The following is a 104,783-nucleotide window of genomic DNA, read 5'->3' on the forward strand; positions in this document are numbered from 1 at the left end:
GGAGGTTGTTTCACTGCCCCCTAATTGTAGGGGTACCCAGCGGATCGGCGTCTCGCCGGCGCGAGCGATCTGGTGGGGATCAATCACTTTTTAGCCGGCATATTTGATAATGTTAGATTCGAACGAAACCATATCGCCCGCGACAGCGGATGTCGCAACGTCGGCACTGCCGACAGCCGTGAACGATCAGATCACCGATGCCGTCGCTGCACCGGCGAAGAAGTCATCGCGCACTGCACCGGTCGCTGCGTCGTCGCGCGGCAACCTTTCGATCATCGATCCGCAGTCAAAGCTCGGTTCGGGCTACGACTCCGCACAGCGCGATGCGATGATGAAGCTCTATGACACCACCTTCAATGCGCTCAAGGCAGACCAAGTTGTAAAAGGCCGCGTCGTTGCCATTACGCCGAGCGAAGTCGCCGTTGATATCGGCTTCAAGTCCGAGGGTATTATCCCCCGCTCCGAGTTCTCGATGCTCCCCGATCTGAAGGTCGGCGACGAGGTCGAAGTACTCGTCGAAGCGGTCGAGGACCGCGAAGGCCGTTTGCAGCTCTCGCACCGCCGCGCGAACTTCATTCGCGTATGGGAGCGTGTGCAGGATGCCGCCAAGACCGGCGAAGTCATGAAAGTCAAAGTCGTTCGCCGCATCAAAGGCGGCCTGGTGGTCGATCTCCTCGGCATGGAAGCATTCATGCCCGGTTCGCAGATCGATATCAAGCCCGTGCGCGATTTCGACGCATACCTCAACCAGACCATGGACGTCCGCGTGGTGAAGATCAATCACCCGAGCGAGAATGTCGTCGTGTCGCACAAGGTGTTGCTCGAGGATACGCTCAACGAGCAGCGTCAGAAAGTGGTCGAGAAGCTCGAGCGCGGTCAGGTGCTCGAAGGCACGGTCAAGGCGATCACGGATTTCGGCGCGTTCATCGACCTCGGCGGCGTGGACGGCCTCGTGCACATCACCGACCTCTCATGGGGCCGCGTGTCGCATCCGTCGGAAGTCGTTAAGCTCGATCAGACCGTCACGGTCGTCGTGCTCGATTTCGACGAGAATAAGAAGCGTATCAGCCTCGGCATGAAGCAGTTGTTGCCGCATCCGTGGGCAGAGATCGAACAGCGTTATGCTGTCGGTCAGCGCGTAAAGGGCAAGATCGTTTCGATGACCGACTACGGCGCCTTCCTCGAGATCGAGAAGGGCATCGAGGGTCTCATCCACGTCAGCGAGATGAGCTGGACGACGCATGTAAAGCATCCGTCGCAGATCTTCGCGATCGGCCAGGAAGTCGAAGCGCAGATCCTCTCGATCGATCAGGATTCGAAGAAGATCTCGCTCGGCGTCAAGCAGCTCGAGCCCGATCCGTGGACGAAGTTCCTCGAGAAGTACCCGATCGGTTCGGTGCACAAGGGTATCGTTCGCAACCTCACGAACTTCGGCGCCTTCGTCGAGCTCGAGCCGGGTGTGGACGGGTTGGTGCACATCGGCGACTTGTCATGGACGAAGAAGGTCCGCCACCCAGGCGAACTGCTGAAGAAGAACGACGAGATCGACGTCATGATCCTCGGCATCGACACCGAGAACCGCCGCATCGCGCTTGGACACAAGCAGGTGCAGGAGAATCCGTGGGATTCGCTCGGCGATGCGTTCAGTGAGGGTACCGATACCGCAGGTAAGATCATCCGCTTCCTCGATAAGGGTGTGGTGGTCGAGCTTCCGGGCGGCATCGACGGCTTCGTGCCGGCGTCACAGCTTGCGTTCCATCCGGTGCGCAACATCGCCGATACGTTCAAGCTTGACGAGACGCTCAACTTGCGCGTCATCGAGTTCGATTCGGAGAACAAGAAGATCGTGTTGTCGGCAACCGAATGGTTGAAGGCACAGGATCGTGCGATCGTTGACGAGTACAACGCAAAGCACCCGATCCCGAAGGAGACGCTCGAAGAGTCGAGCAAGCGCACCCGCGCTCCGCGTGGAAAAGGACCGAAGAAGACCGAGAGCGAGAGCTTGCCGGCCGGCGAGGCTATCGGCAGCTTCGAGCTCCCGGGCGAGATGACCGCTCCGGCGGAAGATGCTCCGGCAGCGGAGTAAGCTCATTTCGATCTGAAATGCACGAAGGGCGGCCAATTGGCCGCCCTTCGACGTTTTAGAAGACCCATTGGTATATGTTATACCAATACCGATTCCCGAACTTCGACACGGTTGCCACTGACGGCAAGCCGTACCCCAAGCGCCAATGTCCACTGCCGTGGGATGTGCCCCCATGGAAGATTCGATAAGACAGGGACCTTCAACGCACCGAAGTAGTCTTCGAAGACTTGCTCCGTCGATAGTGACTTTTTGCCCTTCGGCGCTTCGCAATCGGAAAATTGTCCGAGCAGGATGGCGCTCGCTTTGTCGAGATATCCGGCAGCGCGAAGCTGGGCGAGGTAACGATCGAGACGGTACGGTTCTTCGCCGACATCTTCGAAGAAGAGGATCTTGCCGCTCGGATTCGGAGCAAACGGCGTACCCATGATCGAGGAGAAGACCGTGAGGTTGCCACCGATGAATCGGCCAATGACTTCGCCACGATGCAATTTGCGAAGCGGGCGGATATCGCCAGGAGCCGAAGGCAACACGCCGAATGGCTTCACACTTGTCAGCGCACGCCACATGCATTCTTCGGCGAACGGATCGAAGCCGTTCCAAATGTCGACACCAGGCATCGGTCCGAAGAAGAGCGACTGTAGGCCCGTCTTTCGGTATATCGCGCTAAAGAGCGACGTTGCATCGCTATAGCCGACAAAGATCTTCGGATGCTTCGCGATCAGATCGTAGTCAAGCTCTGGCAGCAAGCGGATCGTCCCGTATCCACCGCGAAGGAAGAAGAGGGCTTTGATATGCTTATTGCGAACGAGCGAATGGATATCTGCGATACGGTCGCGATCGCTGCCGGCGAGGTAGCCCCGCTCATCGCGGACGTGCTTCCCGAGCTCGACGCGATAGCCGAGCCGCTCGAAGTATCGAACGCTGTTCGAGATCTTCGCTGCAGTTTGCGGCGTACTTGCCGGGGCGATGAGGGCGATCGTGTCGCCGGATCTTAGCGCAGTTGCTTTGAGCATTCTCTTGGGTATCAACTTTCTACAAACCTACGTGTTAGATTTAGCCGTGCAACAAAAGTCATACATCGACTACCACGCCCACGTCTGGGGCACCGGCTACAAAGTGCTGCATCCGCGGCTCGACGATGCACGCAGCGTTGCCGACGTGTTCGACATTCTCCGACCGTCGCTACTGAACCATCACGGCGGCTTTCTTACCGCACGCGGGTGGGACCAGAACAAGTGGGGACAGTCGCACTTCCCCACTCGCGAAGATCTCGATGCGCTCAGCACAGACATCCCGATCGCACTCACCCGCGTCGACGGTCATGCGATGTGGTGCAACTCGAACGCACTGGAAGTCGCGGGCATTACACGCAGCACAACCATTCCTCCGGGAGGGGACATCCTCAAGACATCAAGCGGTGAACCGACCGGCATCTTGCTCGACGATGCGATGGGGCTTGTACATCGTGCCATGCCGCCTGACGATGATTCAAGTATCACTCGCACGCTCCGTGCCGGTCTCGATGAATTTGCGAAGCACCACATCGGCGTTCACGACATGGGCATTCCAGCCGAGTGGTGGGAGCCATACAAGAAGCTGTATGCAAGCGATGGCGATTCGCTCATCAACGCCGATGTCTTCCTCGATATGTCGAAGCAAACAGGCCGAGCACTATTCTTACAAAAGCTGCGCGAGGAGCGATTCGACGATTCACCGCATCCGAAGCTTCGGCTGGTCGGCATCAAGCTCTATCTCGACGGAGCGCTTGGGTCACGCGGCGCTGAGTTGTTCGAAGATTACTCCGACGATCCCGGCAATCGGGGACTTTCGCTCACGAGCGACGAGGAAGCGCTCGAACTCATGACGCTTGCAGCAGGTGCAGGACTCGGGATTGCCATCCACGCCATTGGCGACAAAGCGAATGCAAGAGCACTCGACCTCTTCGCCAAGACGCCGCATCCCCTACACCCTATCCCCAATACCCTTCCCCGGCGCATCGAGCATACGCAAATAGTCCGAGAACAAGACCTTCCCCGCTTCCGAGAACTTGGCGTTGCGGCCGTGATCCAGCCCCAATTCTTCGCCAGCGACCGTCACTGGGCGATCAAGCGCCTTGGCCCCGAGCGAATGAAAAACGCCTATCGATGGAAATCGCTCGTCGACGCCGGCGCAACCGTCCTCGCCTCCAGCGACTCCCCCGTCGAAGAGGCGAACGCCAACATCGGCATCGAGTTGCTCCAGACGAGGGATGGGGTGGAGGATGGGGAGGCGGTGACCAGGGAAGAGGCGGAAAAGATGTATATGTCGTAGTCACTCTTTTCTACCTCAGAATCATGGCTCTATTATGGAATGTTGGGTGTCAGTTAGGAAAGAAATGATCTCAATGAACATAAGATGCGGCTCCTTTGCTTGATCATACTCAGCTTGTTCGTTATCTCGCAAGCCGTGGCACAGCCACGAGTAGATTCAATGGTTGTTGACGAACTTGGTAAGCAACTTCTCATCTTCGGCACCTTTGGTACTACCAAGGGTACAGTAACGTGTGACGGAGTAACACTGAAAACTAGTGAGTGGAGTAACCCTCGACTTGTTGTTTCGATTTCCGATACTGGCACAGGGTCAGCTGGACCGGTCGTGGTAACTATCGGCTCTCAGAAATCTGAGCCTGAGTTCTTGACTAAGTGGACCCTCGTAACCGGAGCACGATCCCAGCGATCCGGATCAAGAGATGAGATTTCTGAAAATGCCACTACACTTGTTTTCCGATTTGATCTTCAATCATCTCTGAAGCGCAATGCCTCAAGTCCTGTAACCTTCGTGCCCTCCCAACAGAGCTCATTATACGAGTATTACAGCTTCGATCAAATACCGTACGACCCAAACTGGGGGTATGATGTAAGTACTGATATGGATCAAAGAAGCTATCTGCAGGATAGCTCCCAACAGTATTCTTCCGGGTTTTCTGCACTCGTAACTTACAATCCCCAAACACGATCACTTACAGCTAATTACTATGATATCAAGGGATATTATAAGCAAGTCAGCTATCGAGTTGGCAGCGATTTCAAGAATGCTACCCTCCCGTTTCACGTGGCTGACTTCAACCGTTCTTATACTCTGAATTCGCGTTTCTCAATTGACAGCTCTTCTGTTACGACCGGCAATCCGCCATATTACTTCACAAACTACGGTTCGTTCGGGCACCTCGATTTCCTCCCACCCTCTTGGCTAGTGGGGATATCGAACCGTCCAATGCTGCTAGAGGCTTCGGACGGCTCTGCGAACCTCCCAACGTCGGAGACGGTACTTAAATGGCATGCTCTACCATTCATCGACTCCTTTAGAGTCCAATTGTCAGGTGACAGCGCTTTCTCGGCAGTGTTTCAAGATACCCTAGTTACCGATACAACCCTTCTCTTGGCCCATCTGCAAACAAATACCACCTACTACTGGCGCGTCGCCGGGGTCAACTCCGAAGGCCAGAGCCGTTGGTCGGATGTGTGGCACTTCACGACGGGTACGAACGCCGATGTTGCGCTCACAACATCGACGAACAAGGGTTTTAGTGTTGTCCCGAATCCGGCAGGTGCTATGGTCACCATTTCGTCAACTGCTGGTTCAAGTATTGAGAGCGCACGGGTGTATGATCTTCTTGGACGAGATGTTCTGCACTCACGCGGTGGAAGTACAGCGGAGCTTCGTCTTGACGTGAGCTCGCTGAGCGATGGCGTCTATGTTCTGGATTTGAATAATAGTGTTCGTACCCTCCTGCGAGTCGACCACAGCATTCGCTGATCTGCATTGATCCGTACCGATCCGCGTTATCCGCGTGCCATGCATTTCTTATGCCGTCGCGGGCCTGCCGACGACGAGCTTCTTCAACTCCTGTCCGATACCGATAAAGGTGCGATGGTTGAGCGGGAATTCGAGCACGACGTGCAGCATGCTCAATACATACAGATACTGAATGCCCAATTGATAATCGACCGCATAGAGCACGAGCGAGGCGACCCATAGGCCAAGTACAATTGCAAGTCCGCGTTTCGAGATCTGGTGCCACTTGATCACCGTGGTCTTCGAGAACCAGTTGAGAAAATGATACGTGTAACTGAACGCCACCAGACGCATCACCATAATGCCGATGTTCGATTCGAACAGAAGTTCGGCAAGCCCCGGATCGTTGTGCCCGACATGCGCAAGACCGAGCGTATTCATCAGATCGAAGTTGAGTCCACCGAACGAGAGATAGCTCGTCTTGACGTAATAACTCAGGCTCCGGTCAAGCTGCGGGCTCGGTGTCATCGTCAGCAGCAGCACCGAACATGCAGCAAAGACGACGAGCGACACGATCCCGGTCGTGCTTTTATTCTTGAGCGCACCGAAGAGAATGAACGCGCCGGTGAATAACCACACATGGATAATCGATGTGATGAGATTCGCAAATATGACGGTGAACAGATCGTAGTTCGCGCCGATCAATCCGACACCGACCATCAGCGCAACGCCGATCGCCTTTTGCCAATAGGATCTGAAAAGCGTCAGCGCGAGTGCGCTCCCGAACGCACTAAAGCCGAGGATCGCCATCGTATGCATCGGCGCCTGCGTGACGACCCCGCCTTTCGGGATCGTATAGAACACTACCGCGATCGCGGCACAGAAACCGACGAGAAGCAGGTAATCGTACTTCCCTGTTGCAAAATACTGTTTGCGCGAAAGCCAGGGGATCTCGGTGAAGTAGTGCAACGGACCGAGCACGGCGAACGAGAACAAGAAGAGGTGGAACGGTGCGATGAACGCCAGTATGCACGAGACGAGCATCAGCCCGATGTTTACGAGGTCGATGGTGCGGGTGTTCATTGGTGCGACAAAGATACGTCGCAATCCACGGGCAATTGCCGACGCCAGCCGGATCCCTGCTGCCCGGTCTGCACGGTTCTCAACCGGATAACCCGGCATCAACTTCGAAGCCGGATTGGCAGTACGGTTGTTTCGCTCAACGATAGAATACGACTCGGACCGATGGCACTGGCAACGTATCCCAGAGCAAGGGTCCGAAGACACCAGAATCTCCGTAGTAATTATAGAAGTGGCCATGTGCAGCCGCGAACGACTTCAACGCGGCCTTGAACGCATCGCCGCTCGCCGAACACACGAGTCGGTCGCTGGTCGCTGATTCCACCTTGAGCGAGTACACGCTCAGCGCGATAGTGGAGCCTCCGCCAGACCTCATTGCCTGGCCATAGGAGTCATAGCGATAACTCGCAGTGAATTTCATCGCATGCAAGGAGTTGTCTGTTGGGTCAATTGTTCCAGCCACACTCGTTTCCGTGGAGCCCGAGCTACCGCTGGGATTGTACGGGTTGCCGTTGCTCTGGGACCAACTATTGTGCGTCTGATACTCAACTGTGCTCCCCCGCCACGAAATGTTCTCGACCAACGGGCCATACCCGATTCCGCCACCCGTGTAGATCGGCCCTTCATCGTAGGACAGAGACTTACCGATCACCGCGGTAGAAACCGTGCGGTGTTGGCTCTCATCTGTCACGGTGTCAACAACGACTCCGTTGAGCATCACCGACACACCCGTGAACGAATGCAAATAGGCTGTGTCCGAAAGATCATGGAGCAGCACTGGATCATCTCGCAGGACCAAGTCCCGAGTACTCACAGTCACCGTCGATAGATCCGAGGTGTCCAGAACCGTCAGCTTTACTCGATACCCGCCCGAGATCTTGTACAGGTGCAATATTCCAGCCGTATCGAAGCTGGAGACCGCACCGGGAGTATCCCCGAATTCCCAATCAAACCGGACACCGTTTGGCAATCGAGGCAGAGACACAGCCCGAAATGCGAGCATGGACCTGGCAGCGGGGTCCGGCACCGAGTATTCGATCGAAACCGCAGGAGGAGCAGGGATCGAATCCCGTACTTTGAGCGCAAACGTGGTATCGGTGACGGTGGACCGTGTGATGGTATCGACAAGTGTCACGCGGACACGATAGCGGTTCGGTCGTGGGAAAGCATGCAATAACGGCAATGTGTCGTTCCGGCGGACAAGCGGGCTTCCATCACCAAAATCCCAGTCTAACTGGTGATGCTGCCCGAAGCCGGGTTCGACCCGCGTGCAAAACAGGACTTCCAACGCATGCTGAGAATCAGGTACGACAGCCAGACAATGGATCTGCCGAACTTGGTCGTTGGCCGTGCCGTGCTGAAGATTTGGATCGTCCTTTACCTCGAGCAAGCAGCTCTGAAGGCCGATGAGCAGCATCGTTAGGACGACCCGCGGGGGAGACGAGAGGCTTGGCATTGCTGTGTGTGTTGGTTATACACAACAGACAACGCTGTTCGGCTACTCGTTGGGGCACTTCCGCATGACCTCATACAGCTATGGCGCTAGGAGCTATCGCTGTCGGACGAATCGCCTCGCCCTGCGCGCTTACTTGTCGTCTTTCTTCTTGTTGTCGTCGGTATCGAACTGATACTTAAAGCCGAGGTTCACGTGGAAGCCGATGGGCTTACCGTGGTAGCCATCGAGTGTCGGAGCAACGGCAGCAGGCAGCGAAGCACGGTTATCCGTGTTGTAGAGGTCGGTCAGGCCGAGATCGAGATCTGCATCAAGTGTAAAGAACAGAATGTCGAGGCCAAGGCCTCCGCCGACAGCAAGTCCGACAGTCCGATACGCTTTCGATACATCTTTGTTCGTATTGGTATTCGTCGCACTCATCAGGAACGACGGTGTGAGCCCGGCATGAACGTTGATGTTAAAAAGCTGGTCATGCTCCTTCGTCCCGAGGAGTTTCAGCCCGAAGAGCAAGGGTACGCTGAGATATGATAGATTGTCCTTCGCGACAAAGTCGGCAGTGGTTTGGCCGTCGTTGTAGTTCGGCACGGTTACCCCATTCTTCTGCATCATATAATGGATGCCCGGTTCGAAGAAGAAGTGGTTACCAATGCGTCCGTTCACACCCACGCTCCAGCCGATGAGCGTATTGGCAGAGGCATTCGGCGGATCGGTGGATAGGACGAGTGTATTCACACCAAGTACCGGGTTGATCATGAACTGGGCGTTGGCGGCGACGGCAGTGGCAACGACAATAGTAAGAGCGATGAGCGTTCTCATGGTGGCGGTTGATTATTCAAGTCAATACAATCCTTCTGCTGCAATTCCAGTGCCAAAAAATCGGTCATCCTCGTCCAAAAACGAACACGGCCCCGAATTCGGGGCCATGTTCTGATAATCATTCATGTGAATACGTCACTTGATCGAATAACTCTCAAGCATGATCGAGCCCATCTGATCGAGATCGGCCTCGACGAGCCCAACCCCTTTCGCGAAGTAATACGTGCCCCCGAGCGTTTCGCTGAGGCCCTGGAAGCTGAAGGAGTAGACGAGATGTAGTACAATGACGTCGTTGTACGTATGTCCGAGGACGGTGATCGACTGCCCTTGGAGTGAATCGACGTATGTATAGTGTGTTGGGATACCGGTCGAGGTGATATCAAATGACCACCGTGCATTCGGCGTAATGTCAAGCCCCTCGATCTCTTGCGTACTGATGGCGGGACTGATATTGATGCCGACGAGCTTATTGCCGATCCACCGGGCATAGGCGACCGCGCCGGTGTTGGTCTGGAGTTTCTTCCAGTCTTTACCGCCGATCACCGAATCCCCGGAGGCAGTCTGGGTATAACTCTGAATGCCGGTATATGTCCAGGTCGATCCTTCGGTCAGCGGGTAGTATGAGTCGCTGGTATTCTGGTTCGGCGTTTGCGGCGCCGAGAACGGATCACTTGGCGAGTCAGGCGCAGTACTACTATTTGAGCTACATCCGGTTACAATGCCGGCGCACACGATTGCCGCCAGCATGGCTATATGCTTGATGTTCATGATTTGTTTTGATGATGATGAATACGGCTCAAATATACACCTGCCTACTTCGACTTCCATAGAAAGTGGGCATACGTTGAGAACGACTCGTCACTCCTCGATCTCACCGCTCACGTTGAAATATGACTCATTGGAGAATCTGCATGACCTACTTTCGATGATTCGGTGTTCTCTCCGGTCGTATTTTTGTACGAATATGCCAAAACGGACAGACATTAAGTCGATCTTGATCATTGGCTCGGGACCTATCGTCATCGGGCAAGCATGTGAATTCGATTATTCGGGTGCGCAGGCCTGTAAGGTCTTACGCGAAGAAGGTTACCGGGTCATCCTGGTCAACTCCAACCCCGCGACGATCATGACCGACCCCGAGATGGCCGATGCCACGTATATCGAACCGATCACGCCGGAATATATCGAGGCCATCATCGCCAAAGAGAAGCCCGACGCCATCCTGCCGACGATGGGCGGACAAACCGCCCTCAACGCCGCCATGGCCCTGCACCGTCGCGGCACGCTCGAGAAATACGGCGTCGAACTCATCGGCGCGAAGCCCGACGCCATCAAGCGCGCCGAGGACCGCGAGGAGTTTATGGAAACGATGCGCTCGATCAACCTCGAAATGGCGCGCGGCGGATTTGTCCATACGGTCGAAGAAGCGCTCGAGCTCATCGAGATGGTCGGCTTCCCGACCATCATTCGTCCGAGCTTCACGCTTGGCGGGACGGGCGGCGGCATCGCTTATAATCTTGAGGAATTCAAAGAGGTCGTCCAGAAGGGCTTGGATGCATCGCCGGTGACGCAGGTACTTGTAGAAGAGTCGGTGCTCGGGTGGAAGGAGTACGAGCTCGAGGTGATGCGCGACCTCGCCGATAACGTCGTGATCATCTGCTCGATCGAGAACTTCGATCCGATGGGTGTGCATACCGGCGACTCGATCACCTGTGCCCCGGCACAGACACTCACCGACAAAGAGTATCAGATGATGCGCGACGCCGCCATCAAGATCATCCGCGCCATCGGCGTCGAGACGGGCGGCTCGAACATCCAGTTCGCGCTCAACCCCGAGAACGGCCGACTGCTCATCATCGAGATGAACCCGCGCGTCTCGCGCTCGTCGGCACTTGCCTCGAAGGCGACCGGCTTCCCGATCGCGAAGATCGCCGCAAAGCTCGCGATCGGCTATACGCTCGACGAGATCCCGAACGACATCACCAAGACGACTCCTGCGTCGTTCGAGCCGGTGATCGATTATACGGTCGTGAAGATCCCACGCTGGGACTTCGAGAAGTTCAAGGGCATCGGCGCATCGAGTTCGCAGCTTGGCGTGCAGATGAAATCCGTCGGCGAGGTGATGGCATTCGGCCGCACGTTCAAAGAAGCCTTCCAAAAAGCCATCCGCTCGCTCGAACAAGGCCGCAACGGCTTCGGCGCCGACGGCAAGGACGAGTTCGATATCGATGCGATGAACGACGCCGAAAAGGCACGCACACTCCTCATCGTCAAAGAGCGCCTCGGCATGCGGCGCTCGGACATGATCTTTACCGTCCGCTACGCGATCAAGCTCGGTATGACGAATGCGGAGATCTTCGAGATCACGAAGATCGACCCGTGGTTCATCAACCAACTCGAGCAGATCGTCAGAAGAGAGAACGAGCTTCGCGCCGCAGCGAAAGCTGCCTAAGGTCTCCGCGAATGTGCATATATTGATGGTGCCGTTCATAGGCACCATCCGTATATGCAAAACACATCGTACATTTTCGATCTCGATAAGTTCTTCGACGGCGGTAACCACTGGCAGGCCGGCTTATATCAACTCATCGAACCGCTGACTGCCGAACAGGCGCTATGGAAACCGGCACCCGACCGGCACTCCATCTGGGAAGCACTACTTCACGTTAACTTCTGGAAGCAATATGCGATTGCCTATTTGCGCGGCGAAGAAAAGCCGGACGCAAATGCAGGCAATTGGGCGATGCCACCCGCTGGCGCCACCGACGCCGACTGGCAGACAGAACTCACACGTACACGGACGTTGCACGAAGGACTCAAGACGGTGATCGCCGCTCTCGGGGAGAACATCTCGGATACCGAGTCGAAACCATCGAACTACATCCGCCAGATCATCTGCCACGACGCCTACCACGCCGGACAAATCGGCCTGCTGCGTGTATTGCAGGGCCTGAAACCGATCGAGTAGTACGGTCGTAGCCTTTCTGCCGGTAGTGGCTCAATTTACTTTGTTTACTACACCGTCATTCTGAGCGAAGCGAAGAATCCCTCGATGAAACGCAGTAACGCTCCGCCGAATGGATTCTTCGCGACGTGTACGCTGAGCACAGCGAATGCGTTCAGAATGACAGTGATATCGTCAGAACCGAGCCACCACCCGGCGGCCAGCCATGAAACCCTTTTTCCTTCGATGCGTTAAATTGGGTGAGTATATATTTGTTGACACGTATGAAAAAGAGTTTGATCGGTTTCTCGGCACTGGTTCTGATGCTCGGTGCGCTTACCGCGCAGGCCGAAGTTCATTTTAAAGATCTTTCCTTCAAAGACGCACAGGCGCAGGCGAAGAAGGAGCACAAGATCATCATGATCGACTATTACACGAACTGGTGCGGTTGGTGCAAACGGCTCGATAAGGATGTCTATGCCAAGGACGAAGTCGGCTTCTATGCCGATTCCAATATCGTCTCGCTGAAGTTGAATGCCGAACAAGGCGAAGGCGTGACGCTTGCGCGCGATTCGAAGATCATGGGCTACCCGACGATCATTTTTTATAATGAGAACGGCGAAGAGATCCATCGTCAGGTCGGCTATCAGGTCGCGAAAGATTTTCTCGTAACGCTGCATACTGCCGTCAGCAAGAACAAACACGCGAACTGAGACTCGAAACCGAAGGTTTTCTAACATGACGCCGGACGCAACTTTCGCGCCCGGCGTTTTTTTGTCCGGGTGACAGATTATTCACCTCGGCAGTTGTAACATCTTCCACCCGAGCGTGTTATTACTCGGAGTGATTCACATTCATCATTCATCGCTTATGGTAGTGTCTTTTCGTTTCGGTCGTGTGATGTTCTTCTGTGCGGCGCTTGCAGTGCTTGCAACCGCAGCCCATGCACAGATGAGCAAGGTGGTGGCTCTCGTCAAGGGTGAGATCCATAACCAATCCGGCTCCCCCGTTGCCGACGTTCAGATCCAAGTGTACAAAGGTTCGGAGAAGGTGAACAACACCAAGTCCACCGTCGAAGGCAAGTTTCAGATGATCCTGCAGCCGGGCACAGATTACAAACTCATCTGCACGAACTCGAAGTATTATTATCTCGAACAGGTGCTCTCGATCCCCGCGCTCGAGAAGTATAAAGAAGTCCCCGTCAGCGTCTCGATGCGCAGCCTCGAACTCAACTCGCCATTCCCGTTCAGCGATCTTGTGTTCGAGCCGAAAAGCTCGACCGTATCACCGAAGGTCACATCGGAGCTGGACATGATCGCCGCGCAGATGAAGCGTAATTCGAAAATTGCGCTGAAGGTTACCGTCTATCCCGATATGGCCGCCAGCGGTAAGGCAGCCGCCGCTCAGGACGAACTCGCCACCGCGCGTAAGAATGCCATCTCGGGATATTTCCTCGGCAAAGGACTTAGCTCATCTAACGTGACGGTCGCTACCTCTACGGCATTCGGCCCGGGGAAGTTCGAGCGCATGGTCACTATGGATGAACCCGCGCCGGCAAAAGGCAAAAAGGCCCCCAAGAAGAAAAAGGGAAAGGCTCCTGCCCCGGTAAAAATGAAGGTCCCCCAAACGGCTGATGTCGTCATGGAAGTCAACGGCTAAGAGCGTTCGATTCTATTTCCGAAGGGCGGCCGTCATGGCTGCCCTTTTTTTTATTTGCCCCCTCGAAAGACAACCGCCCGAAGTTTCGTTTGACCGTTTTCGCCGGGCGGCTGTTGTAAATTTGCGTTTCGATCATCTTATAGGCACCACACGACATGGCGCGCGCCAAGGAGACATCCGAGAAACAAACCCCGCTCATGCAGCAATACACCGCGATCAAGTCGCGGTATCCGGATACGGTGCTGTTCTTTCGCATGGGCGATTTTTTTGAGACCTTCGGTGCGGACGCCGTGATCACGTCGAAGGTGGCCGGCATCACGCTTACCAAACGAAATAACGGCGCTGCCGGCGATATCGAACTCGCAGGTTTCCCCCACCACCAGATCGACAACTACCTCCCGAAGATGATCCGGGCCGGGTATCGCGTTGCCGTCTGCGAGCAGCTCGAGGATCCGAAACTCGCCAAAGGGATCGTCAAACGCGACGTAGTCGAAGTGGTTACGCCTGGAGTACAGCTATCCGAGAAGCTATTAGAAACCGGACGAAATACGTACGTCGGTGCGATTGTCCACGTCGCGGATCGCGTCGGTCTTGCGTTCGCCGACATATCGACGGGCGAATTTTCCGCAGGCGAACTTCGCGCGACCGATCTTGGGAATGAACTGGTCTCGCTCGGACTACGTGAGCTGCTGGTGAGCCGGCGTGACAAGAGCGACGTCGAGCAAGCGGCATACTATTTGATGCTCGACGAGAAGCCGCTCCTGACCGTTCGCGAAGAGTGGGCGTTCCAGGTCGATACTGCCCGAAAGCTGCTCCTCGATCATTTCAAGACCCAGTCGCTCAAAGGGTTCGGCCTCGAAGAACTCACACTCGCGACCACTGCCGCCGGGGTGGTGCTCGATTACCTTCGTGAGACAAGGTCCGCTACGGCCCTCTCGCACCTGACAGCGCTGCGTGTACACAACACGACGACGCAGTTGGTCCTCGATCAATCGACCCGTCGCAATCTCGAAGTGTTCTTTTCGTTCGAAGGCGACCAGAAAACGGGTTCGCTGTTCGGGGTGCTCAATGAAACAAAAACGGCGATGGGCGAACGGCTGCTCCGCCGCTGGCTTGCGTCGCCGCTTCGCGACCGAACCGAACTCATACGCCGTCAGGACGCACTTGCACTCACTATTGGGGCAAATACATCGCGCGAAGACCTGCGGCAACTCCTCGCCGAACTCGGCGACCTCGAACGGCTTGCGGGGCGATTTGCAAGTGCGCGCCAACTTTCTCCGCGCGATTTCATCTCGCTCAAGCACACACTCTGGCGCATCCCCGACATCAAGCAATCGATCGAGACCATTTCGAATTTCGCTGCGCCGACCGACGAAGGTTCGAACCGCAGCGAGTTACTCGAACGAATCGCCTCGGAGCTGAATACGCTTCCCGACCTCGCCGAGCAGATCGACCGAACGATCGACCCGGAAGCCCCCGCTTCGGCAAATGCACTCGGCGTAATCCGTGACGGAGCTCACGCCGAACTCGACGAATTGCGCAGTCTCTCTCGTTCGAGCAAAACGCATCTCGTCAATATCCAGACTCGCGAACGGGAGCGGACCGGCATCTCCTCGCTCAAAGTGGACTTCAATAATGTGTTCGGATACTACATCGAAGTATCGAATGCTCATCGTGCAAAGGTCCCGACCGATTACGAACGCAAACAGACCCTCACCTCGAGCGAACGATACATCACGCCCGAGCTCAAAGAATACGAACAGAAAATTTTCGGCGCCGAAGAGCGAATGGTCTCGATCGAGACGACTCTCGTCGCTCAGCTTCGAGCCGTCGTGATCGCTCACATGGACGCACTCCAGCAGAATGCGGCGTTGCTTGCTGTGGCTGATGTGATTCAATCGCTTGCAACGATCGCCTCGCGCAGTTTCTGGGTGCGGCCCGAATTTTCCGACGGCGAGGACCTCGTAATCGACCAAGGGCGGCACCCGGTCGTCGAGCGATCGCTGCCGTTCGGCGAACGCTTCGTGCCGAACTCGGTGAAGTTCAAAACCGGGTCGAAAGAGTTTTATATTATCACCGGACCGAACATGGCCGGTAAGTCTGTCTTTTTGCGACAGACGGGTATTATCGCGCTGCTCGCGCACATCGGTTCGTTCGTCCCGGCGTCAAAATGCAAGATGCCGATTCTCGACCGCATCTTTACACGAGTCGGTGCCGGCGATAATCTTTCACGCGGCGAATCGACATTCCTCGTGGAGATGAACGAAGCGGCGAATATTCTCAATAATGCCACGAAAGATTCGCTCTTGCTCTTCGACGAGCTTGGCCGAGGTACCTCCACGTTCGACGGCCTTTCGATCGCATGGGCGATCAGCGAATATATCCACGATTCCATCCCCGGCGCGAAGACACTCTTCGCAACGCACTACCACGAGCTCAACGCGCTCGCCGACCGATTCGAGCATATCGGCAATCTCAAAGTAGAGGTACGCGAAGCCGACGGCAAGGTGCATTTTCTCCATAAGATCACGAGCGGCTCGGCGGATCACTCGTATGGTATCGAGGTGGCGGCGATGGCGGGAATCCCCCCGGAAGTCATCGACCGTGCCCGCGAGATTGTGCATGAACTCGAAGAGACCGAACTGAAGATTGCCGAATCGAATATACAGCGTTCGATTCCGTTTCCACCCGCACGCAAATCGGCACAAACGCAAGAACACGAACCAATGCTCGATGAGCACGCAATACAGACGATCGATGAAATTCGCTCGATCGATGTCAATGCGCTCACCCCGTTGGAGGCTCTGGCACGGCTTGCGCAGTGGAAGCAACGCTTAGACTGATCCTGCGGACGACCGAGACTACACTATTCCTCTTCCTCGTCTTCTGCGTATTCATCGGATTGAATACGACCGGTGACATCTTTCAAGGCGACCCATTTTTCACTTAGGTACGGAATATATTCGCTCGCGGTAACGAACGTCCAGAGGTACGCAACGATCGAATAGAGCTCGCCGATCGTAAAGCGGTCGAGATCGAGCGAGATATAGAGCGTCGCAAGGAACATGATCAGCAGCAGAAAACGCAGGATTCCATACCCGCCTGCCTGCAGATTCGAGAAGCGAATCTCGAGCCCGGAGATGTCGGTATAGTACTTGCGGATCGCTTTGGGGTCCTTGGTCGCAAACGTATTATACTCCTGCTCATGCATGTCGTTGAGCTGCGACTGAATGCGGGCGATCCGCCGCATATACAACCGGCTGGAGCCGGTGACCAGCAGCACGAGCCCCGATCCGACAAGCGCAAGCCGCCAATCGAAGATCGCAAGTGCACTGATCGCTCCGACCACGTTAATGATCTGCTCGATGAATTCGGGCAGATTGTATTGGAAGAACTCGATATTCTGCCATGCAAGCGCACTGCGCCCGGCGATCTTCGAGAGATCCTCGCCTTTATGTAATTGGGTTGCGACGACCGAGCTCGAAAGATCGGCAAACATGCGCGTATACACCTTCGTATCGTAGACACGGCGAATTCCGCCGACGATCGAGCTCACGACAAATAGCAACAACCATGGGATCAATGGCAGAATAAACGGCTGAAGGACACGCGGCAACGAGAACGATACCGGCTCTTTCTTTCTCTTGCCGATGATCTGACGGCGTTCGCGCGGACGTTTCTTGAACGCTTTTCGAAGCGAGTCGCGCTTCGATTCCTGTGTGCTCTTGCCGACGAGGGTGCCGCTCTTGACGAGTTTACTGATCGTGTCGCGTGTCCCGAGTGTCTTGAAGAGGTTCTCGGAGAGCACGGGCGGGATCGTGGTATCGTCGAGTGCACGGCGAACGGACGAGTCGAAAAACGAACGCTCGAGTTTTCTGATGTTCCGGTCGAGCGATATCTTCAGCGAATCGCGCTTGTGTCGGCGAAGCCGTTCGCGCGGTGTGGGCTGAGTTCGCTGAAACCGGTGTGGCGTCGGGTGGAAATCGGCAAGGACGACAGGTGTACCGAAGGCGGTGCGTTCATGCGACGGATATTCCCCGTCGTCTCTCCAGGATGTTTCCTCTGCAAGCGAATCGGCTTCGATCACAGAGTCGCGGCGCGAGAGCGAATCGAGGATCACATCGCGCAACGAGTCGATCGTTTGCTGCAGGATCGCATTCGTGACGCTGGAGTCGACCTCATTTTCGATCCGATTCGCATCGCGCAGGTCGTCGATCGCCTGACCGAAAATATACGGTTCGGCGATGAAGGTCACGTTCTCGACGATCACCAGCGTGAACGCAAGAATAATAGCCCAGCGATATTTCTTAAAGAGTAATCGGATCATGAGAGGTCGCGCTAGCGATCCACGCTCTTCACGAACGACGGTTGTGCAATGAGCCGCTTGACAGCGGCAATATCGATCGATGTATTACGATCTTCTCCGAGATGCGGCACGACCGAGCGAACGGCCGAATATGCCGCACCGCTGCCCGTACCCGGCTTGAGCGGTGCAAGGAAGTCGATGCCCTGCGCAGCGGCAAGCATTTCGATCGCGATCACCGTCTCGACGTTATCGACAACCGACTGTAATTTTAAGGCCGCCACCGAACCCATCGAGTTGTGATCTTCCTGATTCGCGCTCGTCGGGATCGAATCGACGCTCGCAGGATGTGCAAGTACTTTGTTCTCGCTCACAAGCGCAGCGGCGGTGTACTGTGCGATCATCAATCCCGAATGTAACCCTCCGTGTTCGGTAAGGAATCGGGGCAGCCCGAAGTTCAGTGCACCGTTGACCAATCGCTCGGTACGGCGTTCGCTGATATTCGCAAGTTCGGAAAGACAGATCGCCAGATAATCGAGCGGCATCGCAACCGGCTCGCCGTGGAAGTTGCCGCCTTCGAGATGCATGCGTTCTTCCGGGATGATCAGCGGATTATCGGTCGCCGAGTTGATCTCCGTCGACAGGATGCGTTCGACGAATGCGATCGTATCTCGTACCGCGCCATGCACCTGCGGGATGCAGCGCAGGGAATATGCGTCCTGCACTCGCGAATCGTTCTCCAGATGCGAGGTACGAATCTCGCTGTCCGCCGTCAGACGCAGCATGTGTTCGGCCACAAACCGCTGGCCGGTGTGCGGACGTGCATCGGAGAGCCCTGCATTGAATGCTTTGTCCGTCGCGCGAAGCGCTTCGAACGACATCGACGCCGCAATATCTGCAAGATCGGCCAACCGCTGTGCCTTCATAAGTGAAAGCGAACCGAGCGCCGACATCATCTGCGTACCGTTAATCAGTGCGAGACCTTCCTTCGCGCCGAGACGGAGCGGTTCGATACCGAACTTCGTGAGTGCTTCGGATGCCGGCATCGTACGCTCTCCGACCGTCACATCGCCCTCGCCTGTGAGCGCAAGCGCGAGATGCGACAGTGGTGCAAGATCGCCCGACGAGCCGACACTTCCGCGCGACGGGATCACCGGTAGAATATCGTGGCGCAGGAATGCGAGCAACTGCTCGATGACCACTTCACGTACGCCCGAATATCCTTTCGCCAAGGCATTTGCCCTCAGAAGCAGCATGGCACGCACAACCTCGGGCACAAGCGGCGTACCCGTACCTGCAGAATGCGAACGAAGAAGATTCTGCTGCAGCGATTCGATATCGGCCCGAGGAATGACGACGTTGGCAAATTCGCCGAACCCGGTCGTAACCCCGTAAATGACTTCGCCGTGTTCAACCCATTCTTCGACAAGTGCACGCGATGCCCGCACACGGACTCGGGATGCGTCGGAAAGAGCAATTTCGGTGATCTCGCGTCTGGCGACGCGTTCGACGTCGGCGATCAAAAGGCTGTTGCCGTCAAGAAGTAGCACGAGTGCTCGAAGAATCTGAAAGGCTCAAAAGGCGGCACAGAGGCATTGGGTTCCGCCCCGCCCCAGAACTCCTATTTGTAGAGCTCTACGCCAGAGAAACTATCGCCGTGCATTCCTCGTATATGTAGCTACATGGATCGAAGAAGGTTTATCACAAGCATGGCAGCAGGAGCGGCAGTGGCGATGACGACACGTGAAATGGCGGCACAAATTTCCGATATAAAGACCGAGCGCATGCCTGTGGTATTCATGGGTCACGGAAGCCCGATGAATACGCTTGAGGATAACGAGTACACTCGCACCTGGCACACGATCGCCGCCTCCATCCCGACGCCGAAGGCCATCCTGTGTATTTCCGCACATTGGCTCACGCATGGCACTGCGGTCACCGCAATGGAACACCCGAAAACCATCCACGACTTTTACGGTTTCCCGGAATCGCTCTCGAAGTTCGAATACCCGGCTCCCGGCTCTCCCGAATGGGCCGCAGAAACCCGCAAGCAAATCCATTCGACCGATGTGATCCTCGACAAACAGGAATGGGGTCTCGATCACGGAACATGGTCGGTGCTCGCACAGATGTACTCCAAAGCCAACATCCCGGTGTATCAGCTCTCGATCGATTTTTACAAAGGCGGCCAGTATCACTATGATCTCGGCAAAGAACTGCGCGCACTGCGCGAGCGCGGGGTGCTCATTATGGGCTCGGGGAACGTCGTACATAACCTTCGGCTGATCCGTTGGGAAGGCGGAGCCTACGAGTGGGCAACGGAATTCGACTCCAAAGTAAAAGAACTGCTCGATAAGGGCGATCATCAATCATTAATCGACTATAAAAACCTCGGGAAAGCCGCCGAACTCTCTGTCCCGACACCGGACCACTACTTCCCGCTTCTCTACACGATGGGTGCCGCAGATCAGAAGGATACCCACACCTATTTCAACGAAGGCGCCGACCTCGGTTCGATGTCGATGCGGTGCGTACTCTGGAAATAGAACCGAACCCGAAAGATTCTTCCATAAAATTAGTGGCGTGGTAAAAAATGGGGAACTTGACCCCAGAAAGGTTATACCCATTCCGTACTTTTTTGAAACAAAAGGCCCCCTATTTTTCGTTTAGGGAGGCTGTATATCGAACGCTATATCGTCTCTATTATTCTACCACTAAACGGAGTATAACGTGAGCGCACTCGCAGAAGCAATTGAACTCATTCGGCCGCAGGACTCGGAGCGGCTTCTGAGCCGTGAGGCGACGAAATATTTCGTCGTATGGTTTTCTGCGCTGACCGTCGTCCTCTACGGTGCCGGTTCGATCGCGTTGTTTCAGTGGGCTGAGAGTTCCTATCGCATCGCCTGCTACGTTGGCATGGGCTTGTGCACGGTGACGAGCCTCTTTAGCTTCATCCTTACCGAATGGGCCATCGAACACAAGTCGAACGAACTGTTCCTTGGCGTGGCACTCGGCTCGATCTTCGTACGTCTGTTCACCCTGCTCTTCGCATTCGCCATCGGCGAATTCCTGCTGAAGCTCAATGTCATGGGAATGGTGACGGGCATGTTCGTCGCGTATTTTTCCTACCTTGTCGTCGAGTTGGCGTATTTTCACAAGAAACAACTCGTACGCGGACAGTAACCCCATGAAGAGAATTTACCTCGTCGCAGCGATCGTCCTTTCCCTGCTTTCAGGCAGAGCGTTCGCGGCCGACGAGCACCAGAATACCCCTGCCACGGGGAATGCCGTATCGACAGAACAACATCCGGCCGCTGTAACTGCGGCCGAGGGGCCGAAGGCAGAAGCCACGGCCACTCCCGAAAAAGAACAAACCGAAGAAGAGCACGAAGCCGATATCTTCACTAACGGCAAACCCGACGCTCAGAAGATTTTCGGTCTGGTGCTTGAGCACTTGCACGACACCTACGAGTTGCACTTCTTCAGCGCCAAGGTGCCGCTGCCGATCCTTTTCAAGGACGACCAAGGCTTTCATTTCTTCCCGAGCCTCGAAGCACTGGAGCATTCCGGTGAGTACGAAGTAAAGGGCTTGCATGCCCTCGAAGAAGAAAAGAAGCTCTCGCAGTTCTTCAAGGTTGCCCCGTTCAAGCGTGTCGACGGCAAGCAGATGGGCACATTTTGGGATTTTTCGATCACGGCAAACGTCTTTTGGATGCTGATGTCGTTTGTCCTCGTCCTCTTGCTTGCAGTCATCGCCGGCAATAAGGCCAAGAAGAACCTCGTTCCGAAAGGCACTCAGAATGTTGTCGAGACGATGGTCGTCTACGTTCGTGACGAGATCGTCGCCCCGAACATCGAAGGCTCATGGCGCGATCGCTCGCTGCCCTACTTCCTGACAATCTTCCTGTTCATCTTCATGATGAACCTCCTGGGTCTCGTGCCGCTGACAAAGACCCCGACGGGTGCAATTGCCGTCACGATGGCGCTGGCACTCTGCACGTTCGTTCTGACCCAGATCGCGGGTATCCGCGCCATGGGTCTCGGCGAGTATCTGAAGCACTTTACCGGCGGGATGCTGGATATGGACCTTCCGATCGCGATCAAGATCCCGCTGATTGCGATCATGACCCCGATCGAAGTGATCGGCCTGTTCACAAAGCCGTTCGCGCTGATGGTTCGTTTGTTCGCGAACATGACGGCAGGCCATATCGTGATCGGCGCGCTGATCGGCCTCGCGATCTTGTTCCAGTCGGTAATCGTTGGATTTTCGGTGAGCGTGCCGTTCGCACTCTTCATCTATCTGCTAGAGTTGTTAGTCGCATTTATTCAGGCGTACGTCTTTACCACCCTCTCGGCAGTGTTCGTCGGCATGATGGCCCACGAGCATCACCATGAGGAGGGCGAGCACCACGCCGAGGCAGCGGCGCATTAAGCGCCACCGCCGGCAACGCCGCCCCGAAGGGTGACGCTCTGCGGGGACGGGAGCCCGAATGGGCAGGAAATTGTTATTGAAAATCAGTAGTAGTATTCACGTTATTATTATAGCAGAAGGATCACAACCATGACCCCATCCGCATTCGCATATATGGCAGCAGGACTTGGCGCAGCGCTCGCAGTCGTTGGTGCCGGCCTCGGTATCGGTAAGCTCGCTACGGCCGCCCTTGAGGCATCGGGCCGTCAGCCGGAGTTCGCCGGCGGTATCCGTACGACGATGATCATCGCCGCCGCCCTTATCGAAGGTGTCACGCTGTTCGCGCTCGTTATCTGCATTATCCTCGCAGGTAAGTAAGCGAACCCCGCTTCGGTTTTGAAGGAAATAGACGCTCGGGGTTTCGCGTAAACCCTGAGCGTCTGTGTGTTTTCAACGAGGTGTCCCGGCGGCTCGCCCCTGCGTGCCCACGGGTTGCCACATCTACACGTTCTACCGCTATGCTCGAGATCAATCCGGGATTATCGATCTGGACCTTCATCATTTTCGGCGCCCTCCTGCTGCTCCTGAGCCGCATGGCATGGAAGCCGATCCTCAATTCACTCCGGACCCGCGAGAAAGCCATCGCGGACTCGCTCGCCAAGGCCGAACAGGTCCAACTCGAGGCCGAGCGCATGATTGCAGAGAACGAGCGCCAGCGCAAGATCAACGAAGAAGAGATCCAGCGCCAGTTGCGCGAGGGAAAAGAGTATGCAGAGCGTATGCGTGCCGAGCTCACTGCAAAAGCGCAGGACGAGGCTCGCAAGATGCTCGAAGCCGCCAAGGCTCAGATCGAACGCGATACCAAGACGGCGATCGCCCAGCTTCGCAACGAGGCGGCCGACCTCGCCATTGCCGCTGCCGGCAAACTGCTCGACGAATCGATGGACAATGCGAAGCATCGTCAGGTCGTCGAGAAGTTCATCTCGCAGATCCCCAGCCAGCAGAACTAATACCGCACCATGGACAGCCGCATCAGCCAACGCTACGCCATCGCTCTGATGGATATCGGCACCCAAAAGAAGGTCGTCGATACCCTCGCGAAGGATATGGCAATGATTCTCGATACGTTGCACGGCTCGTCGGAGCTTCGCTCCATGCTGTCGTCGCCGGTGATCCGCCCGGATATTAAGCGCAAGGTCCTCGACGAGATTTTCGGCTCACGCGTCTCGAAGGATGTCATCGTCTTCGTGGACCTGTTGATTCGCAAAGGCCGTGCCTCGCTGCTGGCGGGCGTCGCAGAAGAATTTCAGAAGCTGCTCGATACCGATACCGGTGTAGTGAACGCCGATATCACCAGCGCAAGCGAGCTCGACGAGAAGGAACGCAATGCCATTGTCACGAAGCTGCATACAATGGTGAAGCTCACGGTACGTGCGCGCTTTCACGTCGATGCGTCGATCCGTGGCGGCTTCGTCGCCAAAGTCGGCGATACGCTCATCGACGCAAGCTTGCAGCACCAGCTCGAGAATCTTCGCGAGGAGTGGAAACAAGCCACCTTCACGCACGTGAACTGAGGAATGAATCGTCATTCCCGTCTTGTGCGCAATTGTTCGGCAGCACTGGCTCTTGCCCTTGCTGCCACCTTGTTCATTGACCCGGCATTGCTGAACGCTCAGCAAGCGCCGAAAAAGAAGAAGCGAAAGAAGTCCCACTTCCATCTGTCGGTCGATTCCGCGGCGCATTTTTTGCCCTCGCGTAGTTTCGGCCCGCACACAGTCGGGGGATATTTCTTCCCCGACAGAAAAGGGGCGACCTGGACGATCCTGACGGTGCAAACCGTTCTTAACGACTCCACAAAGGTCGTGCGCCGGGACTCGGTAATCAACCGCGAAGTGGTTGTCGATACCGCTTCGTATTCGCTTCAGGGGCTGCCGCTGATCAAGTGCCAAGACCGTGCCTACAAACCGCACGGAACAGACACGGCAACCACCGATGTGTTCTACTACGTAGACGACTCGGTGGCGATGACGGTGTTCAACAACTCCGTCTCGCATCAGCTCAATAAGATCTTTTTAGTGTCGCCGCTCGAGATCGGCAACCGGTGGCACGATAAATACGGCGATTCGGTCCAGACTGTAATCGCCGGGTACGCAGATTCGGTCATCACACCGATGGGCCGATTCGATAGCGTGCTGGTCACGTTGACTCGGATGGGTCATGCGGACCTGCGAAAGTTTTTTGCTCGTGGTTATGGCGTCGTCAAGACGATCTTCCGTTCTCCGGGGCCGTCCGGACACGGGATCATCATCATCGAAGCAACGATGACCGAGTGCCGACGCCCCGACACGCGCAGTGACGAATAACGAACAACAGAAGCAAAACGAACTATGGCTGGAGTACGCCCAGATGAGGTAAGCGCAATTTTGCGCCAACAGTTGACCGGATTCGAGAAAGAAGTCGATATCTACGATGTCGGCACCGTGCTGCAAGTCGGCGACGGTGTGGCTCGTGTCTACGGCCTTTCGAAGGTCATGGCCGGCGAACTCATCGAATTCCCGAACAAGGTTTATGGCATGGCGCTCAACCTCGAAGAGGATAACGTCGGTGCCGTTCTCTTCGGCGACGAGACGCTCATCAAGGAAGGCGACATCGTCAAACGTACCGGCCGTGTGGCGTCGATGCCGGTGGCCGATGCGATGCTGGGCCGCGTCATCAATCCGCTCGGTATTCCGATCGACGGCGGCGCGCCGATCCCGACCGACAAGTTCTTGCCGATCGAGCGCAAGGCGCTCGGCGTCATGCAGCGCTCCCCAGTTAACCAGCCGCTTCAGACGGGTATCAAGGCCATCGACGGTATGATCCCGATCGGCCGTGGTCAGCGCGAACTCATCATCGGCGACCGTCAGACGGGCAAGACCGCTGTTGCGATCGACACGATCATCAACCAGAAGTACACACACAGCGAAGACGCAAAGCGCCAGGGGGTTAGCCCGGTGTATTGCATCTACGTCGCCATCGGCCAGAAGGCTTCGACGGTTGCGCTCGTGAAGGCCAAGCTCGAAGAGTTCGGCGCAATGGAGTACACAACCATCATCGCCGCCACGGCTTCCGATCCGGCTCCGCTGCAGTTTATCGCTCCGTATTCGGGCGCAACACTCGGCGAGCACTTCCGCGATACGAGCCGCCACGCGCTCGTAGTGTACGACGATCTTTCCAAGCAGGCCGCGGCCTACCGCGAGCTCTCGCTCTTGCTGCGCCGTCCGCCGGGACGCGAAGCATATCCCGGAGACGTGTTCTATCTCCACAGCCGCTTGCTCGAGCGCGCATCGAAGCTCTCGGCCGATCTCGGCGGTGGTTCGCTCACGGCATTGCCGGTCATCGAGACGCAGGCAGGCGACGTGTCGGCTTACATCCCGACGAACGTGATTTCGATCACCGACGGCCAGATCTATCTCGAGCCGAACCTCTTTAACGCAGGCGTCCGTCCGGCTATTAACGTCGGTATCTCGGTCTCGCGCGTGGGTGGTAATGCTCAGATCAAGGCGATGAAGAAGGTTGCGGGTACGCTCCGACTCGATCTCGCGCAGTACCGCGAGCTCGAAGCGTTCGCGAAGTTCGGCTCCGATCTTGATAAAGCGACCCAGCAGCAGCTGCGTCGCGGTCAGCGCCTCGTCGAGCTTCTGAAGCAGGGGCAGTACGTCCCGATGCCGGTCGAAGAGCAGGTTGTCGTGATTTATGCCGGTACCAACGGCTACATCGACGACGTTGCAATCGAAAAGGTACGCCGCTTCGAGCAGGAATTGCTCGAATTCATGCGCCTGCGGCATAAAGACCTTCTCACGAAGATCGCCGAGGTTAAAGAGCTCAGCGCCGAGGTCGTCGCCGGTCTCAAGGATGCCCTCTCGACCTTCAAAGGTCAGTTCAAGGGATAAGTGTGTATGACGGTCAGCGCTGCGCACGCAGTGCTGACCGGAACGTGCAACTTGCCTCGGCGAAGCGGGTTAACCTCTACGGACACCATTCCATCGTAGACGGACATGATTCGATTTCTCAGGCAGGTCATCGGCACGGTTGTTCTTTCTCAACTTCTTGTATCCGTCGGCGTTAGCCAGAGTAAAGACTCGAGCCTCGTGTTCCCTCGGACCGAAACATCCGCTGCCACCTCGGACGATCACAATCATCCGAGACTCGGCGCCATTGTAAGTGCCGGAATCGGACCGTTCTCGACGTTCGATCGTGACGGCCACTACCACACCGAGCTGCACCCGACTCTCGGCTTCGACTTCTTAGCCGAACCCGACGGCGTATTGCACTTTCTGCTCGGAGGCCGGCTCGGGTTTTCCGATCCGCTCTTTGCAGAGGCATCGTTCGGGATGCGGTTTCCGTTGCACGAGAATTCGGACCGGACGCTGAGCGTCTATACCGACCTATCGCTGCTCTTCTACGCCGATACGAACCATGCGCATCCGCCCGGACCGGGCATTCGCGCTGCGCTTGGAGCGCGCACAAGCGGCGAGCTCGACCTCGAGTACCGCCTTGCCGGCGAATGGCGCGGTACGAAATCGACTTCGGTCGATGGCGACCGAACCAGAAGCTTGTGGTGGGTCGGCGCCGAAGTATCGGTCGCGTTCTCACTGGTCGGCGCTTCGCAGTTGCCGACACGCAAAGACTCGATACGTGCGGCAGTGCAGTATATCGCGACGCCGGACGAAATGGAGCAGCTTGAACGCGTCTCGTCGCGCGCCAGGCTCGACGACTGGTTAGAACACTTCTGGAAACGACGCGACCCCACGCCGGACACGTACCTCAACGAGGCACGGCTCGAATACGAACGGCGCGTGGCACTCGCAAACGAGAGTTATTCGCGCCCGAAGCGCATGGGCGTGACCACCGACCCCGGGCGAGTGCTCGTGATCTACGGCAAACCGAGTGAGATCGAATCGGTCACGTCGGCAGCCGACGAGCAGGCCGAGTACCAGATGTGGATCTATCTGCGCCGTATTCCGGCTGCGCCGATCGCCGTATTTCTGTTTCGCACCGATATGCCGCGAGGATGGCATCAGGTGTACTCGAACGTCCCCGGCGAACTGACCGGCGTCTATCCGTCGGGATTACCCGAGCGGTTCAATCGATGGGTACAATGAAGACAAGAGTGTTGATCGAGTTCTATCAAACGAGAGTGTTTCGTTAATCTATGGCAACTCTACGAGAGATACGACGCCGCATTACCGGCGTGAAGGCAATGTCGAAGATCACGCAGGCGATGAAGCTCGTCGCCGCAGCGAAACTTCGCCGTGCGCAGGATGCGATGATCGCAGCGCGTCCGTATTCGAAGGCGCTCACACAATTGCTGCACGATCTGCTCTCGAACTCGGGCGACGAGATCGCAAAGTCACCCGTTCTCTTCGGCCGCAAGCTCGAAGATCCGTCGCAGGAGCGCGTACTGTTGCTCATCGTATCGAGCGATCGCGGTTCCGCCGGCGCATTCAACGCCAACATCTTTCGTTTTGCCGAGGCCCGCATCCGCGACCTGTACGCCGAGCACAAAGCATCCGGGCGCCTCGGGATTATCTCGATCGGCCGACGCTCGACCGATTACTTCTCGAAACGCGGTTACAACATGGTCGAGAAGCACGTCGGCGTGTTCACCAAGTTGGAGTTTTCGCTCGTCGAGCATCTGGTTACGAAAGTCACCGATCTCTTCAACGAAGCCGAATACGATCGCGTCGAGATCATCTACAACGAGTTTAAGTCGGTGATCGCACAGCGGCAGGTTGCCGACCGCGTGCTGCCGCTGCTCGAAATGCAGCAGCTCATCGAAGCTCAGCACGGCCGTGCATCGCATGATTATATCTACGAGCCGGATCCGTCCGATATCCTCGAGGTGCTCGTCCCGCGTCAGCTCGAAACGCAGATCTGGAAGGCGCTCCTCGAATCCAACGCCGCTGAACAAGGCGCGCGTATGACAGCAATGGATTCCGCTACCAAGAACGCGAAAGACCTCATCCATACCCTACAGCTCGGCTACAACAAAGCGCGTCAGGCTGCCATCACGAAGGAAATTCTCGAAATCGTCGGTGGTGCCGAAGCGCTCTCCCAAGGGTAAACTGGGATTTATGGGATGTTTGGGATTCCTGGGATGACAGGAGTCTCTTTCGAAAGGGTGACCGCTTGGTCACCCTTTTTGCTTTGAACATACAAAGAAATGTCATTCCGAACGAGTGAGGAATCTGGGAAGGCAGCATGTGCAAGGTTGCGAATCCACTCCCTGTCCCGAGTGTTGAGATGCCAATGAATCTACGCGAAAATCTCCTGCACACCGAAGAACGCATCCTCCACGCTTGCGCGCGTTCAGGCCGCAAGCGCGAGGATGTGACGCTCGTTGCCGTGACCAAAACGCATCCGGTCGAAATCGTACGCGAAGCATACGACCTCGGCCTTCGCGACTTCGGCGAGAACCGCGTGCAGGAAATGCTCTCCAAGACCGAATCTCTCCCTTCCGATATTCGCTGGCATCTCATCGGCCTACTTCAATCGAACAAGGCCAAGTATATCGCGCCATTCGTGCACATGGTGCATTCGATCGAATCGGTCTCGACAGCGCGCGAACTCTCGAAGCGAGCAGAGCAACATGCACGCACCATAGAAATACTCATCGAAGTGAACGTCAGTGGCGAGGAGTCGAAGTCGGGTATTGCACCCATCCATCTGCCGTCGTTCTTGGTTGAGTTGCAAACAGCGGCGCCGGCACTGAAAGTGAAGGGTCTCATGACCGTCGCGCCATACGAGGAGAATCCCGAACGCACACGCCCCGTCTTTGCGCGCTTGCGCGAGCTTGCCGCCGCGCACTCCCTTCCCCACCTCTCGATGGGGATGACCAACGACTTTGAAGTAGCCATCGAAGAAGGCGCAACGCTCATCCGCGTGGGTAGTGCGCTGTTTGGCGAGCGTGCGTAGGCACACCGACTCTCTCTTTTATCTGGAACACTGGGTGCACTGTTGCGTAGGCCGACGCACGGTAGTCCGATTATGGTCAGTACCGCGATAGATCATCTCCATTTTGTCGCCGACAACCAAACGAATATCACAATGACAAACAAGTATAGTCAATGGTCACCCCTATTATTACGACTCGCCGTCGGCTTCGGAGCGATGGCTCATGGTTGGGCGAAATTGAGTCGGGGGCCGGCAGGCTTTGAAAAACTACTCACGCAGATCGGCATTCCGTTTCCACACTTCACCTCCTGGGTCGTAACGATCGCAGAACTTACGTGCGGATTCGCAATTCTCGTCGGTGCGTTCGAACTTGTCGCAGCACTTGTGCTAATCGTCACCATGCTCGTTGCGATGTTCACCGTGCAAATCCACTACGGTTTCAGTTCGGTGAACACGATCGGATTAACGCCGGAAGGACCGTTATTCGGCCCGCCGGGGTACGAGATCAACCTCCTCTACATCGCGAGTCTCGTTTCGATTATTCTTACCGGTCCGGGTACACTCTCCATGGGTTCGCTGTTGCGAAGGTTGTTCAATCGGACAAGAGCCGCCGACACACTCTAATCGATTTTCTCGATGATCACCGGACTGTACGAAACGCACCTCTTTGTCGAAGACCTCGAACGGTCGGTCGATTTCTACAAGAATGTCCTCGGGCTCGGGCAATGCTATTACGAAGCCGCGAGAAGAGTCGCATTCTTTTGGATCGGAACACCACAAGAGGCGATGCTCGGCGTATGGGAGAAACCCAAAGAAGCGGTTCAGCCTCGACACTTCGCCTTCCGATGCGATCTCGATGACGTTCTACACCGATCCGTTGACTTTCTCAACGCACGGGGACTGCGGCCATACAATTTCCTCAACGACGGGACAGAACGCCCGATGGTCTTTGCCTGGATGCCGGCCTTGTCGATCTACTTCACCGATCCCGACGGGCATGAGTTGGAGTTCATTGCGATTCTCGAAGGCAATCCACAACCAGAGTTGGGGATTGTATCTTACGAAGAATGGCTCCGAGCCCAACCCTGACGAGCTACGCGAATCACTCGATAGCGCAGGTACTGCGTTGTTCGGGGAGCGGGGATGAACCGGACGCAAAGGAACGAATCGAATTCTACGTCGGTACTCAATAAAGGAAAGGTGTATCATGGAGCAAACTCAACCATTCAAAGCCGAAGCACACAAACTTATTGATTCGCTTCCCGAGGGAGCGGACTGGAGCGATCTCTTATACGAGATCTATGTCCGCCAAGAGATCGAAAGAGGTATTGCCGATCTCGAGGCCGGACGTTATCAAGAGCATGAAGAAGTGAAAGCAAAGTTCGGCATTTCCCCACGTTGATCAATCGCTGACTGACCATGCGAGTCATTTGGTCCGATCTCGCGATTCGCCGCTTGGAAGAGATTCGTTCGTTTATCGCTGCTGATGCTCCGGCAACCGCAGAGAGTATCGTTCGGCGACTAATCGGTTCAACTGAACGATTGACCGATTTTCCTCACGCAGGTAGAGTCGTCCCCGAATATTCTGCCAAAGATATCCGCGAGATCATTGATCCCCCATATCGAATCCTCTATCGCGTGTTCCGCGAGCGTATTGAAATAATCAGTGTCATTCATTCGAGACAGATGCTGAAGTGAGGCTGACACCGCCAACCCAGGCGCGACTTCCGGCCGGTCTTCGTGTTCTCCTCATTGTGCCCCTATGTTGTGTCGCACTCCGGAGCAACATAGCGCTGTTCGAGAATTATCATGCAACATACTATAACGATGCTACAAGCAAATTGTCGGCTGATCGCGCTGCTCCTCGTGCTTACACCGACCGGCGCAATGGCGCAGACGAACGGTCAACTCGCGATCACTTCATACGACAAAAGCCAAGCGTACTATTTCTGCGATTCGGTCGGACAGACATCCGGCCAAAATGTCATCTTCGCATTAGTGAACCTGACACCCGGAAGTGACTTGATCATTGATTCATTCCGGTATGAGTGTGACCGATCGGTGTTCGACGTCACAGGGATCGACACGCTCCATAATTTTGACGTCGGCGCGGTAACAACCCAGGTTGCATACTACACACCACATCGGATCGGAAGCGATACGCTTCGCATTACCGCTTATTATGGAGCATACTCCGCCAATGCGAGCATTGTTTGTCACGCAATTGATGCTCCACCAATATCTTTCTACGGTGTCGAGAACGTCGACCAAGATCTTGGATTTGGTATCAAGCTTGGTGTGTCGGATGAGATACTGACTCAAGACACTCTTCACGACGAATTTTTGGATATGACGGTGAGCGATACGCCCATCAATCTGCGCAAGTATTGTATGAACCCCAAGATAGTGATTCGCACATGCGGAGAACGGACGATCGATCGGATCTATCGTGTTGGCGACACGACGGAAATATCACTGAGTGGGATACCACCGCTGCCGTACACAATGCACTCGCAGTCAGCGCTTGTACTTTCGTATAGCCTGACGCCAAAAATTCCGGGCAACACGCCGCACTATCTCGTAATACACACGACGGATGGCGACAATCTTGTGTGGAGTTTCGAGTACCGCGTGCGAGAGAACAATGCAGTCTCGACCGAAACTGGCGCTGCAAGTGTACCCCCAGTCGTCGCGTATCCAAATCCCGTGCGATCAGGAAGCTCAGTACGCCTCAGTCTCGGTGAAAGATTCGCCGATAAAGCCGGTATCAAGATCTTCGACGCAAAGGGAGTGCTTGTCTCCGATCTGGGCCAACACGTCATTACTTCGAACTCCGAAGTAGAGAATATCGGTATTCCAACGCTTTCCGCCGGAAGCTATCTCTTGCTCATACAACAATCGAGCAGAATTGAAGCAGTTGAGTTGATAGTCACGAACTAACTCCTTCTGACTGCTTCAGGACGCCCGGCGGCGCTGATGCTTGCGGAATCGCTCGAAGCTATCTTGGTCGCGGGTCACGCACAACAGTAAAATCCAGTATCTGACCGTTTCGTGCGACCTTCAACTGCACCGGCACCCCTGTACCTCCTGCGAATTTCTTATATGCATCGTAGAACGTGAGGTCCATTGACGATTCACCGTCGATTTGAATGATTATGTCATTTTGCTTGATGCCAGCACGTTCTGCAGCGCCTCCCGTGTTCAACTGGGTCACGAACGGATAAAAGTGCCTCCCGTTGGTCGATTGGATGGCATAGAAGATACCGATCAATCCGCTCGGAATCACGATTGAATCCTTCTGCCTCGTTGCCTTTGGGATTCGAGCGCACAACACGTTGATCAGATCTTGAAACGACATCAGGTAGTTTGCCAGATCGGTCCAGATGATCCCATTCCCCATCCAGATCTGGCTATGAGTGTGGCCATCGTAGATCGCTACACTGGAGATCCAGTAGTAATCACCGTCTGGGCCATGATAAATCGGAGAGGTTGTCGGGATGGTGCCGGCGTCACTCAATGAGCGGGCGATCACCGTAGGATCAAGATCGCGCCACGAGACCGGAGGTTGTACCTCGTAGCCCAATTCGCTGTGTCCGACGACGATTTTCCGTTCCGAGTCGAATACGGGCAATGTGATGCTGCGCTGAGGTATCCGAGTCTTGTGATACTCTCCTCGAAGATCCACGGTTACGATGAAATCGGCCGAATCCGGCACTCGTGTATATTGGTAGCCCCCCAATTCCAGAGCATTACGCAGATAGAATGCTGGCACAGCCTGATCAATCAGGCTTCGGTCAGGCAGCGTATCATCGGATGGCTGGATGCAAAACGTCAGCAAAGAATCGAAATGCGGATTCGCACTCTGATACTCCATGATGACGGGAGGTGTGTACGGTCGGATGCGGTCTCCGGATCGCTTGGTTGGAGCACATGACCACACCAAAACCGACGCTAGGCAGCACAGTGTTCGAAATGCCCGTTTATCACGTACGTAAAGTCGTCGCATCAGAGATTAAAGCTTCGGGACACTACTGACGTTCATGGGTAATTCAAAGCCTCGAATTAGTGAATTGTTCCGTCCGGGTCATCTTTCCTTCCGAGTCGGACCCTAATTGCGATCTTGACCTCGACTTTGCCCAGAACATTCACCTGAACATTTTTTGCTTGTTATATGAACATAAATAGCAATTCAATGTTTGAATAGTATGCTTAAACATATCTTTTTTAACAAATATGAACGCCCCTGCAACATCTAACTCCTTTAGTTTCAACCCAAACGACTTGGTGCTCATCATTGGGGATTCGATGGGTGCCAATTGCCCTGAAAGCGTGCGATTCGCGCATGAACTGGCGACGAGCGGCGAGTTCGGCGGCGTGCTGCACATCAACACATTTCAGCGGCCGAAGAAACATACGCGCTGCATTCACCAGACGCTCGACACCGATGCCAGTATCTCCGGCGGCATCGACGGCTTGCACTTCGTCACGAACACAGCGGGCGAACTGCAGTATATCGATAACCTCATCGATCGGTTGATCGCCAGGGAAGGTCTTGCAACGATCGTGATCAACTCGTGGGAGATGTCTGCCGGCAATTCGCGCCAGCGCGAACGATTGCTGTTCCAGATCCAACACTGGCTCTGCGAGCTCGAGCTCACGGTGATCATCTATGCGCAAGAGAGCAAGGCGATCCCGCGTGCGGGCTACATCAACCGAGGCGGCTTCGGCAAACTCGCAGGAATCGCCGACCGTGTCATCCTCCAACTCGAAGCGGAGAACGAGCATGCTGCATCGACGGATGCACCAGAGGTCGAAGCTCCCAAGCAAGCGAGTGAACCAGTCGCCGAAGCATCAAACGATGCGATCAGCCCGCGTCAACTTCGCCCGGCCGTGGGGGTGCGTTTCGAACATAATCGCGGCAGTCTGCGAGCGGCGAGATCGGTGGGTGTGCACAACAATGTTGGCGAATATCAAGGGGTTACGGACCGAATTAAGGAGTTCGCGGAGGCGGCGTGAGGCGGCAGTGCAAGCGCTCCTCCCGATGTCATTGCGAGCGACGAGAAGCAATCTGGAATAGTGAACATAGTGGCAATCTCGAGCTCTTAGATTGCTTCGTCGTCGCTTCGCGACTTCCTCGCAATGACAGGCGTAGGCTGCATCGGATTTGGAATTCAGCACTCAAAATTCCCATCGCCGTATTTTCGTACTCATTACAATCAGCTACGACTAATGCCTCTTTCTCCGTTAGACATTAAGAAGAAGGAATTCGAACAGAAGATGCGCGGCTATGACGTCGATCAGGTCCGTGCGTTTCTTGACGAGGTCGCGCAGGAGTTCGAGTTGGCGATCCGCGATCAGTACCAGATCGAGGACGAATTCGAAGCGATGAAGAAGAAGCTCGATCATTATCTCTCGCTCGAAGGCACGCTCGAAAAGACACTGCTGGCGGCACAACAGACGGCGATCAAGATGGAGGACAACGCCAAAAAAGAGGCGGAGCTGCTACTTGGCGAAGCGCGGCTCGAACGCGACAAGATGCTCAAAGATGTGCCGCTCGAGATCGAACGCGCTCGCGGCGAGGTCACGCGCCTTCGCGCCGAGTACGATTCGACGCTGGTGCGGATGCGCTCGCTGCTCGCCGGTTTCTCGACCTTTCTCGATTCGATGTCGAAGGAGACATCGAGTCAATAGCAACCCAGATCATCATGAAGCTTGCCCTGCTCGTTATCATCGCCACTGCCCTGTTCGTCGGGTGTTCGAACACATCCACGAGCCCGGTAACGCAATACGTCGAGGTGGACCCGCTGCTCGATTCGGCGACGGTCGTCACGGTGCACCGGGTGGTTGACGGCGACACGTTCGATTTTCTCATCGGCCGCGACACGATCGACATCCGCATCCTCGGGATGGATGCATTCGAGACGCGTCACGGCGCCCGCCTCGATTCGCAAGCCGCTCGTGCCGGTATCTCAGTCGACTCCGCCTACGCTCGAGGTCTTCGGGCCAAGGCATTTGCCGATTCGTTGCTTTCCGGGCAGAAGGCGCTCTTGACCCGCGATTTTTCCGAGCCGAATTTCGATACCTATAATCGGCTCCTGCGGAATGTCTATTATTACGATGGGACCAAGACGAAAAAATATTCCGATCTGCTCATCCAAATGGGCCTGGCTCTTGTAGATTAGCTGTCTGACGGCTCGAATACCGGGTCGAAATGTGATTTGGATTCGGAAGGAAACTTCCCTATCTTTGCAGTTCATTCATTCATCGTTCATTCATTTCATGAAACACCTGATTTACTCTACGTTGACACTATCCGCTGCAGCACTGCTGACGCTCGCAAGCTGCAAGTCCGATATGAAGTCGGAGAACAAGGGCGGCGCAGATTCATCGAAGGCAACTGCCGCAGTAATGTCGCCGGTCGAGCGGGGCAAGTATCTCGTCACGATCGCAAGCTGTAACGACTGCCATACGCCGATGAAGATGGGCCCGAGCGGTCCGGCACCGGACATGAGCCGCATGCTCTCCGGTCATCCGGAAGGTATGGCAATGCCGCCGGCACCGAAGATGGATATGCCGTGGATGGTCTCGGGCGCATGGACAATGACAGCCTGGAGCGGCCCGTTCGGCACGACCTTTACCGCAAACCTGACGCCGGATTCGACGACGGGTCTCGGCAAGTGCAGCGAGGCGGATTTCATCAAGATCTTCAAGACCGGAATGATGTTCGGCATCAACCGGCCGATCATGCCGCCGATGCCGGTGGAATATGTGAAGCAGATGTCGGACGACGATCTCAAAGCGGTCTACGCCTATCTGCGGACGATCCCGCCGGTGAAGAATAAAGTACCGGATTACATGCCGCCGAAGGGCGCGATGGCAATGGGCGGCGCACCGAAAAAGTAGCCTCGTCATACGAAGCCGATCATCAAAACACCCCGTGGGATGCAGACGTATCGCGGGGTGTTTTGTTCTCCGAGTCCGAATCGGGTCCGAAGTGTCACATCAGCCTTATTTTTGTTGTCAACTGAAGTATCTAATTCAAATCACGAACGATGCTACACTCCATTCGAATCATTACGATCGGCACCCTTTTGGCCGGCCTCGTCATCGGTTGCGGCAAGAAGAACGAATCGGAACCTGGCAAGCCTGCCGAAACCTCGGTGGCAGCAGCTTCCGGCTCGCCGGTTGAACGCGGGAAATATCTGGTCGAGACGCTCGGCGGCTGCAATGATTGTCATACGCCTTGGAAGATGGGCGAAAAAAGTCCTGGGCCGGATATGACGAAAATGCTCTCAGGTAGTCCGGAAGGGTTGAAAATGCCACCTGCATTTCTGACTCCGCCGTGGGGATGGGCCGGATCGATTTCAATGACGGCATTCGCCGGACCGTGGGGTATTTCCTATGCGGCGAACCTGACGCCGGATCCTGAAACCGGACTTGGGAAATGGACCGAGGCAGATTTCATCAAGGCGATGCGTACCGGGGTTGGGTCGCATAACCGACCGATCATGCCGCCGATGCCATGGCAGGCCCTCGGGAAGGCCAGCGATGACGACCTGAAAGCGATCTTCGCCTATTTACACTCCATACCAGCAGTAAAGAACAGAGTACCGGATTTTGAAACGGTCGGAGTTACGAGAACACTGGGTGGCCCGATTCCGGCACCGCCGCCAATGGCACCGCCCAAATAGCGGATGATGTGATCTAATTAACCTGCTTCTGCGATTCACTCGCTCCAGCAGGTTCAACAGTCACCGGCTTCCGGAGCAGCATTGAAAGGACAAGGATCGAAACGCCAACCGTTACCGCGGAATCGGCGATATTGAAGACCGGCCACCAGTTCGTCTTATATCCAAAATCGAGGAAGTCGACGACGTGGCCATAAAAGAGTCGCTCCTCCCCGAAGATGACACCATAGAAGCATCGGTCGATCAGATTCCCGATCGCACCGCCCATGATCATCACGAGCCCAAGCCGATCCCATTTATGCAGCTTCGACCCGTTTCGCTCGAGGTAGACGAAGATCGCGATTGCTGCGATCCCCGAGAAAATGGAAAAGAATACCTTCAGCGCCGGGAAGTTGATGCCGAATGCAATACCGGGATTCTCGACGTAAGTGATTCGAAGAATATCGTCAATAAATGGTTTTGACGAATGCAACGGCATCCCGGGAAAGCCAAATACGGAAGCCCCCTTGATCAGAAGCTTTGTCAATTGATCGACAACGACAATCGCGGCCGTTACCCAGTAAAGATGTTTGGAGAACGAACGCGTCGATGCTTCCGGGATCTGAGTATCGCTCACTCGACCACTTCCTCTGGCGGCACGCCGTACTCGCTAACGCTAAACTTCTTGGCCTGCGTCTTATTCTTGCACGAGACGTGCTTTTGGGTGATCGGCACCGCCATCAAACGCGGCTTCTCAATGAGTTCGCCACAGACGACACAGATACCATAGATTCCGCGATCGATTCGCTCCAGAGCTTCGTCAAGCTTCTTGATAAAATCGGACGTGCGCTGCGCCTGCAAATACTGTTTTTCGCGCTCCATTGCATCGGAGCCCTGCTCGGCGGTATGCAATGCGAACGACTGGTTCTCAGCCTCGTACTCGCCCGATGTATCGAGGAGCTGCTGGCTGATGATATCGAATTCTTCTTTCGCCTCGTCACGCTGCTTGAGGATTTCTTTGCGGAAAAAATCGAGATCTTTCGCACCGTAACGGACCTTTGCGTTAGCGATAACGTCGTTATCGTTCGCAGTAAGTTTTACCGGTGGGGCAGATGACTTGTTGGTTTTCTTGGTATCAGGCACAGGCTTTTTAGGGGCAACAGGTTTCTTTGTGGATGCCTTCGCCACTGCCTTTGCTTTCGACGGAGCTTTCGCTGGCTTCACGGCAGACTTTTTCGGCTTCGGGGCAGCCTTTTTTGCGACTGTCTTCTTAGCCGGTTTTGTTTTTGCTGCCGTGTGTTTCTTGACAGACTTCGCCATAAACGTCCTCCTTCGAACGAAAAGGTATGTGGGGGCTATAGTTAGGCGTAAACGCCTAAAATTAAGGCGGTACAACAATCCGAAAGGGAAAAAACTCCCTGCTATTTTGTGCCCCCGATTTGCACTTGGCCTGCTAATTAACAACAACCAATGTTGTCAATAGAACCTTGGCTCCCGAGACGACTCGACATTGATACAAGCCGGTCGCCAGTGTGCCTCGCTCGAGAACGATCGTATTCCCTACCCCCGTGACAGGCCGATGCAAAACCTCGGTACCGATCGAATTGACAAGCGTAACGGATGTTCCGGAAGATCCATCGAGAAAGCCTTCGGGAAGTACGATCGATGTCCGAACAATAAACGGATTCGGATATGCCATGACCCGTGTGCTATGAACGGTCTGACTCGGAACACCGCTCGTCACCCCATATTCACCGACCCACACATCGAGAAACCCGTGGTTCGATGTCACATCCCCATTTGTCGAAGCTGTCGAGCCGCAGAATAACACACTCTGAACCCGCTGGGCCAGACTGTATGCGACATCCGAATCTCCGCCGCCAAGCGATACCTGCCATTGCAACGCGCCGGCTGCATCAGTCTTGACAAGCCATGCATCCGGCGGTCCGAGAGTCTTCGTGACGTCACCGTCAAGGCTGGATGCATATCCTGCGAATGCCAGACCATGATCGGGTGTCGTTTCGATCACGTCGGTTGCTGCGTCGTCGTCACTGCCGCCATAGCACTTCGTCCAGAGTTTTGTCCCGTTCTGGTCGAGTTTTACGAGGAAGCAATCCGGGAGGGTATCGTTACTGTGGTTATCCGACACATCGCCATTGAAACTCGTCGTGTAGCCGATGATTGCATACCCCTTGTCACTCGTTTGGACCACGGCATCCCCCTCTTCATCCAACGTACCGCCGATGAGCTTCTGCCACTGTGGAGCACCTGTACTTCCGAGCTTTACGACCCACAGATCGGTCGAGCCATGATTTGCTGCAAAGGTGCCGGTCGCGGAATAAGTGTAACCCGAAAAGATAAATCCCCCATCGCTCGTCGTCTTGATGTCATATGCTTCATCGTCATCGGTACCACCGTACGTTCGTTGCCAGTCGATCGAACCGGCGGAGCTGAGTTTCACGACCCATGCGTCGTACCCACCGAAATGTGTCTGAGTCCGAAGGTCGCCGTTGGTCGAATTTGACGTGCCACAGACAATCAGTCCGTGATCTGATGTTTCGGAAATCGAATAGAACTCGTCGTCAGTTTGACCGCCGAAATTATGGATCCAGGTAATATTCCCTAGCGAGTCGAGTTTTGCAACGAACCCGTCGTACACACCCGCATTCGCAGTAAAATCGCCGTCGTCGGAGCCGCTGTAACCTGCGACCGCATAGCCGCCGTCGCTCGTCTGAATAACACGAACGATCTGGTCTTCGAACGTCCCTCCGAGCGACCGCTGCCATTGCACGTTGTGATTGGCATCCATCTTGACGATCCATCCGTCAGGGACATCTGACGAACCATGGTGACCGTTGACGTCGCCGTCACTCGACGCAGTATACCCTGCGACAATCATACCGCCATCGCGAGTCGCGACGATCGAAGTTGCTTCATCATAGCCTGTTCCGCCGAGGGTGCGTTGCCAAACAAGCGACATATTGCTCTGTGCCGATGAAGAGGCAGTGAAGAGCCCAAGGAATGCAATTACGAGAACTGACTTCTTGCTCATGACGAGATGCGCGAATTGTGTTAGATTCCGGTACGTCTAACGGGGGTAGGTATGAATTCAACAGCGCAGCCCGACGATGGGTTTACGCATCATTTCTCACGTCAGCCAGCCCCGTCTGAGTGGTACCCATCTGAAAAATTAGGTCTGTAAGTCCTTATTCCCTCAACAACATGATTGTGCACACACACGCTTGACTGAGTACCTTGCCGGAGGTATGCTGGTGGGCGGTAGTGGCGTATAAGACATGTCAGATCGATGCTGCATTGTGCATCCCCGAATATAGGTGCCAGTCAAATCGTACACAAGATACACATTGTATTGAACAATGTCAAGGTGCCCATCGATAAGTTAATCGTTCGGGCACCTACTCGAATATTCGGGTAGTGGCTTAGTTTGATATGGTATAAGGAACTGTCATTCTGAGCAACGCGAAGAATCCCTTTGGCGGAGCCTCACAGGGTTTCATCAAGCGATTCTTCCCTTCACTCAGAATTACTATTGAAGAACAGTCTGAACTGAGCCACTACTACGATTCGCCGAGTGAAACCAATGAGAGATCTCCCCTGTAGTTTAATGATCCATCGCACGTCACTCATTCAACACGTCCTATGAAGATCATCATGTCATTATCCCTGCTGCTGGCGCTCAATATTGCAAGTGTTTCTGCGCAAACTGAGCAGGGTCGGTTCGGCCTTTCTGGGAGTATCAGCGGGAGCGTCCGTCACGATTCGAACGGAGGTTCGGGAGATTACAGTATTTCTCTTTCACCCGGTGGCTTGTATTTCGTTGCAGACGCACTCGCCCTCACACCGAGCGTTTCATTTGGATACGAGCACCTTCCCCCAAGTCGCTACCTATCGGGCTCAGCTACCCTCGGACTTACCTATTACTTCGGTAAGGAGGAGCTGAAGCCACTGGTGTCGTGTGCACTCGGGACGTCGCATTCCAACGATCGAGTTGGTAAGGCTACATACATCGAAGATCATTGGATGTTTCGTGCAGAAGGGGGCGTCGCCTGGTTCGTAAAGAATTCCGTCGCGCTTACCGGAACACTTCGGTACGAATTCACGGACACGTACCAATCGAGCTTTTATATTTATGACATGAATGTCCTCCGATTACTCATCGGAGTAACATACATCTGGCCCAAATAACACGGCTCACTTACACCCTCGCAATGCTCACCTTTGCCGTGAGTTCTCCAAGGTCGATATCGGTGCCGTCACTGGCACCATCGTTCGAGATCGTGGCGGCAAGCGTTTCCTGCGAGATGTAATCCTTGTGCTTTGCAAGTGCGTCGGCAAGCTCGGCAGGCGCGCCACCGACAGCGATCGTAATGCGATCGGTCACTTCGAAGCCCGAGTCCTTGCGCAAGTTCTGGATGCGGTTGACGAACTCGCGTGCCAAACCTTCTGAAAGGAGTTCGGCCGTGAGATGTGTGTCGAGCGCCACCGTCACCCCGCCTTCACTTGAGACGAGCCAGCCTTGCACGTCCTGTGCAGTGACGTCGATCTCGCCGCGTTCGACACGTACCTTCTCGCCATCAATGTCGAATTCGATGAACATCTGTTGCTCGTAGCGCGTGATCTCCTCATCGGTCATGGTACCGATGCGTGCGGCAACAGACTTCATCTGCTTGCCGAGACGTGCGCCGAGTGCTTTGAAGTTCGCCTTTGCCTTTCGCTGGATCACGTCGCTGTCGCCGAAGAGCACATATTCGACGTGCTTGACATTCACCTCATCAAGCACGATGTCTTCAACCTTGCGCAGCTCTTCGATATCGTAGCGGTTCGCACACGGAATGAGTACGCGCTCGAGCGGCTGACGCACTTTCAGCTTTGCACGCTCGCGCATTTGGCGCACGAGCGAAGAAATAGTCTGCGCCTTCGCCATGCGGGTCTCGAGCTTGCTGTCGATCAGCGCATCATTCGGCGTTGGGTACAGTTCGAGATGTACGGAGTCGCCTCCACTCAACGAGCGATAGAGCGTGTCCGACATGAACGGAGCGATCGGAGCCATCAGCTTCGCGACCGTTACCAAGCACTCACGCAACGTATCGTAGGCCGCTTGCTTATCCGCATTCATCTCGCCTTTCCAGAAACGGCGACGCGAACGGCGGATGTACCAGTTCGATAGTTCTTCGATGACGAATTCCTGAATCGCACGTGCCGGCTTCGTGAGCTCGTACGAATCCATGTACGAAGCACAATCCTTCACCAGCGAATTCAGCTTTGAAAGGATCCACCGGTCCATCTCGTTGCGAGTGTTCGCAGATGCGGTCGACTGGCTTGCATAGCTGTCAATGTTGGCATAGAGCGCGAAGAAGCCGTAGGTGTTGAGCAGCGTCCCGAAGAACTTGCGCTCGATATCAGCAACGTCGGCCGCATCGAAGAGCTTCGGCTTCCACGGCACGCTCGAGGCGAGCAGATACCAACGAACGGCATCAACGCCGTAGGTGCGTATGACCTCGAACGGGTCGACGACATTTCCGCGAGACTTCGACATCTTCTGCCCGTTCTTATCGAGCAGCATGTCGTTGACGATCACATTCTTGTATGCCGGCTTGCCGAAGAGGAACGTGTTGATCGCATGCAACGTGTAGAACCAGCCTCGAGTCTGGTCGATACCTTCACTGATGAAGTCGGCCGGATACGCCTTTTCGAAGAGCTCTTTGTTCTCGAACGGATAGTGATACTGCGCGAACGGCATCGAGCCGGAATCGAACCACACGTCGATGACATCCGGTACACGCCGAAGTGTCACTAATGAGGAATCTGGAAGTCGTCCGAGAAAGATTATGCCGTCGATCCCCGGCTTATGCGGATCAAAGTTCTTAAGATCTTCCGACTTAACACGAGTGGGGTGAACCTTGGTGGGGTCAGGATCCTCAAGATATGCCTCCAACTCCAGTCGCACTGGGATTCTTTCAGTCGGTTCTGCGCCCGTCGCAGTACCTGCCATACGTTCGAGATGCCATTCTAGCCACGCAGGATTTCTGATTTCCGCTTGAAGGGTGTGTTTTTCAAGGAAGTCCTCATATTTGCCAACACAAAGCCTGATCTCACCGTCAACTGATTCCCAGATAGGCAATGGAGTCCCCCAGTATCTCTCTCTTGAGATTCCCCAATCCTTCAGTTCAGCTAGCCAGTTGCCGAATCGGCCTTCACCAATCTCGGGCGGCTGCCAGTTGATCGTTTTGTTCTTTGTCGATAGCTCTTCGCGATAGTCCGTCACGCGGATATACCAAGACTCACGTGCGTAATACATAAGCGCTGTATCGCAGCGCCAGCAGAACGGATAAGTATGCTCAATCGTCTCCTTGCGGTAGAGCATCCCCCTATTCTTCAACTCCTCAATGATCTTGGGGTCTGCATCTTTGAAGAATACTCCCTTGTAAGGCGAATCAAGAACTATCTCGCCTGAACCATTCACAGAAATCACTATGGGAAAATTTTTAGCCCTTGCGATGCGGTAGTCGTCATCTCCAAATGCCGGAGCTTGGTGCACAATGCCCGTTCCATCTTCAGTGGTTACATACTTGTCCGCTACAACAATATGATGCGGGCGCATCACGCGGGTACCGTCAGGTAGTACGAGACCATCTGCACTCTCTGATGTTTGGTACTCGTACGGTAATTTATAGTCGAAGAGCGGTTCATACTCCGCGCCCTCGAGGTCTTTGCCCATGGTGCGAGCAACGATCTCCGTCTCGCCTTCAAGCTTACCGATGAGTGCTTCGGCGAGGACGAGGCGTTCGGACTTGTCCTTGCGTTTGTTGATGACGGTGACGTATTCGACATCTGGATGCACGGCCAGCGCGACGTTCGCCAGCAGCGTCCAGGGCGTGGTCGTCCAAGCGAGGAAGAACTCTTCTTCGGCGACGTTCTTGCGTCGGAATTTCACAAAGACCGACGGGTCCTTCGCGGTGTCATAGCCCAGCGCTACCTCGTGCGACGAGAGGGCTGTCTCGCAGCGCGGGCAGTATGGTTGGATCTTGTAGCCTTTGTAGATCTTGCCGCCGTCCCAGAATTTCTTGAGCGCCCACCAGATCGACTCGACATAGTCGGGTGTGCAGGTGATATACGGGTGTTCCATATCCACCCAGTAGGCCATGCGCTCGGTGAGCGCCTGCCAGCCACCTTCGCGGGCAATGTTCTCATACACCGACTCGCGGCAGAGCTCGTTGAACTTCGCGATTCCATATTCTTCGATCTCATGCTTATGACGGAAGCCGAGCTGCTTTTCGATCGCCAGCTCGACCGGAAGGCCGTGGGTATCCCATCCGCCTTTGCGCTCGACGCGGAAGCCGCGCATCGTCTTGTAGCGGCAAATCGTATCCTTAATGGTACGCGACCACACGTGATGGATGCCGGGCATGCCATTGACGGTGGGCGGTCCCTCATAGAACGAGAAGACGGGCGCGCCGGAGCGCTCGCCGATCGAACGACGGAAAATGTCATGCGTCTTCCAGTGTTGCAGGACAAGATGTTCGCGTTCGTCAGCCGAAACCGAGGTTCGTAGTTCAGGATACATGAAATCGTATAAAAACTGTGAGTTTTGATAACGCAGGGACGGGTAGGGAAATTCAAACTGGGATTTGTGGGATTGATGGGACGAATCGGATGATGTTCGCAGCGTGGATAACCGCTTTGATGGTCGAACGTCTGAAACTTGAGCTTTGGTAGTCGTATCAAAATGCTATGGATCAACTTTCGTATTCTGTTTCGTACATATTGCAGAACTGCCATGCCATCTACAACCGCAATCTTGGGGGCATTTCGCATACCGATAGTATCCGGTCGTTGCCGGGCGGGGGTAATTGCATCAATTGGATCGCCGGTCACCTGGTCGTCAGCCGCGACTCGTTTCGCCGACAGCTTGGGTTGCCGCTCGTGATACCGGAATCCTTCAAGGATCTTTATAAACGCGGGTCGGAGAACATCACACCTGCAAATGCGGTGGACATCGAGGAGATCAAAGGAATGTATAATGCAAACCTGGACGGCATTATCGAAGCCCTGCCCAATGCTTCGCTACAACCAAATGCCGAACCGTACGATACGCTCCTTTTTCTTTGCTTCCATGAGTCGTATCACGTCGGCCAGTTGGGGTTGGCTCGCCGAACACTGGGCTTCGAGGGCACGATCAAATAGGGGGATCTGCACAGTACATGGGCCGGGAAAAGCGTACCCGCCGCGATCCCGGCCCATGCTGTTTGTTTGGCGCTGCATCCGCAGCGTCGCACTCACTTCACGACCAGACGCTGTGTCTCGGTGATCGTACCGGTCTGCACGCGGAGCAAGTAGACACCTGGATGCAAACTATCGACGTCAAAGGCAATCGAGATCGGTGTCCCCGCCTGGATCTGCCCTTGATAGAGTTGTTTGACCAGAATTCCCATCACATCGTAGAGCCCGACATCGATATTTGTCGACGCATCCGAGGATATCTTGAACTGTGTCGTCGCACCGGAGGCAACCGGATTCGGCGTCACGGCCGACACATCCACATCGATCAGGGGCGCAGAGATTCCGTGGTGTGTGGTCGTCGTCGTATCGTCGCCGCACGTCATGCGAACGGTTGTCAGGATCGTGATCTCGGCTCGTCCGATCTGCACGATCTCGATCGACAGATCGACCGATTGCTTCACGAGCGAATCGATCAGGTCCTTCAGCGAATCGGCCGTCACCTTCTTCAGAGAATCCGATATCGTCGTGTCATGCGACGACTTCGCAAGCCTCCATTGAGCGACGAGTGAATCGATCTTCACACTGTTACTGTCGAGCAGCGCGAGGTCGGTCTTGATAAGAGCGGCAGTATCCGATGGCAGGAGCGTTAGGAAATATGCAAAGCACGAATCGCTGAGACCGAAGGGATTATGCCCCTTCTCGAGTCCGGGCGGTACGGTTTTGACCGAATCGTCCGCGTCATGATCTCCTCTGGTCGAGTCGGACGGATTTTGATGATGGTGGGTGGAATCGCTGGGGTTTCCGTCGTCGTCGTCCTCGCGATCGTTATCACCATGCTCGTCATGGTGATGCTTGGACCACCCGAGGTGTCGACCGTGATCGTGATGGGGGTCGGCTTGGGAAGTACTGATACTCCCCATCGATAGAATCAGTAAAGCACAAAAACCAAATAGATAGAATTTTCTCATTGGAGTGATCTTGTCAGTGAGTGTACAATATCACGTCCGGGGTGGAAGTCAGGCATACTGATGAACGCACAAGGTTGCCCGGCGGTGACAAACACGCGTAAAATATATGGGCAGCCAACGAGGTTGTCGCTTCTACGACGACCAAATACTCGTAACCCTCCGGCGAGAGAACCGTACAGTAATATCCTGAAGTTACAATACCTATAGATACCACCATGACGACAGAGAAGGCAACATTTGGCGCAGGATGTTTTTGGGGAGTCGAAGCGACCTTTCGTCAGATTCCGGGCGTTCTTTCGACGCAAGTCGGTTATTGCGGCGGCAAAACAGACCATCCGACATACGAGGATGTATGCTCGGACGAGACCGGCCATGCCGAGGTCGTCGAGGTGACATACGACCCGACACGGGTTGACTATAACACCTTATTACAGGTCTTCTGGGAGAACCACAACCCTACGACGCTAAACCGCCAGGGCCCGGATATCGGCACACAATACCGCTCGGCGATCTTCTACCACAGCCCGCAACAGCAGGCTGCAGCAGAAGCATCGAAGAACGCTATGAATGCAAGCGGTAAATTCCGCAATCCGATCGTGACCGAGATCACCCCCGCCGCGGCATTCTGGCGCGCGGAGGAATACCATCAGCAGTATCTCGAAAAGCGGGGCCTCTCGAGCTGCCATATCTGAGCGCCGACACCAAGTGTTCTATCGCGTCAGCAACACGGGTGCGCTCACTGGCACACCTGTAGCCGACACGATTCGGACAAAGTATGCACCGGCGGCAAGCCCTTGCATATTTAAAGGGTTCGAATGCTCACCTGCGGATACCGTCCCTTCGAAGAGGGAGTTGAGTTTTCGACCGAGGCCATCATAGAGCGCAATATTCACTGGGCCGTCAACCGTCGTCGTGAATCGGATTTGTGCGAAATCATGAACCGGGTTCGGGGTACATTCGATGCGTGCGCCGGTCGCCATCGCTGTCTGCAATGAGATCCCGAGGTTCCCTGAATGGACGTACTCATCCGGGAATTTGTATGCCCGGTAGCTGCATACAGCGCTGTCCATCGTCAGCTCAAATACGGTGCGATTGAACGGTCCGACTTCGGTGACGGCGATGCCTCGGTTTTGCCCCCACCCGATGAGCGTATTTCCATTGTCGAGCCGTTGCACCGAGCCCATGGCAAATGTAAAGATCGGAGGGTCATGACGGAATTCCCATATCTGCTTTGCGGTCTTGGCCACAGTATCGAGCGTGTATTCGACCGCCCGACTAAACACTCCGCCGCTATTATGGTAGTCGCCATTGTCGAAGAGCAGATACGTCCCGAGCGGAGTACTACGGATACTATGCTGATGCGAGAAGCCGACCGAATCTCCGGACACCGTGAACTGATTGTTCTTCCCACCAAATCTCCAGATGATCGCACCGGTTGCCCGATCGATCTTCGTGATCTCGTCGAGATGGCGTGAGGTCAGGAGCAGATTTCCATCGTTATCAAGGTCGATACCGTTCATGTGGCAAAAGTCCACCGGCATCGGGCCGGTATTCTGCTCGTGCTCTATATCGGTGATCTTGAAGTGATCGAGTGCGCGCCATTCGAAAATGAGATTTCCGTCTTTATCGAACTCCTGAATAAGGTTATCCATGACGATCGCATTGCTATCTCCGCCTTCGACGATCGTGCGGAGGTCCATCGGTATCGGATCGACGGCGATGAGATCATAACTCCCATCGGGGTGGAAGCGAAGTTCATGCGGATCCGTCTGATATCCGTTTGCGGCAGAAAGTGTATCGAACCGAGTGTACTGAGAATCTAAGATGTAATATGTCGAGGTCGGCGCGTTAAAAAACGAATAGGTATTGTTCGGATGCGCCACAAAATCATAGACCGGCCCGAACCCCGGCTGACGCGAGAACAATACGCTTGCCTGTTTATCGAGTATCATGAGATACGGCAATGTCTGCGTGCCACCTGCGCCGATACTCGCGAGATAGAGTCTGCCATCCGACGGATCGTCGTCATTAATGACCGTCAACAATGGCAACCCCTGCACTGCTGCATCGATCCCCTGTTGCTGGACGGGCGGATGCAATAGCAGATCTGTCATCGGGTCGTCACTATGCCATGCGTGATTGAATGTGCCTTCTGCTGAGCGCACTGTAAAGCTCATTGACTGTGGGACAATCTTTCCCCCGTCGTCCGTCGGCAGTGCCATCCATCTGACAGTGACGCTTTCACCAAGTGCGAAGGGGCGATCGGGTGTAAAGATCACCGTTTTGTGGTCGGCAGAAAGCTTCAGGGCCCCTGTATAGAGACCGCCTCGTGAACCCGTGACTGTGATCGCAGCCGTATTCGTAATCGGCCCGCGAATCGCCGAAGCGAAGGATAGTCCGATCGCCGTATGTGGACTTGCGAATTTCGAACCATCCATCGGGTAGCTGCGAAGAAATGACGACGTTACCGATTGAGGGTTAGGATGAGACTGGGCCGAAGCTCCGCCCGCAACGATCAGTGCCGCAAGCAGCATTGTAAAAAAGGTGTTCATGTTCAAAACGAGTAAGAGACAACCGACACATTTGGGTAGGATGTGCCGAGAATATTATTTCAGTACTACACACACACAAGGGGAAGATAGTGCAAATTCTACTACACGATTCTCACTATAAAGGTTTACAGATTTCATCCGTATACCGTGACGACCGAATTTTTATCGTAAAATGTCAGTGCCCACCAACCGTCGACTGTTGCTATTTCACAACGAGCAATTGCTGGGTCGCGACTACCGCACCGTTATACCGAAGCCGTAATTCGTACACACCATTCGCGAGTGAGCGGGCATCCAACGATACGTCTCCGGACTGGCCCACAAATTCCCGATCAAGAATATCCCCCATGCTTCGCCCGAGCGCATCGAACAAGGAAATTTGTACATGACCGGGATTTGGGAGAGCGATCGAGATGCGCGCCGTCGAACGGATCGGGTTCGGCGTACAAACGATCGATGTAGAAGCTTCCGTTTGCACAGTCGCAGCGGCAAGCGAAGAAATCTTATTATATGTAGAATCGAATTTATAGGCTCGGTAGCTATAATTGGAGCTATCGAGCACCATCTCGAATTGCGTAGCGCCAACCGGATCCACCTCCGTCACCGATGCGTCGTCGCACGCACCCCAGCCGATGAATGTATTGCCGTTCGGCAGCCGCTGAACATAGCCCATCGCGAAACCGTATAGGTCGGGATTATGCCTGAACGACCATACAAGTGTCGCCGTCTTGTTCACTGCATCAAGTTCAAATTCGGCTGCACGGCTGTACGATGGCATGTGTATCCGGAAGTTACCGTTGTCGAACATGGTGATATGTCCGTTGGGGAGCCGTCGAACTGCATGTTGATGCGAGAACGGCGTCGTATCGCCGACAAATACGAACTGATTGTGAAGCCCTCCCCAACGCCACATCAGATCGCCGGTTTGACGGTCGATTTTAGTAATCTCGTCCATGTGCCGCGAAGAGAGGATGATATTACTATCGCTATCGAACTCGATGGCGTTCGAGTGACAAAAGTCGATCGTATGTTCGGCGAGGTTCTCATGAGTGGCATCGGTGACGTTGAAATGATCAAGCGCACGCCATTGGAATACAAGGTTCTTATCCTCATCGAACTCCTGGATAACCGGACACAGCACGATGGCGGCAGTATCGCCTCCTTGATAATACCGGCTTACATCCATCGTCACGTAATCACCGGCAAGAATCAGATAATCGCCGTCCGGTGTGATCCGAAACTCGTGACCGTCGGTGACATACCCATTCGTCGCGCGGATACTATCGATCGGATTAAATGCGCTATCGAGCACATAGAATGCTTCGGCTACGGCATCAAAGTACGAATACCGACCATCTCCGAGCGGCTTGAAATCGTTGAAATAATGAGGTGTACCGTCGAATGCTGTTACGACCTGACCGTCCTTATCGAGGACAAAGCGAAACGCACCGACCTGCGAACTTACACCGAACCGATAATTCGTCATATAGACATTTCCGTCATACGGCTGCATGTCGGTCTTAACATTAAGTCCCGGCCAATCGCCGGGGACGGAAGTGAGCGGCCTCGTACTTACTCCCTTCCCGGTCGAGTGCCGCTTGTGCAGCATGCGTTCGAGAATGGGGTCATCGCTATGATATGACGAGTCCGGGACGACGGTCGCATGTGCGACAGTGAATGTAAGATCGAATGGATCGGTATGTTCCCCCTTGGTTGTCCGAAGCGTGCCGATATGAACGGTGATTCGTTCGCCGGTCCCGAACGATGCTATCGGCGAGATGATAAGGGTACGCAGATTCTTCGAAAGCTTCGTGTAAAATGCATATAGCTTCCCGTGTGGGCTGAGTACCCTGACGCTATCCTGAACGACAGAATGAAAATCGATCGAGGTAGAGTATGTGATTCCAATTGTCGTGGAAGCCGGTATGCTTGTTGATCCGGTACTGGGATAGGAATTCACAACGTGTGCCGGCGAAGCGACAACGCTCCCTGCGACAAGCAGACTACCGACGAATGCAACAAATTCGAAGTATATACGTCTCATGATCAGTACAGCTACAAGTGAATCGCAACGCGATCGTCTGCCACCATGAGACGGGCAGCAGCTACACAGGTTTAAAGAAAATTGACACCCATACAACTATTATTCTCGCTTAGTACCTATGGCCACTGATCACGTAAATCAACTTCGATATCCGATCGGACAATTTGACAAGGCGCCGAAGTATAGCCTCAACGAACGTCAGAAACACATCGAAATTCTTCGGACGCTGCCGGAGCTGATTCGTAAGTCTGTCAGCGGATTGAGGACGCCTCAACTCGATACGCCATATAGAGATGGCGGATGGCGTGTGCGGCAGGTTGTGCACCACCTCGCTGATAGTCACATGAACGGGTTTATCCGGCATCGCCTCGCGCTGACGGAAGAAGAACCGACAATCCGCCCTTATATCGAGTCGGCATGGTCAGAGCTTCCAGACGCTGAGGCCGATGTTTCGTTATCGCTGACGTTACTCGAAGGTTTGCACCAACGGTGGTCCACTATGCTGGACAGGCTCACAGCGGAGCAATTCGAGCGGACCTATATCCACCCCGAATCAGGGAAATGGACACTCGAACAAAGCGTTGCAAATTATGCCTGGCATTCGTTGCATCACGTTGCCCACATCACGTCGTTGCGCACACGAAACGGGTGGTGATTACTTCACGATCATTACCGACGAGTACTGCATCTCACCGCCGGAGCTGAGCTGGAGATAATAGCTGCCTGCAGGAATATGTCGTGCATCGATCGTAGCAGAATAGGATCCCTCACTGAGATTTTCGTGTGCGATCGATGCGACCGGCCTGCCGAGGAGATCGAATAGCGTCACGTCGATCGGTGATGTGTGTGCCACAGAAAAGCGCACTTCCGCACTCTCTCGAACGGGATTCGGATAGCATTGCATCGTACTTGATAGCGATACATCTGCTGTCTTCCGTACAGCAGACTGAAGATACCCGACAGGATACTTATACGCACGATAACTGTAATTGCCACTGTCCATCGACATTTCAAATACGGTTCGGTTGAAGGGCCCGACTTCCGTCACTGCAACATTTGCACAGGCCCCCCAGCCGATAAGCGTGTTGCCGTTCGGCAAGCGCTGTACATATCCCATCGCGTACCCGTATGTGAGTGGCTGGTGCCGAAATTCCCATACCTGCGACGCGACCTTGTTTACCTGATCGAGTTTGTATTCGACGGCTCGACTGAACGTTGCACCATGCTGGTGATAATTTCCATTATCGAACAGCGTATAGGTACCGGTCGGTACATATCGGATCGCATGCTGATGCGAAAATCCGGTCGTATCGAACCGAAACGTAAATTCGTTGTGCTTGCCGCCCCACCGCCATATGATCTCACCGGTTTGACGATTGACCTTGGTGATCTCATCCATATGGCGGCACGAGAGGAGCAGGTTACCATCGGTATCGATCTCAATCGCGTTCATATGGCAATAATCGACGATAGGGCCGGACAACGACTCGTTTTCAATATCGGTCAATTGATAGTGATCAAGCCCTCGCCACTCCCAGATAAGATTATTTCCCTTGTCGAATTCCTGCACCACATTATCGATGACGGTTGCATTACTATCCGCCCCCGGAAAGACCGGTCGCATATCCTTCTTGAAGTAGTGCAGGGCGATCACATAGTAACTGCCATCCGCATTATAGCGGAAGTCATGGCCATCCATATCATATCCGTTGGCCGCACGCAGTGTATCGGTCACATTCATGTTCGAATCGAGTACCACGAATGTCGAGGTGGGCGAATCGAAGTATGTGTATCTCCCGTTCGAATGCGGCTTGAAATCCAGGATCACATGCGAATCACTCGTTTGAGCATAGAGTATGCTCCCCTGTTTGTCGAGCACCATCCGATACGTCTCTCCCTGCGTTTGTACGAATTTGAAATTCGCCATGTACAACTTGCCGTCGGACGGATCGTCGTCGTTATCAACGGTAAGCAGCGGAAATCCCTGAGGGGTCGGGGTGAGATCGGCTGAGCGATCGTAGCGAAAACCACCCGCACGTGCACGGACGGCCATCTGCGTGATCGGATCGTCGCCGGTGTAGTTCAACTCTGTCGGTGCGCTTGCCTCTTCGGTGACAAAGTTTGTGGTGTATGCATCGGAATGGCCACTTGTCGCATATGCCAACGGACCAACGGCGAGCGTCACATGCTCATTCGTATGAAAGGGCTGTGCCGGTGTAAAGATCAGCGTCTTCGCATCCGCCGAAAGCCGGACGGACCCCGCAGAGACACGACCTCCGGCCCCTCTCACAACGATCGAACCAACATCAAGAGCCTGCTTGTCGATCGGACGCGGATATACGATTGCGATGGACGTCCGAACACTCACTTGCTGTGCACCGGCAATCGGATACACGGCACGAATTGCCGTCTGCGCTTCAGTACTGCGTCCGAAGAGTATTGCACACAATGCCAAAACGATCGATGGGAGAAAACGCATAAATGTGGTGCTATTGGGACTAGACACAGCCGTCGATACACTGTTTCAAAAAAAGACACCTGACTTGGGGGAAGACAGGGCGAACATACCTTTTATAAGACACCGCTCAGGGGCGGTTTGTAACAAAAAAAACGCGCCCCTTTCGGAGCGCGCCTTCATCATACATCATCTCTAAAGGACAGACCAATTAGTTTCGGTGTGAAAATTCTGTTTTTCTTACTTATTCTCGCCGAGTGCATTCTTCTGAGCACTTACGAGCGTCACGGTGAAATTCTTGTTGAGATCCGAAGTCTTCGCAACTTCCGGCGTCTCGACCATTTCATCCTTCGTGACGATGTTCTCGCCTTCGAGGTGTACCCAGTACTTCTTGCCGGGCTGCAGGACTACGAGGTACTTCCCGCTCTCGCTATTCGAGACGCTACCGGTGATCTCGATGGCCTTATTGCCGATCTCGCGTACACTGACACGAACCGAATGCGCCTTGCCAGTCTGATCGGCTCTGACCGTTCCGCGCAAGAGCACGACGGCCTTATTGAACTGCGCTTCGGCGTTCGAAGCGAACAGCATAACGATCATGGCCCCAACGAGTGCAAAGAGTGTCTGCTTTCCGGTTTGCGTCTTCATGTTCATGATTTTGTCTATTTTTATATTCATCTGCTGGGGCGATACTGTAATTGGTGACAAAAAGCGTGCCAAATCTATTCAATAACCGTAATTTAATATAATATCAATAATTTACAGTATATTAACAAGGCAGTATAACGAATGAACAGCTGAATCCGTGACAGAAATCGGCTAATATTTTCTAATTACTGCGGCATCTTTATTTTTACGTTCATTCCGGAGGTATTTTCTTTTGCCTGAGAGTACTCGATCTCAAGTGTCTGCAAACCGGAGGTAGCACGGATCAGTGTCGGGAGGGTAAACTGAGAATCATCGATCGTGTTGCCACTATAGTGTACATCGAGATCGGGGTGTCGAAGGTCGAGTGCGCTCAGATCGAGAATGCCATTCCATCGCTGGTAGGATACAAGTCTGATCCCCGTGCTGCTGGTGCGATAGGTCACCGCCTCGGTGCAGTTTTCACCCGGGCGACAAATGACGAGCCGGGAGCGATCGCGATCGATCGTTTGTGTCTTGGCAGCCGTGAGTTCATCTTCTGTCAGGCGGACAGGTGAAATGCCAAAGACAAGATCGTTCAGCAGCGTCAGCGAAAGCCCTTTCATCCCGGTCAGCTTCTCTAACGTCTTCGGATCCGGACGGCCTTGGTAGTGTTCGCCTTCGATCGCATTATAGAAATTAAACTCGTTCGACGAACCCAAAAACTTCGCCGCGGTGATACCGAACGGACCGCTGATGACCATGCTGAGTGAATCGCCCCCTGCATTCGCACGTTTCGAGCGTAGCGTGAACTGCCCGCTCTGCGATGACTCCCCGTCTCGCAGTGTAATCGTCCCCTCGGCGTAGAGTGTCTGACAAATGCCTGCGATTCGGCAGAGTTCGTCGTTCACGCGGCGGACATCCTCTGCTGTCGTTGGCTTCGTTTCGGCTGGGGTGTTCACCTTCGACGACGTCGTGGTAGTAGACGTACTCGTACATGCCGCCAGGGTTGCAGATAGAAGAAGAATTAGTAGTAATCTACTCATCAATACTGTTTACTCTGTTCGGGCAGGGAGAGTTTCAAACACAGTTCTGTAATGAAACTGCAGGATGTCTATCACATGCTACCTCACCACACGATACCGCTCGTGCGCCGTTTTCTCATGCAACGCTTCGTAGTGCCACCACTCGCTCTGGAGCTGGATGAAGCCCGCACGCTGCATGATCCGGCGCAGCAACAATCGATTGGCATATTGTGCCGGCGTAAGCTTCTTGCTCCTGAGATTCTCCGATTCAAACCGAGGCGAAGCAAGCGGCGTAAATGCGTCGAAGCCGGTCCCCATATCGAGTTGGTTTCCCTGCTCGTCGGCGAGCGTGAGGTCGAGCGCTAACCCAAGCGAATGAAGCGACACGCATTTCGGGTACGCAACATATTTCGAGCGCGGTGTCCCCTTCACCGCCTGCCAGAGCTTTTCCTGAACGTACTGCGGACGATACGCATCGAAAATCACAAATTCCCACCCAGGATGTTCCGATCGAAGTATCTCACAGGCTTTCTCGAATTTCTGATATGCAATTTCTCGGACGATGCACGCAGCAGAGGTGTCGAGTATTCGTCCGCAGAAGTTATTTGACGATGCATACCGCTTATCGATCTTGACGTTCGATAACGCTGAAAGATCATCGAAACCAGCGGGTGGTGGTGCCTTCGCGATCGTCGGCGCCGGCGTTCGCTCGACACGCACCGCTCCGGCATTATGAAGACGGATCGGAAGCCCGAGCACGAATACAGCAGCCGCCACGCAAGCGGCGACACGCACTACCGAAGGGGTGGGATCGTAGAACTGTGGCTCCACGGCGACCTAACACCGGCGACGAGCGAGAAAGTGCGCCGGGATTGTTATATTGTATGACACGACCATGAGCACCACCCGCGGCACATCGCTGAACTTGCCCAACCGTTTCGATGCCCAGCGCCTCGAGGCGTTCGACGATGGCTGGGATCAGCCCGAGCCGGAATTTCCTCTGCCGCAGGTCCCGACAGAGTTCTACGAGGACCGCTCGAAGTCGATCATCTCGACCAACGACAGCCCGGACGTTCCGATGGAAGCATCGATCAACCCATACCGCGGCTGCGAACATGGATGCGCGTATTGCTATGCTCGGCCGTCTCATGAATATCTCGGCTTCAACTCCGCCATCGATTTCGAGTCCAAGATTATGGTCAAGAAGCAAGCGGCCGAATTGCTGCGCGCACGATTCGAAAAGAACTGGAAGCCGCAAACGATCATGCTCTCCGGCAATACGGATTGCTATCAGCCTGCCGAGCGGCATTTCAAGATCACGCGAAGTCTGCTCGAAGTCCTACTCGAGTTTCGCAACCCGGTGGCCATCGTTACGAAGAACGCGCTTGTTACGCGCGACATCGATATCCTCTCGGAGCTGGCAACACTCGGTCTCGTACACGTCGTGCTCTCGGTCACGACACTCGACCTCGAACTCTCGCGTCAGCTCGAACCGAGGACTGCGACCCCAGAGCGGAAACTTGCGGCGATAAAGAAACTCACGGAGGCGGGCATTCCCGTCGGTGTTCTCAACGCACCGATCATCCCTGGTCTCAACGATCTCGAAATGCCCCGCATCCTTGAAGCTGCGAAGGCAAACGGCGCATCGATGGCAAGCTACCAGATTGTGAGGCTCTCATATGGCTTGCGAGATATCTTCAAAGACTGGCTCGAACAGCATCGTCCGCTCGAAGCCGCGAAGGTTCTTAAGCGGATCGAGATGGTCAGAGGAGGTGCACTCACCGACTCACGCTTCGGCGCGCGAATGAACGGCGAAGGTGCGTATGCTGATTACATCAAGCAGCAGTTCAGAGTGCATGTCACGAAGTATGGGCTTAACTGTGACATACCGGAGTTGCGGACCGACCTCTTCAGGATCCCAGGGACACTGTTCGGATAAGTACTATTACGTCATTCTGAGCGAAGCGAAGAATCCCTTCAGGCTGGCCGAGCATGCCGAGTTCACCGAAAGGGATTCTTCGCTTCGCTCAAAATGACAGTTGTTTAAAATAAAACACCCGCTCGAATTGAGCGGGTGTGTCAGAAGAGTTATGATACTCTCGTCGAAATACCTTCTCTGGGCGGATTATTTCGTGAGAACCATCTTGCGCGTCTTGACGAAGTTTCCAGCTTCAAGACGGTAGATATAGGTCCCCGACGGAATGTTCTCCGCTTGGAATACGTATTCGTACTTTCCAGCGCCCATCGACTCGGCATTGATCGGTCGCGCTACTTCCTCACCAAGGAGGTTCATGATCTTGAGCGTCACTTTCTGAGGCTCAGCGATCGAGAAGCGGATCGTCGTTGACGGGTTGAATGGGTTCGGGAAGTTCTGCTCGAGATCGTAACCATCCGGGCCTGCAATCGGAGTCACATCGCTGGTGAGGTTCATGGAATGCCAGAAACCTTGGCCAACAGCGTATTGCGAACCCGAGACCAGACCGATGACCGGCTGACCGATAGTCCCATTCATAGAATAGGTACTGTTCGATGCAGGGCCACCGCCCGAACCGATCACGCTCGACTGGATCGAGTATTGCGCGAAAGCGCTTGCGGCGCTCAACGCAATACAGGCTCCTGCGATCAGTAATCCTCGAATGTTCATTCTTTAGTTTTCCCTTCGAATTAGTGTTTCGTCGAGAGAGAGTTCACTCAAATATACAAACTTCCCGTGCCTATTGTTTCAATTTCTGGAAAATAGATTGACAAATATGACGTTTACGGGGATTCCAGCCCATTTTCAGGGGTGCCCGCCGACCCACGAATAATGAAAAGCCCGAAGAATAATATGGAGGTCCCCCCTAAAAACAGTAGGACGAACTCTTAGTCCGTCCCCCGAATTCGCAACGCGAATGAGCATACCCCCACTCACCCGTCGTTCCGCCTCCTCCTCTCACACCCTACCTTATCGAAAACAAACTATAAGCATGCGTCAAAAAAAAATTGCGTACGATCCCACAGAGCGACCCGAAACTTATTCTATCAACGCACGTTAGTATGACTCCAATGCGATCACGCAATCATATCGCGAATTGTATGTACACGAAGTGGGCATGTTGTTGCATGCACCCAGTCTTCGGCGAATGCGGTATGATCATTTTGTAGTCTAATTCCATCGACACAATTTTCCAGATCAAGCCCTTCGCCAGCCGCGAAGGGCTTTTTGTTTTTATGCCTACTGAACCAACCACCATGACCAACCTGCGTACGACAACAGCACTTCCCCCGCTGCCGCGCGAACTGGCGATCAAGCCTGCGCGCGTCGAGTGGTTCTTTTCGCTCACGCTCGACTGGCTCTTTCCGGAACGTCTCGGCGAACCGTTCGAGCCGCGTCTGTTTGCGATGCGCATGCAGCGGCTGCGCTCCGATCTCGAGTCCATGCTCGGAGTCATCGGGTACAGCGAATCCGACGCCCGCCGCGTGAGCGCGATTTTCTTCGAAGGGATTGAGGAGCTACGGCACGCTCTCCGTCGCGATGCCGTACGTATTGTCGCCGACGACCCGACCCAGGGATCGCTCGCCGGAGTGCTGCGCCATTCACAGGTGTTTCGTGTACGGGCCGCCGACACGATCGCTCACGAACTTGCGAAACTGCATGTTCCGATCCTGCCATTCGTCATTGCTCGCCGGACCGAACGACGCACAGGTCTGCCTGTGGCATTCGGGAGGGATGTACAACCTGCATCGAACACTACTTCACCCTCTGTCATCGAAACGTTATGAAGAAGTTACTCAACATGAAGATCTGTATGGGCAAGGACATCGGCATTCATGGCAACATGTTTGGCGGCATCCTCATGGCCTGGATCGACGAGGCCGCTGCAGCATTCGCTACTGAATACTGTTCCACTCCGAACATGGTGACGCTGCGCGTCGGTGAACTCCTGTTCAAGAAACCGCTCAAAGCCGGTTCGCACGTGCGTATTTACGGCGAGGTCTCGCGTCTCGGGACGACATCGATCACACTACAGATCGAAGTGAACCGCTATAATCTCTATAGCGGCGAGGAGACTTCCGTATGCAGCACGTCGATGGTATTCGTGCGAATTGACGATGAGGGTAACCCAACCCCCATTGGGGAAAGTGTTAGACGGAGGCATGAGGAGTTGGGTACCGCGACATTAACTACCGAATAGGATTCGCTGACTGCAAATGACCGGGCACTGACTACAGTCGGTGCTACGTATTTTGCAACCGCTTTTTCAACGCCTCGTACCGTTCATCCCCCAAGGCCCGCACGAGTGGTGTCTTTAGGTAATCGAGCAAATTCGTATGCGTTGCGGCTCCTTGCTTGCGGCCGCCTTCACATTCTGCTTCTTCAACGTAGCACATGTAATACTCGCCCTCCTCTTGCTCGGGATAGATTCGGATGGGAAACAAGTGGCAGGAGATCGGCTTCGGATAATCCTTCACTTCGCCGTTGAAGTATGCCGTCTGGATGGCACACTGGGCGATGTCGCCGGTCCAGTGAACGAAGACGCACTCGTTGTGCCCGACGGTCGTGATGGTGAACGTGCCGTCGATGTTTCGTTGCCAGAGTCCCTTCTCGGCGATCGTCTCTAATGCAACATCGGGCAGGCGGTGCTTCACAAGCGGAAAGACGCTCTCGACGATCTCGATCTCCTGCTCAAGGATCGGCGCGCCGAGTCCGCCGGGCATGGTGCAACAGGCGCCTTTGCAGACGTTGAGGTCGCAGGCGAACTCCGTCGTTGCAATATCGGTATCGACGGCGAGGATCGCGTTGTCAGGATAGATCGGAAGTTGAAGCAATGAGTTGGTTGCTGGTTAGTCGTTGATAGCAGAAGGAGAATGGGGGCAAATAAGGTTTCCTAAGAATTGAGATCATAGACGAAAGCGACAAACCTCGTCACAGGAATACCGATCGGGAGAGGAGGATCACATGAAGAACTATCGGACAATGATTTTCCCAGCGCAACATTCGAGCTCGTAGTACTGAAGCAGTACCTCGTATACTCCAGCCGGCATTTGACTTACATCTAGATCTGCGGTGCCTTCAGCCGAAAGCACTCCCTGGGCAACTTCTCGGCCAAGAATGTCGAATACATGATAGGGGTTTGAGCGATCGATCGATGAGATATGCACCATCCGGTCCGCCGGATTCGGATAGACATAAGTATAGTATTGAATCTTTTCAACAACATCAACGTGCGATAATACAGAACTGCTTCGCGCCAAGATCGAGAAGCTGTGATTCGTAACAGGACTAAAACTGGCCACGAGATGTTCGTCACCTGTCATTGTCAACCCCCAACATGAGAAGGGTGTGTAGCTCGTATCGATGACGATCGTATCGCATCGCCAGGACGCTCCTCGATCGGTACTCACGAGCAGATTATGATTACTAAACCCGCCGGCGTATATCGTGTCGCGGTCGAGGTCCGTTGTCATCGTAACATCGTTTATCTTGATCGTTGGAAAGACGAATGGTTGTTCCCAACTCTTTCCACCATCAGTCGAACGCATGATCATTCCGTATCCTCCGCTCGGATCGACGGTATCGCTCGGCCAATGCCTCCCATAGGCCAAGATAGTGTCACCCGCGGTAAAGGTACAATTCACAAGGTCGTTATAGTATTTAGGGTCCGATACCGAATCGAATATTAATGCCGTCGAATCGACCGTTTGAAAATTGTCGTAGGTCGTGTATATTTGCCCTCTGCCATACCGGAAAAAACGGAATTCACCATGACCAAACGATCGGCAGGAGCACAAATTGTAATATCCGGGCTTGGTTCGATCGGTCCATGTGTTTCCGCCATCAGTGGTCGTAAAGATCTCGCTGTCGAGCTCTATCCCAACGACAATCCCGGTCAATGAATCGGAAAAGTCAATATCGGCAAGCTGATGCTGCACCGGGAACGGCATCAGCTTCCAACTTTGCCCGCCGTCGGTTGTTTTCACCACGAACCCATTGTCGGCAATGCCGACGGCACAGAGGGGGTCGACTTGCTGGACCTTTGTGAACCCAAAATTTGTGAGCCACATAGGATATTGGATGTCGAACGACTGTTCTTTCCACGACGCGCCCCCATCCTCGCTTCGGAACATTGTCAGCCGTTTGTCTACATACTGGTTCGGGTCCGTCGTCACAATGGCCGCTGCCGTACAAATATTTCCTTTGCAGGAAACCGAGGTAAAGCACACAAGCGAGTCGAGATGACCGCTCGGGGAAACCCACGAATCAGTATGCGTAACATGCCATAGGAGTTGCGCTCTGGCAATTGGTGTACCATTCAAGAAAGTCAGTGCCAACACACAAGTGGCAAGACTTCCAAACACAAATCGTCGGACTGCTGATTTAGTCACACCCTTGCAGAAAACATGTATCATACGAGTATCCCCATGGTCCTGTCCATGTCTGTCCAACAGTGGTCACACCCCAATCCGAGAAGGCCGGACAGTCGGCAGTATTGATCATATTTGTTGAACAATTCGACAATATGAGATGGCCGGAATTATCGTGACAAATATCGCAAGTCCGTTGACAGTACCCTTCCCCAGCGCACATCCTGCACTCGGGATAGGTTGAACCGTCCTGAACGAGTACAACCTTTATGCACTGTCCAGTAAAAATCGAAACCGTTGTGATTACTTGTTCCGAACACGGTCGACCGCCGGCTAACGTAGTATAAATATCTTGGCGTACATCGTCGAGCAAGTCCAACCAATTGATACTATTGCAACTTGAATTCCAATGGGCAGGATCAGGTGCATAATCTTCAATGTAGTATTGCTGCACCCCACTGACTATTCGATAGCAATAGTGATAAGTGACCCAACAACTTGTGCCAGGAATTACAAGCGTGGCCACATTTGGCCCACCCCACGTCACCCCGGTGGGTGCGATATCAGTCGGGCACTGAGCACTCGCGCTCCTGCCTATGCACAAGGTGAACACAAGAACAAAGACGGAAACCAAACGATCTACAGAACTGAAAAACCTTACATAAGCAGTCGCTGAGTGTTTGAGTGTTTGAGTGTTTGAGTGTATGAAGATTTATTCATATGCTTGATGAGGTGTTGATGAACAGTTGCCATGGAAGTAATCAGTATCTTGACTGGCAATAGTCAAGACTCTTCATCTCTTATTCTTGGAACAAATTCCTGGAACAGCAAAACAGTTCCGAATCATGGACGCTAATATTCGCAACCTTATTGGACTAGTGAGCATGGCCCATAGGAACGTCACCGTTCGTTCATACGCCAAATCATCAATGTCATGCAAGTGTAGTTTTTGTCTGAATATCTTGAATCAATTCCCTCCGAATATCCTTATACAATAGCAATATGGCATCTCGCTATTCCACCACATTTGCCGGCTGGCTAGAGCAGTTTCTCGATCATATCGCACATGAACGAGGGGCCAGCGAACTGACCCTTGGCACGTATCGCGCCGACCTTGAAGAATTTTCCCGGATCGTAGAGAACGAAGAGCTCGAACTCTCGGGCACGCATGCTGACCTGCAGGTTATCCGAGCCTACCTGGCGGTGCTCGCCGAACAGGAGTCGCGAACGGGCAAACCGATCGCCCGCGCATCGATCTCACGCAAGCTCTCGACGCTTCGTTCGATGATCCGCTTTCTCGTTAATCGAGGCATCTTCGAATTCAATGCTGCCCGCCTGGTCAAAACACCGAAGGGCGAACGTAGGCTGCCGACGGTGGTCAGCGAACGTGCTGCCGATGCGGCGCTCGGTGCACCGGATCTTTCCACACCGGAAGGAAATCGCGATGCCGCGATCCTCGAACTTCTCTATTCCAGCGGTCTGCGGCGTGCGGAGCTTGCTGGCATAGATATTGCTGATATCGATCTCAAGAAGAGAACCGTGAGGGTCATGGGAAAAGGCCACAAAGTTCGGATCGTCCCGGTCGGCACCAAGGCCGCCGCCGCGATCGAACGATATCTCGGACACAGAAACGAGTTCGGCGACACACGCGACCCATCTGCCTTGTTTCTGCTTGCCGACGGTCGTCGGCTCTCGCCAGGGATGGTATATCACATCGTACGCAAGTATTTCAAGGGCAACGAGCTTTCGCGCTCGCATCCGCACATGCTCCGTCACTCCTGCGCCACACATTTGCTCGATCACGGCGCCGAGATCCGCGCCGTACAGGAAGTGCTCGGCCACGCCTCGCTCCGCACGACGCAGCGATATACCCATCTCACTGTCGATCGGCTGAAGAGCGCATACGATAGTGCTCATCCGAGAAGTGGCAAGTGAATCATTTTAGGGTCCCGAGCCGTAGGCAAAGGACCAACTATTACAATTCGATCTTACTATACAAAGGAGATAGTAACATGAAGATCCAAATATCGAACAGACACGAGACCGCTCATCCGCAGATCAAGACGATGATCGAACAAGAGCTCGAGAGCCTTGCAACCCGCTATGACATCATCCTCGGTGCCGATGTCATACTGGACCACGAGGGCAAAAACGGAGCAACGACAATGTCCGCAGAAATCAATCTGAAAATCAAGGGCCAGTTACTCACCGCATCGGAGAAATCGGAGAAAATAGAAAAATCGATCGATCTCGCCGTGCGCTCGCTCGAAAAGCAGCTCAAGCGTCACAAAGAAACACATTATTCCAGTCAGGACCGAAGCTTTACGCCGAAAGTGTGATCGGGCTCGACGCCACAACCAATCAGTATTACAACGAACAGCCCCGCATGGGGCTGTTCTATTTACAGAACCTATCAACTCAGTATCCTACCGAACGATCGTGATCCCGGCGCTTGCGTCGATCACCGATGATACCACTCGCAGACGATACGCACCCGGCGCGATCATATTGACATCGATCTCGCACGGATGCGATGCCGTTACTTCGGTCTCCTTCGAGAGGACGGTCTTCCCAAGCTGATCGACTAACTCAATACGCACCTCGCCGATCGAACGATCCGAGATCAGCATGACCGATGTTGCCGCGGGGTTCGGTGTAATACTCAGTTTTGGCGGCTTGCCGGTGAGCAGATAGTTCGACAAAATGAATGCGCCGCATTGCGTCGGGAGTGTTACGTTCACTGCATACGGGTGCGGGCCCGCATACAAATACTCACAAGGCAGCGGAGATTGCACTACCTGCAGTGAATCGAAAAATACGTTGCCGGAACCACGTGGGTCGTACATCACCGTAAACTCGGCATATCCGAGGATCACACCCGAGGTTACATTCGACAGATGCAGTTTCGATCGGCCTGTCCATTGTTCGCCCGCAATATCGAGCGGTGAACCGGTGACAGAGAATGAACCAAGATATTGAAGCACCGGATCGTAGCGGAGCACGAGTTCAACTTCGCGTTGAGATGTAATGCCCGCAAGCGTTATCGGCACGTAGACGGTCCCGCCGATGGTGTCGTTTGTCTGATCGACCGAGCTCACACTAAATGGCGCCGAGGGCTTCACACCGCCGAGCAGTTGCACCGTATCGAACGAACCATCGGATAGGTGGAGAACCATCTGGGTCGCCGAACCGCCCGCGACCGGATTAAGCGTGACCAGCACCGAATCGCCGGATGTTGTCGCGGCGGAGTAAGCCGAGGAGTCCTGAAAGGTCATTTGTGAAATGGTCGGTTGTGTACAGCCATACCCACGGAAGTGCAGAACACGTTGTAACGGTTGGTCGCACTGCAAGATCGAGTCGCCGATGAACAGGCTGTCTTCGGTCAGAACAATGCCGCCCGCTCTGCCTGTCTGCGGAAATGGGAGTGAATCCCCGCCACTATTGAACGTCCCCCATACCGATCCGTCAGTACTATCGACGGCAAACACGATATTGTCATTTGCAGCGACGACATAGCGAGTATCCCAATGACTGCCCGGTCCGCCAATGGACTTCCAGGTGACCCCGTGATCCAGCGATCGGAGTACTCCTCGAAGACTGGTCTGCGCATAGAGCGCATTCTGCGATGCAGAAATGCTGCCGCAGAGCATCAACTGTTGTACTGTAAACTTCCTCTGCCAGGTAACGCCCTGATCGCTCGTGGTAAAGATGCATGCAGAATCTCCATTCGGAAAATTCGACCATACGCCCGATTCGTTGATGAGGCATATCCGTTTCGGATCGCAAGAATCTGCCGCAAACGAATAGCAATCGACATAAGTAGAAGTCGGTGCTGCCGTCCATGTCGCACCTCGATCGTTCGACACGACAAGTTGGTTGTAACTCGCTGCAGAAGGAACGGTGAGAACCGACGGATCCTCCATGATCATATAACAGGTAGAACCTTGTGCCCAACGACCGTAGATGATCGGGTGGTTAACCCCGACATTCGTATTCGTCCATGTCAGTCCGCCGTCTCGTGATATATAGAGCCCACTGCTCCCCATCGGGGCCGCGATCTCGTTGGCAGAGCCAAGAAAGAATGCTGTATACACCCCGTCGGCAGATTGTTTCGGGATCGGGGCATGTATCCATGTGATGCCACCATCGTGGGTGACATAGACATCCTGTCCGCTTGCGATGACGCAATCAACCGCACTGAACAAATCAATATCGCCTACCCCGCCCCAAACCGGTACAACCGGGGTACGTTTGGTCCACGTCTTCCCAAGGTCGGATGAAACGAACAAATCATAGATGCCAACCCACAGGTTTCCGTCCTTGAAGGCCATCGCCCCGCCGGGATATATCTGCGGAAAACCGAATCCCGGATCAAGCAAGCCCGGAGCGAGATTACGCCACTGCGCAGTTCCGCTGCCTGCGAACAGCAATATCAGCGCGAGGATCGGGAACAACCGTACCGTATGCAGAGGCCTTGTCATCGGATCATTTGTTCAACGTAACTACTACTTCTTGCCCACGGGTAAAAATACACACTTATAGATACACAGTCCTAATGAAAAACAATTCACCATCTGCATCGTGCGCTTTGCAAGACGACTTCCTGTCCACGCATCGAAATACCCTTCGACTCGGCAAACAATCATCGTGGCACGCTTTATGTGTGCTGCACTCCCATCATAAATAACTATTCATCGAACATGCACACAACTTTGCACGCACTGTCGGGTTGCTTTAGTAGGACCACTACCTACTACCATCCAAAAGGAGAATATGGTATGAACAAATTCGCTCACTTCTTCCTCGTCGGCTTCGCCGTTGCCGTCATGACGCTTGTTGCCGCCCTCGCGCTGAGCAACCGTCTCACAGCTCGTTCGTCCGAGACAGCGCCCCACTCGGGTGTATCCAGCCTCGAGACACGCTAACGATCAGGAGTCGTAGAACGACTCCAGCATATCAATCCACAATCACTGCATCAGAAGGAGACTTCATATGAAGCTGATCAAACACGCCCTTGCGGCAGGAATCGTTGCCGCAACGTTCGCACTCTGCCTCGCGATCACGATCGCTGCGCCGTTTCGCAACCCGGATCCGGGCAAGATCGACGCAACCGTAACGGTCGCAAATACCCACACGCCGTTGGTACATGCAGAAGTCCGCATCGTCGAAATAACACGAGTTGCCTTCACGGATACCGGTGGCGTTGCTCATTTCATCCACGTTCGGCCGGGCACATACACCGTAATCGCAATCGTGATCGGCAGCGAGCCCGATACACTTACCAACGTCACGGTCGAACCCGGAAGAACGACTACAATCGCATTCCGCCTTCTGCCTTCATTGAAGAAGAAAAGCGTCGATCAGATCGTCGCACTCTCGCCGGGACTCGTGCGTGACAACACGAATGCCGGTTTCTCCGTACACGGGGCTCGTGGTGATCAGAACTCTGTTCGGCTCAATAGTATTGGAACCGCACATATATCTCCTCTGTCGATCTCAGAGGTTAATACTTCCACAGCCGGCGGCGACGCATCGAAGGGTGGCTACATTGGCGGAGAGATCAACGCACACTCGAAGCGGTCGTCGACACCTCAGTATCTGCCCCCGACTCCGGAACTACATGACTCCTACATCGATCTATCACATTCTCAAAATAGTTATAACACTGCCGAGTATACGAACTTCCGCGAGAACGAATTCAAAGACGTCGCGCAAGAACCGCTCTCGACATTCTCGATTGACGTCGATGGCGCATCGTACAGCAACATCCGTCACTTCATCACGAGCGGACAGATGCCGCCGAAGGATCTCGTTCGCATCGAGGAGATGGTCAACTACTTCAAATATGACTATCCCCAACCGAAGGGCGACGAACCGTTCTCCATCACGACCGAGATCGGCGCATGTCCCTGGAAGCCGGCACACCGACTGGTGCTCGTTGGTTTGCATGGCAAAGAGATTGACAAAGAGTCCGCTCCGCCTGCCAACCTCACATTCCTCCTCGATGTCTCCGGTTCGATGATGCCGGAAGAACGGTTACCATTATTGCAGAAAGCATTTCATCTGCTGGTGAACGAGCTTCGTCCGCAGGACCGCGTCGCCATCGTAGCATACGCTGGCGCACCGGGGCTTGTCCTGCCGTCGACAACCGGTGAGCACAAAGACCGAATTCTCGATGCCCTCGATCGTCTCACTGCCGGAGGTTCGACCGCCGGAGGAGCCGGCATTCAACTCGCATACAAGATTGCGAAGGAGAACTTCCGGAAAGATTATAACAACCGCGTAATCCTCGCGACCGACGGCGATTTCAATGTGGGAATTTCCAACACCGGCGATCTCGTCCGTTTCATCGAAGATCAACGCTCGAGCGGGATCTATCTCACCACGATCGGTGTCGGCACGGATAATTATAAAGATGCTCGTCTGAAGGAGCTTGCCGACAAAGGCAACGGCAACTACTACTACCTCGACAATCTGCTCGAGGCCAAGAAAGTATTTGTCACGCAACTCGGCGGGACGCTCAATGCCATTGCAAAAGATGTAAAAATCCAGATCGAATTCAATCCGCAGCACATACAAGGATATCGTCTCATCGGGTATGAAAGCCGCATCCTTGCGAAAGAAGACTTCAACAATGATAAGAAGGATGCGGGCGAGCTCGGCTCGGGGCACACCGTCACGGCGCTCTATGAGATCATTCCCGCCGGTGAGAAGTCCGATGAACTGCACAGTGTCGATTCGCTTCGCTATCAGCACACAACGGTACCGATTGCGTCAACAAAAAGCGATGAATTGATGATGGTAAAATTCCGATATAAACGACCGGACGATTCGACAAGCAGACTCATCGAACATCCGCTCGTTGACACTCCGGCAGCAACAAATTCGAGTAACAGCACGCCGACGGCGCCCCGGAATTTACACTGGGCAACGACTGTCGCAGAATTCGGTATGATCCTGCGCGACTCCAAGTTCAAAGGCAACTCGCGCATCGCAGATGTGCTCGTCGATGCTCGCGCAGCAAAAGGAGCAGACGCAGAAGGCTACCGCGCCGAGTTTATCAAACTCGTCGAGATGTGCCAACTTCTCGATAAAGCTTCGAACTAAGGGCAATATCACAATCACGATCGGTGAAGCATGCATAGCATTGCTTCACCGATCGTTTATAGATAGGTCTCCATTACATAACTTGCGGTGCTTCGAGCCAATTGTCGAGGCAGAAGCGCTCGTGGGCAATAGAGCACATTACTTTGTTGGTGCCGCTCCTCGCTTCTGGCCCATGATCGTATAGCCGAAGAGCGGGGCCAATACACAGAAATTAACGACGCCGGCAAGGACGGGAATAATCCCGATCACGCCGACGATCGTGCCAGCTGTTCCCATGAAGCCGATATACATCAGGTATGCACCGAGCGCGATGCGAACGAGTCGCCCGATCGGGCTACGCATGAACGTGACGAAGCCACCCATAGTCGTAGTTGGTTTATGTTAAGACTACCGATCCCCTCTGCAAGATGCGTGCCGTTATGATTTTGGAATATTGTCTGTGCGGACTGCGCAATGCCAAATCTTTTAACTACCGTAAAGCTGTCAGTTAGCCCCGAACACCCTAAAACCAGCCATTGATGCCGCCTCGTAAGAATCTTACGGTAGCGAACCTTGAGGGCACAAAAATTGCTTATTTTAACGGTACGATAATGTCTTTAGAATTTCTCTCTGAACGACTATGAGTACAGCTATTCGCAACATCGCGCTTGTCGGCCATGCCACAAGCGGAAAAACAACACTGGCAGAAGGCTTACTATTTGCCGCGGGGGCGACAAGCCGCCGCGGCAAAATATCCGATGGTTCGACCGTGAGCGACTATCATCCCGATGAGATCGCTCGACAACATTCCATCAATACCTGTCTGCTCTCCTTCGCTACCGACTCCACAAAGATCAATCTGCTCGATACGCCCGGTTATGCCGATTTCACCGGTGAGGTGCGCTCGGCCCTGCACGTGGCGGATACCGCACTGATCAATGTGAATGCCGTCGGTGGCGTCGAGATCGGAACGGACCTGGCGTGGGACTTCTGTACCCATGACGAAAACTCCGTCATCTTCGTCGTGAACAAACTCGATTCTCCCGAAGCACATTGGGACGATATCGTCGAGGAAATGAAGCACCACTTCGGCCATGAGGTCGTGGTCGCACAATTCCCGTATAAGACCGGTGCGAGCTTCCATCAGATCATCGATCTCTTGAAGATGAAAATGCTCACCTTCAAGACCGATGGCTCCGGTAATTATACCGAAGAGGATATCCCGGCAGACGTCCGCGAAAAGGCGGAACAGCTTCATAAGGAGTTGGTCGAGATCGTCGCAGAGTCCGACGATACGTTGATGGACGAGTTCTTTGCCAACGACGGCGTACTGACGGAGGAGCATTTCTCGGGCGGCATCCACGAATCGCTGGCGCACCGAAAGCTCTTCCCGATCCTCTGTGCAGCATCGGAGCCGAACATCGGTGTGAAGCGCGTGCTCGAGTTTATTGTCACGAATGCACCGGCACCGGAAGATCATATTGCCGACGTCCGCGGCGTAAACCCAGAGACGAAGCAGGAGGTCAGCCTCAACACCGCACCGAAGGATGCAACAACTGCATTTATCTTCAAGACTGTCAGTGAAGCCCATCTCGGCGATCTGTCGTTCTTCCGTGTCTATCATGGCACGCTGCACCATGGGCAGGATCTCGTGAACGAATCGAACGGCAAACCCGAGCGCGTGATGCAAATCTTCTCGATGTGCGGCAAGAACCGCAAGGAGGTGCAGGAAGTCGGCATTGGCGATATCGCGGCTGCCGTGAAACTCAAAGACACGCATACGAACAATACACTGTCGTCGAAGAGCTTCCCGGTTGTTCTTACGCCTATCACCTTTCCCGAACCCGTCATCACCAACGCCGTTCGGGCGAAGAATAAAGGCGATGAAGAAAAGATCGCGATCGGTGTGCATGCACTCCACGAAGAGGATCCGAGCTTCCTTGTCCGGCAGGATCCGGAACTGGGCCAAACGCTCATCGAAGGTCAGGGCGAACTACATCTCGATATAGCGATCAAGCGTCTGAAAGAGCGGTATAAGATCGATGTCGACGTTGTCGAACCGAAGATCCCGTTCCGCGAAACGATCCGCGGCAATGCCGATACCCGCTATCGCCACCGGAAGCAGTCGGGTGGCGCCGGTCAGTTCGGAGAAGTAGCGATCAAGCTTGCCCCACGCACTCGCGGCGACGGATACGAATTCGAAGATGCCATCGTCGGTGGCGTGATCTCGAACCGATTCATCCCCGCCGTTGACAAAGGCATTCATGAAATGCTCTCTCGTGGGCCGCTGGCTGGGTGTCCGGTTATCGATGTAAAAGTAACCCTCTACGACGGCAAAGAGCATCCGGTGGATTCGAACGAAAACGCGTTCAAGACGGCAGGACGTATCGCCTTCAAGGAAGCATTCCTGCAAGCGAAGCCGGTCTTGCTTGAGCCGGTGTACGACATCGAGATCACCGTGCCGGAGGAGCACATGGGCGACGTCCTCGGCGACATTTCTTCTCGTCGAGGCAAAGTGCAGGGCATGGACGTGCGCGGAACGTTCGAAGTGATCCGAGCACAGATTCCGCTCGCCGAGCTGCATCATTATGCCACGCGGCTTCGCTCGCTCACGCAGGGCAAAGGATCGCATCGACAGAAGTTCAGCCACTACGAAGAAGCACCTCGCGACTTCGCCGATAAAGTGATTACGGCATACGCAGCACACCGCAGCGGCGAAGAAGAATAAGCAGATCGAATTGAGAGTACGCGTCAACAGAGCGGCCACACGGCCGCTCTGTTGATTCATGCGACACCCGAACGCAGCATGTGGTGTTTGCACCCCTAATGAATATTACGGTTATCGGATCGGGCGGTTGGGGGACAGCACTTGCCATCTGCGCAGCAGAACGTGGGCATCGCGTCACACTCTGGTCGCGCAGAAGCGAACAGGCGCATGCACTCGCTGCGACGCGAACGAATGATGCATATCTCCCCGGCATTACGATCCCACTGCAGATCGAGATCACAAGCGATCCGACCGTTCTTTCCGATGCTGAGTTATACATCCTCGCCGTTCCGTCTCAGTCAATGCGCGAAGTGGCAACGACCCTTCGCCCGCATTTGAATGCGAATGCAATCTTCGTCAGTGCATCGAAAGGCATCGAACGTCATACGCTTCGCAGAATGACGGAAGTACTCGCGGATACTCTTGCCCTAAACCCATCACAGCTTGTATGCCTCAGCGGCCCAAGTCACGCCGAAGAGGTTGCGAGGAAGATCCCGACCGTGCTTGTGGCGGCATCCTACTCGCACGATACGGCGCGTCTTGTGCAGGATGCGCTCGTCCTTCCCTATCTGCGTGTGTATTCGTCGAACGATGTAGTCGGTGTCGAACTCGCCGGTGCGTTGAAGAATGTGATCGCCATTTGCGCCGGCATTCTCGATGGCGAAGGCTATGGTGATAACACGGTTGCTGCACTCGTCACCCGCGGTCTTGCCGAAATGCGTCGTCTCGGGATTGCACTTGGCGCTGAAGAGCCGACATTCAGCGGGATCGCAGGTCTTGGCGATCTCGTGGTGACGTGTCTCTCGAAGCACTCTCGTAACCGACGCGTCGGCATCGCGCTCGGCCGTGGGAAGACGCTCACGGAAATACTCGATTCGATGACAATGGTCGCCGAAGGGGTCTGGACGACGGAGTCAGCTCAGGAACTTGCGTCAAAACATAACATCGAGATGCCCATCGTCGAAGAAACCTACAAGATCCTCTTCGAGAACAAAGACCACCGCCAGGCAACGGAAGAACTCATGCGCCGTCAAACGAAGGACGAGCGCTGGTAAGCTCATGCGGTGAACTCCGCCAAAAGAAAAACGCATACTGCAACAGGGATGAAGCCCACTGCTACAGTATGCGTTTGTACGTCCTCAACAATCGTTACTTCTTCTCCGGGTAGAGAACGATCTTTGCGAAGTTCTTCTGCGAACAATAGGTCTTTGCCGCAGCGAAAATATCGTCGCCGGTAATTTCTTTGATAAAGTTTGCACGATCGAGGATCATGTGCGGATCTTCATGATCGGTATATGCCTGTCGAAGTGCCGAAAGCCAGAAATCGTTTTTCTTCAGGTTCACTTCGTATTCCTTCTGAGCCATGGCTTTTACCTTCGCAACGTAGGTCGGCTCCGGCGCTTTCATCGTCATCGTATCGAGCTTCTGCTTTACCGCACCGATGAGTTCATTCACGCGATCGGGGGCGCAACTAAAGAAAATGCTCATCTGGTACTGCTCGATCGGATAATGTTGCGGCTGCGGTTGTACGCTGACGAAATACACGCCGCTCATATCCTCGCGCAATGTTTCGCGAAGCTTGATCTCGAGTACCTGAGCCATCTCCGAAAAGACAAATCGGTTGCGCGGATTGTACTGGAACGGCCCGGAGAGTGTAAGGTATACAAAGCTCTTGGGCTCCGTGCCTTTATACACGGTTTCATCGACAGCACCCTTTGGCGAGCGGATGCCGAGGTCGCGCCATGCAGGTGTGCGTGGCGAGGACGGCAAACTGGCAACATACTGTTCAATATAGCCCTTCAACTTCGTCGTATCGACAGTACCGACCACAAAGAACGTCCAGCCATCGAAGTTGGAGTACTGTTCTTTATAAAACGTCAGTGCCTTATCAAGCGAAACCTTCGAGAGGCGTTCCTCGCTCATCGGAACGGTGCGCGGGTGATGCTGTGTCAGTACGACCCCAACCGAATCGAAGAACGTTGCCTCCGGCGACGCTCCCTGAGTCTTCAAGTATGCACCGTACTTATTGATCGTCGCCTTACACGCATCTTCGTCGCGGCGCGGGGACGTAGCGTATAGATAGAGCAATTGGAACATCGTCTCCAGGTCGGCGGGAGCAGCGCTGCCACGGAACCCGTCGGAGAGCGAGCTGATCGACGGCGAAAGCGAGACGACCTTTCCGGCAAGCATTTTTTCAAGCGTGCTCGCATCGAAATTTCCCACACCCGACTCGTCCACAATATTATCGGCCATTTCTGCCGACACTGCATCTGTATCGGATGCTAATGACGTACCGCCCGGCACTTGGGCCGAGAACAGGACTTGATCGTTCTTGAAATCGGTCGGCTTGACCACCACCTGCGATCCGTTCGAAAGCTTCCAGATCGTTACACCGAGATCGGGTATCGACTTGCTGCTGACAATCCTGCCGCGCGTCGGCAGCTTCGCCATCAGGGGTTCGTTCGAAACTTTGTCCTCGTATGCAGCGAGCTGTTCATGCTGCACTTCGGTATAGATTGTGCGAAGCTCACTTTCAGTCGGGATCGCAACACCGGCTTTCCGCAACGAACTCTGCAACATCACCGGACCGGCATTTGCGATCAACGGCTTTGTTAGTTCGTTGACCTCTGCGATTGTCATTCCCGGGACGTATTTCTTTGCAAGCTCATTCTCATACACGATGCCGGGGAACGGCTCTTGGTGGAGGAAGTGGCGAACATATTCGTCGGCAAACTTCTCTGATTCGGTTTTATCGCGCTCCTGAAATAGTTTGTCGTATGAACGCAACAATTCTTTTTTCTCGCGCTCGAGTTCGCTGGCCGTAAAGCCATGCTCCTTCACGCGGACAAGCTCTTCGAGCATCGTCTTGATGCATTGGGAGACCATCCCTGGTTTCTCGATGCAAAATAACGAGAAGTTGGTGATCCCGCCAAGGTCGCCCCCATCGTTTGCAGCGGCATAGATAAACGGTGCATCCGGCTTTCTGCCCATCTCCTGCAGACGCTTGTTGAGCATGCTGACAAAGAGTCCGCGCACAAGCTGTGCCCGGTATTCACCGACCGTACGCTCAGGCTGATCCGGTCGCTGAAAACTCATCTGGAACATATTGAACTGCAGCTCGGAATCGCTGGCGACCGCGATACGAAGCGAGTCGTGCATCGGCACCGTGAACTTCGTGCGTTCGCGTTCGCCCGGCGGATTTTGCAGCGAGCCGAACTTCGACTTGATCTGGTTCTCCATCCAGTTCACGTCGAAATCGCCGACGGCGATGACAGCCATCAGGTCCGGACGATACCAGGTATGATAGAAACGAAGGAGTGCCGACTGCGGGGTATGCAGAATGATATCTTCTTTCCCGATCGGCAGGCGAACGGCATACTGCGAACCGGCGTATTCAACCGGCCATTGTGTCCGTTGTACTCGCTCGAATGCACCACGACCCAGCCGCCACTCTTCATGCACAACACCGCGCTCTTTGTCAATTTCGACGCTGTCGAGTGTTGCGTGACCTGCCCAATCCTGCAATACCTGCATACCCTTTTCAGCAGTCGAGAGGGTATCGGTCGGTAGTTCGAGCATGTACACGGTCTCGTCGAACGACGTATACGCATTCACGTGCGCACCAAAACGCATGCCGATCGACTCCATGTAATTGACGAGATCCTGTTTCGGGAAGTGATCCGTCCCGTTGAACTCCATGTGCTCGCACATGTGAGCAAGCCCCTGTTGGTCTTCGTCCTCCAACACGGAGCCGGCGTGAACAGCAAGCCGAACCTCCATTCGATGTTCGGGCTTGATATTCTTTCGAATATAGTAGCGCAATCCGTTGGGCAGCGTGCCAGTTCGAACGGTGGGATCTTGCGGCAAGGCATCCGACAGATTCATCTGTTGGGCGGACGCCGATACAGCGAACAAGAGGGAGAGTACGAGAAGATAGTATTTACGTACCATAAATGATGAAGGATGATGGATGTAATTCGATGATGGCTAACGCAAAATCTGAGATTTCGTTACACGCCGGTTCTGGGCTTCCCCTTGTAACTTTCCGCACGATTTCAGAATTGTATGAGGACACAACTATTCGATCACGCTATGAAACAGGCGCTTTTTATCGTCATTTCAATCTGTTCGCTGATAGCCCCGGCCATGGCAGCGACGTTCCACGTCGGCCCAACCCAGCCCCATACGGCTCCGAGTACGGTCATGGGGCTCGTTCAGGATGGCGATACGGTTCTCATCGACGCCGGACTCTATAGCGGTGATGTCGGCATTTGGACCAAGAGCAATCTCGTCATCAAGGGAGTCGGAGGTTACGCGCATCTCGATGCCGCGGGGAAAAATGCTGGGGGAAAAGCGATCTGGGTCATTCAAGGCAGTAACACGTACATCGAGAATATTGAATTCGCCGGTGCTGCCGTACCTGACCTCAACGGCGCCGGAATCCGACAAGAAGGGGCTGGGCTCGAACTTCGGCATTGCTACTTCCATGATAACGAAGACGGGGTACTCGCAGGCGATAATGCGAACAGCGACATTCTCTTCGAGGCCTGCGAATTCGATCATAACGGGCACGGCGACGGCTATTCGCACAATATGTACATCAACCATGTCCGCAGTTTCACTCTTCGATTCTGCTACATCCACCGGGCCAATGTCGGCCATGAAGTCAAGAGCCGGGCATATCGTACCTATATCCTCTATAACCGTATCACCGACGAAGCGGACGGCACGGCCAGCTATTGTATTGATCTGCCGAACGGTGGGGAGGCGTATATCATCGGCAACAGCATCCAGAAAGGACCGATGGCACAGAACCGCCAGATCATACGCTTCGGCGAAGAGGGGCAAACCAATCCGACGCAAGAGATCTACATCGTGAACAATACGATGGTCTCTGAGTTGCCGAAGTGCACATTCGTCGCGCTTGCCGCTGCGACTTCGCTGTCAAAGCTGTACAACAACCTGTTCGCCGGACCGGGTACGATGTACGACATGAACATCTCGGGTACGATCGACTCGTCCGAGAATGTGTATGCAAATGCCGATCCATTATATGATTATGGTTGGTATTTCATCGGAGATTCAGCTCATTATGACTACCACGTCGGAGGCGAGGATTTGGTCATTCCCGGATCAAACCCCGGAACCGCGCATGGGATAGATCTGAGCCCGTCTCAGCAATACGTCCACCCAACCGACAGTTCCGCACGCGGCGACAACGGCCATTCGATCGGGGCATTTGAATGGAGAGTTCTTGATGTTCCCACGACCAAAGCATCGGAAGCCGGGATCGAAGTCTTCCCGAATCCGACATCGTCGTTTGTCACCGTTACTCTCAGACAAGCGGCAATCGACCACACGGCCAAACTTCGACTCTTCGACCCCCTTGGAAAGACCATTCGGACCATTGATGTCGCCGCCGGGGCAATGTCAGTGACGTTCGATGTAACCGGACTGTCACGCGGGTCATACTCCATCGCCCTGCTTGGCGCTTATGGCACGCAATCGGCAAGAAGGCAACTGATCGTTCGCTGACCGCCGAGACACCAATCAAGCTGCAGCGATGTTGTTGGTGCGTAAGCATTAAACAGATACTTGGCAACCAGTACCCCATCGAACAAGTCTGTCGGTCCGGGCGGAGAAATCCGGTCGGAGGGGTCGTTACGTAATTTCTCACAGCGGGGAGAACGGGACGACGAAACGCTGCTTGCCAACATCGCAACCGGTGATTCCGAGGCCCTTTCCGCTCTGTACGACAAGTACCAGCGACGAATCTATTCGTTAGTGCTGAAGATCGTACGAAATGAGGACGACGCCGCTGAAGTCATGCAGGACGTGTTCCTGCAGGTATGGGAGAAAGCAGGTCTTTTCGATCAGGAACGCGGCTCGTTCGGTGCATGGCTGACCACACTCGCCCACAATAAGGCCATCAATGTGCTGCGGTCGCGGCGCTACAAGAAGTCTGCACTCGAAGTGCGACAAGATCTGGAAGAGTTGTCAGGTGTTGTCTCTGACGCGACCATCGAACGTCGAACCGCATTGGACGAACAGGTAGAAGCAAGCGATCGGGAGCAGATGCTCTCGTTGCTTGCACAGATCCCCGAGGCCCAGCGGCAGGCACTCACGATGGCGTATTACTCCGGTTACTCACAAACGGAGATCGCCGATGCGCTTGGCGTTCCGCTCGGAACCGTCAAGACCCGCATGCGGCAAGGGATGATCAAATTACGAGATATGCTGACCGGTGGATAACGAGCGTACATATAGCCAAGCTGAACGCGAAGAGATCGAAGCGCTCGCTTCTGCCTACGCACTCGGCGTGCTGACCGAAAGCGAACCGGATTTCGTGCGCTTTCAAGCGCTGCTCGAGGCCGGCGATCCGGTCCTCGTGAATGCTCTGGAGGAATGTTTTGAATCGTCTGTCGCCCTTGCCGACAGCGCCGAACAAGTCGATGCTCCTGCTTCGATCAAGTCAACGCTCCTTGACACCATTTCAAAGGCCGAGAAGCAGGGCACGACCGAACGGATGGTAACGTATGGAAATGATAAGACCCCCGTCCCTGCCAGCATTGTCCGTAAAATTCGCTCGAAGAACCGTACGCTCATCAGCGTGAGTGTGGTCGGTGGTCTGCTCATTTGCACGCTGCTCGCGATGAACGTGATGAAATCGGCGAAGCTCGACCGTTCGGCAGACCTGATGAAGTCGCTATTAAAGCAAACCGATTCGCTGCGGGCAAGTAATCATGAATATGCAGTGAGCGACTCGCTCGTGCGTTGCGTGCTGGGGATGTTGCAGGAAGAGAACGCGCGTCTGGTCACAATGACCACCCCTGCACAGCCGAAGCACCAGCATTTGTTCTTCAGCCCCAAGCAGAAGATGGTCGTCGTCATGCGCGAGGATTTGCCGATACTCGATTCGATGCACTACTACGAAGTGTGGGCCGTCGTCGACCACAAACCGACCCCTGTCGGTAATTTCGTTGTCGACCCGAAGGACAAAGAACCGATGTATACGTTCAAGGCCGATCTTGCATCGGCTGATGCATTCGGGATATCCGTCGAAACCCGTGGTGCAGCCCCGAACCCGCAAAGCCCCATGATCTTTGCGGGCGAGGTTCCCCGATTTGGTCGCAATTGACAACATGACATTGGTGAATACCTTTGAGCATCCTGCATCCACATATCGAAAATCTTTTTGTCGAATTTGCGTTAATACGGACAACACGACTCTATGGCCATGAACGTCGAACAGCTCCGCGAGTTTTGCCTGTCGCTCCCCCATGCGACCGAGGATATTAAATGGGGTAATGATCTGTGTTTTTGTATCGGCGAAAAGATGTTCGCGACCGCAAGCCTGAACCCTGCAAGCGGTTTTTCCTGCTCGTTCAAGTGCTCACCAGAGAAATATTCAAAGCTGATCGAACGCGACGGAATCACGTCGGCGCCGTACACCGGACGATTTGGTTGGGTTTGTGTTCGCAAACGTGCCGCATTGCAAGAAGAAGAACTCAAAGGGTTAATCAAGGAATCGTATAATGCTGTGATGCAGGGATTGCCTGCAAAGGTGCGCAAGGAGCTGAAGGTCCAGGCGTGAAGAGGTCGCGATTACCGGTTGCATGCAGTATCCTCCTTCTTCTGACTGTTACTGACAGCGCTTTCCCCACAGTCCGTCATCTGAAGATTATTCATTGGAATGACTTCCATTCTCAGATAGAGCCTATTACGTCGGCGAAAACAATACGTGGAGGCTTCCTGAATTTCAAGCGTGTTGTGGACTCGCTGCGAGCAGTCGCCGCGAAGTATGGCGATGCATGCCTTGCGCTCGATGCAGGGGATGAATTCCAGGGCACGCTTATCAGCACGATCACCAAAGGACGCGCGTCGTATCGACTCCTGAACTTGATCAAGCCGGACGCCGTGACACTCGGTAATCATGAGTTCGATTATGGCTGGCCGAATCTGCGTACGCTGCTTCGCTCGACGGTTCACTTCCCCGTCACGAATGCAAATATCTCTGACGAAACCGGATCTCCAATCGCCAAGCGATATATCATTAAGCGAGTGCACGGACTTCGGGTCGCGATCATCGGGCTAACGCTGCAATCGCTCGCATCAAGTACACTGCCCAAAAGTATTCTCGGACTTCACATCGAACAGTACGATTCGGTACTGCCCAATATCCTTCGAGAAGTCAAACAACGGTCGCCCGATCTTATTATCCTCCTCACACATATCGGGGTGGAAGCAGATTCCGCTCTTGCTGCCCGATATCCGGAAGTGAATGTAATCGTCGGCGGCCACTCTCATACTCCGTTGCAACATCCGATGCGGGTCGGACGGACCGTGATCGTACAGGCCGGATCGAAAGGACGATGGGTGGGCGAACTCGATCTCGATGTCGATACGGACGGCGACTCCGTTGTGTCATCGAGCGGCAGGTTGATCGATGTATGTCCTGGTGACAATACCGACGCGACGGCAGCCAGGGCCGTCAAAACGCTGCTCACTCTGGTCGATAGTTCGTATTCCGAACAGATCGGGACATTGATACATGACTGGTACAATCGCTACGAGTACAACAGTAATCTTTCGTGCTTCGAAGCATCGGTGTTTCGGGAAGCCCTTGGCAGCGACCTCGGCTGTATCAATCACGGTGGAATCAGGAAGTCTCTGCCAAAAGGACCGATCCTCCTGAAGGATATCTATGAGATCAATCCATTCCAGAATGAACTGATGCGCATCACCATACGAGGCGATCGTTTGCGCGAGGCGCTCGAACACATGCTCAGTGGAGATGCATCCGAGACATGCGACTTCTCGGGGCTTCGCTGCGTATTCGATCGTACCCAGCATGCAATCACGTCGATCATGATCGGTGAAAAAGAGTTGAAGGAAACTGCACAGTACGCGATCGTGACCAACGCGTTCGTCGCGTCGAAACTGAATGCAATCTTTGGTTTGCACCCAACAGACGTGTCGATCGAACCGCTTGGATCGACCGATGCCGATATCATCGCCGCCGAAATCCGTCGTCGCCGTAAGATTGACGGCACTGTCGTCCCTTGGCTGACACAGCGAAACTAACGAGTTCGTCTTCGGCTTGCTTATATTTGAGTTGTAACGCAAGGCGCACATGGCATCGGAAGGATCGTTCTTAAAACGGATGGAGGAATACGGATTCCTCACGCGAATCTACGATCGTCTGCCGGAAGAATTCACCGCAGTATTCGAGATCGCCCGAATTCTCGAAGCCGAGGACTCCGAACTGCGTAAACGGCTCGAACCGGCCTTCCGCCTCCCAACGCTCGATGAAACGCCGGTCAAAGACGCCGTCGATCTCTTTCAACCCGAGGTCGTAACCGGTGAAGAGTACGAAGCCGATTTCATCCGCAATCGTCGTGACATCGCCCGTATCTACTCGTGGCAGTTCATGCTTCCCGACGAGGTGTTCGACCAGCGATTGGCCGAACGTACGCTGTGGATGCCCGTTTCGAAAGCACCGAAAATTTTGCCTATTCAGGAAGTTGGCGATAGTTTTTCGTTCGATAGCCGCAAGCAGAAAGTCTTCGTGCTCTTCGACACCTCCTCCTCGATGCGGGCCCATCATCGCATTCATTTGGCGAAGGCTGTCCTGGTGTATTTCCTCGAACGCAATAAAGAGGATCTTGGGTACGTCAGCCTTCGAACGTTCGACGATCACGTCGGCGATCTTCATACTGCAATCGATGCCGAAAGCTACAATGCGCTTATTCGGCATATCCTGCGCCTGACCCATTTGGGAAACGGCACCGTTCTGCAGAAAGCACTGCTCGCAGCCATCGACGAGATCGAACATACCGAGCATCTTGCCGGCGCCGAGATCCTGATCATCACCGATGGCGCCGTCGCGCTCGACGAACCTCTGATCCGATCGAGGCTGGATGCGAATACGAAGATCCACTGCGTCAAGATCGGACATGCCCAAATATTTGCCTCGGACAAACAGATCGACGACCTCATCGCTGTCGGCAAAGTCGGCAATGCAAAGCTCCTCGCCGATTTGATTTCGCAAGAAGCCGAGCTCAAACGGATGATCGAGCATACGAGCGTCCCCGATAAACGCCATCAGCTCGAATCGACGCTCAAAGGCATTCGCACGACGCTGCAAAACAAGAAACGCGAATTTGCCGAAGAATATAAAGAACTCTATGGCCACGAGCTGCAGCGGCTCGCGAACGTCTATATCGAGATCGAAGACATCGACGACATCTCGCTCTTCTGTGCGACGGACGAGGCGATTGCCGACATCGAGATGCTCGTCCGACAGATCGAGGAAGATGCCGAGCAGTTCTTTACGCCCGATATGATGAAGCGTGCTGCCGTCTTGCACGATCACGTCTCCTTCCTGCTCAAATATGAAAAAGATCCGGCGTTACGGGAAACACTACAGCAGCTCGACGAGCGGCTGAGACAACTCTTGAGAGAAGGCCTCGAACTGGACAACCCCCTTTCCGATGTCGGCGGAAAACCGATGGATGGCAGCCAGCACGTTGCCCTTCCGATGAGCGACGAAGATATCCGCGACCTCCACTTCCTCCTCGACAGTGATGGCGGCTTCGGCTCCACCCAGCTTCGACTGCTACTGCGGTTTATGATCCGGTTCACCATAAAAGCCGTAAAACGGGTCTTTCGGCGTGCAGCCTGATGGCTTCCGATACTCCATCGCAACCGTAGCGGCCAAATAGCTGTTAGGCTCTCGCCGTTTCGGCGAAACACTGCCATGCCCCAATTCAAGATCGACCCAACACTGCTCTACAACGCCAAGCGCGATGGCTTCAGCGACAAGCAGATCGCCGAGATCTTCCGCGTTCCGGAAGCCGATGTCGCCGCCGAACGCAAGCGCCTCGGCTTCGTACCCGTCTTCAAAACGGTTGATACCTGCGCCGCAGAGTTCGCCGCCGAAACCCCCTATCATTACTCGACCTACGAGGAAGAGAATGAGTCGCGCCGCAGCAATCGAAAAAAGATCGTCATCCTCGGCGGCGGCCCGAATCGCATCGGCCAGGGCATCGAATTCGACTACTGCTGCGTCCACGCAGCACAGGCGCTTGCCGACGAAGGATTCGAGACCATCATGATCAACTGTAATCCCGAAACGGTCTCGACGGATTACGACACCTGCGACAAGCTCTACTTCGAACCGCTGACGTTCGAAGACGTGATGCACATCCTCGACTTCGAGAAGCCGGATGGCGTCATCATCACCTTCGGCGGACAAACCCCGCTGAAGCTCGCAAAGCAACTCGAAGCAGCGAACGTCCCGATCCTCGGCACGGCACCCGACAGCATCGACATCGCCGAAGACCGTAAGCGTTTCGGCGAGCTCATCGACAAGCTGCATATCCCGTGCCCGCCATACGGAACAGCAACGACCGAAGCTGAGGCCGTTGCAGTAGCCGATAGCATCGGATACCCCGTCCTCGTTCGCCCATCCTACGTGCTCGGCGGACGCTCGATGGAAATCTGCTACCGACCCGAAGCAGTGGCCGAGTACATGGCCAATGCAAAAGGCGTCAGCCATGACCGCCCGGTGCTCATCGACCGCTTCCTCGAAGACGCATACGAGTTCGACGTCGATGCCGTCCGCGACCGCGAAGGCACGGTCATCATCGGTGGCGTCATGCAGCATATCGAAGAAGCCGGCATTCACTCCGGCGACTCGTCGAGCGTCATCCCGCCGTACGATGCAAGCGACGCCGTCTTCTCGACGATCGTTGATTATACCCGCAAACTTGCCACCGCATTGAATGTTGTCGGGCCGATCAACATTCAGTACGCCGTCAAAGGCGAAACGGTCTACGTGCTCGAGGTCAATCCTCGCGCCAGCCGCACGGTGCCGTTCGTCTCGAAGGCAACGGGCCGACCGCTTGCCAAGATTGCCGCACGAGTCATGAGCGGCAAGACGCTCAAAGAACTTGGCGTCAAGGATTTTGACAAGAACATGCCGTACGTCTCGATCAAGGAGTCGGTCTTCCCCTTCGACAAATTCCCGAAGGTGAAGATGTTCCTCGGACCCGAGATGCGTTCGACCGGCGAGGTCATGGGCACCGGCAAAGACTTCGGCGAAGCCATCTTGAAGTCTCATCTCGGTGCCGGAATTCGCATCCCGACCGAGGGGACGATCTTCGTCTCGCTTCGCGACCTCGACAAGAAGCAACGCACTGCCGAGATCATCAAAGATTTTGCAGACCTCGGCTTCCGCATCGTCGCAACGAGCGGTACTACGGCGTTCCTTCTGGAACATGGCATCGCCGCCGAAGCCATGAAGAAGGTATCCGAAGGCCGGCCAAATATCGTTGACGAGATCAAGAATGGCAACGTTCAGCTCGTGATCAATACCCCGAGCGGCGAGATCTCGCGTATCGCAGAATACGAGATCGGCTGGGCAGCGGTCGCCTACAAAGTGCCGTTCATCACGACGCTCTCGGCGGCTGCATCGGTCGTCAGCGCAGTGCGCTCGCTTCGCAATGATATGAGAGTCGTACATTCGGTTCAAGAATTGCATCTAATGATGTGACCTCTCTCGTGGTCACGTCGCAACACGAGGAAATGGAGTCTTCCTCACCCAACCGTCCGCCACGGCGGACTGATGACTCCTGTTCAACGCACTTCGCATAATAGCTATGAACAGGAACATCGTTATCGTTGGCATCGGCGGCTTTCTCGGCACGGTCGCGAGGTATCTCGTCGCCGTCTCGATGTCGAAGTCGCTCCACCCGTTCCCGCTCGCAACGTTCGTCATCAATGTCGTCGGTTGCCTCGTCATCGGGGTGATCTACGGCGTTGCCGATCGTTCGGCCGTCATGACGCCCGAGTGGCGGCTCTTCCTGGCGACAGGATTCTGCGGGGGCTTCACGACCTTCTCGTCGTTCGCGTACGAGAACGTCAATCTGCTCCAACTCGGCCAGTATTCGATCTTCGCACTCTACACCGTCGGCAGCGTTGCCGCAGGCTTGCTTGCCGCCGGTGCAGGAGTATTGCTTTCACGTCAATTCTGATTCATGAATTTCAATCCTTGGCATCACGTCCCGATCGGGGAAGAAGCACCGAACACCGTCACGTCCATCATCGAGATCCCGAAAGGCTCGAAAGCCAAGTACGAGCTCGATAAAGAGACCGGCATGCTGCGGCTCGACCGCGTGCTCTTCGCATCGGTGCATTACCCCGCGAACTATGGCTTCATCCCCCGCACACTCGGCGACGATCACGACCCGCTCGACATCCTCGTGCTCTCGCAGATCGAAGCGCAGCCGCTGTGCATCGTCAATGCCCGAGTGATCGGCGTCATGCGAATGCTCGACAATGGCGAAGGCGACGATAAGATCCTTGCCGTTGCTGCCGACGATGTCAGCGTCAACGACTATGACGATATCGGTCACCTACCCTCCTACTTCCAGTCGGAGCTCAAGCACTTCTTCGAAGAGTATAAAGCGCTCGAGACGAACAAGGAAGTCCGAGTCGAGGACTTCCAGGGCCCGGAGGTCGCATACAAGATCATTCGCGATGCAATGAACCTCTACAACAACACCTATTCGAAATAGCCATGCAGTACAAGAAGATACTCATCGCCGTCGATCATAGCAGTTGTTCCGATCATGCGGCAAGCCACGGCCTCGAACTCGCGGCAGCGCTCGATGCGGAAGTCGCTCTGGTCTGCGTCATCGACGAAGCAAAAGCCGTCTCGAACCCCGACGCCGGCTTCGGCATGAGCGATGCGATCCGCATCCTTGAAGAAGAAGCCGACGCGACGCTTGCGGCCATCGCCGCCCGCGGACAGAACCTGCGGATCACTACACTCAAGCCTGCCGGCGACCCGATGACCGACATTCTCGGCACCGCCGAAGCGACTCATGCCGACCTCATCGTCATGGGCACGCATGGCCGCACGGGCATCAAGCACATGATCCTCGGCAGCGTCGCGGAGTACGTCGTGCGTCATTCGAAGATCCCGGTTCTCGTAGTACCGGGGAAGTGAGAACCACCTCCTCGGACACGATGTAACTGCATTATTTGTCAACGAACTGACTTTCCACATACAAACGCGAATCACCGCTCACATCAGGGCAACCTCCTCTAACTCTTCTTCGAGCGCGTCCTCCGTCGCCGCCTCGTCGTACTCGTGTTCGTCATCGGTATGCAACTCGGCAAGATCGACCGACCCATCGATCGAGACGTAGCGCTCTGAGCGCACTGGGGTAGGTTCGATTCGTGTTGCTGTCCGCTTTGTCGATAACTCGTTCATTTCCTCTTCCGCCTCCATGCTGACGATCTTCGCCGCCATAACCGAAAGCTTGCCAAGCGTCCCGCGTTGAATGCGGCCCACCTCGCTCGGACTGCCATTCGCATGCGAGAAGATCACCACCGTCAGACGATGCTCTTCCGTCAGCCGTTGCAATGCAAAGAGCAATTCATCTTTATAGCGAGCGTGCATGCTGGTGAACTCCCACGAGTTGATCATGAGAATGTCGAACCCATGCCGCTCGATCATCGCTTCGATGGCTGTGATCTCCCTGCAGAGCTTCCCGCCGATACACGGATAGACAACGACGTCGTTTTTGGTGGGCTGCTCGCCGATGCGCTCCGGGTCAACTTCACGAGCCCATGCGAGCGCGCGTCGGCTGGTGCAGCCCGCCGTCACGACAAGCGCCTTGGCGAACTGCCCGCTGCCGAGCAGCGCAAGCGACCGCCGATACGCTTCGCGTGTATCACGGCGGATATCCGGCCCGCAAATCACAGTGATCTCGCCATAGCAAATGTTGAACCGCTCCTCGATCATCTCGCTAACGCCACGAAAGACCGGGTCGACGGCATCGTACATGCCGCTGCTGATTCTGGAGGTGTGTTCCATAGTTGTTAGTGGTTTGTGTTAAGTAATTGGTTGATAGTGCCTATTGTTGCACTTGCCAATGTAAGCAGTGGATCGGGTGGTTTGCAAGGTGCCCATCGGGAAAATTGTGAGAATTAATATTGCGGGCACCTGTGAGTGAGGCACAAAAGTATGAGCAGAGAGTTTATGGAATGCAGAGGCAAACCGAGCACATGGTGCCCGTCACCAAAGCCCCTCCACTTTGTGGAGGGGTTGGGGAGGTGAGTCCTGGACTGCCACCAACATCAACGAAACATCACCCAACATCCATTAGCCATGACATCACATGACGAACAACCCTTCCACTACCCATCCCAGACACGAAGCTATCGACGGGAGTTACGGAAGAATGCCACTCACGCCGAACGCGAGCTGTGGCAGGGTCTGCGCAACCGCAACTGCGGAGGGTATAAATTCCGCCGACAGCATGGGCTCGGTCCGTTCATCGTCGATTTCTACTGCCCGGAATTCCGACTCGCCGTGGAGGTGGATGGCTCAGTCCACGATAGCCCTGAACGACAGCGATATGATGTGGATCGAACTCGGTACCTTGCCCGCGAAGGGGTAACGGTAATCCGCTTCACAAACGCAGAGGTGTTATCGAGTGTCGATCAGTGTATGCGCAGTATCTTAGGGACAATCGCTGAACTCGAGGGGCGGGGAGAACCGTAGGGTGGGTGGGCCGGGTGCTGTCCCGGACTCACCTCCCCCGGCCCCTCCACTGCTGTGGAGGGGAGTCTCGCACCAAACGCTTGCCACGATTGTTTTCTGTGGCTCATTCCAGATCTCGAACTCGCATGGCGACGAAAACGAAACAGGGTGTAACTACAACAATGGCAACGGCTTCGACCAATGGCTCCAACGCTCATGCGGCTTCGGACCTGCCGCCCGCTTCGTATCATTCCCCCATCACTTCACACGACCTCGAACAAGAATACGCCTTCCCGATCGTGCCGCCTTCGCTTGCACCCATCCCCGGTGGCGCAACGCTCAAAGGCCCGCATACCGATAAGTCGCAGACGCTCGAAGGTACGTTCGCGCAATCGGGCATCGACAAAGAAACGCTCAAGGAGTGGTATCGCTTGATGGACCTCGGCCGCACCTGCGATGACGCCGCGGCGAACTACCTCAAGAAAGCTATGGGCTGGAGCTATCATGCTCCGTGTGCCGGACACGAGGGTATCCAGACCGCCATCGGTGTGAGCTTCCGTCCGAAGAAAGATTATCTCTTCCCATACTACCGCGATCTGATGACGTGCCTCGCCGCAGGCATCACCGTCGAAGAGTTCGTGCTCAACGGACTTTCGAAAGAGAACGACATCGCCGGCGGAGGCCGCCACATGTCGAATCACTTCGCAAAGTTCGAGATCGGCATTCAGAATGTGTCGTCACTGACGAACAATCATTCGCAGCACGTTACCGGTTGCGCTCGCGCGATCAAGTACTACGGTCTTGACAGCGTCGCGATCTTCTCGGCAGGCGAATCTGGTTGCTCGGAAGGATATTTCTACGAAGCCGTCAATGGCGCATCGAAAGAGCAAGTCCCGGCGATTTTCGTCATTCAGAATAACAAGTACGGCATCAGCGTGCCGGTGTTCGACCAAACGGCGAACGCGCGCGTTGCCGATAACTTCCGTGGCTTTGCGAATCTGCTGATCACCTACTGCGACGGCACCGACGTACTCGATTCATTCCGCGCAATGCAGGAAGCATACGAGTGGACGCGCAGTGGGATGGGTCCGGCGCTTGTGCATGCCGATTGCGTGCGCATGCGTTCGCATTCGAACTCCGATCGTCATACGCTCTACCGCTCACCCGAAGAGATCGCCAATGCCGCTAAGCGCGACCCGATCGTTCGTTTCCGCAACTGGCTGCTCGAGCAGGGCGTCGTTACCCAAGCAGAGATCGATGAGTTGCACGAGCGCAACGCCGCCGAGTTCGAAGCAGGCTCGACCAAGGCGGAGGCCGCTGCACCGGCCGATCCGTCGAGCGTCGAGCAGTTCGTCGTCGCCGCAGATACGATCGTTCGTCCCGACCCGTACACGTTTCAGGCAAGCGACGTCAATACAAATTTCTATCCGTTCGAGCGCCCCAAGGCGAAAGACGAAGGCTTCCAATTCATCGACGCGATCAACCACACGCTGAAGGAGGAATTTCGACTCAACCCGAACACCTTCCTCTGGGGACAGGACATCGCCAACAAAGAGAAGGGCGGCATCTTCAACGTGTCGAAAGGTATGCAGCAGGAGTTCGGCGTGAAGCGCGTCTTTAATGCACCGATCGCCGAAGACTTCATCGTTGGTACCGCCGATGGTTTCTGCCGCGTCGATCAGGAGAATATCTGGGTCGTCGTCGAAGGCGCGGAGTTTGCCGATTACTTCTGGCCTGCGATGGAAGCGTTCATCGAAACGACGCACGAGTACTGGCGCACGAAAGGTCAGTACTGCCCGAACATCGTGATCCGCCTCGCTTCCGGCGGTTACATCCAGGGCGGACTCTATCACTCGCAGAATCTCGAAGCGACGTTCACATCCATCCCGGGTGTTCGCATCGTGCAGCCGTCATTCGCTGACGATGCACAGGGTCTGCTTCGCACGGCGATGCGTACGCGCGGCTTCACGCTCTATCTCGAACCGAAGGCGCTCTACAACGCTCCGTTTGCTCGCAGCTTCCCGCTTGCAGCGAACGAGCTCGTTCCGTTCGGCAAGGCGCGTCTGCGCCGCGCCGGCAATACGCTTTCCATTATCACCTACGGCAACACGACGCATCTCTCGCTCCAAGCAGCCGAGACACTGGCGGCCGAAGGCATCGAGTGTGACGTCCTCGATCTGCGCTCGCTCTATCCGCTTGACAAGGATGCCATCTTCGCAACCGTCGCGAAGACGGGCCGTGCGCTTATCGTGCACGAGGATAAGGTCACAGGTGGTTTCGGCGGCGAGCTTGCAGCGCTGATCACGGAGAATGTCTTCAACCGTCTCGACGCCCCGGTGATGCGCGTCGGCTCGCTCTTCACGCCCGTCGGCTTCGCCAAGAGCTACGAAGAAGTGACGCTCCCGACGGCAGCGAAGATCTCGGATGCGGCACGGAAGCTGGCAGCCTATTAACTGGGATAGTGGGATTGATGGGATTAGTGGGATGAGAGCTTTTGTCCCACTTTCTCGGCACGAGCGAAGGTAGTTACAACGGCGAATCAGTCCTTAGTTCACCCCGCCGCCTGCTTTCATCTTGTTGAGTTCGTCGCGGAGGCTGGCGGCCTTTTCGTAATCTTCGTTTCGGATCGCAGAGTCGAGCGCTTCTTGGAGTTCTTCAAGCTTCGTGAGCTTGCGTGCCGGGGCCGGGAGTTTGGCTTCGGAGCGGACTTCGGTCGGCTCGCCACCGCCTTCGTCGATCGTTTCCTGATCGTCTTCTTCAGGGATGAACCCGGCTTCTTTCATCACATCTTCTGCGACATAGACCGGTGCACCGTAGCGGATAGCGACGGCGATGGCATCGCTCGGCCGGGCGTCGATCTCTTGATCGTCAGCGAGTTTGAGCGTCGCGAAGAAGACACCGTCCTTGAGTTCGCTGATCGATGCTTCGATGACGGTGGAGGACAACGCTTCGAGAATGCTCTTGACGAGATCGTGGGTTAGCGGTCGCGGCGGCTGGATGCCTTCCATTTCAAGGGCGATCGCTTGCGCTTCGAAGCCGCCGATGATGATCGGGATGCGGCGATCGCCGTCGGTCTCTTTGAGGACGAGCGCATACGCTCCGTTCGATGACGGACTCGTCGAAATTCCGAGGATCTCAACCTGCACTCGTTCCACGTTACTGTAAGACTAAGCTAGCTCTAGCTCCCGACGCGCCTCGATGGTCTCTTGGATCGCAAGCTGAATGTTCGACTCCGCTTCTTCCAACGTCTTTCCCTGACTGAAGCAGCCGGGGATGGAAGGACATTCGGCGATGAACATCCCGTCCTCATCTTGAAAGAAAGTGACGTCGAACTTCATGAAGCGATCTAGTGACTCTTGATCTTGCTCACCGCCTCGGTCAAGGCCGGTAACACTTCGAACGCATCGCCGACGATCCCGTAATCCGCTACGGCGAAGATCGGGGCGTTGGCGTCCTTGTTAATTGCAACAATCGTTTTGGAGCTTGACATTCCCGCAAGATGCTGAATTGCCCCGCTCACGCCGACCGCGACATAGAGCGACGGCGAGACCGTCTTGCCCGTCTGTCCGACCTGCTCGCTATGCGGTCTCCAACCGGCATCCACCACCGCGCGTGAGGCGCCTGTGGCAGCGTGCATGGAGGTGGCCAAGCCTTCGATCAGTCCCCAATGCTCGGGGCCCTTCATGCCACGGCCGCCGGTAACGATGATGTCGGCTTCGGCAACATCGAGCTTGCCCTGCGAGAGTGCGAGCTCCTTGGTGCGGTCTGCGAAATCCATATCGGTGAGCGAGCCCGTCGCCGCTTCGATGCTTGCGACAGCCGATGCATCCTTCGGCGCAGCCCAGAGGTTCGGGCGCGTCGAGAAGACCTTCACTGGTGTGGTGACTTCGACCTGCACGTTCGCTTTGCCGGCATAGACCGGATGCGTCGCGTGGATCGAGCCACCGTTCGCTGCGAATGCCGTCACGTCCGGCACATAGCCGGCGCCGAGTCGCACCGCAACGCGCGGGGCGATATCTTTGCCGCGACCCGTTGCCGGGACGATCACGACCTCTGCGCCGCTCGACTTCGCCACTTCGGCGACAGCCTTCGCAGCAGCCTTCGATGAGTACTCGGAGAACCACGCATGGTCCACCGTAAAGATCTTCGAAACGCCGGAGGTCTTCACCGCATCGCTCAGAGCAGCCGAAGTGTTCGACCCGACGATGACCGCATTGATCATGCTGGCGCCAAGCGCCTTCGCAGCAGACACCGCTTCGAGCGATGGCTTGCGAACCTGTCCGTTACGCTCTTCGAAATAAACGAGAATATTCATACGATTCTATTTCCTAAAATTCTTTCGTCCGATCGTCATTCTGAGTGAAGCGAAGAATGACTGGTGAATTAGATGACCTTCGCTTCTTCGTGCAGCAAGCGTGCAAGCTCCGACGCAGCGCCGGCGGCGTTGCCATCGGCTTGCAGGATCTTTCCGACGCGCTTCTTCTCCGGCTTGTCCATCTTCACGACTGCGGTGCGGGCAGCCGGTGCGGTAGCGGCAACCTCCTGAATGGGCTTCTGCTTGGCCTTCATGATGTTCGGTAGCGACGGATAGCGCGGCTCGTTGAGGCCTTTCTGTGCGGCGACGATACACGGCATCGCGAGCTCGATCTTTTCCTTGCCGCCTTCGACTTCCTTCTCGACCGTGGCTTTGCCGCCGTCGATCGCAAGCGACACGACGACGGTTGCGGCCGGAAGGTCCATCAACTCTGCGAGCATCGGAGCGATCTCCATGCCGTCGAAGTCGATCGACTGCTTACCGAGAAGAATGATGTCGGCGTTCACGGTCTTCAGAGTATCGGCCAGCAGCGACGCGACGGAAAACGCATCGCTCTTGTCAGCTTTGATCAGAATGCCTTTGTCGGCGCCCATGGCGAGTGCCTGGCGCATGCCCTCTTTTGAACTTTCGGCACCGACGCTGACGACGGTCACTTCGCCGCCGTTCTTTTCTTTGAGGCGGAGCGCTTCTTCGACCGCAAATTCGTCGTAGGGGTTAAGAATGAACTTGACTCCGGCGGGATCGATATTCTTGCCATCGCCTGCCACGTTGACTTTCGTCGTTGTATCCGGTACGTGGCTGACGCATACGAAAATATTCATAGTATAATGAACTTAGCTATTTGAGTACAATCTTGGGACGACGTAAACACCGCACAGGAGGGCAAAATTTCAACTGTCTGAGAGACATATTTTGCATTACCTTGTCTGGTCCGTAGGGGCGAGGCATGCCTCGCCCGAAATCTTGGGGGCGTGCGAAACACGGGCGACGCGTGCGTCGCCCCTACGATGAGTGGGGATCCCGTAGTGTCATTGCGAGGAAGGGCGAAGCCCGACGAAGCAATCTAAGAGATTGCGTACAACCGAATCATTCTAGATTGCTTCGTCACCCGCTTCGCGGGTTCCTCGCAATGCCACAGGCAGCATCGATTCGTCAATTCAACGGACCGGCGGTTTCTTCTTCATAATTTTGCACTACTCACATCTCTCGATTTCATGCTGATTACGTTCGAAGGTATCGATGGTTGCGGGAAGACCACCCAGGCAGCACTCTTGGCAGAACAACTGAGAAACGATGGGATCGAAGTCCTGCATTTGCGAGAGCCCGGTGGGACGGAGCTTTCCGAACAGGTTCGGACATTGTTATTGAATAAAGACTACACCCACCCGCTTGCATCCGAGGCCGAGCTATTACTCTTTGCCGCAAGCCGCGCGCAGTTGATCCATGAAGTCATCAAGCCCGCACTGGCGCGAGATGCCGTCGTGATCCTCGACCGTTTCACCGATTCGACGATCGCGTACCAAGGCTTTGGCCGTGGGATCCCGCTTGGGTTCATCGAGCACGTCAACCGCCTTGCGACCGCTGATATCGAACCGGACCTCACGTTCTTGTTGGATATTCCGCTTGCCGTCGCATCGGACCGTCGTGCCTCCTCAGGCAAGGACCGCATCGAGAACGAGACCGAGTCGTTTTATAACCACGTGATCCAGGGTTACATGTATGTGGCGCAGCATCATACTGAGCGCGTGAATGTCATCGACGGCACCGATTCGGTCGAGAACATCCGACATAACATCTGGCGATTAGTACAGGAAGAGCGCAACTACGACATCACGCACGCCCATCACGTCAACTAACGAAGCACAACGAGTTTCGCGACGTGTGCACCGCAGCGGATGATGTAGTCGCCGTTTGCGAGATCGGCCACTGCGATTACTACTTGTGATGCGCCGGTGCTAACCCGCGCCGAGCGAATCACTCGTCCTCTGAGATCACAGAGTTCGACCCATTCGGATTCCCGCTCATTCGGCAGGCTGATTGTTACGTCGGACATCGCAGGGTTGGGTGACAACTCGATTCCACCCGTTTCCTTACTATCTTCACGCACGGCGCCCGCATTATCCACCATGAAGTTCGCCATCATGCCGTGATCCTCGTGTTCGAGGTTGTGGCAATGGACGAGATATGTGCCCCAGTAATCCGCGAACTTCACCAGCACATCCACCGCTTCACCGGGCCGCACCAACACCGTATCCTTCCATCCCTGATCGCTTGGCATCAACTCTCCGCCCGTACGCGAGACGATCTGAAACTGCGTGCCGTGCACATGCATCGGATGAAACTCCGTGGTGAAGGTATTTGAGAATGTCCACCGTGCGAGGGTATTGTACGGGGTCACATGATCGATGCGGTCCATCGCGTATGCTTTCCCGTTGATCGTATGATCCATCCCATCGACTCCGAGCTCCCATGTGAACTGCTCTACCGCATCGGTAGCCACATACGGAGTGATGCTCGATAGTGTAGAAGGGAGAGACGATTTCGAGTCGCCCGTCTTCGTCACATCGAAACGGATGATATCGAACTCGGCGCCTTGCGGGAGCGGTGCATATTGCGGACCATCGTGAAAAAACGGCAGACTCTTGAGCTTCACAGCACTGCCGTTTGCCAACTTTGAAAAGTCAGCCACGATCTCAACTCGCTCGCCTGGTGCAAGGAAACAGGTTTGCGTAGCAATGGGGGAGGCGAGTAATCCGCCGTCCGAGGCGGTGACCCGAAACGTGGAGTTGTCGTCGAACGCGAGTTGATAGATACGCGCGTTCGATGCGTTGAGAATTCGAAACCGGTAGAGTGTTGGAGCAACTTCGAGGAATGGACTTGGCGTACCGTTAACGCAGATGGTCTCGCCGACATAGCCGGTGCGGTGATCGTCGTCGGTTGGTGAATACACCAGTTGGTTATTCGAATCGATCCTTCTGTCGGAAATGGCAAGCGGAATGTCATATTCGCCTCGCGGCAGCGGCAGCGCGCCTTCTTCGTCGTCGTCAACGATGAAAAGTCCTGCCAGTCCGCGATAGACCTGTTCGGCGGTAATCATGTCCGTATGGGCATGATAGAAGTATGTACCTGCCCGGTTGACAACTGGGAACGTGACCGTCGCAGAAGCGCCTGCGTGGATCGGTTGCGAAGGCTGACCGTCCATTATACTGGGCACGTGCTGACCATGCCAGTGCAACACGACATCGGTTGTGAGATTATTGATGATATTCGCCGAGAACGTATCGCCTTTCTTCACTCTGATCGTCGGCGCCGGAAATTCAGCGTTGATCGAAAGAATGGCGGTCTCCGCGCCGGTGAGCATCTGCACGGAGGTAGTCGATATTGCGAGATTCCCGCCGGGGATCTCCTTCGGGATGCGCAGCGGATTGCCGGATCCTGCCGGTCGCGAGCGGGCAAGCAACGATTGGGCGACGACGCCTGTGCGCAGTGCGCCTTGGGCGGCGATGGCAGCGGCAGTGCGCGCAAGGAAGGTGCGGCGTGTGAGTGACATAGCGATAGAATCAACCAATTCGCAGATGCGTAGTTCCGCCAGATGGCATGCGAACCGATCAGTGTCATTGCGAGGAATCCGCGAAGCGGACGACGAAGCAATCTGGAATATGTCGGCCATCCACGATTTCAGATTGCTTCGTCGGGCTGAAGCCCTTCCTCGCAATGACACAGGGAATATGCGAGCATGTAGCAGATGACCGCACGTCAGGTACGATCTGTCGTATTTTGCGGGAAGCAATTTCGCCGCCCGCAGTGTTGAATTTGTCAATGCATCGTACCCCAGCCATCATCGCACCATCGCTTCTGTCAGCGAATTTTGTTCGACTTGAAGAAGACATCCGCATGCTCGAAGCGGCAGGAGCCGACTGGCTGCATCTCGATGTCATGGACGGCCATTTCGTCCCGAACATCACCATCGGTCCGCCCGTCATTGCCGCGATCCGCAAGGTCACGAAGCTGACGCTCGATTGTCATTTGATGATCACCGACCCGGACCGCTACATCCCCGATTTTGCAAAGGCCGGCGCCGACATCATTAGTGTCCACGCCGAAGCCTGCACCCATTTGCATCGGACGGTGCAACTGATTAAGTCGCTTGGCAAGAAGGCGGGCGTGGTGCTCAATCCCGCGACGTCGCTCTCGGCCGTGAAGGAGATCCTTCCCGATGTCGATCTGGTGCTGCTGATGAGCGTGAACCCCGGGTTCGGCGGTCAGGAGTTCATCCCCTCGCTCTATCGCCGTGCGACGACGCTGCGCCAATGGATTGCCGCGCAGAACCTGAATGTCATCATCGAAGCTGACGGGGGCATCAAGCTCGACAACATCGCCGAGGTGTACGGTTCGGGCGTGGATGCCATTGTCAGCGGAAGTGGTATATTTGCTTCAACCGACCGTGCGGCGATGATCGCTTCGATGCGCGATGCCTGCCGTTTGGCCGACAGTGTAACTGTTTGACGATTTAGTACCCGCAGTGTTATGATCGCGCGAGCGCTTTCATGCAACTGGATCCAGATCGAAGTCACCGACGACGTCTGGCAGCAGTGCCTATCCACACATCCCGACCTCGTGCTCGAAGACGTGCTCGACACGATCACGACGCCCGACGACATCTTCGGCGACGGCAACGGCAAGATCTTCGTGAACCGCCACATGCCGGACGGTCGCTGGCTCATCGTCGCGTACCGCGAAGGCGGTGGCGAGCATGGCAGTTTCGAGGACGCGTTCTTCTCGCACAAACCGCGCACGTCGGAGATGCGGGTGCAGCTCTGAAGCCTGGCTATCAGCGCCCACTCTTCAACATTGTCATTGCGAGGACTGCGCGGCACTACCCTTAAGGCCTTCCACGGCTCTGAGTGCAGTCCGTGGCAATCTAAGAACGTTCGGTTATACGACCCTTCGTAGATTGCTTCGTCGCCGCATTGCGGCTTCCTCGCAATGACAATCTAACGTGGGCTCCGATTTGCCTGCCCTTAGGGGAACAAACTCCCCCATTCCTACGATACAATACCTCTTCACACCACCCAATTCAACGCAAACGCGATCTAATCGTATTTCTATGGCAAAGAAGCAATTATCAAAAGGGAAATTCAACGGTATCAATGCATGTGCCAACGCTCGCGGAGTAATTAACGCTGCCGCAATGGATCAGCGCGGATCGCTCAAGAAGTCGATCGGCAAGGCCATGGGACACGATGCGACGAACGAGGACCTAACCAACTTTAAGATCTCCGTCACCAAGATCCTGACGCCCTACGCTTCTGCCATCCTGATGGACCCCGAGTACGGCCTGCCGACACTCGAGCACCGCGCACCCGGCACCGGCGTCCTGCTCGCCTATGAGAAGACGGGCTACGATGCCAATACGAAAGGCCGCTTGCCCGATCTACTCGACACTTGGAGTGTCCGTCGCCTTGTCGAGGCCGGCGCGAATGCGATCAAGATTCTGCTCTATTACAATCCGTTCGATACCGCAGCGATCAACGCCCGCAAGCATGCGTTCATCGAGCGCATCGGTGCCGAGTGCACTGCGCTCGATGTGCCGTTCTTCCTCGAACCGCTCGCGTATGACGATGCGATGGACGAGAAGGGCTTCGAATTTGCAAAAGTCAAGCCGAAGTATGTCGAAGCATATATGAAAGAATTCTCGAAGGATCGTTATGGCGTTGACATTCTGAAAGTCGAAGTGCCCGTGAATATGAAGTATGTCAGCGGCACGAAGGCATACAACGGCAGCGAGGAAGCCTACACGCGCGACGAGGCAAAGAAGCTCTTCAAGCAGGCAAGCGACGCGGCGACCAAGCCGTTTATCTATCTCTCGGCCGGTGTATCCGACGATGTCTTCCGCGAGACGATCGAGCTCGCCGGCGAAAGCGGCGCGAACTTCTCGGGCGTGCTTTGCGGCCGCGCGACGTGGCAGGACGGCGTGCCGATCTTCGGCGCACAAGGCAAAGACGCACTCGAAGCATGGCTCCTCGATCGCGGCGTTGCGAACATCAAGTCGCTCAACGAAGTCATCGATAAATACGCGAAGCCCTGGACGACGGTGTACGGCGAAGTAGAGGCCATATAACTGAGATGTATGAGATGTGCGGGACGCATGGGATGATCCCTGAGCCCGATGAGAAGACCCGCCCAATGGCGGGTCTTTTCGTTTAGTGCTGGATCTGTACGAGTTGAGAGCCGTGCATACCAGAAGTCGTCACGCCAACGATATACATACCGCTCGCTAGATCTCGAGTCTCGATCGTTACCGACGGTTCAGATGTCGCGATAGACCGAACGACATTTCCGCGAAGATCATACAGCACCACGCGTGCCGGTGCGGGGAGCGTAAGGTGCAATGCGTTCGAAGCAGGGTTGGGGGTGCAGGTGAACGAGGCATTGGGTCGATCACCGATCAGCACCGTGCCCTGGTCTTCCATTCTGATCCGCCAGGTCTGAGACCACCGGCTCTGACCTTCGGAGTTTAGGCCAGCGACTCGCCAGTAAACAACCGGGACATGAATTGGAAACGTGAACGTCGTGACGGGAGTAACAGAAGTATCATCAAACATCACAGATGCAAAGCTTGAATCGGTGGCTATCTGTATGTGGTAGGAAGTGATCGACCACATCGAGTCCCATCGGAAGTCCACAGGACCAGTCACCATCAATAGTGAGTCGCTCGTCGGATACCGAGGGTTCGGTCTGAACCGAAGCGCAGAGACTGCAGACGATGGCAGAAATGAGGCGATGGAATTGATCTGAGCGTATCCGCTGCTGTTTGGACCGCTGCCGATGACAAGACTACTTACTATGTTCAGCGAAGAATCTAACCGCGTGCTATGGAAATCTGAATGGTAGTCCAGATGCACATTCGGCGATGCCCAGTGATTGAACGTAACGGTATTCTGGGCCAGATCGAATGTGATGTTCACAAGTCCCGAGTCGGCAGTATTGATAACGTTGCCGCTTGAAGCATCAGAGTAGTTGTACGTTTCGTGTGCAAATGGAACTGACTGAATGACAGACGTTGACAATCGTCCGGCAAGAAGCCGCGACTGGATGTCAAACCGTGCTCGGAAGAGGCAGAGAAAATCTTCAGAGATCATTTTGCCCTGCCCAAGCTCGTGCTGACCAAAAAAACTGTTGCTACAACTCCAGAGAGACAACAGCGAGGGCATCGATCGGAAGCCCCGTACCTCGACCTCTACCGGTCCGGCCATCCCCCTGCCGGAACGTGGAATAGTGCACACGAGAACACTATCACTCCAGGCCAACAACGATATTCCAACACTATCGACCCAAACCGTACCAACCTCTGATCCAAACTTTCCAAAGACGTGCAGTTGCTCCGTTGTCTCATCCACCACCATCGAATCAATCCGCGGAACCTGCGCGGACGCATTCGCCGCGATCAAAAGGAGCACTAGGGCAAGATACTTCATCATCCTAATATATACCCTCAACCTCCCATTCGGAGCAACAATTCTTCCGTGGGCACGGGGTTTTGCCCCAAGGGCAAATACTTGTTTTCCCAATCCCAAAAACTCCGTGACTTTCTTCTCGTAAATTTGTTGTTTACGGACGATTACACCTTCGCCGCGTTGAAGAAAGCCGTCAAGAAACCGACACCAGGCCCCAAATCGCCGAAGCCGACGCCTGCTGCGCCGCCTGAGGCACCGGCGGCCGCACCTGCCGCGCGCAGGCATTCGGTGCTGGAGGAAAAGGCCGAACAGGCGGTCGAGAAGGTAAAGGAAACCTCCGAGCGGCAACTCGAAGATAAAATGCTCGTGCGCCGCGCCCGCAGCGGCGACCAGCGCGCCTACGCCGAGCTCGTCAAGCGGCACCGCCGAGGCATCGAGCGGCTCATCCGCCCGATCTGCCGAAACTCCTCGAGCGACGAGATCGAAGATCTCGTACAGGAAGCCTTGACAAAAGCGCTCACCCATCTCGATTCCTATTCGGAAGAATACGCGTTCAGCACGTGGCTCTATCGCATCGCGACGAACCACGCCATCGATCATTTGCGGCGTCGCCGCCTCTCGATGTTCTCCATCTCGTCGATGCCCGGAGGCGGCGATTCGAAGATGAGCGACGACGAAGGCAAAGACCTCGAGCTCGCCGACGAATCGTGGGTGCCGGACGATGTGCTGCTCGCCTCCGAGCGCACCAAGCTCATCGAAGAAGCGATCGAGCAACTGCCCGAGAATTACAAGCGCATCATCAAGCTGCGTCATAACGACGACCTCGAATACGACGAGATCGCACGCAAACTGAATTTGCCGATGGGTACGGTCAAAGTCCATCTCCATCGCGCTCGTGCTGCGCTCGGCAAGCTCCTCGAAGGAAAGATCTGATGCTCGGCGGATTCCGAATCGAAGAACGCAGGGCGATCCGGATCCTGATTGTGATTGCCGTCATCTCTCGTCTCGCACTCGCATTCCGACCCGAGTGGCGTATCTTCACGAGACCCTATAGCGAGGACTCCTTCTATATCTTTTCGGTCAGCGAACACCTCGCTCACGGCGACGGCATCACCGTTGACGGCGTACATCCGACCAACGGCATCCAGCCGCTCATCGCATTTCTCTATGTTCCGTTCTTTTGGATCGCCGGTGCGAACAAGCTACTGGCGCTGAGGCTCTGCTTCATTGTTGTCGCGCTCTGCGACGGCTTCTCGGTGCTTGTTCTGGCAAAATTATTGCGACGCCTCGTTCGCGGCTCGCCGGACGAGGATCGTATCGTCTGGCTTCGCCCGCATATTGCAGCGCCCGCATTATGGGCTTTGCTCTATCCGATTCTCGTGCATACGGCTGTCGGTCTTGAGACGGGCGTGTATTCAAGCTTGCTGATCGCAAGCACCTACTGCTATGCCACACTGCGCAAAGAAGGGGCGACACCGTCTCTCATGCAATGGATCGGCTTCGGAACACTACTTGGCCTGACGGTGCTTGCGCGCATCGATGCGGTGTTCATCGTGATCGCCTTCTGTCTTGTAGAACTCATCCACTATGGCGTCGCCGGGATCAAGAGTGCCGCAGTGTTTGGCGCAACGGCGTTCGTCGTATCACTGCCGTGGTGGGCGTATAACTATTTCGTCTTCGGACACCTGATGCCGCAGAGCGGAATGTCGGAATCGATCGCCGGCCTGTTTGCAGAGAACCTGCGTCGGGGCGCGATCGTCATCGGTGACATCTTGACGGTGTTTCTGTTCCTTCCGAACTACAAACTCCCCGCATGGTTTCATTTTGTATGGATGTTCGCCCTGCTTGCCCTCGTCGTGCTTCTTGCCCGCAAGTTCGGCGCCGTCTCCTTTCTTCGTCGAACCTACGATCTGCGTCCGCTCGCGCCGCTTGCGATCCTGAGCGCGGTGCTGATCGTGTACTACGTCTTTTTCTTTTCGGCTCCGCATTTCCTGCCGCGCTACTTCCAGCCGTTTCGCATCTTATGGCTCATACTGTTTGCTGCGTCGGTGCCACTGCTCGTCCAGTTCGTTCGTCGCTCACTCTCGGTTCGACGAACACTGACGCGAACGTTGCTCTGGGTTGCCGGGCTTGGCGCCGCGGGGTTCGGAGCGTCGCTGTACGGGTATTCTTTTTTCGTACCACATCCAAGCGAATTCTACCTGGCCGGTCAGTGGGCGAAGGCCCATCCGAACGCGCTGATCGGCATGGAGCAATCCGGCACGGCCGGCTTCATCGCGCCGAACGTGGTGAACCTCGACGGCAAGGTGGATTTCGGCGCACTGAAGGCGAAGATGCGCGGCGACATCGGATCGTACGTGATCGAACGGAAACTCGAGTATGTTGGAGACTGGCGAGAGATCATCGACCCGATCGTTGCCTCGGCAAATCGGGACGGTGCGTTGTTCATCCCGTCGGATACGCTCGGCAAAATCTACTACTATAAGCGGCAACAATAGGTATATGGCACTGAAGAAAACACCGAAGAACATTACGCTCGAACTCCCGCCGCCGCCCGAACCGTTCGACGGCTTTACGAGCAAGACGTTTTCCTTCCTGCACGGCCTGAAGAAAAACAACAACAAGGACTGGTTCGAAGCGCATCGCGCCGACTACGAACAGGAGCTTCGCGAACCGTGCAAACAGTTCGTAACAGTGATGGCGGCGCATCTGGCCGAAACGGATTTCCCGCTCATTGCCGATCAGCGCCGCTCGCTCTTTCGCATCAACCGCGACATTCGCTTTTCGAAGGATAAGTCGCCGTACAAAACCCATATCGGCATCGTCTTTCCGCTTGCGGGTCTCGGCGAAGAAGAATGGGCCGGAATGTATATGAGCTTCGAGCCGAAAGGCCGCAATGAAATCACTTCATACGTCGGCGGCGGTGCGTACCAACCCTCGGCTCCATTCCTGAAAGCGATTCGCGGACGCATCGCAACGGACTATGCGCGGTTTTCGTCGATCAACAATTCGAAGGCGTTCAGAAAGGAATTTCCGGAAGGCATTACCGGCGAATCACTCATCCGCATGCCGAAGGGGTACGACGAAGATCACCCTGCAGCGAAGTATCTCAAGCTCAAAGAATTTCTCTATGGATCGGACCTCACGATTGACGACCTCAAGAGCCCGAAGCTGCCGCAGATCGTGATCAAAAAAATCGCTGCCGCAATGCCGATGCTGACGTTTCTTGCGGGGAAGGACTGACCCTTTCTGTCCTTGAGACGACTGACTGTAACCCAATATTTCAGCCATCCCGGATTCCTCCCGTTCGGTCGGAATGACGTTGTGTTGGATGTACGAGAGAGCTCTACCCTCTGCGGAAGACCACGTTTACGGTCGTGCCGTTGTCCGAAAAATCGAAGCGGACGTCGTCGGCAAGTGTCTTGATCAGGTAGACGCCGCGACCATTCGGGATAAAGAGGTTTTGCCCTTGTGTCGGATCGGGTAACGCCGATGGGTCGAAGCCCGAACCGTTATCGGTTACTTTCAAGCTGACCGATTCCGTCGTCACCATCACTTCGATATCGACCGACGCCTGCGGCCGTTCGCTCGATCCGTGACGGATCGCATTGGTTACCGCTTCGCTCAGTGCAAGCATGATATCGAAGCGACGCGCCTCCGCGATACCGACCAACGACAGATGCTCTTCGGCCCAGCCATAGACGCGCTGAAGCTCCTCCAGCGTCGCCGGGATCCGAAGATGGTCCTGATACAGTATCTGCGATGTCATACGTTCGCGGATCGCTCCAGCATCCAATGCTTGAGGGTGGCAAGGTCTTCGACCAATCCGCCGAATGTCGGCTGCGCAGCCGTCAGGCCGAGATCGATCGCAAATTGCCCTTCTGCTCGTTCCAGAAGCGTCCTGATTGTTTGTACGGAATCTGCAAGCGACTGTTGCATGCGCTCAAATCCTTGTACTGCAGAACCTTCGCGTTTGAGGATCGCCATCAGTCTCGATGCAAACGCGGCATGAAAGGTAAGGTCGTAGAGCATCGTCGGCTCTGTATCGCCCAGCGCAGCGAGCAGCCGCCGCAATTCCTCGGGCCGGCGCAGCCGAGGAGCCTCGGCAAAAAACTCAGTGACCTCGGTCGCATTCATTTCGTATTCTTTCGGTAACGACGACCTAACGTGCGAACGCTATTTTTGCATCCGGAACACGCATCGGTCTTCATTCGACACACGCAACTCTCACCGTCACAGCGATCCGGTCCCGACTCCGGATCCCAGCGATGACAAGAAGGACAACGATCGAGATGACATCCCGGACCGGCACTTGGCGTCGGTCCGGGATGTACTCGAGCAATGTATCGACGTTCGCGTTGTCCGTGTCCGATTCTTAGGCAGCGGTGCTTGAACCGGCCGCAGAGATCAGGCCCAGCAATTGATTCGAATACTTATCGAAGAGCTCCGGCGTCATGTCGGTCACCAGCGACTTCAACGTGTCGATCGTTGCCGGCGGCGTCTTGACCATATCTTCGAGCTGCTTATTGTTGAAGAGCACGTACGGTTTGATCTTTTCGTCGCGCGCGATCTGATTGCGCCACTTGCGGATATTCTCGTACATCCCCATGAGCTCTTGCGGTACATCCGGCGGCGTATCGACCTTGACCGGCGTGGGTTTCGGTTCGGGCGCGCTGCGGCGCATCCCGGCCTGCATCGGCCGCTCGGGGCGGCGATGATCTTCTTCGTATGCTATGAGCAGGTTCCAATATCCGAGTGCAGGGTCGCCGGTATACGATGCTTCCCAGTGGTGGACTCGTTTGTTGACCAGAAATGAATTGACTTCCGTTTCGCTCGATGCATCGGTGATGCGGAAGGTCTTGATCTGAAGTGCCATACGTCCCTCGAATTGAGTGTTGATTGAATTGGTCTCGGGTATGCGAGAATGTTCGCATCTCCTGTTCTCACAAGCGCCTGCATTAGTGCACCTGTGCCAGATTGGAACACCACCCATGCCATGCATGAATCCCCGAATATCGTGCCACCCGAAGCCCCACCAAACCCACCCGTCATTCTGAACACATTCGCTCTGCTCAGTGTAAACTCCGCGAAGAATCCCTTTCGCGAAGCCGCAGTCTCTCCAATCCAGTAGGACGGACTCTCAGTCCGTCCCCTTTCGCACGCCACCAGACTCCCGTATCGCCCCGACCTTCCAAAACGCACAAAGCCCGCCATGTGGCGGGCTTTGATCAACGATGTAGTGTGGGCATTACAGGGTTCGAACCTGTGACCTCTCGCGTGTGAAGCGAACGCTCTAGACCAGCTGAGCTAAATGCCCGAAAAACGCACCGGGTAAACGGCCTCGGTCGCTACCCGGTTCCGAACGCTCTTAGTGGCCCATTCCTGGGCGGCCCGACATATCCGGCATTGGCTGGATGGTGACATCCGCCGGCACGGTGACGTCTTTATCGTCGACCGACTTCTTTTCGTACTTCACGAACTCGACCGTCGCCATGACCTGGCCGTCTTTCGTCATATTCACCTGCACGGGGGCGTATCCTTTGTCGGTCAGTTCCTTGAATGCGCCTTCAGCTCCTGCGCCTTGGTTAGAACGCATACCGCCGAGGTTGCGGCCCATCGACTTCGAGATCGACGACATGATATCCTTCGGGAAGTCCTTCGTCATCCACATGTCCATCTGGCCGTCTTTGATGTTCATTATAAACTCGTCGCAGGCATAGCCGTTGATCGTTTTGGATTTCCCGGTTGAGCTCGGGTGTACTACCTCTTTCGGTTCAGCCGATGCAGCAGCTTCCTTGGCCTTGTTGAGATCAACCTCATAGCCCATCTTGCCGCCCATAACCATCACGGTCTTCATCTTCTGGAGATCGGTGTAGGTATGCATCTCGCCGCCCATCGGGGTCTGCATCGACGTGGCCGATTTATCGCCCTTCATATAGATTGTCATCGGAATCGGATTCCCGCCGAGCTGCGGGATCGTCATCTGCATCGTCATCGTGCCCTCGAAGCTTTGTGCGAACGCACCGACTGCCATCGCGCAGAGCGCAACGACCACCAACAAGAAACGTTTCATACCCATTATCGTAGGTCAAGTGTTAATGAACTTGACTAACCCGAAGCGTCACAAAGGGGTTTCAGGCACGAAGACCCCACCCGTCATTCTGAGCGAAGCGAAGAATCCCTCCAGCGGAGCCACAGCATGTCCAAGACCGGTGGCAC

At 54.9% G+C, this 104,783-nt stretch carries 97 protein-coding genes and 1 tRNA gene; 61 read left to right on the plus strand and 37 right to left on the minus strand.

Annotated elements, in window-relative coordinates; genetic code table 11:
* Positions 1–109 precede the first annotated feature (109 nt).
* On the plus strand, positions 110–2,086 hold the full coding sequence (gene rpsA / locus JSS75_09800; GenBank protein ID MBS1903986.1) for a 30S ribosomal protein S1: 1,977 nt from the start codon (positions 110–112) through the stop codon (positions 2,084–2,086).
* Positions 2,087–2,163: 77 nt separating this feature from the next.
* Here rpsA and JSS75_09805 read toward each other — a convergent pair whose 3' ends face one another.
* Entirely contained in the window at positions 2,164–3,099 is a 936-nt protein-coding gene (locus JSS75_09805) for an LD-carboxypeptidase (GenBank protein MBS1903987.1), read from the minus strand.
* Between the two features lie 46 nt (positions 3,100–3,145).
* On the opposite strand from JSS75_09805, the gene JSS75_09810 reads away from it, so the two are divergent.
* A complete protein-coding gene (locus tag JSS75_09810) occupies positions 3,146–4,396 on the plus strand; it encodes an amidohydrolase (protein MBS1903988.1) in 1,251 nt (416 codons plus the stop codon).
* Between the two features lie 1,107 nt (positions 4,397–5,503).
* The gene (locus tag JSS75_09815) at positions 5,504–5,881 is read left to right on the plus strand and encodes a T9SS type A sorting domain-containing protein (protein ID MBS1903989.1); all 378 of its coding nucleotides are present in this window, start codon (positions 5,504–5,506) and stop codon (positions 5,879–5,881) included.
* 48 nt (positions 5,882–5,929) lie between these two features.
* Here the strand turns inward: JSS75_09815 and JSS75_09820 are convergent, their stop codons facing one another.
* The 4 genes from JSS75_09820 to JSS75_09835 form a co-directional block, all read right to left on the minus strand.
* Positions 5,930–7,042, minus strand: coding sequence for a hypothetical protein (locus JSS75_09820; GenBank protein MBS1903990.1), 1,113 nt, complete (start codon positions 7,040–7,042; stop codon positions 5,930–5,932).
* Positions 7,043–7,079: 37 nt separating this feature from the next.
* Positions 7,080–8,396: a hypothetical protein gene (locus tag JSS75_09825; protein MBS1903991.1), complete on the minus strand. Its 1,317-nt coding sequence runs from the start codon at positions 8,394–8,396 to the stop codon at positions 7,080–7,082.
* Positions 8,397–8,525: 129 nt separating this feature from the next.
* On the minus strand, positions 8,526–9,209 hold the full coding sequence (locus tag JSS75_09830) for a PorT family protein (protein MBS1903992.1): 684 nt from the start codon (positions 9,207–9,209) through the stop codon (positions 8,526–8,528).
* Between the two features lie 135 nt (positions 9,210–9,344).
* The gene (locus JSS75_09835; protein MBS1903993.1) at positions 9,345–9,977 is read right to left on the minus strand and encodes a hypothetical protein; all 633 of its coding nucleotides are present in this window, start codon (positions 9,975–9,977) and stop codon (positions 9,345–9,347) included.
* Between the two features lie 196 nt (positions 9,978–10,173).
* Between JSS75_09835 and carB (JSS75_09840) the strand changes: the two genes are divergently transcribed.
* The 5 genes from carB (JSS75_09840) (at position 10,174) to mutS (ending at position 16,655) form a co-directional block, all read left to right on the plus strand.
* A complete protein-coding gene (carB, locus tag JSS75_09840; protein MBS1903994.1) occupies positions 10,174–11,661 on the plus strand; it encodes a carbamoyl-phosphate synthase large subunit in 1,488 nt (495 codons plus the stop codon).
* A 54-nt stretch (positions 11,662–11,715) separates the two neighbouring features.
* Complete coding sequence (locus JSS75_09845) at positions 11,716–12,177, plus strand: DinB family protein (GenBank protein MBS1903995.1); 462 nt, start codon at positions 11,716–11,718, stop codon at positions 12,175–12,177.
* A gap of 260 nt (positions 12,178–12,437) precedes the next feature.
* Positions 12,438–12,866 (plus strand): thioredoxin family protein, encoded by a 429-nt coding sequence (locus JSS75_09850; protein ID MBS1903996.1) that lies wholly within the window; start codon positions 12,438–12,440, stop codon positions 12,864–12,866.
* Positions 12,867–13,023: 157 nt separating this feature from the next.
* Positions 13,024–13,812 carry a hypothetical protein gene (locus tag JSS75_09855; protein MBS1903997.1) on the plus strand — a complete coding sequence of 263 codons (789 nt, stop codon included), beginning with the start codon at positions 13,024–13,026 and terminating at the stop codon, positions 13,810–13,812.
* Between the two features lie 197 nt (positions 13,813–14,009).
* Positions 14,010–16,655 (plus strand): DNA mismatch repair protein MutS, encoded by a 2,646-nt coding sequence (gene mutS, locus JSS75_09860; protein MBS1903998.1) that lies wholly within the window; start codon positions 14,010–14,012, stop codon positions 16,653–16,655.
* 23 nt (positions 16,656–16,678) lie between these two features.
* On the opposite strand, the gene JSS75_09865 is transcribed toward mutS, so the two are convergent.
* Together JSS75_09865 and hutH are read right to left on the minus strand one after the other, a co-directional pair.
* Positions 16,679–18,139: a hypothetical protein gene (locus JSS75_09865; GenBank protein MBS1903999.1), complete on the minus strand. Its 1,461-nt coding sequence runs from the start codon at positions 18,137–18,139 to the stop codon at positions 16,679–16,681.
* A gap of 11 nt (positions 18,140–18,150) precedes the next feature.
* Entirely contained in the window at positions 18,151–19,665 is a 1,515-nt protein-coding gene (hutH, locus tag JSS75_09870; protein MBS1904000.1) for a histidine ammonia-lyase, read from the minus strand.
* Between the two features lie 132 nt (positions 19,666–19,797).
* On the opposite strand from hutH, the gene ygiD reads away from it, so the two are divergent.
* The 16 genes from ygiD to JSS75_09950 all read left to right on the plus strand — a co-directional run bounded on the left by ygiD (position 19,798) and on the right by JSS75_09950 (position 32,402).
* Positions 19,798–20,661 (plus strand): 4,5-DOPA dioxygenase extradiol, encoded by an 864-nt coding sequence (ygiD, locus tag JSS75_09875; GenBank protein MBS1904001.1) that lies wholly within the window; start codon positions 19,798–19,800, stop codon positions 20,659–20,661.
* A 184-nt stretch (positions 20,662–20,845) separates the two neighbouring features.
* Positions 20,846–21,298, plus strand: a complete 453-nt coding sequence (locus JSS75_09880) for a hypothetical protein (GenBank protein MBS1904002.1) — start codon at positions 20,846–20,848, stop codon at positions 21,296–21,298.
* A 4-nt stretch (positions 21,299–21,302) separates the two neighbouring features.
* Positions 21,303–22,547, plus strand: coding sequence for a F0F1 ATP synthase subunit A (gene atpB / locus JSS75_09885; protein MBS1904003.1), 1,245 nt, complete (start codon positions 21,303–21,305; stop codon positions 22,545–22,547).
* 129 nt (positions 22,548–22,676) lie between these two features.
* On the plus strand, positions 22,677–22,904 hold the full coding sequence (atpE, locus tag JSS75_09890) for an ATP synthase F0 subunit C (GenBank protein MBS1904004.1): 228 nt from the start codon (positions 22,677–22,679) through the stop codon (positions 22,902–22,904).
* A 140-nt stretch (positions 22,905–23,044) separates the two neighbouring features.
* On the plus strand, positions 23,045–23,536 hold the full coding sequence (gene atpF, locus JSS75_09895; protein ID MBS1904005.1) for a F0F1 ATP synthase subunit B: 492 nt from the start codon (positions 23,045–23,047) through the stop codon (positions 23,534–23,536).
* A gap of 9 nt (positions 23,537–23,545) precedes the next feature.
* Positions 23,546–24,100, plus strand: coding sequence for an ATP synthase F1 subunit delta (gene atpH / locus JSS75_09900; GenBank protein ID MBS1904006.1), 555 nt, complete (start codon positions 23,546–23,548; stop codon positions 24,098–24,100).
* A 3-nt stretch (positions 24,101–24,103) separates the two neighbouring features.
* Complete coding sequence (locus JSS75_09905) at positions 24,104–24,889, plus strand: hypothetical protein (protein ID MBS1904007.1); 786 nt, start codon at positions 24,104–24,106, stop codon at positions 24,887–24,889.
* 24 nt (positions 24,890–24,913) lie between these two features.
* Complete coding sequence (locus tag JSS75_09910; protein MBS1904008.1) at positions 24,914–26,458, plus strand: F0F1 ATP synthase subunit alpha; 1,545 nt, start codon at positions 24,914–24,916, stop codon at positions 26,456–26,458.
* Positions 26,459–26,563: 105 nt separating this feature from the next.
* Positions 26,564–27,670, plus strand: coding sequence for a GWxTD domain-containing protein (locus tag JSS75_09915; protein MBS1904009.1), 1,107 nt, complete (start codon positions 26,564–26,566; stop codon positions 27,668–27,670).
* Between the two features lie 50 nt (positions 27,671–27,720).
* Positions 27,721–28,632, plus strand: coding sequence for an ATP synthase F1 subunit gamma (gene atpG / locus JSS75_09920; protein ID MBS1904010.1), 912 nt, complete (start codon positions 27,721–27,723; stop codon positions 28,630–28,632).
* A 185-nt stretch (positions 28,633–28,817) separates the two neighbouring features.
* Positions 28,818–29,483, plus strand: a complete 666-nt coding sequence (locus JSS75_09925) for a YggS family pyridoxal phosphate-dependent enzyme (GenBank protein MBS1904011.1) — start codon at positions 28,818–28,820, stop codon at positions 29,481–29,483.
* A gap of 132 nt (positions 29,484–29,615) precedes the next feature.
* Positions 29,616–30,086, plus strand: a complete 471-nt coding sequence (locus JSS75_09930) for a DoxX family protein (GenBank protein MBS1904012.1) — start codon at positions 29,616–29,618, stop codon at positions 30,084–30,086.
* A 12-nt stretch (positions 30,087–30,098) separates the two neighbouring features.
* Positions 30,099–30,551 (plus strand): VOC family protein, encoded by a 453-nt coding sequence (locus tag JSS75_09935; GenBank protein MBS1904013.1) that lies wholly within the window; start codon positions 30,099–30,101, stop codon positions 30,549–30,551.
* Between the two features lie 118 nt (positions 30,552–30,669).
* On the plus strand, positions 30,670–30,864 hold the full coding sequence (locus tag JSS75_09940) for a hypothetical protein (protein MBS1904014.1): 195 nt from the start codon (positions 30,670–30,672) through the stop codon (positions 30,862–30,864).
* Between the two features lie 17 nt (positions 30,865–30,881).
* Positions 30,882–31,160: a type II toxin-antitoxin system RelE/ParE family toxin gene (locus tag JSS75_09945; protein ID MBS1904015.1), complete on the plus strand. Its 279-nt coding sequence runs from the start codon at positions 30,882–30,884 to the stop codon at positions 31,158–31,160.
* Between the two features lie 111 nt (positions 31,161–31,271).
* A complete protein-coding gene (locus tag JSS75_09950) occupies positions 31,272–32,402 on the plus strand; it encodes a T9SS type A sorting domain-containing protein (GenBank protein ID MBS1904016.1) in 1,131 nt (376 codons plus the stop codon).
* Positions 32,403–32,460: 58 nt separating this feature from the next.
* Here JSS75_09950 and JSS75_09955 read toward each other — a convergent pair whose 3' ends face one another.
* A complete protein-coding gene (locus tag JSS75_09955) occupies positions 32,461–33,336 on the minus strand; it encodes a PDZ domain-containing protein (protein ID MBS1904017.1) in 876 nt (291 codons plus the stop codon).
* 359 nt (positions 33,337–33,695) lie between these two features.
* Between JSS75_09955 and JSS75_09960 the strand changes: the two genes are divergently transcribed.
* From JSS75_09960 to JSS75_09980, 5 genes are all read left to right on the plus strand, one after another.
* Entirely contained in the window at positions 33,696–34,478 is a 783-nt protein-coding gene (locus tag JSS75_09960; GenBank protein MBS1904018.1) for a hypothetical protein, read from the plus strand.
* A gap of 213 nt (positions 34,479–34,691) precedes the next feature.
* The gene (locus JSS75_09965) at positions 34,692–35,153 is read left to right on the plus strand and encodes a DivIVA domain-containing protein (protein MBS1904019.1); all 462 of its coding nucleotides are present in this window, start codon (positions 34,692–34,694) and stop codon (positions 35,151–35,153) included.
* Positions 35,154–35,167: 14 nt separating this feature from the next.
* Entirely contained in the window at positions 35,168–35,644 is a 477-nt protein-coding gene (locus tag JSS75_09970; GenBank protein ID MBS1904020.1) for a thermonuclease family protein, read from the plus strand.
* A 97-nt stretch (positions 35,645–35,741) separates the two neighbouring features.
* Positions 35,742–36,365, plus strand: coding sequence for a c-type cytochrome (locus JSS75_09975; GenBank protein ID MBS1904021.1), 624 nt, complete (start codon positions 35,742–35,744; stop codon positions 36,363–36,365).
* A gap of 149 nt (positions 36,366–36,514) precedes the next feature.
* Positions 36,515–37,153, plus strand: coding sequence for a diheme cytochrome c-553 (locus tag JSS75_09980; GenBank protein ID MBS1904022.1), 639 nt, complete (start codon positions 36,515–36,517; stop codon positions 37,151–37,153).
* Between the two features lie 13 nt (positions 37,154–37,166).
* Here JSS75_09980 and lspA read toward each other — a convergent pair whose 3' ends face one another.
* From lspA to JSS75_09995, 3 genes are all read right to left on the minus strand, one after another.
* Positions 37,167–37,766: a signal peptidase II gene (gene lspA, locus JSS75_09985; GenBank protein ID MBS1904023.1), complete on the minus strand. Its 600-nt coding sequence runs from the start codon at positions 37,764–37,766 to the stop codon at positions 37,167–37,169.
* Positions 37,763–38,449 (minus strand): TraR/DksA C4-type zinc finger protein, encoded by a 687-nt coding sequence (locus tag JSS75_09990; GenBank protein ID MBS1904024.1) that lies wholly within the window; start codon positions 38,447–38,449, stop codon positions 37,763–37,765. Before JSS75_09990 ends, lspA begins: the two co-directional genes overlap by 4 nt.
* 133 nt (positions 38,450–38,582) lie before the next feature.
* Positions 38,583–40,181, minus strand: a complete 1,599-nt coding sequence (locus tag JSS75_09995) for a T9SS type A sorting domain-containing protein (protein MBS1904025.1) — start codon at positions 40,179–40,181, stop codon at positions 38,583–38,585.
* A gap of 620 nt (positions 40,182–40,801) precedes the next feature.
* On the opposite strand from JSS75_09995, the gene JSS75_10000 reads away from it, so the two are divergent.
* Positions 40,802–41,335 carry a hypothetical protein gene (locus tag JSS75_10000; GenBank protein ID MBS1904026.1) on the plus strand — a complete coding sequence of 178 codons (534 nt, stop codon included), beginning with the start codon at positions 40,802–40,804 and terminating at the stop codon, positions 41,333–41,335.
* Between the two features lie 10 nt (positions 41,336–41,345).
* Here the strand turns inward: JSS75_10000 and JSS75_10005 are convergent, their stop codons facing one another.
* Complete coding sequence (locus JSS75_10005) at positions 41,346–44,714, minus strand: isoleucine--tRNA ligase (GenBank protein ID MBS1904027.1); 3,369 nt, start codon at positions 44,712–44,714, stop codon at positions 41,346–41,348.
* A 167-nt stretch (positions 44,715–44,881) separates the two neighbouring features.
* Between JSS75_10005 and JSS75_10010 the strand changes: the two genes are divergently transcribed.
* On the plus strand, positions 44,882–45,334 hold the full coding sequence (locus tag JSS75_10010; protein MBS1904028.1) for a DinB family protein: 453 nt from the start codon (positions 44,882–44,884) through the stop codon (positions 45,332–45,334).
* Between the two features lie 92 nt (positions 45,335–45,426).
* On the opposite strand, the gene JSS75_10015 is transcribed toward JSS75_10010, so the two are convergent.
* Entirely contained in the window at positions 45,427–46,290 is an 864-nt protein-coding gene (locus JSS75_10015) for a T9SS type A sorting domain-containing protein (GenBank protein MBS1904029.1), read from the minus strand.
* Between the two features lie 263 nt (positions 46,291–46,553).
* Between JSS75_10015 and msrA the strand changes: the two genes are divergently transcribed.
* Positions 46,554–47,030 (plus strand): peptide-methionine (S)-S-oxide reductase MsrA, encoded by a 477-nt coding sequence (gene msrA / locus JSS75_10020; protein MBS1904030.1) that lies wholly within the window; start codon positions 46,554–46,556, stop codon positions 47,028–47,030.
* A gap of 18 nt (positions 47,031–47,048) precedes the next feature.
* Here the strand turns inward: msrA and JSS75_10025 are convergent, their stop codons facing one another.
* Together JSS75_10025 and JSS75_10030 are read right to left on the minus strand one after the other, a co-directional pair.
* Positions 47,049–48,890: an aryl-sulfate sulfotransferase gene (locus JSS75_10025; GenBank protein MBS1904031.1), complete on the minus strand. Its 1,842-nt coding sequence runs from the start codon at positions 48,888–48,890 to the stop codon at positions 47,049–47,051.
* A 202-nt stretch (positions 48,891–49,092) separates the two neighbouring features.
* Complete coding sequence (locus tag JSS75_10030) at positions 49,093–50,934, minus strand: aryl-sulfate sulfotransferase (GenBank protein ID MBS1904032.1); 1,842 nt, start codon at positions 50,932–50,934, stop codon at positions 49,093–49,095.
* A gap of 118 nt (positions 50,935–51,052) precedes the next feature.
* Between JSS75_10030 and bstA the strand changes: the two genes are divergently transcribed.
* A complete protein-coding gene (gene bstA, locus JSS75_10035) occupies positions 51,053–51,589 on the plus strand; it encodes a bacillithiol transferase BstA (protein MBS1904033.1) in 537 nt (178 codons plus the stop codon).
* On the opposite strand, the gene JSS75_10040 is transcribed toward bstA, so the two are convergent.
* The 4 genes from JSS75_10040 to JSS75_10055 form a co-directional block, all read right to left on the minus strand.
* Positions 51,590–53,413 carry an aryl-sulfate sulfotransferase gene (locus JSS75_10040; GenBank protein MBS1904034.1) on the minus strand — a complete coding sequence of 608 codons (1,824 nt, stop codon included), beginning with the start codon at positions 53,411–53,413 and terminating at the stop codon, positions 51,590–51,592.
* Positions 53,414–53,629: 216 nt separating this feature from the next.
* Positions 53,630–54,037 (minus strand): hypothetical protein, encoded by a 408-nt coding sequence (locus JSS75_10045; GenBank protein MBS1904035.1) that lies wholly within the window; start codon positions 54,035–54,037, stop codon positions 53,630–53,632.
* Positions 54,038–54,222: 185 nt separating this feature from the next.
* Complete coding sequence (locus JSS75_10050; GenBank protein MBS1904036.1) at positions 54,223–55,059, minus strand: DUF4292 domain-containing protein; 837 nt, start codon at positions 55,057–55,059, stop codon at positions 54,223–54,225.
* 78 nt (positions 55,060–55,137) lie between these two features.
* A complete protein-coding gene (locus JSS75_10055; GenBank protein ID MBS1904037.1) occupies positions 55,138–55,869 on the minus strand; it encodes a M15 family metallopeptidase in 732 nt (243 codons plus the stop codon).
* Between the two features lie 64 nt (positions 55,870–55,933).
* Between JSS75_10055 and JSS75_10060 the strand changes: the two genes are divergently transcribed.
* Positions 55,934–56,977, plus strand: coding sequence for a PA0069 family radical SAM protein (locus tag JSS75_10060; GenBank protein MBS1904038.1), 1,044 nt, complete (start codon positions 55,934–55,936; stop codon positions 56,975–56,977).
* Positions 56,978–57,163: 186 nt separating this feature from the next.
* Here the strand turns inward: JSS75_10060 and JSS75_10065 are convergent, their stop codons facing one another.
* Positions 57,164–57,682, minus strand: a complete 519-nt coding sequence (locus JSS75_10065; protein MBS1904039.1) for a T9SS type A sorting domain-containing protein — start codon at positions 57,680–57,682, stop codon at positions 57,164–57,166.
* A gap of 587 nt (positions 57,683–58,269) precedes the next feature.
* Here JSS75_10065 and JSS75_10070 point away from each other — a divergent pair.
* Complete coding sequence (locus tag JSS75_10070; protein MBS1904040.1) at positions 58,270–58,800, plus strand: hypothetical protein; 531 nt, start codon at positions 58,270–58,272, stop codon at positions 58,798–58,800.
* On the plus strand, positions 58,797–59,213 hold the full coding sequence (locus tag JSS75_10075) for an acyl-CoA thioesterase (protein ID MBS1904041.1): 417 nt from the start codon (positions 58,797–58,799) through the stop codon (positions 59,211–59,213). Before JSS75_10070 ends, JSS75_10075 begins: the two co-directional genes overlap by 4 nt.
* 43 nt (positions 59,214–59,256) lie before the next feature.
* Here JSS75_10075 and JSS75_10080 read toward each other — a convergent pair whose 3' ends face one another.
* A complete protein-coding gene (locus JSS75_10080; GenBank protein MBS1904042.1) occupies positions 59,257–59,847 on the minus strand; it encodes a DUF3109 family protein in 591 nt (196 codons plus the stop codon).
* A gap of 138 nt (positions 59,848–59,985) precedes the next feature.
* Positions 59,986–61,353 carry a T9SS type A sorting domain-containing protein gene (locus JSS75_10085; protein MBS1904043.1) on the minus strand — a complete coding sequence of 456 codons (1,368 nt, stop codon included), beginning with the start codon at positions 61,351–61,353 and terminating at the stop codon, positions 59,986–59,988.
* A gap of 1,032 nt (positions 61,354–62,385) precedes the next feature.
* On the opposite strand from JSS75_10085, the gene JSS75_10090 reads away from it, so the two are divergent.
* Together JSS75_10090 and raiA are read left to right on the plus strand one after the other, a co-directional pair.
* Entirely contained in the window at positions 62,386–63,318 is a 933-nt protein-coding gene (locus JSS75_10090; GenBank protein ID MBS1904044.1) for a tyrosine-type recombinase/integrase, read from the plus strand.
* Positions 63,319–63,395: 77 nt separating this feature from the next.
* A complete protein-coding gene (raiA, locus tag JSS75_10095) occupies positions 63,396–63,722 on the plus strand; it encodes a ribosome-associated translation inhibitor RaiA (protein ID MBS1904045.1) in 327 nt (108 codons plus the stop codon).
* An 87-nt stretch (positions 63,723–63,809) separates the two neighbouring features.
* Here the strand turns inward: raiA and JSS75_10100 are convergent, their stop codons facing one another.
* Positions 63,810–65,864 (minus strand): hypothetical protein, encoded by a 2,055-nt coding sequence (locus tag JSS75_10100; protein MBS1904046.1) that lies wholly within the window; start codon positions 65,862–65,864, stop codon positions 63,810–63,812.
* A 297-nt stretch (positions 65,865–66,161) separates the two neighbouring features.
* Here JSS75_10100 and JSS75_10105 point away from each other — a divergent pair, with 297 nt between their 5' ends.
* Positions 66,162–66,308 carry a hypothetical protein gene (locus tag JSS75_10105; GenBank protein MBS1904047.1) on the plus strand — a complete coding sequence of 49 codons (147 nt, stop codon included), beginning with the start codon at positions 66,162–66,164 and terminating at the stop codon, positions 66,306–66,308.
* A gap of 67 nt (positions 66,309–66,375) precedes the next feature.
* The gene (locus JSS75_10110; protein ID MBS1904048.1) at positions 66,376–68,490 is read left to right on the plus strand and encodes a von Willebrand factor type A domain-containing protein; all 2,115 of its coding nucleotides are present in this window, start codon (positions 66,376–66,378) and stop codon (positions 68,488–68,490) included.
* Between the two features lie 138 nt (positions 68,491–68,628).
* On the opposite strand, the gene JSS75_10115 is transcribed toward JSS75_10110, so the two are convergent.
* Positions 68,629–68,853 (minus strand): DUF2892 domain-containing protein, encoded by a 225-nt coding sequence (locus tag JSS75_10115; protein MBS1904049.1) that lies wholly within the window; start codon positions 68,851–68,853, stop codon positions 68,629–68,631.
* Between the two features lie 256 nt (positions 68,854–69,109).
* Between JSS75_10115 and JSS75_10120 the strand changes: the two genes are divergently transcribed.
* Both JSS75_10120 and JSS75_10125 read left to right on the plus strand, forming a co-directional pair.
* Complete coding sequence (locus JSS75_10120; protein ID MBS1904050.1) at positions 69,110–71,197, plus strand: elongation factor G; 2,088 nt, start codon at positions 69,110–69,112, stop codon at positions 71,195–71,197.
* Between the two features lie 98 nt (positions 71,198–71,295).
* Entirely contained in the window at positions 71,296–72,291 is a 996-nt protein-coding gene (locus tag JSS75_10125; GenBank protein ID MBS1904051.1) for an NAD(P)-dependent glycerol-3-phosphate dehydrogenase, read from the plus strand.
* 94 nt (positions 72,292–72,385) lie between these two features.
* Here the strand turns inward: JSS75_10125 and JSS75_10130 are convergent, their stop codons facing one another.
* Positions 72,386–75,121 (minus strand): insulinase family protein, encoded by a 2,736-nt coding sequence (locus JSS75_10130; protein MBS1904052.1) that lies wholly within the window; start codon positions 75,119–75,121, stop codon positions 72,386–72,388.
* A gap of 207 nt (positions 75,122–75,328) precedes the next feature.
* Here JSS75_10130 and JSS75_10135 point away from each other — a divergent pair, with 207 nt between their 5' ends.
* The 10 genes from JSS75_10135 (at position 75,329) to JSS75_10180 (ending at position 85,250) form a co-directional block, all read left to right on the plus strand.
* A complete protein-coding gene (locus JSS75_10135; GenBank protein ID MBS1904053.1) occupies positions 75,329–76,771 on the plus strand; it encodes a right-handed parallel beta-helix repeat-containing protein in 1,443 nt (480 codons plus the stop codon).
* Between the two features lie 60 nt (positions 76,772–76,831).
* Entirely contained in the window at positions 76,832–77,488 is a 657-nt protein-coding gene (locus JSS75_10140; GenBank protein ID MBS1904054.1) for a sigma-70 family RNA polymerase sigma factor, read from the plus strand.
* Positions 77,481–78,374 (plus strand): anti-sigma factor, encoded by an 894-nt coding sequence (locus tag JSS75_10145; GenBank protein ID MBS1904055.1) that lies wholly within the window; start codon positions 77,481–77,483, stop codon positions 78,372–78,374. The genes JSS75_10140 and JSS75_10145 overlap by 8 nt, the downstream gene beginning before the upstream one ends.
* A 99-nt stretch (positions 78,375–78,473) precedes the next feature.
* Positions 78,474–78,830: an MmcQ/YjbR family DNA-binding protein gene (locus tag JSS75_10150; GenBank protein ID MBS1904056.1), complete on the plus strand. Its 357-nt coding sequence runs from the start codon at positions 78,474–78,476 to the stop codon at positions 78,828–78,830.
* Complete coding sequence (locus JSS75_10155; protein MBS1904057.1) at positions 78,827–80,320, plus strand: bifunctional metallophosphatase/5'-nucleotidase; 1,494 nt, start codon at positions 78,827–78,829, stop codon at positions 80,318–80,320. Before JSS75_10150 ends, JSS75_10155 begins: the two co-directional genes overlap by 4 nt.
* Before the next feature lie 49 nt (positions 80,321–80,369).
* Entirely contained in the window at positions 80,370–81,920 is a 1,551-nt protein-coding gene (locus JSS75_10160; GenBank protein MBS1904058.1) for a VWA domain-containing protein, read from the plus strand.
* 75 nt (positions 81,921–81,995) lie between these two features.
* Positions 81,996–83,792, plus strand: a complete 1,797-nt coding sequence (gene carB, locus JSS75_10165; protein ID MBS1904059.1) for a carbamoyl-phosphate synthase large subunit — start codon at positions 81,996–81,998, stop codon at positions 83,790–83,792.
* A gap of 106 nt (positions 83,793–83,898) precedes the next feature.
* Positions 83,899–84,273 carry a fluoride efflux transporter CrcB gene (gene crcB / locus JSS75_10170; GenBank protein MBS1904060.1) on the plus strand — a complete coding sequence of 125 codons (375 nt, stop codon included), beginning with the start codon at positions 83,899–83,901 and terminating at the stop codon, positions 84,271–84,273.
* 3 nt (positions 84,274–84,276) lie between these two features.
* The gene (locus JSS75_10175) at positions 84,277–84,816 is read left to right on the plus strand and encodes an inorganic diphosphatase (protein ID MBS1904061.1); all 540 of its coding nucleotides are present in this window, start codon (positions 84,277–84,279) and stop codon (positions 84,814–84,816) included.
* Between the two features lie 2 nt (positions 84,817–84,818).
* Entirely contained in the window at positions 84,819–85,250 is a 432-nt protein-coding gene (locus JSS75_10180) for a universal stress protein (protein MBS1904062.1), read from the plus strand.
* Between the two features lie 78 nt (positions 85,251–85,328).
* Here the strand turns inward: JSS75_10180 and JSS75_10185 are convergent, their stop codons facing one another.
* Positions 85,329–86,123, minus strand: coding sequence for a hypothetical protein (locus tag JSS75_10185; GenBank protein ID MBS1904063.1), 795 nt, complete (start codon positions 86,121–86,123; stop codon positions 85,329–85,331).
* Positions 86,124–86,417: 294 nt separating this feature from the next.
* Here JSS75_10185 and JSS75_10190 point away from each other — a divergent pair, with 294 nt between their 5' ends.
* Positions 86,418–86,813 (plus strand): endonuclease domain-containing protein, encoded by a 396-nt coding sequence (locus tag JSS75_10190; GenBank protein ID MBS1904064.1) that lies wholly within the window; start codon positions 86,418–86,420, stop codon positions 86,811–86,813.
* A 413-nt stretch (positions 86,814–87,226) separates the two neighbouring features.
* Positions 87,227–89,245 carry a 2-oxoisovalerate dehydrogenase gene (locus tag JSS75_10195; protein MBS1904065.1) on the plus strand — a complete coding sequence of 673 codons (2,019 nt, stop codon included), beginning with the start codon at positions 87,227–87,229 and terminating at the stop codon, positions 89,243–89,245.
* Between the two features lie 93 nt (positions 89,246–89,338).
* Here the strand turns inward: JSS75_10195 and JSS75_10200 are convergent, their stop codons facing one another.
* The 4 genes from JSS75_10200 to JSS75_10215 all read right to left on the minus strand — a co-directional run bounded on the left by JSS75_10200 (position 89,339) and on the right by JSS75_10215 (position 91,928).
* The gene (locus JSS75_10200) at positions 89,339–89,947 is read right to left on the minus strand and encodes a bifunctional nuclease family protein (GenBank protein ID MBS1904066.1); all 609 of its coding nucleotides are present in this window, start codon (positions 89,945–89,947) and stop codon (positions 89,339–89,341) included.
* A gap of 12 nt (positions 89,948–89,959) precedes the next feature.
* Positions 89,960–90,130, minus strand: a complete 171-nt coding sequence (locus JSS75_10205) for a type II toxin-antitoxin system HicB family antitoxin (GenBank protein ID MBS1904067.1) — start codon at positions 90,128–90,130, stop codon at positions 89,960–89,962.
* 8 nt (positions 90,131–90,138) lie between these two features.
* The gene (locus tag JSS75_10210) at positions 90,139–91,107 is read right to left on the minus strand and encodes an electron transfer flavoprotein subunit alpha/FixB family protein (protein ID MBS1904068.1); all 969 of its coding nucleotides are present in this window, start codon (positions 91,105–91,107) and stop codon (positions 90,139–90,141) included.
* A gap of 68 nt (positions 91,108–91,175) precedes the next feature.
* Positions 91,176–91,928, minus strand: a complete 753-nt coding sequence (locus JSS75_10215; protein ID MBS1904069.1) for an electron transfer flavoprotein subunit beta/FixA family protein — start codon at positions 91,926–91,928, stop codon at positions 91,176–91,178.
* A 393-nt stretch (positions 91,929–92,321) separates the two neighbouring features.
* Here JSS75_10215 and tmk point away from each other — a divergent pair, with 393 nt between their 5' ends.
* A complete protein-coding gene (gene tmk, locus JSS75_10220) occupies positions 92,322–92,963 on the plus strand; it encodes a dTMP kinase (protein ID MBS1904070.1) in 642 nt (213 codons plus the stop codon).
* Here the strand turns inward: tmk and JSS75_10225 are convergent.
* Positions 92,960–94,657, minus strand: a complete 1,698-nt coding sequence (locus JSS75_10225) for a multicopper oxidase domain-containing protein (GenBank protein ID MBS1904071.1) — start codon at positions 94,655–94,657, stop codon at positions 92,960–92,962. The genes tmk and JSS75_10225 overlap by 4 nt on opposite strands.
* Before the next feature lie 269 nt (positions 94,658–94,926).
* Here JSS75_10225 and JSS75_10230 point away from each other — a divergent pair, with 269 nt between their 5' ends.
* The 3 genes from JSS75_10230 to JSS75_10240 all read left to right on the plus strand — a co-directional run bounded on the left by JSS75_10230 (position 94,927) and on the right by JSS75_10240 (position 97,228).
* The gene (locus tag JSS75_10230; protein MBS1904072.1) at positions 94,927–95,613 is read left to right on the plus strand and encodes a ribulose-phosphate 3-epimerase; all 687 of its coding nucleotides are present in this window, start codon (positions 94,927–94,929) and stop codon (positions 95,611–95,613) included.
* Between the two features lie 21 nt (positions 95,614–95,634).
* A complete protein-coding gene (locus JSS75_10235; GenBank protein MBS1904073.1) occupies positions 95,635–95,928 on the plus strand; it encodes a hypothetical protein in 294 nt (97 codons plus the stop codon).
* 286 nt (positions 95,929–96,214) lie between these two features.
* Positions 96,215–97,228, plus strand: a complete 1,014-nt coding sequence (locus JSS75_10240) for a tagatose 1,6-diphosphate aldolase (GenBank protein ID MBS1904074.1) — start codon at positions 96,215–96,217, stop codon at positions 97,226–97,228.
* 82 nt (positions 97,229–97,310) lie between these two features.
* On the opposite strand, the gene JSS75_10245 is transcribed toward JSS75_10240, so the two are convergent.
* Positions 97,311–98,585: a T9SS type A sorting domain-containing protein gene (locus JSS75_10245; protein MBS1904075.1), complete on the minus strand. Its 1,275-nt coding sequence runs from the start codon at positions 98,583–98,585 to the stop codon at positions 97,311–97,313.
* 126 nt (positions 98,586–98,711) lie between these two features.
* On the opposite strand from JSS75_10245, the gene JSS75_10250 reads away from it, so the two are divergent.
* From JSS75_10250 to JSS75_10260, 3 genes are read left to right on the plus strand one after another with little or no spacing between them, the layout of a single operon-like run.
* On the plus strand, positions 98,712–99,497 hold the full coding sequence (locus JSS75_10250; protein ID MBS1904076.1) for a sigma-70 family RNA polymerase sigma factor: 786 nt from the start codon (positions 98,712–98,714) through the stop codon (positions 99,495–99,497).
* A complete protein-coding gene (locus JSS75_10255) occupies positions 99,497–101,062 on the plus strand; it encodes a hypothetical protein (GenBank protein MBS1904077.1) in 1,566 nt (521 codons plus the stop codon). The genes JSS75_10250 and JSS75_10255 overlap by 1 nt, the downstream gene beginning before the upstream one ends.
* A gap of 4 nt (positions 101,063–101,066) precedes the next feature.
* A complete protein-coding gene (locus JSS75_10260; GenBank protein ID MBS1904078.1) occupies positions 101,067–101,807 on the plus strand; it encodes a DUF2461 domain-containing protein in 741 nt (246 codons plus the stop codon).
* Between the two features lie 103 nt (positions 101,808–101,910).
* On the opposite strand, the gene JSS75_10265 is transcribed toward JSS75_10260, so the two are convergent.
* The 5 genes from JSS75_10265 to JSS75_10285 form a co-directional block, all read right to left on the minus strand.
* Positions 101,911–102,333: an ATP-binding protein gene (locus JSS75_10265; protein ID MBS1904079.1), complete on the minus strand. Its 423-nt coding sequence runs from the start codon at positions 102,331–102,333 to the stop codon at positions 101,911–101,913.
* The gene (locus tag JSS75_10270; GenBank protein ID MBS1904080.1) at positions 102,330–102,701 is read right to left on the minus strand and encodes a hypothetical protein; all 372 of its coding nucleotides are present in this window, start codon (positions 102,699–102,701) and stop codon (positions 102,330–102,332) included. The genes JSS75_10265 and JSS75_10270 overlap by 4 nt, the downstream gene beginning before the upstream one ends.
* 238 nt (positions 102,702–102,939) lie before the next feature.
* Positions 102,940–103,440 (minus strand): HRDC domain-containing protein, encoded by a 501-nt coding sequence (locus tag JSS75_10275; GenBank protein ID MBS1904081.1) that lies wholly within the window; start codon positions 103,438–103,440, stop codon positions 102,940–102,942.
* 366 nt (positions 103,441–103,806) lie between these two features.
* Positions 103,807–103,881 (minus strand) — tRNA-Val (locus JSS75_10280).
* Between the two features lie 51 nt (positions 103,882–103,932).
* Positions 103,933–104,637 (minus strand): DUF4412 domain-containing protein, encoded by a 705-nt coding sequence (locus tag JSS75_10285; GenBank protein ID MBS1904082.1) that lies wholly within the window; start codon positions 104,635–104,637, stop codon positions 103,933–103,935.
* Between the last annotated feature and the right edge of the window lie 146 nt (positions 104,638–104,783).

This window comes from Bacteroidota bacterium (assembly GCA_018266755.1).
Lineage (GTDB): Bacteria > Bacteroidota > Ignavibacteria > Palsa-1295 > Palsa-1295 > JAFDZW01.

Bases quoted from the DNA above. Each gene is read 5' to 3' on its own strand.
- rpsA (MBS1903986.1), top strand. From the start codon at position 110: ATGTTAGATTCGAACGAAACCATATCGCCCGCGACAGCGGATGTCGCA.
- JSS75_09805 (MBS1903987.1), bottom strand. From the start codon at position 3,099: ATGCTCAAAGCAACTGCGCTAAGATCCGGCGACACGATCGCCCTCATC.
- JSS75_09820 (MBS1903990.1), bottom strand. From the start codon at position 7,042: ATGCCGGGTTATCCGGTTGAGAACCGTGCAGACCGGGCAGCAGGGATC.
- JSS75_09825 (MBS1903991.1), bottom strand. From the start codon at position 8,396: ATGCCAAGCCTCTCGTCTCCCCCGCGGGTCGTCCTAACGATGCTGCTC.
- JSS75_09830 (MBS1903992.1), bottom strand. From the start codon at position 9,209: ATGAGAACGCTCATCGCTCTTACTATTGTCGTTGCCACTGCCGTCGCC.
- JSS75_09835 (MBS1903993.1), bottom strand. From the start codon at position 9,977: ATGAACATCAAGCATATAGCCATGCTGGCGGCAATCGTGTGCGCCGGC.
- carB (MBS1903994.1), top strand. From the start codon at position 10,174: ATGCCAAAACGGACAGACATTAAGTCGATCTTGATCATTGGCTCGGGA.
- JSS75_09845 (MBS1903995.1), top strand. From the start codon at position 11,716: ATGCAAAACACATCGTACATTTTCGATCTCGATAAGTTCTTCGACGGC.
- JSS75_09850 (MBS1903996.1), top strand. From the start codon at position 12,438: ATGAAAAAGAGTTTGATCGGTTTCTCGGCACTGGTTCTGATGCTCGGT.
- JSS75_09855 (MBS1903997.1), top strand. From the start codon at position 13,024: ATGGTAGTGTCTTTTCGTTTCGGTCGTGTGATGTTCTTCTGTGCGGCG.
- mutS (MBS1903998.1), top strand. From the start codon at position 14,010: ATGCAGCAATACACCGCGATCAAGTCGCGGTATCCGGATACGGTGCTG.
- JSS75_09865 (MBS1903999.1), bottom strand. From the start codon at position 18,139: ATGATCCGATTACTCTTTAAGAAATATCGCTGGGCTATTATTCTTGCG.
- ygiD (MBS1904001.1), top strand. From the start codon at position 19,798: ATGGATCGAAGAAGGTTTATCACAAGCATGGCAGCAGGAGCGGCAGTG.
- atpB (MBS1904003.1), top strand. From the start codon at position 21,303: ATGAAGAGAATTTACCTCGTCGCAGCGATCGTCCTTTCCCTGCTTTCA.
- atpE (MBS1904004.1), top strand. From the start codon at position 22,677: ATGACCCCATCCGCATTCGCATATATGGCAGCAGGACTTGGCGCAGCG.
- atpF (MBS1904005.1), top strand. From the start codon at position 23,045: ATGCTCGAGATCAATCCGGGATTATCGATCTGGACCTTCATCATTTTC.
- atpH (MBS1904006.1), top strand. From the start codon at position 23,546: ATGGACAGCCGCATCAGCCAACGCTACGCCATCGCTCTGATGGATATC.
- JSS75_09905 (MBS1904007.1), top strand. From the start codon at position 24,104: ATGAATCGTCATTCCCGTCTTGTGCGCAATTGTTCGGCAGCACTGGCT.
- JSS75_09910 (MBS1904008.1), top strand. From the start codon at position 24,914: ATGGCTGGAGTACGCCCAGATGAGGTAAGCGCAATTTTGCGCCAACAG.
- JSS75_09915 (MBS1904009.1), top strand. From the start codon at position 26,564: ATGATTCGATTTCTCAGGCAGGTCATCGGCACGGTTGTTCTTTCTCAA.
- atpG (MBS1904010.1), top strand. From the start codon at position 27,721: ATGGCAACTCTACGAGAGATACGACGCCGCATTACCGGCGTGAAGGCA.
- JSS75_09925 (MBS1904011.1), top strand. From the start codon at position 28,818: ATGAATCTACGCGAAAATCTCCTGCACACCGAAGAACGCATCCTCCAC.
- JSS75_09930 (MBS1904012.1), top strand. From the start codon at position 29,616: ATGACAAACAAGTATAGTCAATGGTCACCCCTATTATTACGACTCGCC.
- JSS75_09935 (MBS1904013.1), top strand. From the start codon at position 30,099: ATGATCACCGGACTGTACGAAACGCACCTCTTTGTCGAAGACCTCGAA.
- JSS75_09940 (MBS1904014.1), top strand. From the start codon at position 30,670: ATGGAGCAAACTCAACCATTCAAAGCCGAAGCACACAAACTTATTGAT.
- JSS75_09945 (MBS1904015.1), top strand. From the start codon at position 30,882: ATGCGAGTCATTTGGTCCGATCTCGCGATTCGCCGCTTGGAAGAGATT.
- JSS75_09950 (MBS1904016.1), top strand. From the start codon at position 31,272: ATGCAACATACTATAACGATGCTACAAGCAAATTGTCGGCTGATCGCG.
- JSS75_09955 (MBS1904017.1), bottom strand. From the start codon at position 33,336: ATGGAGTATCAGAGTGCGAATCCGCATTTCGATTCTTTGCTGACGTTT.
- JSS75_09960 (MBS1904018.1), top strand. From the start codon at position 33,696: ATGAACGCCCCTGCAACATCTAACTCCTTTAGTTTCAACCCAAACGAC.
- JSS75_09965 (MBS1904019.1), top strand. From the start codon at position 34,692: ATGCCTCTTTCTCCGTTAGACATTAAGAAGAAGGAATTCGAACAGAAG.
- JSS75_09970 (MBS1904020.1), top strand. From the start codon at position 35,168: ATGAAGCTTGCCCTGCTCGTTATCATCGCCACTGCCCTGTTCGTCGGG.
- JSS75_09975 (MBS1904021.1), top strand. From the start codon at position 35,742: ATGAAACACCTGATTTACTCTACGTTGACACTATCCGCTGCAGCACTG.
- JSS75_09980 (MBS1904022.1), top strand. From the start codon at position 36,515: ATGCTACACTCCATTCGAATCATTACGATCGGCACCCTTTTGGCCGGC.
- JSS75_09990 (MBS1904024.1), bottom strand. From the start codon at position 38,449: ATGGCGAAGTCTGTCAAGAAACACACGGCAGCAAAAACAAAACCGGCT.
- JSS75_09995 (MBS1904025.1), bottom strand. From the start codon at position 40,181: ATGAGCAAGAAGTCAGTTCTCGTAATTGCATTCCTTGGGCTCTTCACT.
- JSS75_10000 (MBS1904026.1), top strand. From the start codon at position 40,802: ATGTCATTATCCCTGCTGCTGGCGCTCAATATTGCAAGTGTTTCTGCG.
- JSS75_10005 (MBS1904027.1), bottom strand. From the start codon at position 44,714: ATGTATCCTGAACTACGAACCTCGGTTTCGGCTGACGAACGCGAACAT.
- JSS75_10010 (MBS1904028.1), top strand. From the start codon at position 44,882: ATGGATCAACTTTCGTATTCTGTTTCGTACATATTGCAGAACTGCCAT.
- JSS75_10015 (MBS1904029.1), bottom strand. From the start codon at position 46,290: ATGGGGAGTATCAGTACTTCCCAAGCCGACCCCCATCACGATCACGGT.
- msrA (MBS1904030.1), top strand. From the start codon at position 46,554: ATGACGACAGAGAAGGCAACATTTGGCGCAGGATGTTTTTGGGGAGTC.
- JSS75_10025 (MBS1904031.1), bottom strand. From the start codon at position 48,890: ATGAACACCTTTTTTACAATGCTGCTTGCGGCACTGATCGTTGCGGGC.
- JSS75_10030 (MBS1904032.1), bottom strand. From the start codon at position 50,934: ATGAGACGTATATACTTCGAATTTGTTGCATTCGTCGGTAGTCTGCTT.
- bstA (MBS1904033.1), top strand. From the start codon at position 51,053: ATGGCCACTGATCACGTAAATCAACTTCGATATCCGATCGGACAATTT.
- JSS75_10040 (MBS1904034.1), bottom strand. From the start codon at position 53,413: ATGCGTTTTCTCCCATCGATCGTTTTGGCATTGTGTGCAATACTCTTC.
- JSS75_10045 (MBS1904035.1), bottom strand. From the start codon at position 54,037: ATGAAGACGCAAACCGGAAAGCAGACACTCTTTGCACTCGTTGGGGCC.
- JSS75_10050 (MBS1904036.1), bottom strand. From the start codon at position 55,059: ATGAGTAGATTACTACTAATTCTTCTTCTATCTGCAACCCTGGCGGCA.
- JSS75_10060 (MBS1904038.1), top strand. From the start codon at position 55,934: ATGAGCACCACCCGCGGCACATCGCTGAACTTGCCCAACCGTTTCGAT.
- JSS75_10065 (MBS1904039.1), bottom strand. From the start codon at position 57,682: ATGAACATTCGAGGATTACTGATCGCAGGAGCCTGTATTGCGTTGAGC.
- JSS75_10070 (MBS1904040.1), top strand. From the start codon at position 58,270: ATGACCAACCTGCGTACGACAACAGCACTTCCCCCGCTGCCGCGCGAA.
- JSS75_10075 (MBS1904041.1), top strand. From the start codon at position 58,797: ATGAAGAAGTTACTCAACATGAAGATCTGTATGGGCAAGGACATCGGC.
- JSS75_10090 (MBS1904044.1), top strand. From the start codon at position 62,386: ATGGCATCTCGCTATTCCACCACATTTGCCGGCTGGCTAGAGCAGTTT.
- raiA (MBS1904045.1), top strand. From the start codon at position 63,396: ATGAAGATCCAAATATCGAACAGACACGAGACCGCTCATCCGCAGATC.
- JSS75_10100 (MBS1904046.1), bottom strand. From the start codon at position 65,864: ATGACAAGGCCTCTGCATACGGTACGGTTGTTCCCGATCCTCGCGCTG.
- JSS75_10105 (MBS1904047.1), top strand. From the start codon at position 66,162: ATGAACAAATTCGCTCACTTCTTCCTCGTCGGCTTCGCCGTTGCCGTC.
- JSS75_10110 (MBS1904048.1), top strand. From the start codon at position 66,376: ATGAAGCTGATCAAACACGCCCTTGCGGCAGGAATCGTTGCCGCAACG.
- JSS75_10115 (MBS1904049.1), bottom strand. From the start codon at position 68,853: ATGGGTGGCTTCGTCACGTTCATGCGTAGCCCGATCGGGCGACTCGTT.
- JSS75_10120 (MBS1904050.1), top strand. From the start codon at position 69,110: ATGAGTACAGCTATTCGCAACATCGCGCTTGTCGGCCATGCCACAAGC.
- JSS75_10125 (MBS1904051.1), top strand. From the start codon at position 71,296: ATGAATATTACGGTTATCGGATCGGGCGGTTGGGGGACAGCACTTGCC.
- JSS75_10130 (MBS1904052.1), bottom strand. From the start codon at position 75,121: ATGAATCTGTCGGATGCCTTGCCGCAAGATCCCACCGTTCGAACTGGC.
- JSS75_10135 (MBS1904053.1), top strand. From the start codon at position 75,329: ATGAAACAGGCGCTTTTTATCGTCATTTCAATCTGTTCGCTGATAGCC.
- JSS75_10150 (MBS1904056.1), top strand. From the start codon at position 78,474: ATGAACGTCGAACAGCTCCGCGAGTTTTGCCTGTCGCTCCCCCATGCG.
- JSS75_10160 (MBS1904058.1), top strand. From the start codon at position 80,370: ATGGCATCGGAAGGATCGTTCTTAAAACGGATGGAGGAATACGGATTC.
- carB (MBS1904059.1), top strand. From the start codon at position 81,996: ATGCCCCAATTCAAGATCGACCCAACACTGCTCTACAACGCCAAGCGC.
- crcB (MBS1904060.1), top strand. From the start codon at position 83,899: ATGAACAGGAACATCGTTATCGTTGGCATCGGCGGCTTTCTCGGCACG.
- JSS75_10175 (MBS1904061.1), top strand. From the start codon at position 84,277: ATGAATTTCAATCCTTGGCATCACGTCCCGATCGGGGAAGAAGCACCG.
- JSS75_10180 (MBS1904062.1), top strand. From the start codon at position 84,819: ATGCAGTACAAGAAGATACTCATCGCCGTCGATCATAGCAGTTGTTCC.
- JSS75_10185 (MBS1904063.1), bottom strand. From the start codon at position 86,123: ATGGAACACACCTCCAGAATCAGCAGCGGCATGTACGATGCCGTCGAC.
- JSS75_10190 (MBS1904064.1), top strand. From the start codon at position 86,418: ATGACATCACATGACGAACAACCCTTCCACTACCCATCCCAGACACGA.
- JSS75_10195 (MBS1904065.1), top strand. From the start codon at position 87,227: ATGGACCTCGGCCGCACCTGCGATGACGCCGCGGCGAACTACCTCAAG.
- JSS75_10205 (MBS1904067.1), bottom strand. From the start codon at position 90,130: ATGAAGTTCGACGTCACTTTCTTTCAAGATGAGGACGGGATGTTCATC.
- JSS75_10210 (MBS1904068.1), bottom strand. From the start codon at position 91,107: ATGAATATTCTCGTTTATTTCGAAGAGCGTAACGGACAGGTTCGCAAG.
- JSS75_10215 (MBS1904069.1), bottom strand. From the start codon at position 91,928: ATGAATATTTTCGTATGCGTCAGCCACGTACCGGATACAACGACGAAA.
- tmk (MBS1904070.1), top strand. From the start codon at position 92,322: ATGCTGATTACGTTCGAAGGTATCGATGGTTGCGGGAAGACCACCCAG.
- JSS75_10225 (MBS1904071.1), bottom strand. From the start codon at position 94,657: ATGTCACTCACACGCCGCACCTTCCTTGCGCGCACTGCCGCTGCCATC.
- JSS75_10230 (MBS1904072.1), top strand. From the start codon at position 94,927: ATGCATCGTACCCCAGCCATCATCGCACCATCGCTTCTGTCAGCGAAT.
- JSS75_10235 (MBS1904073.1), top strand. From the start codon at position 95,635: ATGATCGCGCGAGCGCTTTCATGCAACTGGATCCAGATCGAAGTCACC.
- JSS75_10240 (MBS1904074.1), top strand. From the start codon at position 96,215: ATGGCAAAGAAGCAATTATCAAAAGGGAAATTCAACGGTATCAATGCA.
- JSS75_10245 (MBS1904075.1), bottom strand. From the start codon at position 98,585: ATGAAGTATCTTGCCCTAGTGCTCCTTTTGATCGCGGCGAATGCGTCC.
- JSS75_10255 (MBS1904077.1), top strand. From the start codon at position 99,497: ATGCTCGGCGGATTCCGAATCGAAGAACGCAGGGCGATCCGGATCCTG.
- JSS75_10260 (MBS1904078.1), top strand. From the start codon at position 101,067: ATGGCACTGAAGAAAACACCGAAGAACATTACGCTCGAACTCCCGCCG.
- JSS75_10265 (MBS1904079.1), bottom strand. From the start codon at position 102,333: ATGACATCGCAGATACTGTATCAGGACCATCTTCGGATCCCGGCGACG.
- JSS75_10270 (MBS1904080.1), bottom strand. From the start codon at position 102,701: ATGAATGCGACCGAGGTCACTGAGTTTTTTGCCGAGGCTCCTCGGCTG.
- JSS75_10275 (MBS1904081.1), bottom strand. From the start codon at position 103,440: ATGGCACTTCAGATCAAGACCTTCCGCATCACCGATGCATCGAGCGAA.
- JSS75_10285 (MBS1904082.1), bottom strand. From the start codon at position 104,637: ATGAAACGTTTCTTGTTGGTGGTCGTTGCGCTCTGCGCGATGGCAGTC.